General features: G+C 72.1%; 94 protein-coding genes, 2 tRNA genes, 1 pseudogene and 1 riboswitch (1 of these 98 only partly in view). Of the genes and pseudogenes, 39 read left to right on the forward strand and 58 right to left on the reverse strand.

Annotated elements, in window-relative coordinates; genetic code table 11:
• The 10 genes from ACZ4VK_RS24100 to hutU all read right to left on the reverse strand — a co-directional run.
• A protein-coding gene (locus ACZ4VK_RS24100; protein ID WP_468355482.1) for a glycosyl hydrolase crosses the window boundary here: on the reverse strand, nucleotides 1-473 show its beginning. It extends 589 nt beyond the left edge of the window; only the first 473 of its 1062 coding nucleotides appear in the window; it begins with the start codon at nucleotides 471-473; its stop codon lies off the left edge, out of view.
• Nucleotides 470-922, reverse strand: coding sequence for a hypothetical protein (locus ACZ4VK_RS24105; RefSeq protein ID WP_468355485.1), 453 nt, complete (start codon nucleotides 920-922; stop codon nucleotides 470-472). The genes ACZ4VK_RS24100 and ACZ4VK_RS24105 overlap by 4 nt, the downstream gene beginning before the upstream one ends.
• A gap of 55 nt (nucleotides 923-977) precedes the next feature.
• The gene (locus ACZ4VK_RS24110) at nucleotides 978-2870 is read right to left on the reverse strand and encodes a hypothetical protein (protein ID WP_468355488.1); all 1893 of its coding nucleotides are present in this window, start codon (nucleotides 2868-2870) and stop codon (nucleotides 978-980) included.
• A gap of 162 nt (nucleotides 2871-3032) precedes the next feature.
• Entirely contained in the window at nucleotides 3033-3842 is an 810-nt protein-coding gene (locus tag ACZ4VK_RS24115) for a polysaccharide deacetylase family protein (protein WP_468355491.1), read from the reverse strand.
• Nucleotides 3839-5110: a glycosyltransferase family 2 protein gene (locus tag ACZ4VK_RS24120; RefSeq protein WP_468356339.1), complete on the reverse strand. Its 1272-nt coding sequence runs from the start codon at nucleotides 5108-5110 to the stop codon at nucleotides 3839-3841. The genes ACZ4VK_RS24115 and ACZ4VK_RS24120 overlap by 4 nt, the downstream gene beginning before the upstream one ends.
• Before the next feature lie 189 nt (nucleotides 5111-5299).
• On the reverse strand, nucleotides 5300-6391 hold the full coding sequence (locus ACZ4VK_RS24125; RefSeq protein WP_468355494.1) for a GNAT family N-acetyltransferase: 1092 nt from the start codon (nucleotides 6389-6391) through the stop codon (nucleotides 5300-5302).
• A 207-nt stretch (nucleotides 6392-6598) separates the two neighbouring features.
• The gene (hutI, locus tag ACZ4VK_RS24130) at nucleotides 6599-7768 is read right to left on the reverse strand and encodes an imidazolonepropionase (RefSeq protein ID WP_468355498.1); all 1170 of its coding nucleotides are present in this window, start codon (nucleotides 7766-7768) and stop codon (nucleotides 6599-6601) included.
• Nucleotides 7769-7891: 123 nt separating this feature from the next.
• Nucleotides 7892-9232, reverse strand: a complete 1341-nt coding sequence (locus ACZ4VK_RS24135; RefSeq protein WP_468355501.1) for a formimidoylglutamate deiminase — start codon at nucleotides 9230-9232, stop codon at nucleotides 7892-7894.
• Nucleotides 9223-10419 carry an allantoate amidohydrolase gene (locus ACZ4VK_RS24140; protein WP_468356342.1) on the reverse strand — a complete coding sequence of 399 codons (1197 nt, stop codon included), beginning with the start codon at nucleotides 10417-10419 and terminating at the stop codon, nucleotides 9223-9225. Before ACZ4VK_RS24140 ends, ACZ4VK_RS24135 begins: the two co-directional genes overlap by 10 nt.
• Nucleotides 10420-10436: 17 nt before the next feature.
• Nucleotides 10437-12122 carry a urocanate hydratase gene (gene hutU / locus ACZ4VK_RS24145; protein ID WP_468355504.1) on the reverse strand — a complete coding sequence of 562 codons (1686 nt, stop codon included), beginning with the start codon at nucleotides 12120-12122 and terminating at the stop codon, nucleotides 10437-10439.
• Nucleotides 12123-12236: 114 nt separating this feature from the next.
• Between hutU and ACZ4VK_RS24150 the strand changes: the two genes are divergently transcribed.
• From ACZ4VK_RS24150 to ACZ4VK_RS24175, 6 genes are all read left to right on the forward strand, one after another.
• Nucleotides 12237-13553 (forward strand): type III PLP-dependent enzyme domain-containing protein, encoded by a 1317-nt coding sequence (locus ACZ4VK_RS24150; RefSeq protein WP_468355507.1) that lies wholly within the window; start codon nucleotides 12237-12239, stop codon nucleotides 13551-13553.
• A gap of 71 nt (nucleotides 13554-13624) precedes the next feature.
• Nucleotides 13625-14104, forward strand: a complete 480-nt coding sequence (locus ACZ4VK_RS24155; RefSeq protein ID WP_468355510.1) for an SRPBCC family protein — start codon at nucleotides 13625-13627, stop codon at nucleotides 14102-14104.
• Between the two features lie 142 nt (nucleotides 14105-14246).
• Nucleotides 14247-14639, forward strand: a complete 393-nt coding sequence (locus ACZ4VK_RS24160; RefSeq protein WP_468355513.1) for a roadblock/LC7 domain-containing protein — start codon at nucleotides 14247-14249, stop codon at nucleotides 14637-14639.
• Nucleotides 14636-15406, forward strand: a complete 771-nt coding sequence (locus tag ACZ4VK_RS24165; protein ID WP_468355516.1) for a transcriptional regulator — start codon at nucleotides 14636-14638, stop codon at nucleotides 15404-15406. The genes ACZ4VK_RS24160 and ACZ4VK_RS24165 overlap by 4 nt, the downstream gene beginning before the upstream one ends.
• A 41-nt stretch (nucleotides 15407-15447) precedes the next feature.
• On the forward strand, nucleotides 15448-15840 hold the full coding sequence (locus tag ACZ4VK_RS24170; RefSeq protein WP_468355519.1) for a roadblock/LC7 domain-containing protein: 393 nt from the start codon (nucleotides 15448-15450) through the stop codon (nucleotides 15838-15840).
• Between the two features lie 49 nt (nucleotides 15841-15889).
• On the forward strand, nucleotides 15890-16261 hold the full coding sequence (locus tag ACZ4VK_RS24175; RefSeq protein WP_468355522.1) for a hypothetical protein: 372 nt from the start codon (nucleotides 15890-15892) through the stop codon (nucleotides 16259-16261).
• A 21-nt stretch (nucleotides 16262-16282) separates the two neighbouring features.
• Here ACZ4VK_RS24175 and ACZ4VK_RS24180 read toward each other — a convergent pair whose 3' ends face one another.
• Nucleotides 16283-17125, reverse strand: a complete 843-nt coding sequence (locus ACZ4VK_RS24180) for a MurR/RpiR family transcriptional regulator (RefSeq protein ID WP_468355525.1) — start codon at nucleotides 17123-17125, stop codon at nucleotides 16283-16285.
• Nucleotides 17126-17468: 343 nt separating this feature from the next.
• On the reverse strand, nucleotides 17469-18857 hold the full coding sequence (locus tag ACZ4VK_RS24185; protein WP_468355528.1) for a cystathionine beta-synthase: 1389 nt from the start codon (nucleotides 18855-18857) through the stop codon (nucleotides 17469-17471).
• A 118-nt stretch (nucleotides 18858-18975) separates the two neighbouring features.
• Here ACZ4VK_RS24185 and ACZ4VK_RS24190 point away from each other — a divergent pair, with 118 nt between their 5' ends.
• The 3 genes from ACZ4VK_RS24190 to ACZ4VK_RS24200 all read left to right on the forward strand — a co-directional run bounded on the left by ACZ4VK_RS24190 (nucleotide 18976) and on the right by ACZ4VK_RS24200 (nucleotide 22452).
• Nucleotides 18976-19962 (forward strand): SGNH/GDSL hydrolase family protein, encoded by a 987-nt coding sequence (locus tag ACZ4VK_RS24190; protein ID WP_468356345.1) that lies wholly within the window; start codon nucleotides 18976-18978, stop codon nucleotides 19960-19962.
• A 178-nt stretch (nucleotides 19963-20140) separates the two neighbouring features.
• Nucleotides 20141-21361, forward strand: a complete 1221-nt coding sequence (locus ACZ4VK_RS24195) for an acetyl-CoA C-acetyltransferase (protein WP_468355531.1) — start codon at nucleotides 20141-20143, stop codon at nucleotides 21359-21361.
• A 254-nt stretch (nucleotides 21362-21615) separates the two neighbouring features.
• Entirely contained in the window at nucleotides 21616-22452 is an 837-nt protein-coding gene (locus tag ACZ4VK_RS24200) for a hypothetical protein (protein ID WP_468356348.1), read from the forward strand.
• Nucleotides 22453-22507: 55 nt separating this feature from the next.
• Here ACZ4VK_RS24200 and ACZ4VK_RS24205 read toward each other — a convergent pair whose 3' ends face one another.
• Complete coding sequence (locus ACZ4VK_RS24205) at nucleotides 22508-22837, reverse strand: hypothetical protein (protein ID WP_468355534.1); 330 nt, start codon at nucleotides 22835-22837, stop codon at nucleotides 22508-22510.
• Between the two features lie 109 nt (nucleotides 22838-22946).
• Here ACZ4VK_RS24205 and ACZ4VK_RS24210 point away from each other — a divergent pair, with 109 nt between their 5' ends.
• Complete coding sequence (locus tag ACZ4VK_RS24210; protein ID WP_468355537.1) at nucleotides 22947-23177, forward strand: DUF4287 domain-containing protein; 231 nt, start codon at nucleotides 22947-22949, stop codon at nucleotides 23175-23177.
• A gap of 26 nt (nucleotides 23178-23203) precedes the next feature.
• Here the strand turns inward: ACZ4VK_RS24210 and ACZ4VK_RS24215 are convergent, their stop codons facing one another.
• Entirely contained in the window at nucleotides 23204-24076 is an 873-nt protein-coding gene (locus tag ACZ4VK_RS24215; RefSeq protein ID WP_468355540.1) for an alpha/beta fold hydrolase, read from the reverse strand.
• A 102-nt stretch (nucleotides 24077-24178) separates the two neighbouring features.
• Between ACZ4VK_RS24215 and ACZ4VK_RS24220 the strand changes: the two genes are divergently transcribed.
• Nucleotides 24179-24739: a TetR/AcrR family transcriptional regulator gene (locus tag ACZ4VK_RS24220; RefSeq protein ID WP_468355543.1), complete on the forward strand. Its 561-nt coding sequence runs from the start codon at nucleotides 24179-24181 to the stop codon at nucleotides 24737-24739.
• A 91-nt stretch (nucleotides 24740-24830) separates the two neighbouring features.
• Here the strand turns inward: ACZ4VK_RS24220 and ACZ4VK_RS24225 are convergent, their stop codons facing one another.
• Nucleotides 24831-25733, reverse strand: a complete 903-nt coding sequence (locus tag ACZ4VK_RS24225; protein WP_468355546.1) for a Bax inhibitor-1/YccA family protein — start codon at nucleotides 25731-25733, stop codon at nucleotides 24831-24833.
• A gap of 231 nt (nucleotides 25734-25964) precedes the next feature.
• Nucleotides 25965-26049 (reverse strand) — tRNA-Leu (locus ACZ4VK_RS24230).
• Nucleotides 26050-26434: 385 nt separating this feature from the next.
• On the opposite strand from ACZ4VK_RS24230, the gene ACZ4VK_RS24235 reads away from it, so the two are divergent.
• Both ACZ4VK_RS24235 and ACZ4VK_RS24240 read left to right on the forward strand, forming a co-directional pair.
• Nucleotides 26435-27205: an ABC transporter ATP-binding protein gene (locus tag ACZ4VK_RS24235; protein WP_468355549.1), complete on the forward strand. Its 771-nt coding sequence runs from the start codon at nucleotides 26435-26437 to the stop codon at nucleotides 27203-27205.
• An 87-nt stretch (nucleotides 27206-27292) separates the two neighbouring features.
• The gene (locus ACZ4VK_RS24240; RefSeq protein ID WP_468355553.1) at nucleotides 27293-29824 is read left to right on the forward strand and encodes an ABC transporter permease; all 2532 of its coding nucleotides are present in this window, start codon (nucleotides 27293-27295) and stop codon (nucleotides 29822-29824) included.
• Nucleotides 29825-29888: 64 nt separating this feature from the next.
• Here ACZ4VK_RS24240 and ACZ4VK_RS24245 read toward each other — a convergent pair whose 3' ends face one another.
• The 9 genes from ACZ4VK_RS24245 to ACZ4VK_RS24285 form a co-directional block, all read right to left on the reverse strand.
• Nucleotides 29889-31193, reverse strand: a complete 1305-nt coding sequence (locus ACZ4VK_RS24245; RefSeq protein WP_468355556.1) for a class I SAM-dependent methyltransferase — start codon at nucleotides 31191-31193, stop codon at nucleotides 29889-29891.
• A gap of 166 nt (nucleotides 31194-31359) precedes the next feature.
• Complete coding sequence (locus tag ACZ4VK_RS24250; protein WP_468355559.1) at nucleotides 31360-32739, reverse strand: NAD(P)/FAD-dependent oxidoreductase; 1380 nt, start codon at nucleotides 32737-32739, stop codon at nucleotides 31360-31362.
• 380 nt (nucleotides 32740-33119) lie between these two features.
• On the reverse strand, nucleotides 33120-34034 hold the full coding sequence (locus tag ACZ4VK_RS24255; RefSeq protein WP_468355562.1) for a Ppx/GppA phosphatase family protein: 915 nt from the start codon (nucleotides 34032-34034) through the stop codon (nucleotides 33120-33122).
• Nucleotides 34031-34573, reverse strand: a complete 543-nt coding sequence (locus ACZ4VK_RS24260) for a DUF501 domain-containing protein (RefSeq protein WP_468355565.1) — start codon at nucleotides 34571-34573, stop codon at nucleotides 34031-34033. Before ACZ4VK_RS24260 ends, ACZ4VK_RS24255 begins: the two co-directional genes overlap by 4 nt.
• Nucleotides 34574-34593: 20 nt before the next feature.
• Nucleotides 34594-35064 (reverse strand): FtsB family cell division protein, encoded by a 471-nt coding sequence (locus ACZ4VK_RS24265; RefSeq protein ID WP_468355568.1) that lies wholly within the window; start codon nucleotides 35062-35064, stop codon nucleotides 34594-34596.
• Between the two features lie 130 nt (nucleotides 35065-35194).
• Nucleotides 35195-36475 (reverse strand): phosphopyruvate hydratase, encoded by a 1281-nt coding sequence (gene eno, locus ACZ4VK_RS24270; protein ID WP_468355571.1) that lies wholly within the window; start codon nucleotides 36473-36475, stop codon nucleotides 35195-35197.
• A 351-nt stretch (nucleotides 36476-36826) separates the two neighbouring features.
• The gene (locus ACZ4VK_RS24275; protein ID WP_468355574.1) at nucleotides 36827-37543 is read right to left on the reverse strand and encodes a transglycosylase family protein; all 717 of its coding nucleotides are present in this window, start codon (nucleotides 37541-37543) and stop codon (nucleotides 36827-36829) included.
• 3 nt (nucleotides 37544-37546) lie between these two features.
• Nucleotides 37547-37720, reverse strand: a riboswitch (cyclic di-AMP (ydaO/yuaA leader).
• Nucleotides 37721-37978: 258 nt separating this feature from the next.
• On the reverse strand, nucleotides 37979-39109 hold the full coding sequence (locus tag ACZ4VK_RS24280; RefSeq protein WP_468355577.1) for a LysM peptidoglycan-binding domain-containing protein: 1131 nt from the start codon (nucleotides 39107-39109) through the stop codon (nucleotides 37979-37981).
• A gap of 93 nt (nucleotides 39110-39202) precedes the next feature.
• Nucleotides 39203-40498: a cytochrome P450 family protein gene (locus tag ACZ4VK_RS24285; protein ID WP_468355580.1), complete on the reverse strand. Its 1296-nt coding sequence runs from the start codon at nucleotides 40496-40498 to the stop codon at nucleotides 39203-39205.
• A 98-nt stretch (nucleotides 40499-40596) separates the two neighbouring features.
• Here ACZ4VK_RS24285 and ACZ4VK_RS24290 point away from each other — a divergent pair, with 98 nt between their 5' ends.
• The gene (locus ACZ4VK_RS24290) at nucleotides 40597-41796 is read left to right on the forward strand and encodes a globin domain-containing protein (protein ID WP_468355583.1); all 1200 of its coding nucleotides are present in this window, start codon (nucleotides 40597-40599) and stop codon (nucleotides 41794-41796) included.
• 231 nt (nucleotides 41797-42027) lie between these two features.
• Here the strand turns inward: ACZ4VK_RS24290 and ACZ4VK_RS24295 are convergent, their stop codons facing one another.
• The 3 genes from ACZ4VK_RS24295 to ACZ4VK_RS24305 all read right to left on the reverse strand — a co-directional run bounded on the left by ACZ4VK_RS24295 (nucleotide 42028) and on the right by ACZ4VK_RS24305 (nucleotide 44750).
• The gene (locus ACZ4VK_RS24295; RefSeq protein WP_468355586.1) at nucleotides 42028-42987 is read right to left on the reverse strand and encodes a nucleoside triphosphate pyrophosphohydrolase; all 960 of its coding nucleotides are present in this window, start codon (nucleotides 42985-42987) and stop codon (nucleotides 42028-42030) included.
• Nucleotides 42988-43006: 19 nt separating this feature from the next.
• Complete coding sequence (locus ACZ4VK_RS24300) at nucleotides 43007-43651, reverse strand: SurA N-terminal domain-containing protein (RefSeq protein ID WP_468355589.1); 645 nt, start codon at nucleotides 43649-43651, stop codon at nucleotides 43007-43009.
• A gap of 79 nt (nucleotides 43652-43730) precedes the next feature.
• Nucleotides 43731-44750, reverse strand: a complete 1020-nt coding sequence (locus tag ACZ4VK_RS24305) for a glycosyltransferase family 2 protein (protein WP_468355592.1) — start codon at nucleotides 44748-44750, stop codon at nucleotides 43731-43733.
• 126 nt (nucleotides 44751-44876) lie between these two features.
• Here ACZ4VK_RS24305 and ACZ4VK_RS24310 point away from each other — a divergent pair, with 126 nt between their 5' ends.
• Complete coding sequence (locus ACZ4VK_RS24310) at nucleotides 44877-47228, forward strand: YfhO family protein (protein WP_468355594.1); 2352 nt, start codon at nucleotides 44877-44879, stop codon at nucleotides 47226-47228.
• Nucleotides 47229-47347: 119 nt separating this feature from the next.
• On the opposite strand, the gene ACZ4VK_RS24315 is transcribed toward ACZ4VK_RS24310, so the two are convergent.
• From ACZ4VK_RS24315 to ACZ4VK_RS24325, 3 genes are read right to left on the reverse strand one after another with little or no spacing between them, the layout of a single operon-like run.
• Nucleotides 47348-47866: a GNAT family N-acetyltransferase gene (locus ACZ4VK_RS24315; RefSeq protein WP_468355596.1), complete on the reverse strand. Its 519-nt coding sequence runs from the start codon at nucleotides 47864-47866 to the stop codon at nucleotides 47348-47350.
• Nucleotides 47867-47904: 38 nt separating this feature from the next.
• Nucleotides 47905-48372, reverse strand: coding sequence for a MarR family winged helix-turn-helix transcriptional regulator (locus ACZ4VK_RS24320; protein WP_468355598.1), 468 nt, complete (start codon nucleotides 48370-48372; stop codon nucleotides 47905-47907).
• Nucleotides 48369-48851: a MarR family winged helix-turn-helix transcriptional regulator gene (locus tag ACZ4VK_RS24325; RefSeq protein WP_468355600.1), complete on the reverse strand. Its 483-nt coding sequence runs from the start codon at nucleotides 48849-48851 to the stop codon at nucleotides 48369-48371. Before ACZ4VK_RS24325 ends, ACZ4VK_RS24320 begins: the two co-directional genes overlap by 4 nt.
• A gap of 157 nt (nucleotides 48852-49008) precedes the next feature.
• Between ACZ4VK_RS24325 and ACZ4VK_RS24330 the strand changes: the two genes are divergently transcribed.
• The 3 genes from ACZ4VK_RS24330 (at nucleotide 49009) to ACZ4VK_RS24340 (ending at nucleotide 50523) form a co-directional block, all read left to right on the forward strand.
• Nucleotides 49009-49470, forward strand: coding sequence for a hypothetical protein (locus ACZ4VK_RS24330; RefSeq protein ID WP_468355602.1), 462 nt, complete (start codon nucleotides 49009-49011; stop codon nucleotides 49468-49470).
• A gap of 76 nt (nucleotides 49471-49546) precedes the next feature.
• Nucleotides 49547-50170, forward strand: a complete 624-nt coding sequence (locus ACZ4VK_RS24335) for an RNA polymerase sigma factor (RefSeq protein ID WP_468355605.1) — start codon at nucleotides 49547-49549, stop codon at nucleotides 50168-50170.
• Nucleotides 50167-50523 (forward strand): hypothetical protein, encoded by a 357-nt coding sequence (locus ACZ4VK_RS24340; RefSeq protein ID WP_468355608.1) that lies wholly within the window; start codon nucleotides 50167-50169, stop codon nucleotides 50521-50523. Before ACZ4VK_RS24335 ends, ACZ4VK_RS24340 begins: the two co-directional genes overlap by 4 nt.
• A gap of 71 nt (nucleotides 50524-50594) precedes the next feature.
• Here ACZ4VK_RS24340 and ACZ4VK_RS24345 read toward each other — a convergent pair whose 3' ends face one another.
• From ACZ4VK_RS24345 to ACZ4VK_RS24360, 4 genes are all read right to left on the reverse strand, one after another.
• Entirely contained in the window at nucleotides 50595-50993 is a 399-nt protein-coding gene (locus ACZ4VK_RS24345; RefSeq protein WP_468355611.1) for an LppU/SCO3897 family protein, read from the reverse strand.
• 121 nt (nucleotides 50994-51114) lie between these two features.
• Nucleotides 51115-52668 carry a protein kinase domain-containing protein gene (locus ACZ4VK_RS24350; RefSeq protein ID WP_468355615.1) on the reverse strand — a complete coding sequence of 518 codons (1554 nt, stop codon included), beginning with the start codon at nucleotides 52666-52668 and terminating at the stop codon, nucleotides 51115-51117.
• Nucleotides 52665-53219: a hypothetical protein gene (locus ACZ4VK_RS24355; protein ID WP_468355618.1), complete on the reverse strand. Its 555-nt coding sequence runs from the start codon at nucleotides 53217-53219 to the stop codon at nucleotides 52665-52667. Before ACZ4VK_RS24355 ends, ACZ4VK_RS24350 begins: the two co-directional genes overlap by 4 nt.
• A gap of 73 nt (nucleotides 53220-53292) precedes the next feature.
• Nucleotides 53293-55341 carry an N-6 DNA methylase gene (locus ACZ4VK_RS24360; protein WP_468355620.1) on the reverse strand — a complete coding sequence of 683 codons (2049 nt, stop codon included), beginning with the start codon at nucleotides 55339-55341 and terminating at the stop codon, nucleotides 53293-53295.
• A gap of 172 nt (nucleotides 55342-55513) precedes the next feature.
• On the opposite strand from ACZ4VK_RS24360, the gene ACZ4VK_RS24365 reads away from it, so the two are divergent.
• On the forward strand, nucleotides 55514-56218 hold the full coding sequence (locus ACZ4VK_RS24365) for a hypothetical protein (RefSeq protein WP_468355623.1): 705 nt from the start codon (nucleotides 55514-55516) through the stop codon (nucleotides 56216-56218).
• Nucleotides 56219-56313: 95 nt separating this feature from the next.
• On the opposite strand, the gene ACZ4VK_RS24370 is transcribed toward ACZ4VK_RS24365, so the two are convergent.
• The 7 genes from ACZ4VK_RS24370 to ACZ4VK_RS24400 all read right to left on the reverse strand — a co-directional run bounded on the left by ACZ4VK_RS24370 (nucleotide 56314) and on the right by ACZ4VK_RS24400 (nucleotide 71964).
• Entirely contained in the window at nucleotides 56314-57330 is a 1017-nt protein-coding gene (locus ACZ4VK_RS24370) for a hypothetical protein (RefSeq protein WP_468355626.1), read from the reverse strand.
• 99 nt (nucleotides 57331-57429) lie between these two features.
• On the reverse strand, nucleotides 57430-68079 hold the full coding sequence (locus ACZ4VK_RS24375; protein ID WP_468355628.1) for a LamG-like jellyroll fold domain-containing protein: 10650 nt from the start codon (nucleotides 68077-68079) through the stop codon (nucleotides 57430-57432).
• Between the two features lie 271 nt (nucleotides 68080-68350).
• Complete coding sequence (locus ACZ4VK_RS24380; protein ID WP_468355631.1) at nucleotides 68351-68968, reverse strand: type 1 periplasmic-binding domain-containing protein; 618 nt, start codon at nucleotides 68966-68968, stop codon at nucleotides 68351-68353.
• Nucleotides 68965-69327: a hypothetical protein gene (locus ACZ4VK_RS24385; RefSeq protein WP_468355634.1), complete on the reverse strand. Its 363-nt coding sequence runs from the start codon at nucleotides 69325-69327 to the stop codon at nucleotides 68965-68967. Before ACZ4VK_RS24385 ends, ACZ4VK_RS24380 begins: the two co-directional genes overlap by 4 nt.
• A 112-nt stretch (nucleotides 69328-69439) precedes the next feature.
• Nucleotides 69440-70192: an N-acetyltransferase gene (locus ACZ4VK_RS24390; RefSeq protein WP_468355637.1), complete on the reverse strand. Its 753-nt coding sequence runs from the start codon at nucleotides 70190-70192 to the stop codon at nucleotides 69440-69442.
• A gap of 65 nt (nucleotides 70193-70257) precedes the next feature.
• Nucleotides 70258-70956: an HNH endonuclease family protein gene (locus ACZ4VK_RS24395; protein WP_468355640.1), complete on the reverse strand. Its 699-nt coding sequence runs from the start codon at nucleotides 70954-70956 to the stop codon at nucleotides 70258-70260.
• Between the two features lie 159 nt (nucleotides 70957-71115).
• Nucleotides 71116-71964, reverse strand: a complete 849-nt coding sequence (locus tag ACZ4VK_RS24400; protein ID WP_468356351.1) for an SCO6745 family protein — start codon at nucleotides 71962-71964, stop codon at nucleotides 71116-71118.
• Nucleotides 71965-72192: 228 nt separating this feature from the next.
• Between ACZ4VK_RS24400 and ACZ4VK_RS24405 the strand changes: the two genes are divergently transcribed.
• Complete coding sequence (locus ACZ4VK_RS24405; protein WP_468355643.1) at nucleotides 72193-72771, forward strand: TetR/AcrR family transcriptional regulator; 579 nt, start codon at nucleotides 72193-72195, stop codon at nucleotides 72769-72771.
• A gap of 28 nt (nucleotides 72772-72799) precedes the next feature.
• The gene (locus ACZ4VK_RS24410; protein ID WP_468355646.1) at nucleotides 72800-74059 is read left to right on the forward strand and encodes an SGNH/GDSL hydrolase family protein; all 1260 of its coding nucleotides are present in this window, start codon (nucleotides 72800-72802) and stop codon (nucleotides 74057-74059) included.
• Nucleotides 74060-74210: 151 nt separating this feature from the next.
• On the opposite strand, the pseudogene ACZ4VK_RS24415 reads toward ACZ4VK_RS24410, so the two are convergent.
• A pseudogene (locus ACZ4VK_RS24415) lies at nucleotides 74211-74609 on the reverse strand (transposase); the annotation flags it as partial.
• Between the two features lie 230 nt (nucleotides 74610-74839).
• On the opposite strand from ACZ4VK_RS24415, the gene ACZ4VK_RS24420 reads away from it, so the two are divergent.
• On the forward strand, nucleotides 74840-75736 hold the full coding sequence (locus ACZ4VK_RS24420) for an RICIN domain-containing protein (RefSeq protein WP_468355649.1): 897 nt from the start codon (nucleotides 74840-74842) through the stop codon (nucleotides 75734-75736).
• Between the two features lie 35 nt (nucleotides 75737-75771).
• Nucleotides 75772-76074: a hypothetical protein gene (locus ACZ4VK_RS24425; RefSeq protein ID WP_468355652.1), complete on the forward strand. Its 303-nt coding sequence runs from the start codon at nucleotides 75772-75774 to the stop codon at nucleotides 76072-76074.
• A gap of 439 nt (nucleotides 76075-76513) precedes the next feature.
• Here ACZ4VK_RS24425 and mfd read toward each other — a convergent pair whose 3' ends face one another.
• The 3 genes from mfd to ACZ4VK_RS24440 form a co-directional block, all read right to left on the reverse strand.
• Nucleotides 76514-80068, reverse strand: a complete 3555-nt coding sequence (gene mfd, locus ACZ4VK_RS24430) for a transcription-repair coupling factor (RefSeq protein WP_468355655.1) — start codon at nucleotides 80066-80068, stop codon at nucleotides 76514-76516.
• A gap of 319 nt (nucleotides 80069-80387) precedes the next feature.
• Nucleotides 80388-82961, reverse strand: a complete 2574-nt coding sequence (locus ACZ4VK_RS24435) for an ABC transporter permease (RefSeq protein WP_468355658.1) — start codon at nucleotides 82959-82961, stop codon at nucleotides 80388-80390.
• Nucleotides 82958-83746 (reverse strand): ABC transporter ATP-binding protein, encoded by a 789-nt coding sequence (locus ACZ4VK_RS24440; RefSeq protein ID WP_468355660.1) that lies wholly within the window; start codon nucleotides 83744-83746, stop codon nucleotides 82958-82960. Before ACZ4VK_RS24440 ends, ACZ4VK_RS24435 begins: the two co-directional genes overlap by 4 nt.
• A gap of 201 nt (nucleotides 83747-83947) precedes the next feature.
• On the opposite strand from ACZ4VK_RS24440, the gene ACZ4VK_RS24445 reads away from it, so the two are divergent.
• Nucleotides 83948-85600: an MFS transporter gene (locus tag ACZ4VK_RS24445; protein ID WP_468355663.1), complete on the forward strand. Its 1653-nt coding sequence runs from the start codon at nucleotides 83948-83950 to the stop codon at nucleotides 85598-85600.
• An 88-nt stretch (nucleotides 85601-85688) separates the two neighbouring features.
• Here the strand turns inward: ACZ4VK_RS24445 and ACZ4VK_RS24450 are convergent, their stop codons facing one another.
• Complete coding sequence (locus tag ACZ4VK_RS24450) at nucleotides 85689-86420, reverse strand: TioE family transcriptional regulator (RefSeq protein WP_468355666.1); 732 nt, start codon at nucleotides 86418-86420, stop codon at nucleotides 85689-85691.
• Between the two features lie 58 nt (nucleotides 86421-86478).
• Here ACZ4VK_RS24450 and ACZ4VK_RS24455 point away from each other — a divergent pair, with 58 nt between their 5' ends.
• Complete coding sequence (locus tag ACZ4VK_RS24455; RefSeq protein ID WP_468355669.1) at nucleotides 86479-87675, forward strand: erythromycin esterase family protein; 1197 nt, start codon at nucleotides 86479-86481, stop codon at nucleotides 87673-87675.
• A 77-nt stretch (nucleotides 87676-87752) separates the two neighbouring features.
• On the opposite strand, the gene ACZ4VK_RS24460 is transcribed toward ACZ4VK_RS24455, so the two are convergent.
• Complete coding sequence (locus ACZ4VK_RS24460; protein ID WP_468355672.1) at nucleotides 87753-87941, reverse strand: DUF397 domain-containing protein; 189 nt, start codon at nucleotides 87939-87941, stop codon at nucleotides 87753-87755.
• Complete coding sequence (locus ACZ4VK_RS24465; protein ID WP_468355675.1) at nucleotides 87938-88855, reverse strand: helix-turn-helix domain-containing protein; 918 nt, start codon at nucleotides 88853-88855, stop codon at nucleotides 87938-87940. The genes ACZ4VK_RS24460 and ACZ4VK_RS24465 overlap by 4 nt, the downstream gene beginning before the upstream one ends.
• A gap of 55 nt (nucleotides 88856-88910) precedes the next feature.
• Between ACZ4VK_RS24465 and ACZ4VK_RS24470 the strand changes: the two genes are divergently transcribed.
• A complete protein-coding gene (locus ACZ4VK_RS24470; RefSeq protein ID WP_468355678.1) occupies nucleotides 88911-89399 on the forward strand; it encodes an ATP-binding protein in 489 nt (162 codons plus the stop codon).
• A gap of 9 nt (nucleotides 89400-89408) precedes the next feature.
• Here ACZ4VK_RS24470 and ACZ4VK_RS24475 read toward each other — a convergent pair whose 3' ends face one another.
• The 4 genes from ACZ4VK_RS24475 to ACZ4VK_RS24490 form a co-directional block, all read right to left on the reverse strand.
• Nucleotides 89409-91694 carry an FG-GAP repeat domain-containing protein gene (locus tag ACZ4VK_RS24475; protein WP_468355681.1) on the reverse strand — a complete coding sequence of 762 codons (2286 nt, stop codon included), beginning with the start codon at nucleotides 91692-91694 and terminating at the stop codon, nucleotides 89409-89411.
• A 69-nt stretch (nucleotides 91695-91763) separates the two neighbouring features.
• Nucleotides 91764-92147, reverse strand: a complete 384-nt coding sequence (locus ACZ4VK_RS24480; RefSeq protein ID WP_468355684.1) for a VOC family protein — start codon at nucleotides 92145-92147, stop codon at nucleotides 91764-91766.
• Nucleotides 92148-92197: 50 nt separating this feature from the next.
• Nucleotides 92198-92686 carry a DUF1877 family protein gene (locus ACZ4VK_RS24485; protein ID WP_468355686.1) on the reverse strand — a complete coding sequence of 163 codons (489 nt, stop codon included), beginning with the start codon at nucleotides 92684-92686 and terminating at the stop codon, nucleotides 92198-92200.
• Between the two features lie 103 nt (nucleotides 92687-92789).
• On the reverse strand, nucleotides 92790-93689 hold the full coding sequence (locus tag ACZ4VK_RS24490) for an NAD(P)-dependent oxidoreductase (protein WP_468355689.1): 900 nt from the start codon (nucleotides 93687-93689) through the stop codon (nucleotides 92790-92792).
• A gap of 112 nt (nucleotides 93690-93801) precedes the next feature.
• Between ACZ4VK_RS24490 and ACZ4VK_RS24495 the strand changes: the two genes are divergently transcribed.
• Nucleotides 93802-94374, forward strand: coding sequence for a TetR/AcrR family transcriptional regulator (locus ACZ4VK_RS24495; protein ID WP_468355692.1), 573 nt, complete (start codon nucleotides 93802-93804; stop codon nucleotides 94372-94374).
• Nucleotides 94375-94472: 98 nt separating this feature from the next.
• Here ACZ4VK_RS24495 and ACZ4VK_RS24500 read toward each other — a convergent pair whose 3' ends face one another.
• From ACZ4VK_RS24500 to ACZ4VK_RS24510, 3 genes are all read right to left on the reverse strand, one after another.
• A complete protein-coding gene (locus tag ACZ4VK_RS24500; protein WP_468355695.1) occupies nucleotides 94473-95396 on the reverse strand; it encodes a DivIVA domain-containing protein in 924 nt (307 codons plus the stop codon).
• A 140-nt stretch (nucleotides 95397-95536) separates the two neighbouring features.
• Entirely contained in the window at nucleotides 95537-98359 is a 2823-nt protein-coding gene (locus ACZ4VK_RS24505; protein WP_468355698.1) for an SUKH-4 family immunity protein, read from the reverse strand.
• Between the two features lie 7 nt (nucleotides 98360-98366).
• Complete coding sequence (locus ACZ4VK_RS24510) at nucleotides 98367-99365, reverse strand: SMI1/KNR4 family protein (protein WP_468355701.1); 999 nt, start codon at nucleotides 99363-99365, stop codon at nucleotides 98367-98369.
• 267 nt (nucleotides 99366-99632) lie between these two features.
• Here ACZ4VK_RS24510 and ACZ4VK_RS24515 point away from each other — a divergent pair, with 267 nt between their 5' ends.
• The gene (locus tag ACZ4VK_RS24515) at nucleotides 99633-100145 is read left to right on the forward strand and encodes a YwqJ-related putative deaminase (RefSeq protein WP_468355704.1); all 513 of its coding nucleotides are present in this window, start codon (nucleotides 99633-99635) and stop codon (nucleotides 100143-100145) included.
• Between the two features lie 11 nt (nucleotides 100146-100156).
• Nucleotides 100157-100648 carry an SUKH-3 domain-containing protein gene (locus ACZ4VK_RS24520; protein ID WP_389682223.1) on the forward strand — a complete coding sequence of 164 codons (492 nt, stop codon included), beginning with the start codon at nucleotides 100157-100159 and terminating at the stop codon, nucleotides 100646-100648.
• A gap of 13 nt (nucleotides 100649-100661) precedes the next feature.
• Here the strand turns inward: ACZ4VK_RS24520 and ACZ4VK_RS24525 are convergent, their stop codons facing one another.
• The gene (locus ACZ4VK_RS24525; protein ID WP_468355707.1) at nucleotides 100662-101981 is read right to left on the reverse strand and encodes a sensor histidine kinase; all 1320 of its coding nucleotides are present in this window, start codon (nucleotides 101979-101981) and stop codon (nucleotides 100662-100664) included.
• A gap of 130 nt (nucleotides 101982-102111) precedes the next feature.
• Here ACZ4VK_RS24525 and ACZ4VK_RS24530 point away from each other — a divergent pair.
• From ACZ4VK_RS24530 to ACZ4VK_RS24560, 7 genes are all read left to right on the forward strand, one after another.
• Nucleotides 102112-102183 (forward strand) — tRNA-Gln (locus ACZ4VK_RS24530).
• Nucleotides 102184-102292: 109 nt separating this feature from the next.
• Nucleotides 102293-103738, forward strand: coding sequence for a bifunctional UDP-N-acetylglucosamine diphosphorylase/glucosamine-1-phosphate N-acetyltransferase GlmU (gene glmU / locus ACZ4VK_RS24535; protein ID WP_468355710.1), 1446 nt, complete (start codon nucleotides 102293-102295; stop codon nucleotides 103736-103738).
• A gap of 121 nt (nucleotides 103739-103859) precedes the next feature.
• Nucleotides 103860-104834, forward strand: coding sequence for a ribose-phosphate diphosphokinase (locus tag ACZ4VK_RS24540; protein WP_056649212.1), 975 nt, complete (start codon nucleotides 103860-103862; stop codon nucleotides 104832-104834).
• Between the two features lie 250 nt (nucleotides 104835-105084).
• Nucleotides 105085-105669, forward strand: coding sequence for a 50S ribosomal protein L25/general stress protein Ctc (locus ACZ4VK_RS24545; protein WP_468355714.1), 585 nt, complete (start codon nucleotides 105085-105087; stop codon nucleotides 105667-105669).
• Nucleotides 105670-105790: 121 nt separating this feature from the next.
• Nucleotides 105791-106387, forward strand: a complete 597-nt coding sequence (gene pth / locus ACZ4VK_RS24550) for an aminoacyl-tRNA hydrolase (RefSeq protein ID WP_468355717.1) — start codon at nucleotides 105791-105793, stop codon at nucleotides 106385-106387.
• A gap of 42 nt (nucleotides 106388-106429) precedes the next feature.
• A complete protein-coding gene (locus ACZ4VK_RS24555) occupies nucleotides 106430-106873 on the forward strand; it encodes a hypothetical protein (RefSeq protein ID WP_468355720.1) in 444 nt (147 codons plus the stop codon).
• A gap of 124 nt (nucleotides 106874-106997) precedes the next feature.
• A complete protein-coding gene (locus ACZ4VK_RS24560; protein ID WP_468355723.1) occupies nucleotides 106998-107876 on the forward strand; it encodes an LPXTG cell wall anchor domain-containing protein in 879 nt (292 codons plus the stop codon).
• A gap of 68 nt (nucleotides 107877-107944) precedes the next feature.
• On the opposite strand, the gene ppc is transcribed toward ACZ4VK_RS24560, so the two are convergent.
• Nucleotides 107945-110674, reverse strand: a complete 2730-nt coding sequence (gene ppc, locus ACZ4VK_RS24565) for a phosphoenolpyruvate carboxylase (protein ID WP_468355726.1) — start codon at nucleotides 110672-110674, stop codon at nucleotides 107945-107947.
• 248 nt (nucleotides 110675-110922) lie between these two features.
• On the opposite strand from ppc, the gene ACZ4VK_RS24570 reads away from it, so the two are divergent.
• From ACZ4VK_RS24570 to ACZ4VK_RS24580, 3 genes are all read left to right on the forward strand, one after another.
• Nucleotides 110923-111891, forward strand: coding sequence for an acyl-CoA desaturase (locus ACZ4VK_RS24570; RefSeq protein ID WP_468355729.1), 969 nt, complete (start codon nucleotides 110923-110925; stop codon nucleotides 111889-111891).
• Complete coding sequence (locus ACZ4VK_RS24575; protein WP_468356354.1) at nucleotides 111891-112574, forward strand: TetR/AcrR family transcriptional regulator; 684 nt, start codon at nucleotides 111891-111893, stop codon at nucleotides 112572-112574. The genes ACZ4VK_RS24570 and ACZ4VK_RS24575 overlap by 1 nt, the downstream gene beginning before the upstream one ends.
• 163 nt (nucleotides 112575-112737) lie before the next feature.
• Nucleotides 112738-114450: an FG-GAP-like repeat-containing protein gene (locus tag ACZ4VK_RS24580; protein WP_468355732.1), complete on the forward strand. Its 1713-nt coding sequence runs from the start codon at nucleotides 112738-112740 to the stop codon at nucleotides 114448-114450.
• The last annotated feature ends 161 nt before the right edge of the window (nucleotides 114451-114611 follow it).

The following is a 114611-nucleotide window of genomic DNA, read 5'->3' on the forward strand; positions in this document are numbered from 1 at the left end:
AGGCGGAGGGCCTGCGGGTCGATGACGGAGCTGTCGTACGCCCCCGAGGCGATGTTCTTCCACCCGAGCTGTTTCTCGGTCCAGTTGGCGTGGTGCTTCTCGGTCCACACCGTGGACTCCCAGGCCAGCATGAGGAGCCGTTCGCGGCCGAGTTCCCGCTCGTCGGGGGTGAGCAGTTCGCCGTCGGCCTTGCTCCCCGACATGTCGTGGTACGTGTAGACGAGGTCGAGCTTGCGGCCGATCTTCTTCTCGAAGGCGTACACCGGCCGGGTGAGCGAGCTGTTCTCGTCGTGCGGGATGTACGCGCCCCACCAGGCCCCGCACGGTGCGACGAGCGAGGTGTCGGGGGTGCAGCGGTCGTCGTCCTCCGTGAGGGTCGACCAGACCCCTATGCCCGCGGTCAGCGCGCCGACGGCGGCCAGCGCGACGGCGATCCGGTTCCAGGGACCGCCCTGGGAGTGCCGCCCGGTCATCGCCCCCCACCGGGCCTTCGTTTACGGAACCGGGGGAACCCTCGCGAGCCGTCGGCCCTGGCGCCGTCCCGCTCGACGGCGCCGCGCGTGGCGGCCGGCAGCGGTACACCGGGCAGAGTGGCGGCGACGCTCACGAAGAGGGCGAGGACGACGAGGAAGACCGTCAGGGAGAAGGACTTCGTCAGGAACAGGGCGGTCGCGGCGAGGGTGGCCACGGAGAGGCTGACGGGTGCGGCGAGCGCCAGGGCCTCCAGGCGGGCGCCGGGCCGCAGCCCGAGGGGCTGCGGGAGCATCAGGGCGAGGCCCGGCGCGAGGACGACGAAGGCGAGGACGGGGATCCAGCGCAGCGGGGAGCCGCCGGGGAACGCGGTCGCGGCGAGGGCGACCCATCCGGAGGCCGCGAGGGCGGCTCTGCGCTGGACGCGCGGGGTCAGACGTGGGTGGGCCAAGGCGTATCTGCTCCTCGTGCGTGTGGTCTGCGGTGGGACGTGCCGGGAGGGGTGTTCAGCCGCCGGTCGTGGGGCGGTAGCGGAGGACGAGCCCGTACCGGTTCTCCTCCACGACCCCGAACAGCGGGGAGCTCTTGAGGGCCTCGCGGAGGGTGTCGAAGCCCCCTTCGGGGAGGTAGCCCTCGCCGATGACGGCCTCGCCCTGGGTGGGGGTGAGGATCACGTAGGCCGGGCGGCCCTCGGGGATGCCGCCGGCGAGGTAGCCTGCCGGGTCCTTCAGCATGCGGAGGTTCTCGTCGACCTCCTGCTCGGTGAAGAACCAGCGCTCGTAGTGGTCGTAGCGGTAGTAGGAGTCGGCGAAGGCGCCGGTCGCGGCGAGGATCAGTGCTCCCTCGGGCGCCCGGTCGAAGGCGCGGCGGGTGAGGGCGGTCTCGCCCGGCGGCGCGTAGTGCATGCCTTCCTTGCCGTAGTACGAGGGCAGGAAGCCGGCGAGCAGGGCGACGAGGGTGACGGGCAGGGCGACGGCGGCCGTGCGGCGGGCGATCACGGCGGCGCGGCTCGCGGCCCCGGCGGCGGGGACGAGCGCGGCGGCGGCGAAGAAAGCGGCGCCGGGCAGCCCGAAGAGGTAGACGCGGAAGATCATCTCGCCGCCGTAGTCGTTGACGGCGAACATCGGGAGGGGTGCGGCGGCGGCGAGCACCAGCGGCAGGGCGCTGCGGGCCAGTTTGCGGCGGAGCAGCACGGCCGCGGCGGCGAGCCCGGCAAGGCCGAGGACCATCAGGACGTTGGCGTTGCCGACCAGTTCCGGGCCGGGGCCCGTGGGGTCGCCGGCGAAGCCCGGGCGGGAGTTGCCGAGGAGGTCGCCGGCCTTCTCGCGCAGGGTGCCGAGGGTGTCGAGGAAGAGTTCCCGGCCCATGGTCAGGTTCCAGGCCAGCATGATCAGGCCGGCGGTGGCGAGGAGCCCGAGGTTGCGGTAGCGGCGGGTGAGGCAGAGGGCGAAGAGACTCGCGCACAGCATCACGGGCGTGAGCTGGTGCGAGGCGTTGATGGTGGCGATGATCGGGACGAGGAAGAGGACGGCGACCGCCCGCTGCCGGGCGGTCGTGGGCGGCGGTACGGACGCGGCGGCCGGGTCGAGCGCGGAGCGGTCACGGAGCGCGCCCGCCGAACCGGGCAGGACGAAGTGCCGGACGACGACGGCGAAGACGGTGAGGTAGAGCAGGTACGAGAAGCCCTGCGGGGAGAGGTAGTCCTGGCCGACCCAGTTCGCCAGCTGGAAGATCCACACCCCGGTCCACACGAGCCGCCAGTCGTCGCTGAACGTGCGGTAGACGAGGATGAGGACGGGCACGGTGAGCAGGCCGAGCGCCACCGGGGCCCAGTTGATGAACGAGGCGGCGGCATCGACGCCGAAGGCGCGGACGAGCGCGGCGTCGAGGGAGAAGAAGCCGGGCCACTGGTCGTAGGCCGACATGCCGCCGGAGAGTTCGCGCCCGGGATGGACGGTGCCCTCCGTGAGGAGCCTGCTGATGATCGCGTCGTGCTTGGACGCCCAGGCGTAGCGGACGGTGTCGTAGAGGATCGCGGGCGGCGCCTTGAGGGCGACGAGCATCGCCGCGCAGTAAGTGGCGGGCCAGAGGGGCGCGGTGCCGGCACGCCGCAGGGTGATGACGAACCCGCAGGTCAGGACGGCGAGGGCGGCGTAGAAGCCGAGGGGGAAGCGGTCGAGGAGGCCGAACTCCTCGATGCTCCGGAAGTCGATGCGAGGCAGTGCCCACAGCCAGAGCGCGGCGGCGAGGACGAGGAGGGCCAGGTTGAGGGCGGCCGGGGAGCGGAGCGCGGCGGCAGGGCCGGTCCGGCGGCGGGGGACCGGGGTTTCGCCGACGGCCTGCTCCCCGGCTTCGCGCTCCATGGCCTCCCGGCCCTGCGCGGAGGGCTGCGACGGCACGCCGTCGCTCCCGGTCACCGGTGTTGATGGCACATGGTGCTGCACGACGGCTCTCCCCCCACGCTCCCCTTGGCGAAACAAAGGAACGTACTTCGGTTATGTACGCACATTCAACTCCCTTCCCCGATGAGAGAGTTGCTGATCTTGATCCGCTTTTGCGGCTCAGCCGGCGAACTCGGGCCCCTTCATCAGAGCGCGCGTCCGCCGGTACATCCGCCACCCGACCGTGGGCAGCGAATCCCGGTACGGGGCGGTCTTCGCGCCCCGGCCCTCCATCCACCGCTCCACGTCGGCCGTGGTGTGGGTGCGGCGCACGATGAGCCGGGCGATGCGGTAGATCTCGTCGCGCCGGGAGCTCAGGGCGTGCCGGACGGCGGCGGCCGAGGTGTAGCCGGCGGCCGCGGCGGCCCGGCGTACGGCGGGGCTGTTGTAGCCGTGCGGATAGGCCAGGTGCCGTACCCCGTGGCCGAGGACGTCCTCCAGGACCGCCTTCGGTTCGCGCAGTTCGCGGCGGAGGGCGGCCGGGGCCAGGGTGTCGAGCTGCGCGTGGGTGGCGGTGTGGGCGCCGACCTCCATGCCGTACTCCTCCAGGCGCGGTGTCTGCGCGAGGGTCATCATCGGCGCGGGCGGCAGCAGGCAGGGCCGGCCGCGGGTGATGGCCCCGGTGGTGAGGTACGCGGTGGCCGGCAGGCCCCGGGCGGCGAGCGCCTCGGCCGTCGGCCCCGCCAGGTCGGCGAAGCCGTCGTCGAAGGTGATGACGGCGGGCCGGTCCGGCAGCGGGGCCCCGGAGGCGAGGTGCGCGGCGAGGGTGCCGACGGTGACCGGGGTGCGGCCGCTGGCGACGATCGCGTCCAGCTGCGAGGCGAACTGCCGTGGTGTGACAGTGAATTCGGCGATCCAGTCCGGGGGGTCGTCCATCACGGCGTGGTAGAGGAGGACGGGGACGCGGGCGGGGAGGGGGACGCCGCTCATCGGGGGTTCCTCCCGTGCCGTCGTGCCGTGACGCGGGCTTTCGCGTATCCGAGGGGGCCGTAGAGCATGCCGCGTCGCTCCAGTCGGGAGAGGCTTCGGGGCCAGGGGTGGTGGTGGGTGCCGTGCTCGCCGGGGACGCCGCCGGGGGCCGTCTCCCCGCGCTGGGCGGTCATCGCCCGGGCGTACGCGAGGCCGCGCGGCAGCCGGGTGAGCAGCGCGGGCAGCAGACGGGGGCTGCGGACGAGGGTCGCGGTGAGGTACGCGGTGAGCCCGGCGCCGTAGCCGTACGCCTGGTTCCGCAGGTCCTGCCAGGTGTCGCGGTGGTGGTGCCAGACGAGGGCCTCGGCGGTGTAGCGGAGCCGGAAGCCCGCGGAGAGGACGGCGACGAAGGCGTACAGGTCGTCGCCGCCCTTCGCCGCCGTCCCGGTGCCGGTCGCCGGGTCGAAACCGCCGGCCTGCCGGAGGGCTTCCGTCCGGAAGGCCATGTTGGCGCCGGAGCCGAAACTGCCCGCCGTGAACGGGAAGAGGGGTTCGTCGGCGGGCGGGTCCGCCGGGTCGTACAGGCGGGGTGCGAAACCCTTGGCGAAGCCGCCGTGCGATTCGAGGAGGACCTGGGCGGGGGTGGCGAGCCGGGCGGGCAGGATCAGACCGGTGACGCACCCGAGGCCCGGATCGGCGGCGAACGGCCCGGTGAGCGCGGTCAGCCAGTGCGGGTCGGCGATGACGTCGTCGTCGGTGAAGGCGAGGACGGGACCGTCGGCGGCGGCGAGGCCGGCGTTGTGGGCGACGGCGAGCCCCGGGGTGTCCTCGCGGACGTACCGGACGCGGTCGGCGTACTTCCCCGTGACCAGGCCGTACGTGTCCGTGGTCCGGGGCGCGTTGTCGACGACGACGATCTCGAAGTCCGGGTGATCCTGGACGACGAGCGAGTCGAGGGCGCGGGCGAGCTGCTCGGGGCGCTCGCGGGTGGCGACGACGACGGAGGCCCGGGGCGGGGGGCCGGCGGGCACCGGCTCCGACCGGGCGGCAAGGCGCTCGGCGTCGGCGCGCGGCCCGGCGGCCGCGAGCCGCTCGCGGGCGAGCGCGCCGAGCACCTCGGCGGGGTCCTCGCCCTCCGCGGCGGTCCCGATGACGGTGGCGGCGGGCCGCCCCCGGAGCCGTACGAGCGCGTACACGTCACCGGCCACGAGCGGCGGCCCGCCGGGCGCGGGCCGGAGCGACAGGACGTTCCCGTCGGGCGCGTCGAGATCGAGCTCGGCGACGGAGATCGAACGCGGGGGCGGGGGCGGGGCGGGTCGGCTGCTCAACGGGGTCCCTCGGGGGAGTACGGCGACGGGGTACGGACGACGGCCACTGGAGCAACTGCCGTGGTGGGCGCGGGGATTACGGGTACGGAGGAAACCCGCCGGAACAGCGGCCACGGCACACGCCGGGACGACGGGGACGGACGACCCCGGCTAACGGTTGCCCCGCAGCCTGGCGACCCCGTTGAGAGCGGATCTCGCCCGGGCCGCGAGGGCGGGCCGGTTGCGGACGAAGCTGTGGGCACGCCGTGCGGGCTCGCGCCCCAGCCAGTGCAGGGCGGCCCGGGCGCCGGGGACGAAGACGGCCCCCTCGGTCACCGTCAGCTCCCCGGTCTTCAGCGCGTCCTTGTACTCGGCGTCGCCGCGCCCCAGGTCGAGCATCCCGATCCCGGCGGCGGCCGCCGCCTCGGCCATCCGGAGATGGAGGACGAGGCCGGGCGAGTACTTCGCGAACTCGGGGTCGTACGAAGGGAACCAGCAGGACAGCACGGTCGCGGACCGCAGCCCGAAGTGCGCGGCGATCGGCCGCTCCCCCACGTACAGCACGGACAGGACGCCGGAGCAGCCGGGCGCGCGCCGCTCGTGGAGACGCCGGACGAGGGTGGTGATCCACTCCTGGGCGAAGCGGTCACCGCGCCCGGTCCTGCGGTACTGGGCGGACTTCCACTCCATGAGGGTGCGCAGCGCCGCCGGGTCGCGCTCGTCGAAGACGAAGCGGACCTCGCCGTCGGCCTGGCGGCCGAGCTTGCGCTCCTTGGCGAGGGTGGACTTGAGGAACTTGGGCGACTGGACGCGCAGCAGCGCCTCGTAGGCCGCGTATCCCTCGCCGACGTCGATCACGGGCGAGGCGAAGGACTCGGACGCGGCGCCCTCGAAGACGGGCTGGCCGTCCTCCAGGTTGTCGAACTCCCACATGGCGATCCCGCAGGCGCGGAGCACCGCGCGCGCCCCCGGCCGCAGCCCGGGACGGAGAACAGCGCCCTGGCTGTCGGAGACGCCGAAGCCGATGGCGCGCCCGAGCCCCAACGGCCCTTTCTCGAAGGGAAAGAACCCGACGGGCTCGCCCCCTTCCTCCCACACGGCGACCCGCGAACGGGGCCGCACCTCGGCGACCGCCTGCGTGAACTCCGGCTCCATGAAGGGGTTCGCGGGAGCACCGGCCTTGGCCCGCAGCTCCCGCCATGCCTCGATCTCGCGCTCGCTCAGCTCCCCCGGCCGCACGATCCGCACACGAAAAGCACTCACCTTGCCGACCCCCCGGTCCACCCCTGAGTACTGCCAGGACAGGACGGTACCGGTCCGGAACCCTGCGAGACAGGGATACTCGGTCTTTCCGTGACCAACCCGTGAAGGTGGGACACGGCGGGGGCAAACCGGAACGGGGGACGCCGACGGGTTCGGCGCCTGGCCGGGCTACCAGCTTCTCCGCGCTCGGGAGGTCGGGCCGTGCGGTCAGGCCACCTTGATGCCCGCGCGCCAGACCTCCGTCACCAGCGGCACCCCCGGACGGTAGGCCAGGTGGACGTGGGACGGGGCGTCCAGGACGGTGAGGTCGGCGCGGGTGCCGGGGGTGAGGCGGCCCACGTCCGTGCGGCGGAGGGCCGCCGCGCCGCCGGCCGTGGCGGACCAGAGCGCTTCGTCGGGGGTCATGCCCATGTCCCGTACGGCGAGCGCGATGCAGAACGGGACGGAGGACGTGAAGGACGAGCCCGGGTTGCAGTCCGTGGAGAGCGCCACCGTCACGCCCGCGTCGAGGAGGCGGCGGGCGTTCGGCCATTCCGCCCGGGTGGAGAACTCCGCGCCCGGGAGGAGGGTCGCCACCGTCGACGAGTTCGCCAGCGCGTCCACGTCCTCGTCCGTCAGGTGGGTGCAGTGGTCCGCGCTCGCCGCGTCGAGCTCCACCGCCAGCTGGACACCCGGGCCGTACGTCAGCTGGTTGGCGTGCACCCGGGGGTGGAGGCCCTTCGCCTTGCCGGCGGTGAGGATCGCGCGGGCCTGGTCGCCGTCGAAGGCGCCCTTCTCGCAGAAGACGTCGATCCAGCGGGCGTACGGGGCGCAGGCGTCCAGCATCTCGCCCGTCACGAGGTCCACGTACGCCGCCGGGTCGTCCGCGTAGTCCGGGGAGACGATGTGCGCGCCGAGGTACGTCACCTCGTCGGTGTGCTCGGCGGCGATGCGGAGGGCGCGGGCCTCGTCCTCGACCGTCAGGCCGTAGCCGGACTTCGTCTCGAAGGTGGTCGTGCCCTGGCGGAGGGCCTCGCGCAGGTAGCGGGCGACGTTCGCCGACAGGGCCTCGTCGCTCGCCGCGCGCGTCGCCGCGACCGTGGTGCGGATGCCGCCCGCCTTGTACGCCGCGCCCGACATCCGCGCGTTGAACTCGGCCGTGCGGTCGCCCGCGAAGACGAGGTGGGAGTGGGAGTCGACGAAGCCGGGGACGACAGCGCGGCCGGCGGCGTCGACGGAGCGGTCCGCCGCGGGGGCCTGGGCGGCCGGGCCCGCCCAGGCCACGTGGTCGCCGTCGAGGATCAGCGCCGCGTCCTTGATCAGGCCGAGCGGGCCCTCGCCGAGGGCGGGGTCGTTCGTGACGAGGGTGGCGATGTTCGTGATGAGCGTCGTCGTCATGGTGCTCTCCGGTGGGGGCGGGCGTTCGGGTGCGGGCCGGTGGTCGGCTGTGCCCACCCGTTCCGCCCTGGGGGCACCGCCCGGACGAAGTCTGGGGGAGGAACAGATGCCCACAGCTCGCCTTCAGGCTCTGAGCGTGGCGATCGAGTCGGCGAGGGCCCGGCCGACGTCCGGTACGGACTGGTGGACCCCGTCCCGTACGACATGACGGCCGCCCACGATCGTGTGCCGGACGTCCGCGGCCGACGCTGCGAATACCGCCGTCTCGGCTGCCAGACGCGGTGCCGGTCCCGCTGTCCTGACGGAGTCGAGCGCGATCGTGGTGAAGTCGGCGAGCGCGCCCTGCTCCAGGACTCCCGCCTCCTGCCAGCCGAGGGCCGCGTGGCCGTCCGCCGTCGCCGCCCGGAGGAGGGCCGCCGCCGTCCAGTGGCCTCGGGTGCGGGTGCGCAGGCGCTCGTTCAGTTCCATGGCCCGCGCCTCCTCCAGGAGGTCGATCACCGCGTGGCTGTCGCTGCCGAGGGAGAGCGGGGAGCCGGCGCGCTGGAGGGCCACGGCCGGGCCGATGCCGTCCGCGAGGTCGCGTTCGGTGGTGGGGCACATGCAGGTGCCCGTCGACGTCGAACCGATCAGGCCTACGTCGGTCCGCGTCATGTGGGTGTTGTGGACGCCCGTGGTCCGGGGGCCGAGGACGCCGTGCTCGGCGAGGAGCTGGGTGGGAGTCATGCCGTGGGCGGCCTGGCAGGCGTCGTTCTCCGCGGTCTGCTCCGACAGGTGGACGTGGAGGGGAGCCCGCCGGTCCTGGGCCCACCGGGCGACCGTGGCCAGCTGGTCCGCCGGGACCGCCCGTACGGAGTGGATCGCCGCCCCGATCCGTACGCCGTCCCCCTCCTTCAGGGCCGAGACCCGCTCCGCCCAGGCGTCCGCCGTGCCGTCGGTGAAGCGGAGCTGGTGGGGCTCGGGCGCGGCGCCGAAGCCGGAGGAGAGGTACGCGGTGTCGAGGAGGGTGATGCGGATGCCCGCTTCGGCGGCGGCCGCGATCAGGGCCTCGCCCATGGCGTTGGGGTCGGCGTACGGGGTGCCGCCGGGCCCGTGGTGGAGGTAGTGGAACTCGCCGACGGAGGTGATGCCCGCGAGGGCCATCTCCGCGTACACGGCGCGGGCCAGGGCGAAGTAGCTGTCGGGGGTGAGCCGCTGGGCGACGGCGTACATGACCTCGCGCCAGGTCCAGAAGGTGCCGGAGCCGACCTGGACGGTACCGCGCAGGGCGCGGTGGAAGGCGTGCGAGTGGGCGTTGGCGAGGCCGGGGATCGTGAGGCCGCGGAGGACGACGGCGCCCGGGGGCGGGGCGTCCACCCCCGTGCGTACGGCGGCGATCCTGCCGTCGGCGTCGACCTCCAGGGCCACGCCCGGCTCGACGTTCGTGTCGAGCCAGGCGTGTTCCAGCCAGTACGTCGTCAGCGGCACGCCAGCTCCTCCAGTACGTCGGCGAGTGCGAGGACTCCGGCCGCGCAGTCGTCCTCGGCCGCGAATTCGGCCGGGGAGTGGGAGACCCCGGTGGGGTTCCGCACGAACAGCATGGCGGTCGGGATCGATTCGGACAGGATGCCCGCGTCGTGTCCCGCGCCGGTGCCGAGGACCGGGACCTTCCCGGTGGTGCCGAGGATGCGGGAGAGCTCGTCGCGCAGGGCGTGCGAGAACTCCACGACCGGTGTGAAGGACTCCCGGACGACCGTGAGGTCGATGCCGTGGCGGTCGGCGTATGCCCTCGCCTCCGCCTCCACGCCCGCGACGACCTTGTCCAGGGACCCCTGGTCGGCGGCGCGGGCGTCGAGCCAGCCGCGGACCAGGGACGGGATGGCGTTGACGCCGTTGGGCTCGACCGCGATCTTGCCGAAGGTGGCGACGGCGCCCGCGAGTTCGGCCTCGCGGCGGGCGGCGAGCACCGTCTCCGCGTAGGTGAGCATCGGGTCGCGGCGGTCGACGAGCCGGGTGGTGCCGGCGTGGTTGGCCTCGCCGGCGAAGTCGTACCGCCAGCGGCCGTGCGGCCAGATGGAGGAGGCGATGCCGACGGGGTCCCCGGACAGGTCGAGGGCGCGGCCCTGCTCGACGTGGAGCTCGACGAACGCGCCGATGCGGGCGAGCCGCTCCGGGTCCGGGCCGATCCCCGAGGGGTCGTACCCGGCGGCCTCCATGGCCTGCGGGAGGCTGATCCCGTCCGCGTCGCGGAGCTCGTACGCCTGCTCCTTCGTCAGCCGGCCGGCGGTGAGGCGGGAGCCGACGCAGGCGAGGCCGAAGCGGGCGCCTTCCTCGTCACCGAAGTTGGTGATGGCGAGGGGGCGCTTGAACTGGACGCCCCGGGCGCGGAGTTCGTCGAGCGCGGCGAAGGCGGAGACGACGCCGAGGGGGCCGTCGAAGGCGCCGCCGTCGGGGACGGAGTCCAGGTGCGAGCCGGTGACGACGGCGTCGCCGGCCGTCGGGTCGCCGAGCCAGGCCCACTGGTTGCCGTTGCGGTCGGTCTCGACGTCCAGGCGGCGGGCCTCGGCCTGCATCCGGAACCAGAGCCGGCAGTCGGCGTCGGCCCCGGTCCAGGCGTAGCGCCGGTATCCGCCGGAGGCGGCGCTGCGGCCGATGGGCCGCAGCGACCGCCACATGGCGTGGAACGTGGCACTCACGCGTCGTCGCCCTCGCGCATCGGGACGCGGACGCCCTTCTCGTCCGCGACCCGCTCCGCGATGTCGTAGCCCGCGTCGACGTGGCGGATGACGCCCATGCCCGGGTCGTTCGTCAGGACGCGGCGGATCTTCTCGCCCGCGAGCGCCGTGCCGTCGGCCACCGAGACCTGGCCGGCGTGGAGGGAGCGGCCCATGCCGACGCCGCCGCCGTGGTGGATGGAGACCCAGGAGGCGCCGGAGGCGACGTTCACCATGGCGTTCAGGAGCGGCCAGTCGGCGATGGCGTCGGAGCCGTCGAGCATGGCCTCGGTCTCGCGGTACGGGGAGGCCACCGAGCCGCAGTCGAGGTGGTCGCGGCCGATGGCGAGGGGCGCGGCGAGGGTGCCGTTGCCGACCATGTCGTTGAACATGTCGCCGGCCTTGTCGCGCTCGCCCTGGCCGAGCCAGCAGATGCGGGCCGGGAGCCCCTGGAAGTGGACCCTCTCCCCCGCCATCTTGATCCAGCGGTGGAGCGATTCGTTCTCCGGGAAGAGCTCCAGGAGCGCCTTGTCCGTCTTGTGGATGTCCGAGGCCTCGCCGGAGAGCGCGGCCCAGCGGAACGGGCCCTTGCCCTCGCAGAACAGCGGGCGGATGTACGCCGGGACGAAGCCGGGGAAGGCGAACGCGCGGTCGTACCCGGCGAGCTGGGCCTCGCCGCGGATGGAGTTGCCGTAGTCGAAGACCTCGGCGCCGGCGTCCATGAAGCCGACCATGGCCTCGACGTGCCGGGCCATGGACTCGCGGGCCCGGGTCGTGAAGCCGGCCGGGTCCTTGGCGGCGGCGGAGGCCATGTCCTCGAAGGCCACGCCGGCCGGGCAGTACGAGAGCGGGTCGTGGGCGCTCGTCTGGTCGGTGACGATGTCGATCGGCGCGCCCTCGGCGAGCATCTGCGGGAGCAGCTCCGACGCGTTGCCGAGGAGGCCGATGGAGAGCGGGCGGCGGGCGTCGCGGGCCTCGGTGGCCAGCTGGAGGGCGTGGGCCAGGCTGTCGGCCTTCACGTCCAGGTAGCGGTGCTCGATGCGGCGCTCGATGGCGCGCGGGTCGACGTCGATACAGATCGCGACGCCGTCGTTCATGGTGACGGCGAGCGGCTGGGCGCCGCCCATGCCGCCGAGGCCGGCGGTGAGGGTGATCGTGCCGGCGAGGGTGCCGCCGACCCCTCCCTTACCCATTGAATGCAGCTTCGCGGCGACGGCGGCGAAGGTCTCGTACGTGCCCTGGAGGATGCCCTGGGTGCCGATGTAGATCCAGGAGCCGGCGGTCATCTGGCCGTACATGGTCAGGCCGAGCTGCTCCAGGCGGCGGAACTCCTCCCAGTTGGCCCAGTCGCCGACCAGGTTGGAGTTGGCGAGGAGGACGCGCGGGGCCCACTCGTGGGTCTGCATGACGCCGACGGGGCGGCCGGACTGGACGAGCATCGTCTCGTCCTGCTTGAGGGTGCGCAGGGTGCGGACCATGGCGTCGAAGGAGCGCCAGTCGCGGGCGGCCTTGCCGGTGCCGCCGTAGACGACGAGCTTGTCGGGGTGCTCGGCGACCTCGGGGTCGAGGTTGTTCTGGAGCATCCGGAGGGCGGCCTCCTGCTGCCATCCCAGGGCGCTCAGTTCCGTACCGCGCGCTGCTCGTACGGGGCGGGGTCCTGACATGGCGGTGCCTCCTCGAATGACGTTCAGATATTCACATCCTGGCGGCATGAATAGATGTAGTCAACAGGGCCGCCCTCACCCGTACCGGTGAACCCATCGACGAGGATGGTTCCCATGGCCTCCTCCCGTCGCGATCTCGCCGTCCGAGCCTCCGTCGATCAAGGACTCCTCTCCCCCTCCCAGCCGGTCGTCGCCCTCCTCGACACCGCCGGCATCCGCGCCTCGGCCGCCGCCCTGACCAGCGCGTTCGCCGCCGTCACCGACGCCCACGTGCTGCACGCCTTCGCCGTCAAGGCCGCCCCGCTCGTGCCCGTCCTGCGCCTCCTCCACGAGGCCGGACTCGGCGCCGAGGTCGCGAGCCCCGGCGAGCTGGCCCTCGCCCGCGCCGCCGGCGTCCCGCCCTCCCACACCGTGCTCGACTCCCCCGCCAAGACCCCCGCCGAGCTCCGCCAGGCCCTCGCACTCGGCATCGCCGTCAACGCCGACAACCTCCAGGAACTCGCCAGGATCGACGCGCTCGTCGCCTCCGCGCCCACCGCCTCGCCCCTGGGCCTCCGGGTGAACCCCCAGGTCGGAGCCGGTGCCATCGACGCCCTCTCGACCGCGACGGCCACCTCCAAGTTCGGCGTGACGCTCCGCGACGAGGGGGCCCGCAAGACCGTCGTCCAGGCCTACCTGGACCGGCCCTGGCTGACCCGCCTTCACACCCACACCGGCTCCCAGGGCGTCCCCCTCACCCTGATGGCCGAAGGCGTCGGTGAGGCCTACGCCCTCGCCGAGGAGATCAACACCGCCGCGGGCCGACAGCAGATCGACACCCTCGACATCGGCGGCGGCCTGCCGGTCAACTTCACCTCCGACGAGGAGACGCCCACATACGCCGCGTACGCCCGGCTGCTCGCCGACACCGTCCCGGGGCTGTTCGACGGCCGCTACCGCCTGGTGACCGAATTCGGCCGCTCCCTGCTCGCCAAGCACGGCACGGTCCTCGCCCGGGTGGAGTACACCAAGACCTCGGGCGGCCGCCCGATCGCCGTCACCCACGCGGGCGTCCAGCTGGCCACCCGTACGGTCTACGCCCCCGAGTCCTGGCCCCTGCGCCTCCTCGCGTACGACTCCGAGGGCCGCCCCCGCACCGGCGAGACCACCGTCCAGGACGTGGCGGGCCCCGCCTGCTTCGCCGGGGACCTGCTCGCCACGGGCCGCGAGCTGCCGCTGCTCCACCCCGGCGACGTGGTGGCCGTCCCGGACACCGGCGCGTACTACTTCGCCCACCACTACGCGTACAACAGCCTGCTCCGCCCCGGCGTGCACGGCTTCACGGTGGCCGACGACGGCACGGTCACCTTCGCGACGGTACGGACGCCCCAGACGCTCGCCGAGATCGTCGCCGAGTCGGGCGGGGCCCACGCGGACGCGCTCCTCGGGTAACGGCGGGCGGGGGGCCGGGCCGTCCGCGCCGTCCGGTAGCGGCGGCCCGGCGGCCCGGCTTCGATGAAGCCATGACTGGAACCGGTACGGACACCACATCCGTCGTCGTCGAGCGCCGGGTCGCCGCCTCCCCCGGACGGGTCTGGGAGGCGATCACCGACCTGCGGGAGATGCCCCGCGTCCTCTCGGGCGTCCAGAGGGTGGAGGTGCTCACCGAGGGCGGCTTCGACGTGGGCACCCGCTGGCGCGAGACCCGGCGGATGCTGGGCAGGGAGGCGACGGAGGAGATGACCGTGACGGAGTGCGAGCCGCCCGACCGGTACGTCACGGTCGCCGACTCGCACGGCATGCACTACGTCTCCGAGCTCACCCTCACCCCCGACGGCAGCGGGGGCACAACGCTGCGGATGACCTTCTCCGCCAGGCCCGCCCACGGCCGCGCCCCGGGTTTCCTCACCCGGCTGCTCGCCCGCTTCGGCGCGAAGGCCGTCGCCAAGGCGCTCGCGAAGGACCTGTCCGACATCGCGAACGCGGTGGAGTCGCGCCTCTGAGCCCCCGGGCCACGCGCATGATTCGGACAGCCGCTGGCATGTTCCGGTGGAAAATGCCAGAACACCTCCCCGGGAGCGCTGCGTTCAGTAACGTCACGGTCACTGCCGTACGTTCGCACGCCGCATCGGGAGGGGAATCCGCGTGCCCGGAATCGACGAGTGCCTGCTGGAGGCCATGGCCCTGCCGGGCGCTCGCGGAGCCTCCCTGGTCGACTGGACCAGCGGGCTCGCCCTCGGGACCGCCGGCGACTCTCCGGTCGGGGACCACGAGACCACGGCCGCGGAGACCGCCGAACTCGCCCGCTCGGCAGCCGAGTTCGACACCTTCGCGGCGACGGGCGAGGGCCCGGGGGACGGACCGCCCGTCGAGGACCTGATCGTCACCACCCGCACCGGCTACCACGTCCTCCGCTTCGTCGAGACCTCCTTCGACAGCAGCGTCTTCCTCCACCTCTGGCTCGACCGCCACACCGGCAACCTCGCCCTCGCCCGGATCAGGCTCCGCGACCTCGCCGAGAGACTGGTCCTCGGATGAGCGCCGTCGCCACCCCCGTCTCCCCGATGCTGGTCCGGCTCGCCGCCGAGAAGGCCACCGGCGCCCTGCTCCGCGACCACGGCACGCTCTACCTCGTCGACGGCCGGGTCGTGCACGCCGAGAGCCCCGCCGCCCCCGGCGTCGACGTCCTCCTCACCACCGGCGGACGGCTGCCCCGCGAGGGCTGGGACGAGGCCGTCGACCGGGCAGGCGCCCACCGCGCCGTCGGCCGCTTCCTCGTCGACAGCGGCCGGCTGCACGACGGCGAGCTGGAGATCTGCCACCTCGGCGCCGTCTTCGACGCGGCCTTCTTCGCCCTCTCCCCCACCACCGGACCGACCCGCTTCCGGTACGGGGTGGGGCACTGGTTCGGCACGGTGCGGCCGGTCTCCGCCGAGGCCGTCGAGCGCGAGACGGTACGCCGCCGTGAACTCCTCGACGCCGTCTGGCCGTACGCCTCCGTGGACAGCGCCCCGGTCGTGCCGCGCCCCGCCGCCCCCGGCCAGACCGTGGGTGCCCGCCAGCGCGCGCTGCTCGCCGCCGCCGACGGGGAGCGGACCCCGGCGGAGCTCGCCCGGCTCCTCGGCCGCCCCGCCTTCCACACCCTCCTCGACGTACGACGGCTCGCCGCCGCCGGGCTCGTCGCGACACCGCCCGACCCCGAACCCGTCCCCGCGCCGCGACTCCCCTTACCGGCCGCGCAGATGGCGGATCCCGACATCGCCCTGCTGCGCCGGCTCCGTGACGCACTGGAGGCACACCTGTGATGCGGCGTGCCCTGCGCCTGCGCGCCGAAAGGAAACAGCTCATGACGGCAGAAGCCGAGGTCCTCGACGAGCTCAGACGGCTGCGGGCCCGCCTTCCCCAGCTCACCGGGGCGCTCGCGGCCAGCGCCGACGGGCTCGTCCTGGCCCACGACACCGTGGACGGCGAGGCGTCGAGCGTCGCCGCGCTGACCGCGGCGGCACTCGGCGTCGGCCGGCGGCTGACCGACTCCACCGGCCAGGGCCGCTTCCGCGAGCTGCTCGTACGCGGCGAGAACGGCTACGTGGCCACGTACGCGGCGGGCGAAGCCGCCGTCCTGACCCTCCTCGCCGAGCCCCGGATCAACGTGGGGCGGCTCCATCTGGAAGCCCGCAGGTCCAGCGTCCGGATAGGCGAACTCGTCGACGGCGCGCTCGACCGCAGAGACCCGAACTGAACCGCGCCCGAACCGTCCGACAGCACACCCGAAAAGGAAGTACGACACCATGGCGAACACCGAGACCTCCCTCAAGGAAGCGGCCTCCATCGACGGCGCGATCGGCGCGGCCCTCGTCGACTACACCAGCGGAATGGCGCTCGGCACGATCGGCGGCGGCAACGAACTCGACCTGAACGTGGCGGCGGCGGGCAACACCGACGTCGTACGGGCGAAGGTCCGGGCCATGGAGATGCTGGGGCTCAACGACGAGATCGAGGACATCCTCATCACCCTCGGCGCCCACTACCACCTGATCCGGCTGCTCAAGGGACGCGGCGCCAACGGCCTCTTCCTCTACCTGGCGCTCGACAAGAGCCGCGCCAACCTGGCGATGGCCCGCCACCAGCTGAAGAAGATCGAGAACGAGCTGGAGGTCTGACCCGGCACGCACACCCGGGGCCTACTCGACGAACAGGCCCCGCGCCGCCGCCTTCGTGTCGAACTCCTCCAGACGCGCCTGCGCGTCCGGGAGTTCGTCGGCCATGGCCTCCAGGAGGACCCGGCCGAGCATCATCGGCGCGCAGGCGGTGTCGAAGGCGAGCCCGGTGCCCACGGCGGCCGGGATCAGCAGGTCGCTGTGGGCGGCGACGGGCGCGAACGCCGACTCGGCGACCGTCACGACCGTGAGGCCGACCGCCCGCGCGTACTCCAGGGCCTCCACGACCTCCCGCGGATGCCGGGGCAGCGCGAAGCAGAGCAGCGCCGTGGCCCCGGCCCGTACGGCCGCGTCGACGCGGTCCGTGAGCATCGAGCCGCCCTCGTCGAGGAGCCGGACGTCGGGATGCACCTTGGCGGCGAAGTAGGCGAAGCCACGCGCCTGCGAGGAGGCGGCCCGCAGCCCGAGGACGGGCAGTGGGCGGGAACGGGCGAGCAGCCGCCCGGCCCGTTCGACGGGGGTGGGGTCGGCGAGCAGCCCGGCGAGGTGCTGGAGGTTCTCGATCTCGGCGAGCACGGCCTGCTGGTACTCGTTGAGCGCCTCGCCCTCGCCCTCGCCGCCGGGCTCGGGCGGCGCGACCTCGCGGAGGTGGCGGCGGAGCGCCGGGTACCCGTCGAAGCCGAGGGCGACGGCGAACCGGGTGACGGAGGGCTGACTGACCCCCGCGAGCTCGGCGAGCTCGACGCTGGACAGGAACGGCACGTCACCGGCGCGCCGCACCATGCAGTGCGCGATCCGCCGCTGTGTCGGCGTCAGCCGGTGCCCCTCGAAGAGCGCCTGCAGCCGGCCGGCCGGGCTGTCACTCATGCCGCCCCCTCGGTTATTCACCCGCCAATGACTCTGCATGAGGATATGCAGCGGGGCGGGCGGAGGGCCAGCGCGTCCGGTATCGGAGACCGGGCGAGGGGGCGAGAGGTTGCGCGGGGACCGCCGCACCCCCGTTGCCGGGGGGCGGGACGACGGCGGTCCCCGCGAGGGACACGGGCCCGGGTCAGGGCCGGCCTCCGCGTCCGCGACGTCTGTGGAGGCCCGGGAGCCGCTCCGGAAGTCCGTGACGCCGACAACCACCAATGTGCCGGACGCGTGTTAAGCGGGTGCTGCCCCTACGTGTCGCGCTCGTACCAGTTGTGCGAAGCGCCCGTTACACGTACTACTTCGCGCCACCGTTGGCCAGGAACGCCAGCAGGTCCTGGCGGCTCACGACGCCTGTCGGCTTGCCCTCGACCAGGACGATCGCCGCGTCGGCGGCCTCGCCGAGGACGGACATCAGGTCGGCGACGGGCTCGCCGGAGCCGACCTGCGGCAGCGGCGGGCTCATGTGGCGCTCCAGCGGGTCCTCCAGGGAGGCGCGCTGGGTGAAGAGGGCGTTGAGCAGCTCGCGCTCGACGACCGAGCCGACGACCTCCGCGGCCATGACGTCGGGGTGGCCGGCGCCCGGCTTCACGATGGGCATCTGGGAGACGCCGTACTCGCGGAGCACCTCGATGGCCTGGCCGACGGTCTCGTCCGGGTGCATGTGGACGAGGGAGGGCATGACGCCCTCCTTGTGCCGCAGGACGTCGGCGACGGTCGCGGTGGAGGTGTCCTCCAGGAAGCCGTGGCCGGCCATCCACTCGTCGCTGAAGATCTTCGACATGTAGCCGCGCCCCGAGTCCGGAAGCAGCACGACCACGACGTCGTCCGGGCCGAGCTCCCTGGCGACCTCGAGGGCGGCGACGACCGCCATGCCGCAGGAACCGCCGACGAGGAGGCCCTCCTCCTTGGCGAGGCGGCGGGTCATCTGGAACGAGTCCTTGTCGGACACGGCGACGATCCGGTCCGTGACGTTCCGGTCGTACGCGGTCGGCCAGAAGTCCTCGCCGACGCCCTCGACGAGGTACGGACGGCCCGAGCCGCCCGAGTAGACGGAGCCCTCCGGGTCGGCGCCGATGACCTTCACGGCGCCGCCGCTGGCCTCCTTGAGGTAGTTGCCGGTGCCGGAGATCGTGCCGCCGGTGCCGACGCCCGCGACGAAGTGGGTGATCTTCCCGTCCGTCTGCTCCCAGAGCTCGGGACCGGTGGTCTCGTAGTGGGAGCGCGGGTTGTTCGGGTTGGAGTACTGGTCGGGCTTCCAGGCACCGGGCGTCTCACGGACGAGCCGGTCCGAGACGTTGTAGTACGAGTCCGGGTGCTCCGGGTCGACCGCGGTCGGGCAGACGACGACGTCGGCGCCGTACGCCCGCAGGACGTTGATCTTGTCGAGCGACACCTTGTCGGGGCAGACGAAGATGCACTTGTAGCCCTTCTGCTGGGCCACGATCGCCAGGCCGACGCCGGTGTTGCCGGACGTGGGCTCGACGATGGTGCCGCCGGGCTTCAGCTCACCGCTCTGCTCGGCCGCCTCGATCATCCGCACGGCGATCCGGTCCTTGACCGAGCCTCCGGGGTTGAAGTACTCGACCTTGGCCAGGACGGTCGCCTGAATGCCCGCTGTGACGTTGTTGAGCTTCACCAGCGGGGTGTTGCCGACGAGGCTGATCATCGAGTCGTGGAATTGCACCGTAATCTCCGGGGTCTCCGTAATGGTGTGGCCAGCGTATGCGTAGTCGGAGCGGGTTACGGGGCAGTTAGACCCTGAACGGCTTGAAGGAGGTGACGGCCCCATGTCGAGGGCGAGGGTGGCGCGGCGGATCGCGGCGGGTGCGGCGTACGGCGGCGGGAGCATCGGGCTGCTCGGGGTGGCGGCCGTGGGCGTCCTGCTGGCCGAGATGCAGCTCGCGAAGCGGACGGTGGGCGGCGGGGCGGCCCCGCTGCCCCCGGGCGCGGACGGTCTGTACGGCAGGGCGTTCGGCACGGAGGACCCCCTGCGGCTCGCCCTTCTGGGTGATTCCACGGCGGCGGGTCAGGGGGTGCGCCGCTCGGGGCAGACCCCGGGCGCGCTGCTCGCCTCGGGGCTCGCGGCGGTGGCCGAGCGGCCGGTGGTGCTGCGGAACGTGGCCCTGTCCGGGGCGCGCTCGGACGACCTGGAGCGCCAGGTGTCGCTGCTGCTCAGCCAGCCCCTGGGGCCGCCCGACGTGTGCGTGATCATGATCGGGGCGAACGACGTGACGCACCGCATGCCGCCGACCGAGTCCGTACGGCTCCTGGCGTCGGCGGTACGGCGGCTGCGGACGGCCGGCTCGGAGGTGGTCGTCGGCACCTGCCCGGATCTGGGGACGATCGAGCCGGTCTACCAGCCGCTGCGCTGGCTCGCCCGGCGGGCCTCCCGGCAGCTCGCGGCGGCGCAGACGATCGTGGTCGTGGAGCAGGGCGGGCGGACGGTGTCGCTCGGCGACCTGCTCGGTCCCGAGTTCGCGGCGAACCCGCGCGAGATGTTCGGGGTGGACAGCTTCCACCCCTCCGCCGAGGGGTACGCGACGGCGGCGATGGCCGTCCTGCCGACGCTGTGCGCGGTGCTCGGCGTCTGGCCGGAGACCGACCGTCTCGAGCCGGCCCGGCGGGAGGACATGCTGCCGGTGGCGAAGGCGGCGGTCGAGGCGGCGCGGGAGGCGGGCACGGAGGTGACGGGTGCGCGGGCGCCGTGGGCGCTCCTGAAACACCGCCGCCGGCGCCGGCTCCCGACGGCGGAAACCCCGGAACCGGCCCCGGAGGACGCCCAGGCGTAGGCCCTGGGGCCGTGGCCCCCGCCCACCCGACGGGGTCGTTCCGGGCACGGGGAACCCCCATGACTGAGCGCTCGCTTAGAAAAGAGGTCCGCGTCACACCCTCAGAGCGGTGACCACCGCCATACGTACGGGTAACTTCCCTTTCAGTCCGCTCACTCCGCACCCTCATGGAGCCGTGATGCCCGAAGCCGTGATCGTCTCGACCGCCCGTTCGCCCATCGGCCGGGCCTTCAAGGGCTCCCTGAAGGACCTGCGGCCGGACGACCTCACCGCGACCATCGTCCAGGCCGCCCTGGCGAAGGTGCCGGAGCTCGACCCGCGTGACATCGACGACCTGATGCTGGGCTGCGGTCTGCCCGGCGGCGAGCAGGGGAACAACCTCGGCCGGATCGTCGCCGTGCAGATGGGCATGGACCACCTGCCGGGCTGCACGGTCACCCGCTACTGCTCCTCCTCCCTGCAGACCTCCCGCATGGCGCTGCACGCCATCAAGGCCGGCGAGGGCGACGTCTTCATCTCGGCCGGCGTCGAGATGGTCTCCCGCTTCGTGAAGGGCAACTCGGACTCGCTGCCCGACACGCACAACCCGTTCTTCGCCGAGGCCGAGGCCCGTACCGCCGAGGTCGCCGCCTCCGAGGGCTCCACCTGGCACGACCCGCGCGAGGACGGCGTCGTCCCCGACGCGTACATCGCGATGGGCCAGACCGCCGAGAACCTGGCCCGCTGGAAGGGCATCAGCCGCCAGGAGATGGACGAGTTCGGCGTACGGTCGCAGAACCTCGCCGAGCAGGCCATCAAGAACGGCTTCTGGGAGCGCGAGATCACCCCGGTGACGACCCCGGACGGCACGGTCGTCTCCACGGACGACGGCCCGCGCGCCGGCGTCACCCTGGAGGGCGTGCAGGGCCTCAAGCCGGTCTTCCGCCCCGACGGCCTGGTCACGGCCGCCAACTGCTGCCCGCTGAACGACGGCGCCGCCGCGCTCGTGATCATGTCGGACACCAAGGCCCGCGAGCTCGGCCTGACGCCGCTGGCCCGGATCGTCTCCACCGGCGTCTCCGGCCTCTCCCCCGAGATCATGGGCCTCGGCCCGGTCGAGGCCTCGAAGCAGGCCCTCAAGCGCGCCGGCCTGACCATCGGCGACATCGACCTCGCCGAGATCAACGAGGCCTTCGCGGCCCAGGTGATCCCGTCCTACCAGGACCTCGGCCTGGACCTGGACAAGGTGAACGTCAACGGCGGCGCCATCGCCGTCGGCCACCCCTTCGGCATGACCGGCGCCCGCATCACCGGCACGCTGATCAACAGCCTCCAGTTCCACGACAAGCAGTTCGGCCTGGAGACCATGTGCGTGGGCGGCGGCCAGGGCATGGCCATGGTCATCGAGCGCCTGAGCTGACCGCCTGGGCCAACCCACGGGCCGGGCGGGTCAACCGCGCCGCGTCCGAGCCGTGACCGAATCTCCCCCAGGATGTGACCTATCTCCTGGGGGAGATCGTTTTACCAGGTCAGAGCCGTTTCGGGACTAAACACCTGGCAGAAATACCTGTCCAATTCGTGACGTAATGCACTGACAGCGAGCCCCACCCCAGGACAAGCTGATGTAGGAAGTCGGGGGATCGACTCGGAATCGGGAGTACGTCAGTGAGCACCATGCCTCTTGCCCTGCTGCTGACCACGGCCGCTGCCACGGCCGTGGGCGCTGCCGCCCTGCACGCCGTCCACGGTCTCCGCAAGCAGGTCACCGCCCTGCGGAACGAACTGGCGGCCGGTCACGGCGTCACCGTTCCCGCGGCGCGCTCCGCCACGCCCGCCGCCGAGATACGGGCCGCGGTCACGGAGGCACTGGCCGAGGAGCGCGAGCGCGAGCTCGCCGAGGCGCGGGCCTTCTGGGCCGCGCAGGAGGCCCGGGACGCGGCCGACGCCCCGTCCCTGCTCGGCGGCCTCGGCGGCCCGGCCGACGAGGGCTCCTTCTTCGTGCCGCGCCAGGCGGACTTCGTGGGGCTCGAGGCGATGGCCCTCGACGCCATGGAGGCGGAGGCGGTCTCGCTCGACGGCCCCGACCCGCTCGACGCCCTCGACGCGTTCGACGAGTACCCCGAGGACTCGGCGGAGCTGGCCGCGGCCCGCCGCCGTCACCCCTCGCACCCGGACTTCGTGCCGGTGCAGACGCCCGTGGTCACCGACCACGAGCGCACGGTGGCCCGCCTCGAAGAGCTGGCCGACACCCGCACGGCGCTGACCGACGTCCGCCCGGGCCCGCTCGGCACGCTCGACGTGTACGTCTTCGCGGACGGCACGACGCTCTGCATGACCCCGGGGCACCGCGAGACCGCGGAGCGCCTGGCGGAGGCCCTGCGCTCCGGCCGTACGCCGGTGCTGCTCGGCGGCTCGGGCGTCTCGGGCGCCTTCGCCCTCACCTTCTCGTACGGCGAGTCGGACGAGGAGAACGTCTACATCCTGGCGGACCGCGTCATCGCGTCCCTCTGACATCGTGCCGAGCCCTCTCGCGCGCGGCCAGGACAGGGCACCCCCTGGTGGGTGTCTAGATCCCCGAGCGCCGCGCCGCCTCCCGTACCAGTTCCACGGCCTCGCCCAGGTCTCCCTCGTGGGAGCCGGCCGGGGCCGTCCGCAGGCTCTCGGCCAGGTCGTTCCCGGCGACGACGAGCTGGTCGGCGACGGTGAAGACCCCCGCGTCCGGCATGATCCTCGGCTCCCGCTCCGGGTCCTCGGCCCGCTGCGCCCGCACCGCGAGCTCGCGGGCGAGCGCGAGACCCTCGGCCGCCGCGCCCCGCTGGAGACGGCTCTGCGGGGCGGCCCGCAGCCGGTCGGCGAAGCGCTCGACGGCGGCGGTCAGTTCACTCGTATCGCGCACCCCGTGACCCTACGCGCCGCCCCGGGCCCCTTGCCAACGGGCCGTGCCTTCGGCACGGTGTCGTGAAGGAGTACGAGGAGCACACGGTACGACGCGTCCGGAGGCGCCGATGTCCCATACATTCTCCGAAGAGACCCACCGCGAGATGCTGGCCCGGATCCCGCGCCGCACCGGTCGTGAGATCGCCGACTGGATGCGCACGGTCGAGGAGGGCCCTTCCCTCCTCCGGTTCGAGGAGCGGGTGAACTGGCTGCGCGGGGCACACGACCTGGCGTACGGCCACGCGAAGGCGATCCTGCACGAGTACGACCTGCGGAGGGCGGCGCGCAGACTGCTCTGAGCCCCTGGTCCCGAGGGCGCCTCGGCTCACTTCACGTGCCGGCCGAGGAAGTCCCGGACGAGTACCGCGATCTCCTCGCCGTGGGTCTCCAGGGCGAAGTGCCCGGCGTCCAGGAGGTGGATCTCGGCGTCCGGCAGGTCGCGGGCGAAGGCCTCCGCGCCGGCGGGCCCGAAGATCTCGTCGCCGCGCCCCCAGACGGCGAGCAGCGGCGGCCGGTGGGTGCGGAAGTACTCCTGGAAGGCCGGGTAGCCGTCCAGGTTGAACTGGTAGTCCCAGAAGAGCTGGAGCTGGATCTCCTTGTTGCCGGCCCGGTCGAGGCCGGCCTGGTCCAGGGTCCAGGCCTCGGGGGCGAGCCTGTCGAGCCGGTCGGCGGGCACGCCGTGGGTGTACTGCCAGCGGGTGGCCTCCGAGGTCAGCAGCTCCCGTACCGCGGCCTCGTTCGCCTCGCGGTCCTTGGCGTGGGCGAAGAGCACGTCCCAGAAGGGGGTGAAGCCCTCCACGTAGGCGTTGCCGCTCTGGCTGACGATCGCGGTGACCCGGTCGGGGTGGCGTGAGGCGATCCGGAGGCCGATGGGGGCGCCGTAGTCCTGGATGTAGAGGGCGAACCGGTCGGCGCCGAGCCGGTCGAGCAGCTTCAGGGTGATCCCGGTGAGCCCCTCGAAGCTGTAGGCGAAGTCGTCGACGGCGGGGGCGGCGGAGGCGCCGAAGCCGATGTGGTCGGGGGCGATCAAGTGGTACGTGTCGGCGAGCTCGGCGATCAGGCCCCGGTACATGTGCGAGCTGGACGGGAAGCCGTGCAGCAGGACGAGGGTGGGGTTCGCCGGGTCCCCGGCCTCCCGGTAGAAGACGTCGAGCCCGTCGATGGTGACGGTGTGGGTGCGCTGGGCGAAGGCGGACATGGCTCACTCCCCGTTTCCGGATCCGATCGAGAGAACGACCGTTCCCCCGATGCCCTGTAGGCTACGAGAACGATGGTTCTCCATGCAAGGGGTGATCGGACGATGGACGCGGAAACCGCCGAGCTGAAGGTGCTCGACACCGCGGGACGGCTCTTCGACGAACGCGGGGTGCAGGCGGTCGGCATGGACGCCATCCGTACCGCCTCCGGCGTCTCGCTCAAGCGGCTCTACCAGGTCTTCCCCTCCAAGGACCTGCTGCTCGAAGCCGTCCTGCGGCGCCGCGACGAGGCCGTCCGCGCCTCCCTCACCGCACACGGCGCGCAGGTCGCCGACGGGCCGTACGAGCGGGCGCTCGCGGTCTTCGACTGGCTCGCCGACTGGTTCGCCGAGCCGGATTTCCGGGGCTGCGCCTTCATCAACACCTTCGGGGAGCTCGGCGGCGTCACCCCCTCGGTGGCCGCCGTCGCCCGCGACCACAAGGAGGCGCTGCGGGCGTACTTCGCCGAGCAGACGGACGCGCTCGGCGCCCCGGCCGTCCTCGCCGACCAGCTGTCCCTGCTCGCCAACGGCGCCATGGCCGTCGCGGGCATCACCGGCTCCCCCGAACCGGCCGCACAGGCGAAGGCCGCGGCGCGGGTCCTGCTCGACGCGGCACGGCCCTGACACGGCCCGCGCACACGGAAGGCCCCGGGCACGCGGAAGGGCCCGCCCGGCGCGAAGCCGGACGGGCCCTTCCCCCGAGTCTCGGGGTACGTCAGTCGTCGCCCTGCAGGATCGACAGCAGACGCAGCATCTCCAGGTAGATCCACACCAGGGTCATGGTGAGACCGAAGGCGGCCAGCCAGGCCTCCTCGCGCGGCGCGCCGTAGTTCACGCCGTCCTCGACCTGCTTGAAGTCGAGGGCGAGGAAGCAGGCGCCCAGGATGATGCCGATGACACCGAAGAGGATGCCGAGGCCACCGCTGCGGAAGCCGAGGCCGTCACCGCCGGCGAAGACGGCGAACAGCAGGTTGGTCACCATGAGGAGCATGAAGCCCATCGCGGCGGCCATCACGAAGCCGTAGAAGCGGCGGTTGACGCGGATCCAGCCCAGCTTGTAGGCGATGAGCACACCGGCGAAGACCGCCATCGTGCCCAGGACCGCCTGCATGACCACGCCGTCGGCGATGTACGTCGAGACGGCGGCCGAGATCACTCCGAGGAAGACACCCTCGAAGGCCGCGTAGCTCAGGATCAGCGCCGGCGACGGCTTGCGCTTGAAGGACTGCACGAGCGACAGCACGAGCGCGACCAGGAAGGCACCGATGGCGATGCCGTAGGACTTGGTCAGGTTCGCCGGGTCGACCGGCAGCAGCAGCCAGGAGAGGACGGCGGTGAGCACGACCGTGCCGAGCGTCATGGCCGTACGGCTCACGACGTCGTCGATCGTCATCACGTTGCCGCGCGCCTGCTGGGGGGCGCCGAGCTGCGTGTCCTGCGGGGCGTACGGGTTGGTCGCGTACGGGTTCGTCGCGCCCTCGGCATACGGGTTGCCGGTGGCGTACGGGTTCGTTCCGACGGCGGGGCCCCCGGCCTGCGGCTGCTGGCCGTTGAAGCCCGCGGTGCCGGTGTCGCGGCTGAACCCCCGTCGCGAGAAGACCGGGTTGCTGCTCCTCATCTCACTCCTCCATGGCGTGCCGCATGTGCGCGGCCTCTCGTCAAGAGTAATGCGTAGGCAAAAGAAACTCTCTAGTGCTCGGGGAGGATCTTTTCCGCAAGTTCTCGATCTTCGCGCATGTCGCGCCCGACCGCTCGGCGGGGACCCTCACGGGGGAGAGAGGAGGAGACGAGGAGTGCGGCCGCCGGCCGTCGGGCCACCTGCCGGGCCGGCTGTCGCGCCGGCGAAACGTGGTGCCCGGAACCGGACTCGAACCGGTACGGCCCGAAGGCCAGCGAGGTTTAAGCTCGCCGTGTCTGCATTCCACCATCCGGGCGTCGCGAAGCTCCGCGTTGGCACATGAGCCTATCGGGGCGCTTCCCTCGTTCAGCGGAACATCCGCCCGATGTTGTCTTATTTTATTGACGTCTGAGGGTGCGTCAGTGCAGGTGGGGGCCCTTTCGCCAAACTGTGACAGGGGTCGCAGGCGCAAAGCCGCACCCCCTGGAATGACGAAAAGTCGTCGCACTTCTGTCACGTCGGGCGAACGCCGGCACGAGGCCGTGCCTCAGGGACGCCGTCATACCTCAGGAGGACGATCCGGGCACGCCGTCCGACTCCAGGCTGCCCCGGGAACGGGCACGTGGACGGACGTCCGGCGCCGGAACGCTCGACACGATGGAGAGGTTCCCGCAACAGCCCCGCAGTGACAGGAGTCCCTCGTGACCACCACCCCCACCGTGTCCCGCGCCACCGCGGTGGCCGCCCGCGCCACGGATCTCTCGAAGGTCTACGGACAGGGCGAGACCCAGGTGGTCGCGCTCGACGGCGTCAGCGTCGACTTCCGCCAGGGTGAGTTCACCGCGATCATGGGCCCCTCCGGCTCCGGCAAGTCGACGCTCATGCACTGCGTCGCCGGCCTCGACTCCTTCTCCTCCGGCTCGGTCCGGATCGGCGAGACGGAGCTCTCCACGCTGAAGGACAAGCAGCTCACCCAGCTCCGCCGGGACAAGATCGGCTTCATCTTCCAGGCCTTCAACCTGCTGCCGACGCTGACGGCCCTGGAGAACATCACGCTGCCCATGGACATCGCGGGCCGCAAGGCCGACAAGCAGTGGGTCCAGCAGGTCATCGACATGCTCGGGCTCTCCGCCCGGCTCAGCCACCGCCCCACCGAGCTCTCCGGCGGCCAGCAGCAGCGCGTGGCCGTGGCCCGCGCCCTCGCCTCGCGCCCCGAGATCATCTTCGGTGACGAGCCCACCGGAAACCTGGACTCCCGCTCGGGCGCCGAGGTCCTCGGCTTCCTGCGCAACTCGGTGCGGGAGCTCGGCCAGACCGTCGTCATGGTCACCCACGACCCGGTGGCCGCCTCCTACGCGGACCGCGTGATCTTCCTCGCCGACGGCCGGATCGTCGACGAGATGCTCCACCCGACGGCGGACGGCGTCCTCGACCGCATGAAGGCCTTCGACGCCAAGGGCCGTACCAGCTAAGACGGCGACCGCGCCGGAACCGGACTCGAACCGGTACGGCCCGCCGCACCCCCGCCCGCCGTCCTCCCCCTTCCTCAGGACACACCCATGTTCCGTACCGCCCTGCGCAACGTGCTCGCGCACAAGGCGAGACTGCTGATGACCGTCCTCGCCGTGATGCTCGGCGTGGCCTTCGTCTCCGGCACCCTCGTCTTCACCGACACCCTCTCCCAGGCCTTCCGCAGCCAGTCCGCCAAGAGCTACGACGACGTCGCCGTCGCCGTCAGCATGCACCCGGACGAGGAAGAGGCCCGGAAGACCCCCGGCCTGTCCCAGGCGGTCGTCGACCGCGTCGGGAAGCTCGACGGCGTCGCCTCCGTCACCCCCCGCGTCGACGGCTTCGCCGGTGTGCCCGACAAGGACGGCAAGCTGATCGGCGTCGGCTGGTCCAACAAGGGCACCAACTTCGCCCCCGGCAAGGACGGCAAGGACCGCGCGTACACCTTCACCACGGGCAGCGGGCCGGTCGAGGACGGCCAGGTCGCGCTCGACCAGGACTCCGCGGCCAAGGGGGGCTACAAGGTCGGCGACACCGTCCGCGTCGCCACCAACGGCCCGGTGAAGGAGTACCGGCTCTCCGGTGTCTTCACCACCGAGGACGGTGCCGTCAACGCCGGCGGCAGCCTGGTCCTCTTCGACACCTCCGTCGCCCAGAAGCTCTACCTGAAGCCCGGGTTCTTCCAGGACCTGACCGTCACCGCCACCCCCGGCACCGACGCGGACAAGCTCGTCCCCGAGGTCCTGAAGATCGTCCCGAAGGCCGCCACGGCCCAGACCGGCGCGGCCCTCGCCGACCAGGAGGCCAAGGACATCGAGGCCGGGCTCGGCGCGCTCAACCAGGTGCTGCTCGGCTTCGCCGGCATCGCGCTCTTCGTCGGCGTCTTCCTGATCTCCAACACCTTCACCATGCTGGTCGCCCAGCGCACCAAGGAACTGGCGCTGATGCGCGCGGTCGGTGCCTCGCGCAAGCAGATCACCCGATCCGTCCTGGCCGAGGCCAGCCTCGTCGGCCTGGTCGCCTCCGCGGTCGGCTACGCGCTGGGCATCGGCATGGCCGCCGCCCTCCGCTCGGCCATGAGCGCCTTCGACATGAAGCTCCCGGCCGGCGACCTCGTCCTCGGGGTCACCCCGATCCTCTCCGCCTTCGCCGTCGGCGTCCTCATCACGATGCTCGCCGCCTGGCTGCCGGGCCGCCGCGCCGCGAAGATCCCGCCGGTCGCCGCCATGAACAGCGTCCACGCCACCACGAGCACCAAGTCGCTCGTCGTACGGAACTCCATCGGCGCCGCGCTCACCGCCCTCGGCGCGGTCATGATCGTCCTCGGCGCGGGCCGGGGCGGCGACGACGGCCGGATGCTCATCGCGGGCGGCGCGTTCCTCACGCTCATCGGTGTGATCGTCCTGATCCCGTTCCTGTCCCGGCCCGTGATCGCCGTGATCCGCCCGGTCTTCGTGAACCTCTTCGGGGTCTCCGGCAAGCTCGCCGGACTGAACGCGGTCCGCAACCCGCGCCGCACCGGCGCCACCGCCTCCGCGCTCGCCATCGGCCTGACCCTCGTCACCGGTCTCTCGGTGATCGGCTCGACCGTCGGCACGGCCCTCGACAAGATGACGGTCGACCAGATCAAGGCCGACTACATGATCACCATGGCGAGCGGTGACAGCCTCGGCAAGGAGGCGCAGGCCGCCCTGGAGAAGGCGCCGGGCGTCACGGCGCTCTCCCCGCAGCAGGCCGGCGCGCTGGAGATCAAGGGCGAGTTCGTCTCGGCCTCCGGTGTCACTCCCGGCGACATCGAGAAGGTCCTCAAGGTCACCGTCGTGAACGGCTCGCTCGCCTCCCTCGGCGAGGGGAAGATCGCCGTCGCGGAGAAGACCGCCGCGAAGCGGGGCCTGAAGGTCGGCGACACCGTCCCGGTCGAGTACCTCGACAAGGCCAAGGGCAAGCTCACGGTCGGCGCGGTCTACGAGGACAGCGAGTTCCTCTCGCCCGTCCTGATCGACCACAAGGTGATCGACGCGCACGAGCAGCAGGCCCACACGCCGCAGATCTTCGTGGCGACGGACGGCGGCCCGTCCGAAGCCCACGAGAAGGCGCTGTCGAAGGCCCTGGGCGACAACCCGGCGATCACCGTGATGGACAAGAAGGACATCCGCGACCTGTTCGGCGGGCAGATCAACATGCTCCTGAACATCGTCTACGGCCTGCTCGCGATGGCCCTGGTCATCGCCGTCCTCGGTGTCGTCAACACCCTCGCCATGTCCGTCTTCGAGCGGCAGCAGGAGATCGGCATGCTGCGGGCGATCGGTCTCGACCGGCGCCGGGTCAAGCGGATGGTCCGTCTGGAGGCCGTGGTCATCTCGGTGTTCGGCGCGGTCGTCGGCATCGGTCTCGGCTCGTTCCTCGGCTGGGCGATCGGCGAGACGTTCAAGAGCAGCCTGCCGGGCTACGCCCTGGTCCTGCCCTGGGACCGGATCGGGATCTTCCTGGTCCTGGCCGCCCTGGTCGGCGTCCTCGCCTCCCTGTGGCCGGCCCGGAGCGCGGCCAGGCTGAACATGCTCGCCGCCATCAAGGCCGAGTAGTCCCCCGTACGAGAGGAAGGGCCGGTCTCCCCACCCGGGGGGCCGGCCCTTCGCCGTACCCGGGTCAGTCCGTCTTCTCGTTCCAGACGCGCGGGCGCAGGGCCGTGCCGCTCTTCCCCGACACCGGGGTCTTCACGGCGAGGAACTGGTTCACGCCGATCCGGTTGCGCTCGAAGGACACCGCGGAAGCGGCCATGTAGAGCCGCCAGATCCTGGCCCGGCCGGGCGAGGTGAGCCGGACCGCCCGGTCCCACTCCCGCTCCAGGTTGGCGACCCAGCGGCGGAGCGTGAGCGCGTAGTGCTCGCGGATCGCCTCCACGTCCCGCACCTCGAAGCCGGCGTCCTCCAGGGTGCTCAGGGTGCGGCCCATGGGGGCGAGTTCGCCGTCGGGGAAGACGTACGCGTCGATGAACACGTCGACCTCGTACGCCTCCTCGTCGGGCTCGGGGCGCCGGGAGATCTGGTGGTTGAGCAGCCGTCCGCCGGGCTTGAGGAGCCCGTACAGGGTGTCGGCGTACTCCCGGTAGCGGACGGCGCCGACGTGCTCGGCCATGCCGATCGAGGAGATCGCGTCGTACGGGCCGTCGTCGACGTCCCGGTAGTCCTGGACCCGGATCTCGATCAGGTCGGTCAGGCCCTCGTCGGCGATCCGCTTGCGGGCGAAGGCGGCCTGCTCGCGGGAGAGGGTGATGCCGACGACCCGGGCGCCGTACTCGCGGGCGGCGTGGACGGCCATCGAACCCCAGCCGCAGCCGACGTCGAGCAGCCGGTCGCCCTCCTTGAGGTTGAGCTTGCGGGCGATGAGGTCCAGCTTGTCGCGCTGGGCCTCTTCGAGGGTGCCGTCCTCGGTCCAGTACGCGCAGGAGTAGACCATCGACGGGCCGAGGACGATGCCGTAGAAGTCGTTGCCCACGTCGTAGTGGTGACTGATCGCCTGCTTGTCGCGGCGCTTGCTGTGCCGGCCGCCGCTGCGGCCGCGCATCTCCTCGGCCGGCGGCCGCGGCGGCAGCGGCAGCGGTCCGGCAAGCCCCAGCAGGGAGCGGGCGGCGGCCCTGAGCCGGGGATCGCGTACGGCGTCCAGGAGGCTCCTGCTCTCCTCCCCGCGCTCCCACAGGAGGCCGGAGAGACTGTCCAGGAGCTCGTACAGATCACCCTCGACGTCGAGGTCGCCGGCCACCCACGCGCGGGCCAGGCCCAGTTCGCCGGGCTTCCAGATCATCCTCCGCAGGGCGCGGCGGTCCCGGACGATCAGGACCGGACCGCCCACCGGTCCCGCCTCGCTGCCGTCCCAGGCTCGCAGCCGGACCGGGAGCGGTCCGCCGAGCAGCTCCTCGGCGAGGGTCGTCAGCCGCGTCGCGGCGTCGGCCATGGTGCACACCTCCGTGATCTCGTGCCCCAGAAATGTTCGTCACCAAGGGAACACCGACCGTAGGTATTTCCACTCCCGCCGCAGCGCAATCCGTCGACGGAACACGCGAAGGGCCGTCCGCACCACGGATGGCGGACGGCCCTTCTACGGTCGAGCGGTGAGGTGCTTACGAGGCCTTGGCCTTCTCCTGCGCCGGGGCGGCCGGCGCGGGGGCGGGCTTGGCCGCCTCGTAGAACTCCTCGCGCGGCGTCTCGATGGCGCCGAGGGAGACGACCTCACGCTTGAGGAACATCGCGAGGGTCCAGTCGGCGAAGACGCGGATCTTGCGGTTCCAGGTCGGCATCGCCATGCCGTGGTAGCCACGGTGCATGTACCAGGCGAGACGGCCCTTGAGCTTGATCTTCACCTTGCCCATGACGATCATGGCGACGCCCTTGTGCAGACCGAGTCCGGCCACCGCGCCCTTGTTGGCGTGGCTGTACTCCTTCTGCGGGAAGCCGCGCATGCCGGCCACCACGTTGTCGCCGAGGACCTTGGCCTGGCGCAGGGCGTGCTGGGCGTTCGGCGGGCACCAGGCGTTCGGGTTGCCGGCCTTGCGGCCGACCATGTCCGGGACCTGGGCGTTGTCGCCGGCGGCCCACGCGTAGTCGAGGCCGTTGATCTGGAGCTTCTCGTTGCAGTCCACGTGGCCGCGGGGGCCGAGCGGCAGACCGAAGCGGGCGAGCGCCGGGTTCGGCTTCACGCCGGCGGTCCACACGATCGTGTTGGAGTCGACCTCGAGGCCGTTCTTCAGCACGACGTGGCCGTCGACGCAGGAGTCCATGGAGGTCTCGAGGTAGATCTCGATCCCGCGGCTCTCCAGGTGCTCCTTGCCGTACTGGCCGAGCTTGGGGCCGACCTCGGGAAGGATCTTGTCGGCCGCGTCGACCAGGACGAAGCGCATGTCCTCGCGCGACACGTTCTGGTAGTACTTCGCAGCGTCGCGGGCCAGGTCCTCGACCTCACCGATGGTCTCCGCGCCGGCGAAGCCGCCGCCCACGAAGACGAAGGTCAGCGCCTTGCGGCGGACCTCCTCGTCGGTGGTCGAGTCGGCCTTGTCGAGCTGCTCGAGGACGTGGTTGCGCAGGCCGATGGCCTCCTCGATGCCCTTCATGCCGATGCCCTGCTCGGCGAGGCCGGGGATCGGGAAGGTACGGGAGACGGCGCCCATCGCGATGACCAGGTAGTCGAAAGGCAGCTCGTACGCCTCGCCGACGAGCGGCGCGATCGTGGCGACCTTGCGGTCCTGGTCGATGGTGGTGACCCGGCCGGTGAGCACCTCGGCTCCGCGGACGACGCGTCGCAGCGGGACGACGACGTGGCGCGGCGAGATGCTGCCGGCGGCGGCTTCGGGGAGGAAGGGCTGGTAGGTCATGTACGACCGCGGGTCGACGACCGTGACGGTCGCCTCCGCGTAGCGCATCTTCTTGAGGATGCGCCGAGCTGCGTACAGGCCTACGTACCCGCCGCCTACTACGAGGATCCTGGGACGCTCCGTGGTGCTCATGGGATCGAGTATCCACCCCTCCGGAGGGGGGTGCTCGTGCGCCCCTTCACAAGGTCTCCGGGTACCTCTGCTACACTCCGCCGCCCACGTGATCCATGTCATGGTGCTGCAAAGGAACCGGGATGCAAGGGCGAACGTTGTTCACCCCTTGTGAACTGGTCCGGAGAGCCCCCGTTAACGCTGAACCACGGGACACGTTCACACGATGGAAACATCGAGCGAATCGGCCTCCGCGCCTGCGAAAGGGCCCTGAGGCGCCCCTCGGAGGGCCCGAAGACCCCCCTCAGACCCTCCTCGGGCGCCATCAGGGCCCTTTTCCTTGTGAAGAACTTCACGAACTTTCCCGACGGGATGTCGCCAGGAGGCCCGATAGACGCCCGCTATGCCACGGATAGGGCGATCCCATCGAGGATGTCGTGCTCGCTGACGACGACCTCGTGGGCTCCGACCCGCTCCACGATCTCCCGCAGGACCAGGGCCCCGGCGATGATCACGTCCACCCGGCCGGGGTGGATGACGGGGATCGCGGCCCGCTCGGCGTGGGTCGAGGCGAGCAGCCGCTCGGTGACCTCGGCGACCTGCGCGGCGGAGATCCGGGCGTGGTGGATCTTCTCGGAGTCGTACTCGGGGAGCCCGAGGGCGATCGCGGCGACCGTGGTGACGGAGCCGGCGAGCCCGACGAGGGTGCCGGCGGTGTCGATCGGCACGGTCTCGGCGGCCAGGTCGAGCGCCGCGCGGACGTCGGCGCGGATCGCGTCGGCCTCCTCGGCGGTCGGCGGGTCGTGCCGGACGTGCCGCTCGGTGAGCCGGACACATCCGATGTCGACGGAACGGGCCGCCTCGACGTGCTTGTTGCCGGTGACGAACTCGGTGGAGCCGCCCCCGATGTCCACGACGAGGTACGTCTCGTCGCCGTGCAGCTCGCCGGTGGCGCCCATGAAGGAGAACGCGGCCTCCTGGTCGCCGGTGATGACCTCGGGCTCGACCCCGAGGATCTCCACGACCCCGTTCACGAACTCCTCGCGGTTCTCGGCGTCGCGGGAGGCGGAGGTGGCGACGAAGCGGAGCCGCTCGGCGCCCAGCTCCCTGATGACATCGGCGTACTCGCGGCAGGCCGCGAAGGTGCGCTCCAGCGCCTCGGGGGCGAGCCGGCCCGTCCTGTCGACGCCCTGGCCGAGCCGGACGATCGTCATCCGCCGGTCCAGCTCGACGAGGTCGCCCGTATCCGGGTGGACGTCGGCGACGAGGAGGCGGATGGAGTTCGTACCGCAGTCGATTCCGGCGACCCGGGTCACTCGCCCTTCTCCTCTTCCTTCTCCGCGCACGGCGTGACGCAGGGGCCCTTCGCCCACCACTCCGGCAGCATCGCGAGGGCCTCGTCGCCGAACGGGTTCACGCCGGGGCCGGCCGCCAGCGAGTGGCCGACGAGGACGTGCAGGCACTTGACCCGGTCCGGCATGCCGCCGGCGCTCGGGAAGCCTTCGAGGACCTCGATGGCGTCACGGCGGCCGATGTAGTCCTCGTGCGCGGCCCGGTAGGCGGCGGCGAGCTCCGGGTCGGTGGCGAGCCGGGCCTGCATCTCCTTCATGACCCCGTTGGCCTCCAGGGTGCCGATGGCCGAGGCCGCCCGGGGGCAGGTCAGGTAGTACGTCGTCGGGAACGGGGTGCCGTCGGGAAGCCGGGGCGCGGTCTCGACGACGTCCGGGTTGCCGCACGGGCAGCGGTGCGCGATGGCGCGCAGGCCGCGCGGCGGCCGGCCGAGCTGCAGCTCGAAGGCGGCGATGTCCGCGTCGGAGGGCTCGGTGCGTTCGGTCTGCGGAGGGGGCGTTTCCATGTCTGCCTTGATTCAGGTCGTTACGGGCGGTCGGCGTGGTCGACGCCGTCCCAGAGGTTGTCGTACCAGGGGCGGTCCGCCGCGCCCTGGTCCGCGCGGGGCCGTTGCTCCGCGTCGGGGTCGTTCACGGTGAAGCCGGTCTCGCCGGGCAGCACGTAGTGCAGGTGCTCGCGGGCGAGGCGGCGGACGTAGGCCGGGTCCTGGAGGCGGGCCTTCTCGTCCCGCAGCTCCTCGACCCGGCGGGCGGCCTCGGCGGCCCTGCGCTCCTGCTCGGCGATCTCGCCCTGCTGGGAGACGTAGCTCCGCATCGGGTAGGCGAGCGCCACGACGAGGGAGCAGACGACGAGCGCGAGGAAGGCCGCGCGGCCGGTGAGCCGGGAGCGGCGGGCCTGGCGGCGGGTCTGGGAGCGGTAGACACGGGCGGCGGTCTGCTCGCCGAGCAGCCTGATCCGGGTCGCGGTCGAGAACCGGTCCCGGTCCTTCGCGGCCATGTCGTGTCGCCTCCCCTGTTCATGCGTACGTCCCCGCACACGGTACGGGACCGAGTACGGGGACGTACGGAAGCTGCCCTGGGGCTGGGTGTCAGCCCTTGATCAGGCCGCCTTGATCAGGCCGCCTTGATCAGGCCTTGAACCGCGGGAACGCGCTGCGGCCGGCGTAGACCGCGGCGTCGTCGAGGATCTCCTCGATGCGCAGCAGCTGGTTGTACTTGGCGACGCGGTCCGAGCGGGCCGGGGCGCCGGTCTTGATCTGACCGCAGTTCACGGCGACCGCGAGGTCGGCGATGGTGACGTCCTCGGTCTCGCCGGAGCGGTGGGACATCATGCACTTGAAGCCGTTGCGCTGGGCGAGCTCGACGGCGTCGAGGGTCTCGGTCAGCGAGCCGATCTGGTTGACCTTGACCAGGAGGGCGTTCGCGGAGCCCTCCTCGATGCCACGGGCCAGGCGCTCGGGGTTGGTGACGAACAGGTCGTCGCCGACGATCTGGACCTTGTCGCCGAGGCGCGAGGTGATGGTCTTCCAGCCGTCCCAGTCGTCCTCGTACAGCGGGTCCTCGATGGAGACCAGCGGGTACGCGGAGACCAGCTCGGCGTAGTAGTCGGTCATCTCGGCGGCCGAGCGGGACTTGCCCTCGAACTCGTACGAGCCGTCCTTGTAGAACTCGGACGCGGCGACGTCGAGCGCGAGCGCGACATCGGTGCCCGGGGCGTAGCCGGCCTCCTTGATGGCCTCGATGATGAGGTCGAGGGCGGCGCGGTTCGACTCGAGGTTCGGGGCGAAGCCGCCCTCGTCGCCGAGGCCGGTGGAGAGGCCCTTGCGCTTCAGGACGGCCTTGAGGGTGTGGTAGATCTCCGCACCCCAGCGAAGGGCCTCGGAGAAGGACTCCGCGCCGATCGGGGCGATCATGAACTCCTGGATGTCCACGTTGGAGTCGGCGTGCGACCCACCGTTGAGGATGTTCATCATCGGAACGGGCAGCAGGTGCGCGTTCGGGCCGCCGAGGTAGCGGAAGAGCGGGAGGTCGGAGGCCTCGGACGCGGCGTGCGCGACGGCGAGGGAGACGCCGAGGATGGCGTTGGCGCCGAGCGAGCCCTTGTTCTCCGTGGCGTCCAGGTCGAACATGGCCTGGTCGATCAGGCGCTGCTCGGTGGCGTCGTAGCCGACGAGTTCCGGGCCGATCTGCTCGATGACGGCGAGGACGGCCTTCTCGACACCCTTGCCCTGGTAGCGGTTGGGGTCACCGTCGCGAAGCTCGATGGCCTCGAACGCACCGGTGGAGGCGCCGGACGGAACAGCAGCACGGCCGGTGCTGCCGTCGTCGAGGCCGACCTCGACCTCGACCGTGGGGTTGCCTCGGGAGTCCAGGATTTCCCGGGCTACGACGACGTCGATGGACGGCACGAGCATCTCCTTCTGGGATGTGACGCTGGATGTGACGCAAGGTCGGTGCAGGGTCGCTTGGCCTTGCGACAAGAGCCTAACCGGCTCGGGGGCTCCGGCCAGCCGGGCGCCCGCCCCCTGGGACGAAAAAGGACCCAAGGGCATGCATCCCGGGACGAAGGCACCCGTATCTACTGGACGGTAACCGTGGGGGCCCGCAGACGGCCCTGGGCGGTGACCGTCGGGGACCCGTAAGACGGCGGAACCCCGGTCCGGCGCGCACGGGGGAGGGCGCGCCGGACCGGGGTGGTCACCGCGGGGAGGGTCGTGGGGGTCGCGCGAGCCGCCGGACTCACGCGGACCGCCCGGGCCTTACTTCAGGTGGAGCTGCTGGCCCGGGTAGATGAGGTCGGCGTTCTCGACGACGTCCTTGTTGAGCTCGAAGAGCTCGGCCCAGCCGCCGTCGACGCCCTGCTTCTGGGCGATGGTGCTGAGGGTGTCGCCGGCCGTGACCTTGTACTCGCCGTCACCCTTCTTGACCTTCTTGCCGGTCGGGGTGGTGACGGTCTTCTTGGCCGTGGTCTGCGGGGCGGCCTTCTGCGCGACCTTCGGCTGCGCGGCCTTCTGCGGGACCTGGCGCTGCTCGCTGCGGGTGGTCGGCTGCTCGGCCTTCCGCTCCGGCTGCGGGGCGCTCTCGGCGGCTCCGCCGGTGTAGGTGGCGCTGGAGAGGCCCACGCCACAGCTCGGCCAGGCACCCTTGCCCTGGCCCGCGAGGACCTTCTCGGCGATGGCGATCTGCTGGGACTTCGACGCCTGGTTGGCCGTCGAGGCGTAGGCGGTGCCGCCGTACGCGGCCCAGGTGGAGGCCGAGAACTGGAGGCCGCCGTAGTAGCCGTTGCCCGTGTTGATGGACCAGTTGCCGCCGGACTCGCACTGGGCGACGCGGTCCCACTCGGAGGCCGTGGCGGCCGAGGCGGTGCCCGCGGTCATCAGCGGGGCCGCGACGGCGACACCGGTGACGCCGACGAGCGTGGCGACCTGGGTGGCCTTGGAGGGACGGCGGTGTTTGCCCTTGCCGGAAAACAGCATGGAGATTCTCCTCACCGACGCCTGTGAGGTGAGCTGTCGGGTTCGGGCCGGAAAGTTGCCCGGCCGCGTGTCCTAGCACGCGGCTTCACCCCAAGCCGGTCGTCGGCCGTCTGTCTCAACGGCCGGGAACGGCACTTACCTTGGGTCCCCCACTCCTGCCTTCGGCGCTGACGCGACGACTGTTCCCATCGGCCGACGGCAGGATTCGGCGTTTCGGTCGACGGGGCCCGCGGTGGCGAGCGGTTAAGACCGTAGACACAGACCCACCGGAAGTTCAAAGAGGCGTATTGCGGAAATATCGCCCCTACCCGCCCTTCCAGGAGTGACGTTTGCGCAGGTGAGAGGTGGCGGAGGCAAAAGTTACGGTCAGGACACGCCAGTTGGAGTGAAGAGACCCATGTCTCACTTGCACAGAACCGGACATAGGCCCCTGAATCACTCGGCCGTCGCGGGCGAACCGATCGTCAGGTCGAGGCTCTGGCCAGGGAGGATGAGGTCCGGATCGACGCCTACCGTCTGCCGGTTGGCGTCATAGAGGGCGGTCCAGCCTCCGAGGAGTTCGTTCTCCTGCGCGATGTCGGACAGGCTGTCGCCCGGCTGCACGGTGTACGCGTCCGAAGTGCCCTGACTGTCCGTTGCGCCCGAATCCTTAGCGCCCTCGGTCGGCGTCGACACGAGAGGCGTTTCGGTCACCTTGCTCCCGGGCGAGGCATGTCTACCCGATTCAAGTGAAGTGTCCGCCTTGCCGGTTTCCTCCGGTGCGACCTCGCCCCGGTGCTTCCCGCTTCCGGGAGTGGCCGACGACGTGTCACCCTCCGGAGCGCCGGGCGTGACGGACGAACCGGGCGTACCGGACGCGTCAGGGGTGACCGGGGCGGTCGGGGTGCCCGGCGCGGTCGGCGCGCTCGGGTCCACGGCCGGGGTGGTCGAGTCGGTCGGCGCGGAGGGACTCACCGGCGTGGTGGGTACCCCGGGCGCGGTCGGCGAGACCGGCGTGGTCGACGTGGCGGGCGCGCTCGGAGTGACGGGAGCGGTCGGCGCGACGGTGCCCGTGGTCCCCTCCGTGGCCTCCTCGGCCCCGGTGGAGCCCGTGGAGGCCTCCGGAAGGCCCAGGGTCCTGTTCGACTCGACGACCGGCCCCGTGGGGACCTTCGGGACGGAGGCGGGGCCGGGGTCCACGCCGGGGGCCGTGCCGTCGTTGAGGAGACCGGCGATCGGCGCGCAGGTGGCCCACTCGGTGGAGCCCTTGGCGAGGGCCTTCTCGGCCACCGCGATCTGCTGGGCCCGGCTGGCCAGGTCGGCGCTGGGCGCGTACGCCAGGCCCCCGTGCCGCTCCCAGCTGTCCTGGGTGAACTGGAGCCCGCCGTACATGCCGTTGCCGAAGTTGGCGCTCCACTGGCCGCCGGACTCGCACTCGGCGACCCGGTCCCAGGTGGCCGCGTCGGCGGCGGAGGCGGATCCGGTGGCGAGCAGCGGCAGCGCCATGGCGGATCCGGTCACACCGGCGGCGACGACGATGGCGGGGGCCTGACGGGGGCGACGGTGTCGTCCGTTCCCGGAACGCATAGGAGCGCCTTTCGCGTGACGGCTGAGAGTGCGGCGAACGTAGCGGTATTCGAACGCTCGTCACAAGTCGATGGCCTCACGATCACGCGAAGATCACATTTCTGACACGCCGTCACTGTGCTGGAGCGGTACGGACGGGGTGAATCCCACCGGAAGCGTGCGCAATCCCCGCATGATGAGCCCCCCGCGCCACCGCAGTTCGGCCGGCTCGGCGGCAAGTCGCAGGTCCGGGAGGCGGGTCAGCAGGGTCGCCAGCGCCGTCTGTCCCTCGAGCCGGGCGAGCGGTGCTCCCAGGCAGTAGTGGATGCCGTGCCCGTACCCGAGGTGCTGGTTGTCGCGCCGGGCGAGGTCGAGGGTGTCCGGCCCTTCGAACCGCTCGGGGTCACGGTCGGCGGCGGCGAGCACCACGAGCACCGGGTCGCCCGCCGGGATCTCCTGTCCGCCGATGGTCAGCGGCTCGGTGGCGTACCGCCAGGTGGCCATCTCCACGGGCCCGTCGTACCGCAGCAGTTCCTCCACTCCCGTCTCCAGGAGCCCGGTCTCGCCCGCCGCGATCGAGGCCTGGAGCCGCTCGCGCTGCTCGGGGTGGCGCAGCAGCTGGTACATGCCGTTGCCGATGAGGTTCACGGTCGTCTCGAAGCCGGCGAACAGCAGGATGAAGGCCATGGCGGCGGCCTCGTTCTCGGTGAGGTGCTCGCCGTGGTCCGAGGCCTTGATGAGCCCGGAGATCAGGTCGTCGCCGGGATCGATCCGCTTCCGGTGGATCAGCTCGGCGAGGTAGCCGCGCATCTTCTTCACCGACCGGGCGACCCCGCCCCGGGGCCCGCCGCCGTGCCGGATCATCATCCCGGCCCAGTCCCGGAAGTCGTCCTGGTCCTCCTCGGGCACGCCGAGCAGGTCGCAGATGGCGTAGATGGGCAGCGGGAAGGCGAACTCGTGGATGAGGTCGGCGCTCCCCCTCTCCACGAAGGAGTCGATGAGCCGGTCGGTCAGCTCCTGCACCCGCGGGGTGAACTCGGCGACCCGGCGCGGGGTGAAGGCCTTCGAGACGAGGCGCCGCAGCCGGGTGTGGTCGGGCGGGTCGATGTTGAGCAGATGGGTCATCAGCTCGGCCTTGCGCTCGCCCGGAATGCCCGTCTTGCCCTTCGCGAGCGGGGACTCCGCGTGGTGCGCCGGGTTCTTCGACAGCCGCTGGTCGGCCAGGGCCTGCCGGGCGTCGCCGTAGCGGGTCACGAGCCAGGCCTCGACGCCGCTCGGCAGGGTCGTCCGGTGCACGGGCGCGTGCTCCCGCAGCCAGGCGTACGCGGGGTACGGATCGGCGGCGAACTCCCAGGTGAAGAGCTCGGGGGCGGGCGAGGGGGCGGGGCGGGGGCCGGGGGTGGTGCTCACCCTCCGACCGTACAGGGCGGCTCCGGCGGTGAGGTCTGTGAAGATCCCGTGATCACGAGGGGATGCCGTGCCCTAGATTCGTGTCGGTGGATCCTCAGATGCTCAGAAGCACGTTCGCGGTCGTCGAGAGACGGGCCGAACACGCCGTCACCTTCTTCTACTCGCATCTTTTCTGGAACAACCCGGCCCTGCGCGAGCTGTTCCCCGAGGACATGCGGCCCCAGCGGGACCGTCTCTTCGCCGCGCTCACCCACGTCGTGACCCATCTGGAGACGCCGGGGCTCACGGAGTACCTGGGGCGCCTCGGCCGTGACCACCGCAAGTTCCTCGCCTCCCCCGCGCTCTACGCCGCCGTCGGGTCGAGCCTGCTCGCCGCGTTCGCGCACGCCGCCGGATCCGCCTGGACGCCGGACGCCGAGAAGGCGTGGACGGAGGCGTACGGACGGGTCGCCGACCTGATGCTGGCGGGCGCCGACGAGGCGGCCGCGGCCGGGGAGCCGGCCTGGTGGGACGCGGACGTCGTCCGGCACGAACGGTTCGGCGAGGACCTGGCCGTCCTCACCCTGCGGCCCCGGCAGCCCCTGCCGTACCTCCCCGGCCAGTACGTCAGCGTCAGCTCGCTGCGCGTCCCGCGCGTCTGGCGGACGTACTCCCTCGCGGACGCGCCCCGCCCCGACGGCACCGTGGAGCTGCACGTGAGCCGGATCAGGGGCGGCGCGATGAGCACGGCGCTCGTCGACGAGACGGGCCCTGGCGAGACCCTGCGGCTCAGCGCGCCCGGCGGCGGCCTCACCGCGTGCACGGAACCCGGCGGTCTCCGTACGTACATATGCGCCGGTACGGGCTGGGCCCCGGTGCGGGCGCTGCTCGCGGCGGCGGCGGAGGCCGAGCCGGAGCTGAAGGGCCGGCTGTTCGTCGTGGCCCGCGCGAAGGAGTACCTGTACGGGCGGCGGGACGCCGAGCACCTGAGGGAACGGCTCCCGGGGCTGAGCGTCACCTACATCACGTCGGCGCCCGGACATCCCAAGGACCAGGCGACCGAGCGGCTGCTCCAGTCGCTGCGGGCCTGTGTCCACTGGGCCGCGCACGACGTGTACCTCGCCGGGCCGCCCGGCTTCCTGACGGAGGTCGCCGAGACGCTCGTGGAGCTCGGCACCGAGGCGGCCAGGATCCACCACGACACGCTGCCGCCGGTGGGCCGCTTCACCGTCCGCCCGAGCACCGCGGCCGAACGCCTCCTGGGCCCCCCGTCCACGCCCTGGCACGACCCGGAGGCCCGCGCACCGCGCGAACTCTGAGCCGGCCGTCGCCGCGGGCCTCCCAGGCCTGGGGCCTGTCCGCGCCGCGAGCCAGGCGGGACTTTCCCCCTAGGGGGTGTCTTGTCGATCAGGCCGGATCAGGGAGCGGCGTCTGGTGCCGTGCATCGCAAGGCGGAGGAGGGAGGCAACGCGGAGCGTTGTGGACCGACGACAACGCGGCGAGGTGCGGTGCCAGACGCCGCGAGCCCGGCCTGATCGGCAAGACACCCCCTAGAGGCCCTCCGCCGCGCGGATCGCGTCCCGGTACGTCCTGGCCGCCGCGCGCAGGGCCGCCTCCGGGTCCACGCCCGACGCCTCCGCCCGGGCGGCGAGCGCGAGGAGCTCGTACCCGACGCCCTCGCCCTTCGGCAGCGGTACGTCGAGGCCGGCCGTCCGTACGCGGCCCGCGAGCTTCGTCGCGAGCGCGAGGCCCGGCTGTCCCAGCGGCACGCCGTCGGTGACGGACTCCCGCTGCTTCTCGATCGCCTTGGTCCGCAGCCAGTGCGCCCGGACCTCCTCCGGGGTCTCCGCGGTCTCGTCGCCGAAGACGTGCGGGTGCCGGAGGATCAGCTTCTCGACGAGGGTCCCCGCGACGTCGTCCACGGAGAAGGGCTCCTCCGGGTCCTCCTCGGCGATCCGGGCGTGGAAGACGACCTGCAGGAGCACGTCCCCGAGTTCCTCGCGCAGCTCGTCCCGGTCGCCGTCCTCGATCGCCTCGACGAGTTCGTACGCCTCCTCGATGCCGTACTTGGTGAGCCCCTTGTGGGTCTGCCGCGAGGACCACGGGCACTCGCGGCGGATGCGGTCCATGATCTGCACGACGTCGAGGAGCCGGGCGCCGGGCAGGTCGTACGAGCCGGGCAGCAGTTCGAGGTCGGGCATGGAGAAGCGGCCGGAGCCGGCGAGCCGGGCGAGGCCGTCGGTCAGCGCCCGGTCGCCCTCGCCGGAGGGGAGCAGCAGCACGGTCCGGCCGCCGGCGCACGCCTCGACGAGTTCCTCGGCGGTGGGCCTGAGGTGCTCGACGGCGACCCCGGCCTCCCGCAGGTACGGCAGCTGGGGGTGGTGCTCGTCGGGGCAGAGCACCCGGTCCGCGGCGTGCAGCGCCTGCCACGCGGGCCAGGACAGGAGTCCGGGGGCCACGCGGTGGCTGGCGGTGAGCAGGACGATGCGGCCGGGGCTCTCAGAGGTCACCCCTCGAACTTACCCGCCCTCAGGCACCGGCCGGGAGGGCCCCCGGGTCCTGGCTGATCCGGCGCAGCCAGGGCGCGGTGGTGGCGGAGAGCCGGACCTGGGCGTCGTCCCAGGCGCCGTAGCGCGGGTTGACGTCGATGGCGAGGGCCTTGGACGCGGCGGAGAAGACGTCCGTGAGCTTCTTCTGGCCCTCGGGGGTGTCCGTGACGCCGAGCTTGGCGGCGATCTTGTTCATGAGGACGTTGCGGCGGACGACCTCGTCGATCTGGCCGGGGGCCACGCCCTGCTCCTGGAGGAGGACGGTGGCGAGCCGGTCCTCGCCGCCGCTCTCGCGGACGAACGCGGTCCTGGTCTGCTGGAGCTCGGCGCGGGTGACGGTGACGCCGTTGTCCGCGGCGACCTTGTCGACGACCCGGTCGAAGATCATGACGTTGAGCTTGCGGCGGGACAGGTCGCCGGTGGCCTGGACGAGCTGGGCGGCCTGCGGGGAACGTTCCTGCGCGGCGCGGACGTCCTTCACCTGGGCCTGGAGGCTGGAGACGTCGATCCGTTCACCGCCGACGACGGCCGCCGCTCCTGGGTGGGCGTCACTGCCGCAGGCGGTGAGCAGCGGGGCCGCGGCGAGGAGCGCGGCGGAGACGGTGAGCGCGGTGCGGCGGTGCAAAGGAGCCTCCCGGGCGGTCGTGCGTCAGTGGAACGACCTTGCGGTGATCGATGGTAGGGAGTCGCCGGGGCCGGAGCCACTACTTCGGTGCGACTGTTTCCCACAACGACTCACCGGCACCCCGGGTGTCGGCCCGTACCTGCCCTGTCTCGGGCCTCTCCTGTGTCTCCTTCACCGGGGACTCGTGTGTCTCCTTCACCAGGTAGTGGGGCCGTCGCTTGACCTCGTAGTAGATGCGGCCGACGTACTCGCCGATCAGTCCGACCATCACCATCTGGACGCCGGCGAGGGCGGTGACGGCGACGAGCAGGGTGACGTAGCCGGGGGTGTCGACGCCGTTGGCGAGGGCGTCGACGACGATCCAGGCCGCGTAGCCGAGGGCGACGAGGACGAGGAGGAGGCCGAGGTGGACGGCGGCCCGCAGCGGCTTGTTGTTGAAGGAGAGGAGGCCGTCGAGGCCGTAGTTGAGGAGCTTGCCGAAGGTCCACGTGGAGCGGCCCTGCTCGCGGACGGCGTTCTCGTAGGAGAACGTCGTGGTGCGGAAGCCGACCCAGGAGAAGAGGCCCTTGGAGAAGCGGTTGTACTCGCCGAGGCCGAGGACCGCGTCGACGGTACGGCGGGACAGGAGCCGGAAGTCGCCGACGCCGTCGACGAGCTCGACGTCGACGAGCCGGTTGATCGCCCGGTAGTAGAGGCGGGCGGTGAGGGTACGGGTGACGCGGTCGCCCTCGCGGGTGCGGCGGGCGACGACCTGGTCGTACCCCTCGGCGTGCAGCGCGACCATGCGGTGCACGAGCTCCGGCGGGTGCTGGAGGTCGGCGTCCATGATCACGACGGCGTCACCGGCGGCGTTGCGGAGTCCGGCCAGCATCGCCGCCTCCTTGCCGAAGTTACGGCTGAAGGAGACGTAGCGGACGTGGCGCGGGTCGCGCGCGGCGAGCTCCTGGAGGAGCGGGAGGGTCCCGTCCCGGCTTCCGTCGTCCACGTAGACGATCTCGAACTCGCCGTCGAGCCGGGCGAGTTCGGTGGTCACGCGGTCGTGGAAACGGGCGAGGACGTCCTCCTCGTTGAAGCACGGGACGACGATCGATAGCAGCACGCGGACCACGACAACGGAGCGCGGTGACCCGGCCGGTCCACGGGGATGACCGTCAGGCGACCATCGCGTGAACGGGTCGGCCGTGCCCGGTTCCTCCCCGCCGTTCGCTGGCATATTCGAGCCGTCATGCCGAACACCACGCGCTCCTGCCTCCTCTCCGCCCTCCTCGCCGTGGCGGCCGTCTGCGGTGGGGACGCCGCCGCCCGGGTCTTCCCCTTCGGGCCGCGCCACCGGGCCGTCAACGACCTCGCGAACCAGTTCGTCCCGTTCCACACGCACCTGTGGGACCTGCTGCGCGGCCGGGCGGACGGCGGGCTCCTGCTCGACTGGCGGGCGGGCTGGGGCACGAGCTTCCTCCCCGACTACGGCACCTATCTGTCGAGCCCCTTCGCCCCGCTGGTCGCGCTCCTTCCGCGCGGGGACATCGAGTACGCGGTGTACGCGGTCACCGTCCTGAAGACGGCGGCCGCGGCGGTGGCCATGACGTTCCTGCTGCGCCGGCTCGGGGGTGTCGCGGGCCCGACACGAGCGGCGGGCCACCCCCTGGGTCGCGGGGCCTGGTGGTGGGCGACGGTCCTGGGCGCCTCGTACGCGCTGTGCGGCTGGTCGCTCGCGGAGGGCACGTACAACCCGATGTGGCTGGACGGCCTGATCGCCTTCCCGCTGCTCTGCCTGGTCGGCGAGTGGGTACGGGAGGGCCGGCGGCCGCTCCTCGGGCCGCTGGTGGTCGCGGTCTGCTGGGTCGCGAACTTCTATACGGCGTACATGGCGATGCTCGGCGCCGCCCTGGTCCTCCTCGTGCGCCTGGCGGTGACGGACTCCTTCCGGGTACGGACCCTGCTGCGGGCGGCGGTGACGGCGGGCATCGGGATGGGCCTCGCCGCTCCCGTCCTCGTCCCCGTGTTCCTCGGCTCCCGGTACGCCCACCCGGGCCTGGTCCGGGAGTTCGCCCCGGCGCCCGCCACGGACCTGCTCGCCCGGCTGCTCCCGGTGACGTACAGCTTCGCGACCCCGGCGGCCTTCGTCTGCACGGCGGTACTGCTGCTCGTGGGGACGCTGCTCTTCCGCCGGGACGTGCCGGGCCGGGAGCGCTGGCTGTGGGCGGGTCTGTGCGGGGCGGTCGTCGCCTCGATGCAGTGGGGCCCGACGCACCTCCTCTGGCACGCGTTCGCGACGCCGAACGGCAGCCCGTACCGGCAGACGTTCGTCCTCTCCGGTGTCCTCGTCATCGCCGCCTGGACGGGCCTCACCCACGGGCCCCCGGACCGCCGGTCGCTGCTCGGCGGCACCGCGGTCGTCGTGGCCCTGGCGGCGGGGGCACTGGCCAGCCCCTTCCTCACCGGCTGGGCGCTGCTGTTCACGGGCGCGGGCCTCGCGGCGGTCGCGGGCGCGCTGCTGCTCCCGGCGCGCCGGCGGTACGGGGTGCTCGGCGCGCTCCTGGTGGTCGGGACGCTGCTCGGCCAGTCGGCGGCGACGACCGCGTACGCGGACCGGGAGCGGCTCGCCCGGCTCGACGACTATCCGCCGCTCGGCGCGGAGCAGGAGCGGCGGGCGGGCGCACTCGCCGCGGCGGACGGCTGGCCCGCGTACCGCACGGACGCGGGGCTGCCCCGGGTCGCGGGCAACGATCCGCTGCTGCTCGGCGGCCAGGGCGCCGCGTACTACTCCAGCCACACCCCGGCGGTCCTGACGCAGACGCTGACCGCGCTCGGCGGCGGCTGGACCTCGCGGGGCCGGAACCTGCTGAGCCTGGACAACCCGGTGACGGACGCGCTGTTCGGGGTGGGGGCACGGTGGCGGGACGGCACGGTCGTCCGTACGGAGACGTATCTGCCGCTCGTGACGGTACGGCCCCCCGGCCCTGCCCCGGTCTACGGCCCGTCGCCCTTCCGCAACCAGGAACTCCTCCTCGGCGCGCGGGTGTACGGGGCTCCGCGCGCGGGCGCCTGCCCTGTCGGCACCGAGGTCTTCCTGTGGGCGCCGGACACGACGGGCACGGCCAGCCTCGGCGGCCGTGAGACCCGGCTGCTCGGCGGGCAGCCGAAACGGCGGGCGGCCCTGATGTCCCTCGGCACGCAGCCCGGCCCCGGCGTGAAGCCAGTCCTCCCGGGCCCCGGCGAGCTCGGCTGCCTGGACCACGACCGGCTGCGCACGGCGGTCGCGGCCCTCCGTGCCCGTGCGGCGACCTCGGTCCACGTCACCCCGGACGGCATACGGGCCGACCTCCCGCCCGGCGTGACGGGCACGGCGGTCGTGGCGGCCCCCCGGATCGCGGGCTGGCACTGCGAGGGCGCCCGGGCGACCTCGTACGGCGGACTCCTCGCGATCGACGTCCGCCCCGGCGGCACGGTCCTCGACTGCGCCTTCCGCCCCCCGGGCCTCCGGGCCGGTCTGGCGGCGGGGGCGACGGCGGCGCTGCTGCTCCTCGGCCGGGTCCTGGCGGTGAGGAGGGGCGCCTTGGCGGGCCGCCGGGGGTGACGCCGGGGCCTACCCGGCCGAGGGGCGCCCTGGCGGCCCGCCGGGGGTGACGCCGGGGCCTACCCGGCCGAGGGGCGCCCTGGCGGCCCGCCGGGGGTGACGCCGGGGCCTGCCCGGCGTCACACGGTGGGTGTGTGCCGCTCCCAGCGGATCTCGCCGTCCTCCACGGCGTCCGTCGGGGTGAGGCCGGCCGCGCGGGCGACGGCGGCGGAGGCCGGGTGGTCCGGGTGGACGTGCGCGACGAGGGTGCGGACGCCGTGGGCCCTCAGCAGTCCGGCGAGGCCCTCGGCCGCCTCCCGGGCGATCCCCCGCCCCTGCCAGTCCGTGCCGATCACCCAGGCGACCTCCGCGACCCGGCCGCCGTCGGTGACCGTGGCCTGCACGGTCCCGGTCAGCCGGTCCTCGGCACGGAGCCGGACGACCCAGTTCGCCCAGACCGTGGCCGGGTCCGGCGAACCGGCGACCAGCCGCTCGTACCGCGCGCGCAGTGCGGGCGCGGGGAGCGGGGCGCCGCCGATGAAGGTGTGCAGGGCGGGGTCGGCGAGGACCCCCGCCATCTCCTCGGCGTGCGCGACGGCGAGCGGCACGAGGTCGAGCCGGGCGGTCCGTACGGACGCGGCGGGGAGGGGCGCTGTCACGCGCACATCCTGGCACCCGGGTGCCGCGGGACCGACGGTCAGGCGCCTGCCAGTTCGGCGTTCGCGCGCTCGGTGATCAGGGTCAGCACGCGGCCCGCGACGGCGAGGTCCTCGGCCGGGATGCCGGCGTACAACCGGGCGGAGGTCCGGGCGGATTCGGCGCTGGTGCTCTCGTGCAGCTCCTGTCCCGCGGCCGTGAACCGGAGCCGGGAGGTCTCCGGGTCGGTCTCCGTGAGCCCGGCGGCCGTCAGTTCGTCGATCACGCCGTGCACGTGCGACGCGTCGCACTTGAGGGAGCCGGTGACGTCGGCGACGAGTTCGTCCCGGCCGGCGGAGCCGCCGGCGCGCACGACGGCCTGGAGCGTCACGCTCTGCTCGAACGTGACGCCGTGGCGGGTCAGGACACGCTCCAGGAGGGCGCGGGCCGCGTAGTGCGCCAGGGCTATGACCCGGCCGTTGGTCGCGGGCGGGGCCGGGGTCGCGGTGGTGGGTGCGGTGGTCGTCATGACTGCTCCTCGTCGTTCTCGGTGTGCGGATCAAGAGGTGCGTCGAGCAAGGTCGCGAGGTCGCGGGTGAACTGCCGGGCGCGCGGACCGTCCCGTCCCCCGAGCGGCTCCAGGAACTGGTCGATGAGGCCCTGGACCACCCTGATCGCACGGCGTGTGACGTCGCGTCCCTCGTCGGTGAGCGACAGCTGCATGGCGCGCGGGTCGTCCGGGTCACGGGTACGGGCGACCAGGCCGGCCGCCTCAAGGGCGCGGGCCAGCTTGGAGACGTACAGCGCTTCGAGGCCCGTGTGGTCGGCGAGCCGGCGCTGGCTGGGCCGAAGGCCCGAGCGCGCCATGCCGTACAGCGACGCCATCAGCGCGTACTGGGCGTGCGTCAGGCCCAGCGGCGCGACCGCCCGGTCGACGGCCACCCGCCACTTCATCGACAGGCGCCAGACCAGGAATCCCGCCGTGGCTCTCTCCGTTGCTTCACTCACGCGAGATACCGTACATGGCTACCATAGCCATGGCTACTATCTTCCTCGGAATTTTCCCGGCCCGGGTCGCAACCTCGGGCGGTGACGCACGTCTGGTGGGTTGAAGGCGCCCTTCAGACCGTGTCCCCTTCCCACTTCCTCTTCCTCGGGAGAACCCATGTCCAGCCACGCCAAGCGGAACCTCCGCCCCCGACCCCGGGTCCTGGGCGTCGTCGCCGGTGTCGCGCTGCTCCTCGGCGGCGGCTTCGCCGCGCAGGCCGCCGCCGACTCCGACTCCACACCCAGGCCCGCCCCGGCCGCGCCCCAGGCGGAGGCCGCCGACGCGGCACCGGCCGCCGCACCCGCCCCGGCGCCCGCGCCGAAGGTCGTCGACGCGGGCAGGCCGACCGCCGCGCCGGCGCCCGCGCCCTCCCCGGCCAAGCCGAGCGCCGCCCCGGCGCCCGCGCCCGCCAAGCCCACCGCGGCCCCCGCGCCCGCGCCCGCCCATCCGACCGCCGCCCCGGCGCCGGCTGCCGCCCCCGCGCCGGCCGGCGCGCCCGCCGCCCGGCCCGTACCGGCGCCCGCGCCGGCCGAGGCCACGCCCCGGGTGATCGCGCCCGGAACCGGCGTCGGGAAGTAGCACCACGGAGACGCGGCCGGGCCGGCTTCCCCCGCCGGCCCGGCCGCGCCTCCCGCGACGAGTGAGGACCGCGCAGTTGTCGTACGCCCTACCCGCCATCGCACCGCCGCCCCTGTGGTCCCGGTTGCTCGCCCGCCTGTCCTCACGGACCGGGGGCGCGCCGGCACGGGAGCGCCATCCGCGGACCGTCGGCCCGTCCCACGGGCACGAACCGCCGCCCACGCTCACCGAGCTGTACCGGGCGCGGCGGCTCGACATGGTGCGGCTCGCGCTCTTCCTCGTCGACGACCTCCCCACCGCGGAGGACGTCGTCCAGGACGCGTTCGCCGCCGTGTGCCGGACGTACGGCACCTCGCTCCGCGGGCTCCAGGACCCGGGCGCCTATCTGCACACCGCCGTGGCCAACGCGGCCCGTTCCGTCCTGCGAAGGCGCCGCACCGCGCGCGCGTACACCCCGCCGCACCCCGGCGCCGGGGCGCCCGTCGACGAGGGTCTGCTGCTCGCCGAGGAACACCGGCACGTCCTCGACGCGCTCGCGGGGCTGACCCGGCGCCAGCGCGAGGTGCTCGTGCTGCGCTACTGGTCGGAGCTGACCGAGGCCCAGATCGCCGAGACGCTCGGGCTCTCGCGCGGCACGGTGAAGTCCACCGCGAGCCGCGCCCTCGACGCCCTGGAGAAGAAGCTGGAGGCGGGCCGATGAGACCGCGTGCCGAGGACTCCGCGTCCACCACCGAGGACCGGCTGCGCGCCGCGTTCGCCGCCCGCGCCGCCCTCGTGACCTACCGCGACCTGCGCCCCGGCGTGCCGCCCGAGGGGCGTGAACGGGGGCTGCGCCACATGCGCGGCCTCGCCTTCGCGGCGCTCGGCGGGGCCGTCGCGGCGGCCGCCGCGTATCTGTTCGTCCTGGCGCCCGGCGGGCCGGCCGACCCGGTTCCGGTGCCCCCCGCCCGCGGTCCGGGCGTCAGCAGGCCGACGGCACCGCCCACCCCGCAGCCGGCCCCGTCCGTGGCGCATCCCGAACCCTCGGCGCCGGGGGCCCTGGGGCAGCCGTGACCCCTCTTACGCGCAAGGGCCGGAACCCCCGGGGAGGGGTTCCGGCCCTTTGAAGCGGTCGCGGCGCGCGACTACTTCGCGGCGACCTCTTCGAGGCAGAGCACGAACTTGTCCGAGTTCAGCTGCTGCGCGAGCGCGGAGAGCTCGGCGCCGCACTGGTTCACGTCGAAGGTGCCGTCGATGACCTTGACGACCTTGAACAGGTCGGGCTTCCCGGAGGAGCAGTCCGTGGTGTCGACCTTGGGGTCGTTGTCGGGGCCCGTCACGGTGACGCACTCGCCGGCCTGGGCGTGCACGGGGGCGTCTCCGGTGAGGTGCGGGAGGCCGAACTTCACGGCGAGGGCGACGATGATCGCGACGACGACTCCACCGACCTTCTTGAGGAGGCGGCCGCCCTTCTTCGCGGGGGCGGCGGGCTGCTCGGGCGCGGCGGGCTGCTCGGGGGCGGGGGGCGCGGAGGGCGTCGTCATGAGAGGTTCCTTGTGAGCGCGGACATGATCAGACGCGAACGTTACATGTGCCAAAAGAGGCAAAAAGGATCACGAAGATCCACTCCCCGATCATTTGCCGAGTCGTGATCCTGTCGTCATGTCAGGCGCGCGGCCCCAGCTGACGTTGGTGGTCGAGCACCCGCCGCAAGTCGACCGGAAGCGGGTGATACGGGCCGTACGCGCGCTCCGCGTCGAACAGCAGCCGCTGGAGCTGGTCCTGCCCCGCCGCGTGCTCCCCCGCCGCCACGAGCAGCAGCCCGATCCGCTGCCGGATGTCGAAGGCACGGGCGAGATCCCTCTCGTAGTACGGCAGGACCGCGCGGAACTCCGCGAGGGCGGCGGCCGTCTCCCCCAGCTGCTCCAGGCAGAGGGCCGCGTCGTAGCGGAACTGCAGGGCCCCCGGATCGGCCGGGCCCGCCTCCGCGTCGCGGTCGGCCGCGAGCCGGCGCAACTCCGGCAGGGCGCGCCGGTACTGACCGTCGTCCATCAGCGTCGACGCGTACTGCTTGCGCAGGATGTGGACGACCGGCGAACGCTCGCCGTGTTCGGCCGCGGCGGCGGGCAGGATGCCGCCGAGGATGTCCACGGCCTGGGTGAGCGAGCCCTCCCCGAGCAGCCGCTTGACCTCGTCGACGGCGGCGGCGACATCGGTACGGGCGGCCGGAGGAGCCGGCACCGGGACGGGGCCGGGAGCGGGAGCGAGGACGGGAGCAGTGGGGACGGCGGCCTGCGGGTGCGCCGCCGGGCGGTCCGGCCAGGGCGCGTGCGGGCGGAGGAACGGCCGGGTCGGGTCCATCGGTCCCGCCGGGGCCCCGCGCGCGGGGAGCAGCGGCAGGAGGTGCTCGTACACCTCGTGCGCGCCGGACGGCCGCTCCCGCGGGTCCTTGGCGAGGAGCCGCAGCACCAGCGATTCAAGGGCCTCGGGCACCTCGGGCCGCAGCTGCCGGAGCGGTACGGGAGGCTCGTACAGATGCCGGTGGAGGACTCCGAGCGCGGTGGACCCGGCGAACGGCACGTTGCCGCTGAGGAGTTCGTGGAGCAGGACACCCAGCGCGTACAGGTCGGTGGACGGGCCGACGGCGCCGCCCATGGCCTGCTCGGGCGCCATGTACGAGGGGCTGCCGATGGGCGAACCGGTGTGGGTGAGCCGGGTGGTGTCCGAGTCGAGGACGGAGGCGACGCCCAGGTCGAGGACGACGACCGAGCCGTCCGGGCGGACCATCACGTTCCGCGGCTTGAGGTCGCGGTGCACGATCGGTACGGCGTGGACGGCGGCGAGCACCGCGCACAGTTGCGCGGCGACGGAGACCGCCCACGGCCAGGGGTACGGGTCGTGCTCGGCGAGGTGGTCGGCGAGGTCCGCGCCCTCCACGTACTGCATGACGAGATACAGGTCGTCGCCCTCGCTGCCGGCGTCGTGCACGGTGACGAGCCCCGGGTGGTCGACGTGCGCGGTCACCCGGCACTCCCGCACGAAGCGGCGCCGCAGTTCCTCGGCGGCGGTCGCGGGGCCGGTCATGGTGGCCGGCCGGAGCAGCTTCACCGCGACCCGGCGGTCCAGCCTTCCGTCGTACGCCGTCCAGACCTGGCCCATGCCGCCCTGGCCGATGACGGTGGCGAGCTCGTAACGCCCGCCGATGACACGTCCGTTCACGGCCGCTCGTCGCCCTCTCTGTGGGTGCGCAGGAGGTCGCTCAGCTCGTCGAGCTCGGCGCGGACCTGGTCGATGCGGGGCGCGACGGGCGGCTGGGGCGGCGGCACGTGGCCGATCGGCTGGTACGGGTACGGCTGACGCACGGTCGGCCGGAGGGACGGCGGCTGCGGGGACGGCGGCCGCGCCGGGGGCGGCGGGACCATGATCAGGACCGGCGCGGGCTGGTGGTGGCGGATGTCGACGACCAGGAAGTAGCAGGTCACGACCGCCATCTGGACGAGCAGGACCACCATGCCCGCGGTGTTCATCCAGGTGTCGGCGAACCGCTGCTCCAGCGGCACCACACAGGCGATGTTGAACACCAGATGGGCCCAGAAGAGCGCCCAGTCACGGCCGGAGCGCCGCATGATCGCGATCCGGAGCATCGCCACCCACGCGAGGAAGCCCAGGGACAGGACGACCAGGACCGTGATGAGCACACGGACGGTGATCGTGGCCGCCGACGGGCCGGTGGCCCGGGCCGGCGGGGGTGTGGGCACCTGACCGTACATACGACGCTCCCCCAGACGGATGATCCGGCTAAGAGAGTAAGACGCTCCCGGCCCCCGCTCCACGCCCGTGCCGTCAGCCGGGTTCCACGCTTCCGTCGGCGAGGCCGTCGTACAGGCCCTGCACCAGCTGTTCGCCCAGGCGGGCGGCGAGCCGCAGGGCCTCCTCGAACTCGGCGAGGGACTTGAAGTGGGCACCGTGGCGGCGCTGGTCGGCGAGGGGCAGCCGGGGCAGCTGGAGGCGGCGCACGTCGAGCCGGGTCGCGGTCGAGGCGAAGCTGCTGGCCTGCCGGTTGTTGGCGGTGCCGCGCAGGAAGCCGGCGAGGAACCAGGGGTCGAGGGCGGCCGGATCGGGCCGGAGCAGCTGGAGGTTGCGGCCGAGGGCGGCGCCCGCGGTCGCCGCGTCCACGACCCGGGTCACGGAGCCGCCGCCGAGGACGGGGACGACGACGTCCCCCTCGGCGACGAGTACGGGCTCCTCGGCCGGGCCGCCGCCGGGAAGGGTGCCGGAGGGGGCGCCGCCCGACAGGACGTCGTGCTCGGTGAGGACGGGGACGTCGCCGCCGCCCTCGGGCACCGTGCCGGAGCCGCCGGTGCGGAGCTGGAGGGCGCCGGTGCGGGCCAGTTCGCCGACGGTCGTGAGGGGGCGGGGCCCGGAGCGCGCGGGGACGGGGGTGGGGGCGAGGCCCCTGGTGCGGCGCAGCGTCTCGTCCAGGCGCTCGCGGACCGTGGCGAGTTCGGGGGCGGTGCCGCCGGCGGCGGGGGCCGTGAGGTAGCGGGCGGGGGCGAGGTCGACCTCGTCGTCGAGGAGTTCGATGACGGGGACGGCGCGGGCCACGGACTCCTCGCCGCCCCGCCCCGCCCAGGCGTCGAGGACCGTGTTCCTGAGGGTGGGCCAGGGCAGTTTGTCGCGGCCGGCGTCCGGGACGAGCCCGGCGGTGTCCACGAACAGGGTCTCCGCCGGGGGCCGCTGGTCCCCGCCGGGCCGGACGAGGACCCAGAGGTGGAGCGGGATGCCGTACGGGGGCGCGGCGCCGGCCGGGAGGGCGACCACGGCGCGGAGCGCGCCGCGGCGCAGGAGGTCGGCGCGGATCCGGCGGCCGGAGCGGCGGGAGGCGACGGCGGGCGGCATGAGGAGGACCGCGGTCCCGCCGTCACGGAGCCGGGCGAGGGCGTGCTGCACCCAGGCCAGTTCGGACTCCGTACGGGCCGGGAAGCCGTACTCCCAGCGCGGGTCGTAGGCGAGTTCGTCGTGGCCCCAGGTCCGCTCGTTGAACGGCGGGTGGCACAGGACCGCGTCGGCGGCCAGGCGGGGGAAGGCGTCGGCGCGGAGGGTGTCGGCGGTGGCGGAGCGGATGTCGGCGTCACCGTGGAGGGCGAGCCGCAGGGCGGTGAGGGCGGCCAGGTCGGGGTCCGTGTCCTGGGCGTAGAGCGCGGTGGGACGCGGGACGGCGCGCAGCAGGCCGCCGGTGCCGGAGGCCGGGTCGACGACGGTGGCGAGGGGGCGGCCGTCGGGGGCCGCGGCGGCGGCCAGCTCGGCCATGAGCTCGGCGAGCGGGGGCGGGGTGAGCGTGTACTGGCGGGGGTTGGCGTCCAGGTGACGGCCGAGGAGGAACTCGAAGGTCTGGCGTGCGCCGCCCAGCTCGGCCGAGAGCTCGGCCGCGGCACGGAGCAGGGGGACGGCGGGGGCGGTCTCGGCGGCGGTGGGGGTGCGGACGGCCCGCGGCAGACCGAAGCGGCCGGTGAGGACCTCTTCGAGGGCCTCCGACAGGACGCCGGCGAGCCGGTCGTCGGGAAGGGCGGCGAGCGCGACCCAGGCGCGGGGGCGCTCGCGGTGGAGGAGCAGGAGGCAGCCGGTCTGGACGAGGCCGGCGACGGTGCCGGCGGGGTGTCCCGAGAGCTGCTGCCAGACGCGCTCACGGAGCGGGACCTCGGCGAGTTTGCCCTGGTCGCGGAGCCACTGCTCGACCTCGCCGAGGGCGAAGGAGGGGCTGGTCTCCGTCCCGCCGACGGGCCGGGGGAAGTCGGCGTGGCGCCGGCGCCAGTTGCTGACGGCGGCCCTGCCGACGCCGGCCAGCCGGGCGATACCGGCGGCGGTGACCTCTGTCGCGCTCTCTTCGGGCACCTGTCCGTCTCCCCTCGTACGTGCGTGAACACACCGAGCCTACCGCTCGTACCAGTTCACGGTGTGAGGGAACCTGAATCTCGTGAACGCTGTTGACTCGGTTCACAGTCTCTGCTGTGATTACGTCATCGAAACACGGAGTCCTCACAGCGCCCCGGAAGGTGCCACAGCCATGTCTCAGCAGCAGCAGCGCAACTGGTTCGCCCGTCACAAGGTCCTCACCGGCGCCGGCGCGATCGTCGCCGTCATCGTGATCGGCGCGGCGGTGGGCGGGGGCGGCGACAGCGAGTCGCCCCAGGCCGGCGCCCAGCAGGAGCAGCCCGCGAAGCAGGGCGGCGACAAGAAGGCCCCGGAGTCCAAGGCCCCCGAGAAGAAGGTCGTCACGATCGACGGCGACGGTGACTTCGAGGTGGGCACGGACGCGAAGCCCGGCCTCTACCGCTCCACGGGCAACAAGGACGCGGAGTGCTACTGGGAGCGCGCGAAGGACGCCTCGGGGGAGCTGGACTCGACCCTCGCCAACGACAACGTGACGGGCACGGCCTACGTCGAGATCAAGGCCTCGGACAAGCTCTTCAAGTCCGCCGGCTGCGGCACCTGGGAGGCCGTCGACCCGAAGGCCACCGGCACCCCGAAGACCACGCTCAAGGGCGACGGCGGCATGTTCAAGGTGGGCGTCGACATCGCCCCGGGCACGTACAAGTCCACGGGCAACAAGGACGCCGAGTGCTACTGGGAGCGCGCGAAGGACGCGAGCCACGGCACGGACTCGATCCTGGCCAACGACAACGTGACGGGCACGGCGATCGTGAAGGTCACGGCGAAGGACGGCTACTTCAAGTCGTCGGGCTGCGGCGACTGGACCAAGACGGGCTGACACCCGGCCGACGCGGGCCCCGGTCCGGCGGATCTCCAGGGCGTCCCGGAGCGGGGTACGCCTCTGCGACGCCGCTCTCGGACACCGATCCGAACTCAGCCCTGGAAGAAGTACCGAGGGGCGTGTTCCACGTCGGCCGGGCAGACGTAGACGTTCATCGAGCCCCAGCGGCCGACCGTGACGTGCGTCGGGATGTTCGCGTCCATCGCGTCGGCCGTCGCCCTGTCCTCCAGCGGGATCCAGCTGCGGCTGCCGGCGTCCCATTCGCTGCTCGCCACCGTGAGCAGCAGGTCCATCGCCGCGCCGCACGCGCACGTCACGGGGCCCGCGTCCGTCGAGTTCCAGGCGGCGAACCCGCCCGCCTTCCAGCCCGGGGCGATCGACAGGTCGGACCAGTACAGGACCGAGTCCTCGTCCTGGTCCTCCTCGTCGCCCTCCCACTCCTCGATACGGGACTGGAGCTCCGGCGGCAGCAGGTCGAAGTCCTGGTGCTCGACCACGGTCTCCGGGTCGAGGACGCACGGCGAGGGGACGTAGCCCTCCGAGCCGACCACGACGGGCTCCGGCTGCTCGGCCAGCACCTCGCCGACCTCGGCCGCGTTCCGCCACCGCAGCTGTACGGCCGGCTCGTGCTTCCCGTGGTGCGCGTCGAACGGACACCACAGGACCTGGAGCAGATCCCGGTCGGCCGGGCCGCCGAGTCCCGGCACGTCCCGGCGGTACAGCTGCGCCACGGCCATCAGCGGGATGGGGTCGGTGTCCTCCAGCCACGGGGCGTGCCGCCCGCGCTTGAAGGAGCTCAGAAGCTCCCCCTCCTCCGCCGTCGGCCCCGGCTGGGCCCCGGGCGCGGGCGTCCGGCCCCACGCCTCGGCGAGGATGCGGCGCGTGGTCCGCACGTCCTCGGTCCGGTCGCCGTACCGGCGCCGGTGCGGCTCCGTGCACACCGGCCACGGCTCGTCCGCCGGCCACAGGAAGGGGCCGCCCACCGAACTGTCCCCGGCTCCGGGCGCCCCGGGCCTGGGGTGCAGCCGCGTCGCCGTCGCCCGGTACCCCGCGAGTTCCGGGAACAGCGCTTCGACGTCGGCCGGACGGGGCGGGGTCGTGCGGGTCATGGAGCTCCTCAAACAGTCTGGGCGCAACAGATTAGTACCTGCTGCGCCCAGACTCATGCGGGGGAGGCCCTTGGCCTCCTACTGCCTCCTACTCGTGTGTCACCTCACCGGCGTCCGTACACCAGCGGCCGGATTGTCCAGGAATCCGCTCAGCTGGAAGCCCCGGTTTCCGAAGGCCTCGAACTCGAGCCGGATCGGAATCGGGTTGCCCGCCGCGTAGACGGGCTTCACCGAGTACTGGACGCTCTCGCCCTTCTTCACCGCGTTGTAGATGGGCGCCTCGATCAGGTCGCGCATCAGCGGGCTGTTGACCGGATCCTGGGTCAGGGTGACCAGGTTCCTCCGGGCGTACTTGCCCTTTCCGGCACCGCCGAGGCGACCGGCGAGGAGATGACCGCGCGCCTCGTTGAAGTCGGTGCCGTTGCCCCGCCAGCCGGGCGTGCGGGTCTTGCCGGCCGGGGAACCCTTGTCCAGCATGTTGGGCGTGACGGAGGCGTCGATGCCCTGCGGACGCCCGAGGTCGTCCAGGCCGCGGTAGCGCACCTGGCCGCCCCACGCGAACTGGTCCTGCTTCGCCTTGGCGTTGCAGTTGTGGACCAGCAGCGCCGCGTCGCCCGCCACCACGAAGTACGTGTGGAGACCGGCCACGGTCAAGTCGTACGTGATGGCCGTGTCGGCGTACATCCGGGTGTTCACGACCACGGCCGAGGAGCCGTCGGCCGTCTGCAGCCGGTCGCCGCCCTTCAGTTCCATGGCGCGCTTCCACGTGTTCGTGGACGCGTCGTAGATCTGGTGGAGCGCCGTCGTCTGCAGCTTCTGCTCGCCGCTCGCGGTCTTGACGGTCACCGTCACGTAGTCACGGTCGTGGTCCGTGATGTGGACCTTCGTGACCTCGTGCGTCTCCTTGCCCGTCTTGCCGGGCTCGGAGGTCAGGACCTTGTCGCCGGTCTTCACCTGGCTGATCGGCTTGGTCTCGCCCGAGGCGAGGACCACGGCCGTCGAGCCGGTGAAGCTGTGGCAGCCTCCGCCCTTCGAGGCCGCGGCGCCGAAGACACCGCCCATGCCCGCGCCGATGGCCGTGGCCTTCGCCGCGCCGGCGACGCTGCAGCCCTCCTCGCTCCTGACACAGGAGGTGCCGTACTCGACCGCGCCGGTCGCCGCGCCCTCGGCGGCTCCCTCCGCGGCGCCGGAGACGATCCTGCCCATCGTCCCGGACATGAGCTTCCCCGCGGCGTTCGCCGCGAGCCTGCCGCCCACGCCGCCCACCGCGCCGGTGAGCGCGCCGACGCCGACGGCCATGGCGAAGCCGCCGAGCGTCTTCGGACCGTCGCTCATCGCGTAACCGACGGCATTGCCCGCCGCTCCCGCGAGAGCGGCGCAGCCGATGGCGCCCACACCGGCCGTGATCGCGGTGCAGCCCGCGAAGACGGCGATGCCGACGGCGACCGAGGCGATGGTCGAGGCGTGTTGCTTGACGAAGTTGGCTGTCGCCTTCGCCGCCTTCTTGACGGCTCTGCCGACCTTCTTGGCCGCCTTCACCACCTTCTTGGCGACGTGTTTGACCGCCTTGGCGACCTTCCGCACCGTCTTCTTGACGTGCTTGACGACCTTGTGGACGTAGCGCTTGACCCGCTTATACGTGCGTTTGACGTATCTCTTGACCTTCTTGACGCTGTCGGCGACGTATCTGACGGCCTTTCTGACCGCCCGCTTGGCCCGCTTGACGACCTTCTTGACGGCTCGTTTGACGGCCTTGGCGGCCCGCTTGACGACCTTCGCGGCCTTCTTGACCGTGGCCTTCGCCTTCTTGTAGGCCGACTTGACGGTCTTCTTGACCTTCTTGGCGACCTTCTTGACGGCCTTCTTCGCCCACTCGAACCAGTGACCCGTCGGGTCGACACCGGTCAGCGGGTTGCCGTTCGCGTACGCGTAGCGGTTGGCCCCGATGGAGTTCGGGACACCGCCGGTGGCTTCCGTGTCACGGCTGTTGAACTGGCCGGTCTGCGGCGAGTACCAGCGCGCGGCCATGTTGACCTTGGACGTCTCCGGGTCGGTCCAGCCCGACTGGTAGCCGAGCGCTCCGAGCATCCCGGAGGTCTGGAGGACCTTGCCGAACGGTGAGTACGCCGTCGAGCCGGTCAGGGCCTCGCCCGCCGCGGTGAACTGCGCCACCACGTCGTCGTGCATGTCCGTCAGGGCGAGCACCGACGACACGGGCGTCTTCACGCCGAACAGGGAGCCGTCGGCGTTGCGGCTGTAGGACGTCACACCGTCCGAGGCGACGTCGTTGCCGGCGCCGCTGTACTGGAAGGTGTGGACGGCCGCGCCGGTCTCGTCCTTTGCGGTGAGCAGCCGGTCCATGCCGTCGTAGGCGTAGGTCCGGTCGCCCTCCTGGATGACCCGGTTGAAGGCGTCCGCCTTCACCTGTGTCGTCCGGCCGCCCTCGTCCGTCACCCCGCTCATCGTGCCGCGCGAGGTGTAGACGTAGGAGCTGTGGCCGTCGGACGTGAGCCGGTTCCTGGCGTCGTACGTGTACGTGTCGCCGCCCACGCGGGTCCGGTTGCCGGACGCGTCGTAGCCGTAGGCCTCCGTCGTGGTCCCGTTGTTCCAGGACGTCAGACGGTTGGCCCAGTCGTACGTGTACGTGTTGGTCGTGGCGCCCGTGACCCCCGTGGTGATCTTGGAGGTCTCGTTGTCGTTGGCGTCCCAGCCGTAGGTGGTGGAGGCCAGCTCCTTGCCCGTCGGCGAGACCAGCTTGTCGCTGGTGAGTCGCTGCAGGGAGTCGTAGCCGAAGCTGCGCTTCGACTTGCCGGCCCCGTAGTCGATCGACCTGACCTCGTTGTTGACGCCGTAGGCGTACGTGGCCGTCGTGCCGGTCGCGCCGTCGTTGACGGTCTTGAGCCGGCCGGCGGTGTCGTAGCCGAACGTCGAGGCACCCGAGGCGTCCGTCCGCGAGGTCATCGCGCCGTCGCCGTTCCAGGCGAAGGACGAGGAACCGGAGGGGCCGGAGGCCGACAGGAGCAGGCCGCGGTCGTCGTAGGAGAAGGTGTTCTTGGTGTCACCGGCACCCGCGACGGCCGTGATCTGGTCGTCCGCGTCGTAGTCGTAGGTGTGGTCGACCGTGACGGCCTCCGCACCGTGACCCGACTGCCGCACGAGACGGCTCTTCACGTCGTACTCGTAGGAGACGCTCACGCCACCCGGCGAGCGCATCTCCTTGGCACGGCCCGCCGCGTCGTACACCGCGGTGAACGTCCGGTCCGCGAGGTCCGGATGCGTCGGCGTCGGCGGTTCGATCGTCGACTCGGGCATGCCCCACGTGTTGTACGTGGTGATGAACGGGTTGCCCCGTCCGTCGGTGAAGCGGGTGAGGTTGCCGGCGACGTCGTAGCCGTACGTCGTGGTGATCGACTCCGTCGCCGATACCGGCTCCACCAGCTTCGTGATGAGACCCGTCGCGTCGTACGTGAAGGTCTTCGTGTGACCGCGGTAGTCCGTCAGCGTGACCGGGTTGCCCATGCGGTCGTACGTGGAGGAGCTGGTGCGCAGCACGTTGCCCTGCGCGTCCAGGTCGCTCGTGGCGACCAGCTGCCCGAACCCGTCGTAGGTGTTGCGGGTGCTGGTGCCGTCCGGGTCCGTCGAGGTGAGGACCTGACCGTCCATGTCGTACGTGAAGCGGGAGGTGTTCCCGGCCCCGTCGGTGGTCTCGATGACCTCGCCCACGGAGTTGTACTTGTACGACTCGGTGACTCCGGTCGCGGACACCGTCCGGGACAGCTCGCCGCCGGGGGCGTTGTACTCGTTGATGTCCGTGTACGCCCGCTGGGTCGGCTGGCGCACGATGTCCGTGCTGGTGACCGGCCGCTCCAGGTAGTCCCAGGTGGTCTCCTGGCGGGCGCCGTTCGGCCGGGTGGCCGAGAGCTGGTCGCCGTTGGTGTCGTAGGTGTACCGGGTGGTGCCGCCGCCGGGTTCCGTGACCGAGGCCAGGTCGCCGAGCTGCGTGTAGCTGTACGTGGTGCGGTTGCCGAGCGGGTCGATCTCCGCGGTGACCTGGCCGAGCTTGTTGTACTCGTTCCAGGACGTCGCCCGCATCGGGGTGGTGGTCCCCGGTGCCACGTAGTCGGGCGAGGTGTTGGAGGTCTCCTGGCCCTCCGCGTCGTAGGCCGTCACCGTCACGTTGCCGAGCGCGTCCGAGGACTCGGTCGGCTCACCGAAGGTGTTGTAGCCGGTCATGGTGACGGGACGGACGGAGACCGGGGTCCCGCCGTTCTGCTCGGCGTTCACGGCCGGCTCGGTGACGGAGGTCTGCTGACCCGATTCGTCGTAGCCGTAGTCCGTGGTGTTGCCGATCTCGTCCTTCATCTGGACGGGCAGGCCCCGCTGGTCCAGCTTCCACGTGCTGGTGCGGACGGAGCTGCCGGCGGCCGGCAGGGTGCCGCCCTTGACGGCGGTGACCTGTGCCGCGGTCAGTGCCTCGGAGTAGACCTGGACGTCGTCGATGCCACCCTTGAACTCGTAGTCGTAGTTCGCGGCGCCCATCTTGTGACGGCCGATCTGGAACGGACCGGTCGCCTCCCAGTTGCCGGCGACCGCGACTTCCTGGGCGAGCGTGCCGTTGACGTACAGCCGCAGCTTGGAGGCCTCCGCGTCGTACATGCCGACCAGGTGGGTCCAGGCTCCCGCGACCGCCGCGGACGGGGCGGAGACCGCCCGGTCGTAGGCGAGGGGCAGCGCGTCCGCGCGCGGACGGGCGAAGGCCCAGCCGGTGTTGGCCGCGTAGTACAGCACGAAGCCGTACACGGTGCCGGCGTCCTGGGAGAGGACCGTGCGACCCGTGGTGAGGTCGGACAGCTTGGCCCATGCGGAGACCGTGAAGCTGCCGGCCGTGTTCACGGCCGGGGCGGAGGCCTGCGCCCAGGAGTTGACGTCACCGTCGAAGGCGGCGCTGCCGCTCCGGTCGGTGCTCCAGTGCATGCCGGTGCCGTGGGTACCGGTGTTGTTGCCGCCGGAGGAGTCCGCCAGGCCGAAGCCGGTCGTCTCGTCCAGCTTGTAGCGCGCGACCGGGGCGGTGGTGCCGTCGTGGACGGTGGTACCGGTGACGTTGCCCAGGTGGTCGTAGCGGGTGTCCGTGGTGGAGGTGTCGCCCGTCGCCGGGTCGTACTCCGTCTCGGTCACCACGTTGTCGTCCGGGTCGTAGCCGACCTTGCTGGTCCTGGCGAGCCCGTTCGGGTCGAGGACGGACATGGTCGTGCGGTCGGCCGCGTCCACCGTGAAGGTGGTGCGCGTCTGGCCGTCGTCGGTGATCTGCTCGATCAGGTTGCCGGCGGCGTCGTAGCTGTTCGCCTGCTCCGTGAAGGACTTCCCGTTCTGCGGGTCCTTGCGGACCACGGTCGCGGAGAGGCCGTCGTCGGTGTAGGTGTACGCGGTCACCCAGCCCATGGCGTCCGTGATGGACGCGAGGCGGCCCGCCGGGTCGTACGCCCTCGACTCCTGGACCAGGGTCGTCGGCGGCGACGGGTTGTACGGGTCGCCCGTGTAGTTCAGCAGGCTGGTGGTGAGGGGCCGCTGCTCGGCGTCGAAGGTGTAGACGTTGACGGTCCCCGCGGGGTCCGTCTCCTTCACCTTGTTGCCGTAGACGTCGAACTCGAACGACGTGGTGTCGCCGCCCGGGTCCGTCCTGGTCACCATCCGGTTGTACGCGTCGTACGTCATCGACGTCGTGCGCGCCGCGTCACCACCGGTGAGGTCGGCGACCGTCTGGGACAGGATGTTGCCGTCCGCGTCGTAGGCCGTCGTCGTCTTCGCCTGGTGCGCCGCGCCGGTGACCCGGTTGGTGACCTTCGGGTCGGTGTCGGTGACGACCTGGTCGTTCTTGTCGTACGTCTGCGAGGACGTCACGCCCGCGGGGTTGGCGTCGGAGATCTCGGTCTTGGCGATCTGCCGGCCGATGTTGTCGTACGTGTACCGCACCTTGGCGCCGTTGGCGTCGGTGATCTCCGCGAGGTCACCGTTGGCGTAGTACGTGTACGAGGTCTTCTTGCCGCCGGCCGTGGTCACCGTCGCCACGAGACCGGCCGGCGCCGTCGCCGTGCCGCCCTCGAACGCCGGAGTGGTGGCGGTGGTGTACACCGTGGTGGCGGTCCGCCCGTTGGGGTGGCCCGGCACCGGCGGCGTCGTCACCGAGAGCAGGTTGCCCCCGGTGTCGTAGCTGTACGACGTCTTGTACCGGTCGTCCGTGGGGCCCGAGGAACGGCCGTCGCGCTCGGTGAGCACGAGGTCGTTGCGCAGGTCCATCGGCGGCAGCACTGTGGTCGCGTCCGGGAAGTACGTGTAGTACTCCGTCGAGCACTTGTTGGCCTTGGTGTCCTGGCAGGTGGTCTGCGAGACCGCGTTGCCGCGCACGTCGTGGCCGGTGATGGAGCGGTTGCCGTTGGCGTCGGTCACGGTGTGCAGGAAGCCGCCCGTGTCGTAGCCGTAGGTGGTCCGCTTGCCCTCGCTGTCGATCGCGGCGAGCAGGCGGTTGCCCATCTCCGCGTCGTACACGTAGGTCAGCGTCTTGTTGGTGGGATCGGTCAGCTTGACCGTCCGCACCGGGGCGATCCCGGAGGACGCCTTGTAGGCGGACCAGTGGGTGGCGACGTCGGCGGCGGTCAGGCCCTTGGCGTGGACCGCGACCTCGGCGATGGAGCCGGTGAAGTAGGAGACGTCACCCGGCGAGCTGAACCAGCCCTTGCCGAATCCGGCACCGACGAAGGTGCGGGTGGTGGACTGGTCGTTGGCCGCGCCGGTGAAGTCCTTCTGCTTCACACCGTCCAGGTAGAGCGTCTGCGTCGTGCCCGTCGCCGACAGCACCACGTGGTGCCAGGCGTCGTCGGTGACCGTCCCGGCGGTGCCGAAGTCGGTGGTCCCGCTTCCGCTGACGCTCCACCAGTGTCCGCGCAACTTGCCGTCCGCGCCGACGTACAGCAGCGGCGAGTAGGCGCCGCCGGCGCCGAGCGGGTCGTTCGGTGCGCGGGCCTGGTCGCTCATGATGACGCCGGGTTCGGCGGTCTTGAACCAGAGCTCGACCGAGCGGTCGGGCTTGGCGTGCAGCGGACCGTACGGGATCTCCACGAAGGAGCCGGTCCCGTCGAAGGTCGCCGCCGTCGCGTCACCCGCGCCGAAGGGGCCTTCCGTGCCCTGGGTGACGTTGTTGTAGGTGCCGAAGCCGGTGTTGACCTGGTTGGCGGCCTGGGCCGCGGCCTGGGTGTCGTCCAGGCGCCAGTAGCCGGCCGGGGCGGTCCCCATCACCGCGGAGCGGTAGACCTGCGAGGAGCCGGTGATCGTGGCCGGGTTGAGCTTCCACGTACCGCCGTTGCCGTCGGTGGCCTGCAGGACCAGGTCGTCGGTGGTGCCGTAGACGACGGAGGCCTGGGTCTTGCCGCCCGGCGTGGTGATCTTCTGCAGCAGTCCGGCGGACCGCTTGGCGGCCTGGTACTGCGTGGAGATCACGGAGGCGGTGAGCGGCTCGGAGTAGATGGCCACCTCGGCCATCTGGCCGGCGAAGTGCCCGAGCTGGTCGTTGGGGTTCATCGACGGCCAGCCGTCGGTGTTCACGCCCGCGCCCAGGGTGATGTAGGGCTGCACCCAGTCGTTGATGGTGCCCGCGAGGGAACCCTGCGAGACGCCGTCCAGGTACAGGGTCTGGCTGTTGGCCACACCGGTGAGGACCGCGTTGTGCCACTGGCCGTCGGTGACGGTCGCGGTGGACGTGATCGTCGACATGCAGCCGGGCGACATGGCGAGGCAGCCGCGCAGCTTGCCGTCCATGCCGACGTAGACCGCCGGGGTGTTCTTGGTGGTGTTGGCGACCGGGTTGGGGTCGCTCAGCGGCTTGTCACCGTAGTAGAAGAGGACACCGCCCGCCGTGGTCGTCTTGAACCACAGCGACACCGACGTGTACGACGGCGTGGCGCCCGGGGCGCTCGGCATCTCCACGTAGGAGGTGGTGCCGTTGAACGTGGCGGTCTTCTGCGTGGAGCCGGCGAGCACCGAGGTGCCGCCGAGCGTCACGTTCTTGTACGTGCCGTTGTACTGGCCCTGGTTGGCGTCGATCGCGTCGGCCGCGAGCGTGCCGGAGGTCTCCCCGAGCCGCCAGTAGGCGAACGGGTCGGCGTCCAGGACGGTGGTGCGGTAGTGGTTGCCGGTGGCGTAGGTGTACGTCGTGCACTTGGTCCAGTCGGCCGGCGGGCACACCTTGGTGAGCTGGTCACCGGTGTAGCCGTACTGCCAGGTCTGGGCCGTGGCGGCGTCGCCCGCGGTCGACGGGTCGGTGGCGACCGTCTGGACGTGCGGCACGGTCGCGCCCGCCGGGGTGAACCAGGCGAGCGTCAGCGAACGCTTCGACGTCGTGTTGGTGATCTTCGTCAGCTGGCGCGAGGCGTTGTAGGTGAACGTCTCGGCGCGGCCCGCGAAGTCGGCGATGCCGGAGATCGCGTAGACCCCGGTCTTTCCGGTGGGCTGCGTGAGGGAGTAGGCGGTGAAGTCCTTGTCCGTCAGCTTGTAGCCGACGGCCGGGGTCGTCACCGTCTCCAGGCGCGCGTAGCGGCCGAGCGGCGGCACGAACGTGCCGTCGGTGTTGCGGCCGAAGGCGACCTGCTCACCGCCCGGATAGGTGATCACCACACTGGTGACCGTGCCGGCGCCGTCCTTGACCTCGGTGGCCTTCATGTCGGCGATCGTCGACCAGCCCGCGCCGAAGGCGCCGTCGATCCGCGGGTCGAGGCTGTTGTAGGAGCGGTCGATCTCCAGGGACGGACCGATGACGGGGACGTCGGCGTCGGTGTCCTCGGTCGTGTAGTTGCCGTCCGAGGGGTCGAACTCGTGGCCGTCGGTGTTCTGCGCGAGGCCCGAGGTGACCGGCGGCTGGGGGACGGCGGTGGTGAAGCCGCTGGAGTGGACGATCTCCGTCGTGCCGTCGCTGACGCCGACGAGCCAGTCGTAGTTCTTCGACCACTTGAGCTTGCCCGCCGGGATCTTCCAGTTGCTCTTGGTCAGAGCGCCGGAGGAGGCGACGAGCGTGGCGCCGTCGTAGACCTCGAAGGTGTACGAGAGCGGGTTCGGGCCCTTGTCGGCGTCGCTCGCGTAGACGAGCAGCTCCGGCTGGAGGGTGTTGGCCTGGAAGTTCGCCGGCGGGTACGAGGCGTTGACCTGCGGCGCGGTGTTCGCCGTGTACGTCAGGTCGAGGGCCGGGCGGAAGCCGGCGGTCGCCGAGTTGTCGGAGTGGAACTTCTTCCAGTGGAGGTTGTCGCCGGTCGGCGCGGTCAGCGCGAGACCGTAGTTCGCCGCGCCGCCGGCGACCTGGTTGAACCAGGTCGTGTTCAGGCTGACCGGCATCTTCACGCCGACGCTCGCCGAGTTCCCGGTGTTGGAGCAGGAGGCTCCGGGGGCGGGTGTCGCCGAGCCCATGGCCGCGCCGAAGGCGGGGCCGGGGTAGCTGGTGACCCCGGAGGGGGTCCAGGCCTGGGTGACCGGGTGCACGGAGAACGACTGGGCGGAGCAGGTCGAGGACCAGAGCGCGTAGACGTTCAGGGTGGCGGCGGTGACCCGCTGGCCCGCGAGCGTGGTGCCGAGCGACGAGAACTGCAGGAACGAGTTCGTCTTGTTGGTGCCCGAGTCGTACGAGCCGACCTTGATCTGGGTCTCGGTGGAGTGGTCGCCACCGATGGTGTTCTGCGTGTACGTGGAGTTCGACGCGGTCACCGTCGGGTCGACGGTCACCGGGTAGACCCGGGCCGGGTCGTCCAGCCACGCGCGGTCCGCGGTCATCCGCAGCGCCTGCGCGCCGTCCACGGTGACCAGCTCGTAGGAGACGGCCCGCGACTGGGCGGGGTCACCCGAGCGCGGGTCGATCTTCGAGTCCTCCATGTACGCGTGCGGGATGGTCGCGGTGACCTTGCCCGTCGCGTCGGTGAACTCCACGTCGCCGTCCTCGGCGACGCGGGCCGTGAGCCCCTTCACCGCGAGCGGGAACGTCCAGGAGTTCGCGGCCCCCGGGGAGCGCAGGACGATGTTCTCCTTGAAACCCTCCGCGAGCGGCACGAGCTGCACGTCGGTGTCGGGCAGCACGTCCGCGTACGTCACCGTGCCGTTCGCCGCGACGGTGGGCTCGGACTTCGCGGCGTCCTTCAGCGCGTACGCCAGGGAGCGCCCCGCGCCGAAGTCGACGGAGGCGAGCTGCCGGTCGGCGGCGTCCGGCGCGAACTCGACGTCGAGCGAGTTCGCGCGCTGCTGGAGACGGCCGTCGGTGTCCTCGGTCAGCCGGGTGTCGATCGGCTTCCAGGTCCCGTCGGTGCCCTTGAAGTTGGTGCGGCCGGGGAAGTGGCGCACGGTGGTGGAGCCGTCGGCGTTGACGTAGAAGTCGGACGTCGCCGTCGACTTCTTCGCGTCCCGCTTGCTGGTGCGGGCGTCGAAGCTCTTGGCGTCGCCCTTGGCGGCGCCGGTCTTCGACGTGCCGGGGCGGTCGGTCTCCCGCTCGAACGGCGGGAGCTCGCCCTTGCCCTTGCCCGGCTTGCGGCCGGCCTCGCCTTCGAGGCTCGTGGCGTCGGCGGAGGCGTGGTGGCTCTTGCCACGGGCCGTGCCGCCCTGCTGGTCAGGGGTGTCGAGCGGGTTCTCGTGGAGCCACTTCCAGAGCCCCGAGAGGGAGAGCTGCGGCATGCGCACCGCTCCGAGCGTGACGCCGGCGGCGACAGCGGACTCGGTGGTGAGCATGAGGAACAGCGAGAGGAGTACGGAAAGAGCCGTAGCCCTCAGCCTGCGTCTGCCGGTGCGACCCGGTGGGAACAGGCGAGGGCTACGGACCCGGCGTATACGCATGGGCCAGCCTTTACTGATGCGATGCTTACAAAGCCTCGCGAGCCTGCCCGATGACGCATCACCAGTTCGCACCAGGGTGGAGCTTTTTACCTTCCCTTTACACAGGGGAGGGAACTCTTCCGGATTGTCCCCCCGCCCCGGGGCGGGGGCGGGTCGTCAGCCCCCGTCAGCCCTCGTCGACCAGCCGCTTCAGCGCCGCCGTGACGTCGTCCTTCAGGGACGCCCCGGGCGCCACCCGGACCAGGTTGTCGTGCGCGGCGCCCTCCCTGGCGACCGTCACGAACCGGGTCTTCGGGTTCTTCTCCGCCGCCGCCTCGGCCGCGGCCACCTGCGGGGCGCCCGAGGCGACGACGATCTCGCAGTTCCGCTGCACCAGGCCGTTGAGGAACGGGCGGGCGTTCGCCACCGACTGCTCCCCCATCACCGGCACGAACGTCACCCGGATCCGCCCGTCCGCCGACGCGGCCTGCATCCCCTCCCAGACGGGGGCCGCGGGAGAGCCCGTCACGATGCCCCGCTCGTCGGTGAGCAGACAGGCGTCCCGGTCCTCGTAGGCACGGGCCCGGCTGTCGGGCGGGGTGCCCCGCTCCTCCGAGGCGGCGAACAGCCGGACACCGAGGAAGCCGAGGACGAGCACGAGGACGGACCCCAGGGCCCAGCCGATCCGGCCGCGCAGCGCCCCCGCGGTACCGGCGAGCACCCCGGAGACCCGGACGCCGGACTCCGCCGCCTCCTTCTTGGCCGCCTGCCGCTCGGTCTCGCGCCAGGCACGACGGGTCTTCATCGGCCGGCCTCGCCGACGCAGAGGCAGTGGGCCGCCGCGCCGACGGTGGAGGTCGCGAGCAGCACCAGGTCGAGGAGGTACGGGAAGCCGTGCGTCTCCTCGGGGGTCAGCGCGATCTGGAAGCACCAGCCGACCGAGACCGCCGTGAACAGCAGCGCGGCAAGCCAGTCGCCGCGCGTCCCCCGGCGCAGCGCGAGCGTCAGCGAGGGCACGAAGCCGAGGACGCCGAGGCTCAGCGGCGGTACGAGCGCGAGCCCCGTCCGGACCCACCGGCCCGGCAGCTCCCTGTGGTGCGGGGGCTCCGTACCCTCGGGCAGCGGAAGCTCCGCGCCCTTCTCCCAGTGGACGGCCTCGTTCACGATCGTGGGACCTCTCAGGGGTGCGCGCGCCGGGGCGCACGGATGTACGACAGGGGACGCCGTACGGTACATCCCCCGCCGCGAAGATCACCCTCCGGGCCCCGGGCGGTGACTAGGGGGTGATGCGGTGCCTGACCCACACGTTGGGCTCGACGTAGACCGCGTAGCCGCGTGAGGCCTCGCAGTGGACGGGGACGAGCGCGCCCTGCACCTCGACCGGGCCGTCGGTGTCGAAGGGGAGGCCGGTCCACTTCCGCCACTGCTCGACGGAGCCGGAGACCGTCATCGACGCCGGGGCCACCGCCTCGATCACGCCGCCCGCGCGCACATGGACACGGAGCCACGGGTCGTGCGGCAGGCCGTCGGCCTCGCGGGTACGGAAGGCGTACTCGTGGATGCCGGCCCCGGCCTCCAGGTGCTTGCCGTTGGGGCGGACCGGGGCGACCAGCTCGGAGAAGCCTCGCTTCGCGGCGTTCTCCCGCATGGCGGCCAGCATCCGGTGCGAGACGCCCTGGCCGAGCGCGCTCGTGTCGACGGTGATCTCGATGGCGCTGACGGTGTCGGTCTCCCGGCCGTGCTTCAGGTCGGAGAACGCCCAGAGCAGCACCTCGTCCCAGCCACGGGCGGGCAGTTCGCGGCGTCCGTCCACGTCCAGGCGGAAGGGGACGCTGAAGCCGCGTGCGACGACCTTGCCGTCGGCGTCGGTGGCGATGAGCACGTACTCCGGCAGCTCACGCACGATCCGGCCGATGTTCGCCCAGCCCACCGGGTCGTACATCATGAACTCGGGCCAGAGGTCGAGCATGTCCCACATCGGCCCTTCGAGTTCGGGGCGCTCCGCGAGGGTCGATATGTTGAGGTCCATGCGGGCAGCGTAAAGATCATCTGCGGCCGGGCCAACCGGTTTTCCGTACGACGACGGCTCTGCGGTCAGGGAAGCCTCTGCTGCGGGCAGCCGCGGAGGACCCGTTTCATCGCGTCCCGCTCCCCGGCCGTCACCCACACCCCGTACTTCTTCTTCACCGCGACCTGCCGGGCCACGTACGCGCAGCGGTACGCCTTGTTCGGCGGCAGCCAGGTCGCCGCGTCGCCGTCGGACTTGCGGCGGTTGGCGGAGGAGTCGACGGCGAGCAGATTGAGCGGGTCGTTGGCGAAACGGCGCCGGGTCCCGGGGTCCCACTTCCCCGCGCCCTTCTGCCAGGCGTCGGAGAGGGCGACGACATGGTCGATGTCGACCTTGCTGCGGCCGCGGACGTAGCGGACGTCGGTGCCGGTGTACGGGTCGTCGGTGAGGGTGCCGGAGGCGACCTTGCAGCGGCCGTCCGTGAAGCGGACACCGGTGAGGTCGCGCTTGAGTATGTCGTCCCGGGTCCCGCAGCCGTTGCCGTCGACGTCCGCCCAGGCCCGCCCGAACTTCTCCCGCTCGTAACCCGTCTTCGGCGCCCGCCCCTTGACGGTGAGCGCGTCGACGGCCGCGAGCGCGGTACCGCGTGCGGCGGGCTCCCCGGCCGCACCACCGTCGGCCCCCGGGCCGTCGGCCCCCGGTGAACAGGCGCCGGCGAGGAGGACGACGAGGGCGAGCGCCGGGGCGGCGAGGGCGCTGCGATGCGGCTTTCGTTGCGTCAACACCCTGGAATCCTAGGCCGGACCCCGTACAGGCCTTCGACCCCAGGCCGGCTTCGGGACGTCTTCGGCCTCCGTCACGCGCCGGGTTGTGACAGCGGGTCCAGGGGGGTGACAGAGCTCGGTCCGGGGCTGCGGCGCGCCGAAAGCCTGTCCGCCCCACCGTCACACCTTCCCGATCCCCAGGGTGTTCTCGGCGGGCAGCAGGCCCGAGCCGATCGCGGCGAGCCAGGGGCCGCCGAGCAGGCCGGCGAGGCGGGCGGTGGCGTCCGGGCCGAGGGCGGTCCAGGGGGCGGTGGCCAGGTCGTCGGTGCGCCGCTCGACCTCCGCGCGCAGGGCGCGGCCGGTGTCCGTGGCCGTGCCGTCCGGGTTCAGGAGGCCCCGGGCGGTGAGCCGTTCGCGTGCGGCGGCCCACTCGGCGGGGCTCCAGCCACGGCTCGCGAAGACGGCCTCGGGCGCGGCGCCGACGGCCGCGAAGGAGACGAGCGCCTCGACGGGGTCGAGCCCGGCGGCGGCCAGGGCGGCGAGGTGTCCGTCGCCCCGGTGCTCGCGCAGGACCGTCGCGGCCTGCCAGAGGACGAGGTGCGGTTCGGCGGGCCAGGGCAGTGCGGCGTTGGCGGCGGCGAGGGGCCGCTCCCCCGGGCCGGTGCGCGCGGCGGCCTCGGCGGCGCGGCGGGCGAGGGCGGCGGCCTCGGCGAGTTCGGGTCCTGTGACGGTCTCGTCGCCGAGGACGGTCCGGTAGGCGCGGTCGACGGCCCGGAGCCGGGCGGCGAGGACCTCGGCCGGTCCCGCGGTCTTCCAGGCGGCGGGGACGTACCGGCCGACCATGGCGGGGCTGAAGCTGTGGAAGGCGGAGGTGACCCGGTCGGTGCCGGGGGCGTCGAGGGGTGCGGCGCGCCAGGCGAAGTACGCGGGCCAGCGCTCGGTGGTGTCGTAGCCGAGGGCGGCGGCCTCCTCGAAGGCCTCGGGGGCGTAGTAGAGGAGGGCGTGCAGGGGTTCGAGCAGGTGCCACATCTGACGTACGCGTCCGGATTCCACGGGGTGTTCCCTTCATCGCATCGTGCCGCCGACAGGACACGGGCGGCGTTCCTCCGCCCGAGGCCCGAGACCGAGACCCGAGGCCCGAGGCCCGAGGCCCGGCAGCCAGGCCCCGAGCTTCCCGCCCCACATCTTGTCACTGACAAGATACTGCGCCGCACCCGATGAACTTGTCAATGACTAGATGCGGGATACGCTGCTGTCATGACGAGCCGGAGCACCTACCACCACGGCGACCTGCGGCAGGCCGTCCTCGCCGCCGCCCTCGACGTCATCACCGCCGAGGGCCCCGGAGCACTGAGCCTGCGCGACCTCGCGCGCCGCGCCGGTGTCTCCCACGCCGCGCCCGCCCACCACTTCGGGGACCGCACCGGACTCCTCACGGTCCTCGCCGCCCAGGGGTACGAGCTCCTCGCCGAGGCCCTCGCCGCCGCACCCGACCTCCGCGAACGCGGCGTGCGGTACGTGCGCTTCGCGGTCGAGCACCCCGGCCACTTCCAGGTCATGTTCCAGCCGGAGCTGCTCCGCGCCGACGACCCCGCCCTCCTCGCCGCGAAGGAACGCGCCTCCGCCGGACTCCGCGAGGGCGTCGCGTCCCTGCGGGACGTCCCCGACCCCCGCGCGGCGGGCATCGCCGCCTGGTCCCTCGCCCATGGCTTCGCGACCCTCCTCCTCACCCACAACGTCCGGGACGCGGTGGGCGACCGGGACCCGGAGGAGTACTTCCGCGACCTCACCGGACTGCTCTTCACGGGCCAACTCGCCCCGGAGGCAGGGGAATAGCCGACGTCAGCATGTAATTGACGCAAGCATGCACACGACGAACACCCTCCGCCGCGCCGCCCTCGCCCTCGTCACCACCGCCGCCCTCGCCCTGGCGCCGACCGCCCTCGCCGACACCGGCCATCACGGCCCCGCCTGGCGGGCCGCGTGGGCCGCCTCCCCGCAGTCACCGACCGTGCCCTTCGCCGCCAACTGGTCCGAGGAGGGCTTCGACAACCACACGGTCCGCCAGGTCGTCCGCGTCACCACCGGCGGCACCCGGGCCCGGATCGAGCTGACGAACCGTTACGGCACCACCCCGCTGAGGATCACGGGAGCCACCGTCGCCCGCACGGCCGGGAACGGCGCCGTGCACCCCGGCTCGGTACGACATCTCCGCTTCCACGACCGGCCGTCCGTCACCGTCCCGGCCGGCGGCACCCTCCTCAGCGACCCCGCGACCCTCCCGATCGACGCCTTCGGCTCGCTGACCGTCACCCTCTACCTGGCCGGTGACACGGGCCCCGCGACCTTCCACCACTTCGCCTCCGCCACCAGCTACCGCGCGACCGGCGACCACCGCGCCGACATCACCGGCGGCGCCTTCACGGAGACCAGCTCCTCCTGGTACTTCCTCTCCGGCGTCGAGGTCAGCGGCGGCCGCGACACCGCCCGCCGGAACGGCGTCGTCACCTTCGGCGACTCCATCACCGACGGTGTGGGCTCCACCCAGGACGCCGACCACCGCTACCCCGACGAACTCGCCGAACGCCTCGCCGCCGCCGGCCGCCCCCGCGCCGTCCTCAACCACGGGATCGCCGGCAACCAGGTCGTCAACGACACCACCTGGGCGGGCGAGAAGGCCCTGACCCGCTTCCGCCAGGACGTCCTCACCGAACCCGGCGTACGGACCGTCATCCTCTTCGAAGGCATCAACGACATCGGCGGCAGCACGGTCGACTTCCCCGCCGCCACCACCCCCGACGTCTCCGTCGAGCAGCTGATCGCGGGCCACCGCACCCTGATCCGCGAGGCCCGCGCCAAGGGCCTCAAGGTCATCGGCGCGACCCTCACCCCGGTCAAGGGCTCCTTCTACGACACCCCGGCCGTCGAGGCCAAGCGGGACGCCTTCAACACCTGGGTCCGCACCTCCGGCGCGTACGACGCGGTCGTCGACTTCGACCGCGCGGTCGCCGACCCGGCCGACCCGGACCGCATCCTCCCGGCGTACGACTCCGAGGACCACATCCACCCGAACGACGCGGGCTACCGCGCGATGGCGGAGGCGTTCGACCTCGACGAGCTGTGAGCCGACGGGGTGCGCGGAAGAGGCCGCGCACCCCGTCCCGTCGGGCTTGTTCAGGTTGGGGCTGGTGTGGGAGTGCCGCGATGGCCGGTGGGGCAGACGCCGGTCCATGTCGCGAGGAGGGTCTGTAGCTCGCGGACGACTTGGTAGAGGCTCAGGCCGGCGCCGTGTCTTTTGGGGCTCTGGCCAGTCGTTGCAGGGCGCAGAAGGCGTGCGCGACTGAGACGAGGGTGACGTGGTGGTGCCAGCCGTTCCAGGTGCGGCCCTCGAAGTGGGCCAGGCCCAGGGAGTGTTTCATCTCGCGGTAGTCGTGCTCGATGCGCCAGCGGAGCTTGGCCAGGCGGACCAGTGTGGTCAGGGGTGTGTCGACGGGCAGGTCGGAGAGCCAGAACTGGACGGGTTCGGCCTGATCGGCCGGCCACTCAGCCAGGAGCCGGCACTCGGGAAGTTCCGGGCCGTCGACCGCGTCGCGGACCTCGCGTCCGGAAGGCGGGATCCGCAGGGCCACAAACCGCGAGTACATCCGCTTGAAGCCGCTGCGGCCCGTGCCTGGCCCCTCGGACATCATGGTCCTCATTCAACTGCCTGCCTCTGACATCAGCGGCGGCGCCTGCGAGTTCGGGAAACGATCACCTACCGCTCGCGAAGCGATTTCCAATCGGAGGCTCCCGGAGCTGGCCAGCGATACTCGTGAACACCCCTGAACGTGCGGCGCACGTGCGTACCAGCGGGACCGGGTGCACCATGGAAGACGGGGACCGTATTCAGCACCGGGGGATCCCCATGCGCACACCCTGCCGTCTCCCGAAGGCGCTCTCTGCTTCTGCCACTGTCGGCCTGCTGCTCGCTGGAGTGCTGACAAGCACAGGTCCCGCCGCCACACCTGCGAGCGCGGCGGCGCCGTACGGGCCGGATGACTGCCGGCCGGGCTACGTCTGGCGCGTGACGGACAGGGAGGACCACGTCTGCATCCTGTTCTGGGAGCGCTGGGCCATCGACGCGCAGAACGCCCTGCACCGCGAGCGCAGTGACGCCTTCGGCCAGTGCCTGGCCGGTTTCGTCAAACGCCGTGCAGTGCCCCGGGATTTCGTATGTGCCACAGAGGCCGAGCGCGCCGCGGTCCGCAAGCAAAACGAACGGGCGCCAATGAACTGGCAGGCGACATACAGCCGGGTCCACCCCGACAGCTACATCCCCTTCCCATTCGTCTACGCCAATAAAAACTACAAGCTGAGAAGCGCGTACACGATGAAGCGCGAAGGCAAGGAGGTCCTCTTCGCCGACGTGCTCCAGGGCAGCACTGCCGACGGGACGGGGGTGATCACCTGGCCAAGCACTGGCGGCGCCAACCAACGCTTCTCGTTCCGCCGCCCCGGAAACGACATGGCCTACCAGAACGTCTTCGAAATCGTGGCCGAGCACAGCGGCAAGTGCCTCGACGTCGCCGGATGGGGAACGCACGACGGCGCGCGGATCATCCAGTGGCCCTGCCATGGCGGCAACAACCAGAAGTGGTACCTGGAGCGCCGCGCCGACAACCAGTGGCAGATCCGCTCTTTGCACAGCGGCAAATGCCTCGACGCCCACAACCCCGCCATGACTGCACCGCCGCAGAATACCTACCTCCAGCAGTGGACGTGCCTCGGCGGTAAGAACCAGGCCTGGCAGGTGATCAACTGACGTTTCGGCACAGGTCATTTCACTCCGCGCAGGAAGTGCCACGCCTGCTGACGGCCGTTGCTGTCCTCCAGCTCGGCGCGGGCCTGATCGTGGCCGCGGGCGTCACCCTGGCCGGGCGGACCCCCGCCCTCGCCGGGGAGCAACAGGCAAGCTCTCGGATGGTCGGCTTCTACGGCTGCACCGGCAAGCCCGACGGCAACCACATCCACCCCTTCGACGCCGACTGCCATCCCAAGCCGGACAACTGCCCCACCGGCCGCCTCCACTACGACGCCGCCTCGGACGCGTGGCTGTGGTCCTTCGAAGTCGGCTGTGTCACCGAACAATCCCCGCGATGAGCCCGGCACCGGCGGGACCGGAACCACAGACGCGGCCGGCTGCAGTGTCGGCACGTCCTGGCGCCGGGCCTGGCGGCAGGACGTGCAGGGGCCAGCGGTCGGGTCAGGCGCCCAACCTGGTCGTGCGCGGTGGGCTGGCGACCGGCACCTGACCTCCTCCGACGGCGCCCCCAGTCAGCACAGGGCGCCCACCGGGCCTGGGGGCGGGTGGTGGTCGAGCCCGGTAGGCCCCCTGCTGTGGACGCGTCTGGCCGACGTGGGCAACTGCCCGCACCACAGCGCGCCGATGCCGCAGATGGTCCGGGGAAGATCTCGTCCCGGCCCGAACCTTCTTGCCGCCCAACAGGTCCGGCTGCTCGCACCCGGCGTCAGCCAGGCACAGCAGCGGACGCCACTGGCACATCGCCGGGGCCAGAGCGCGATCTTTGTCAGACACCGCCTAGGACCCGAGGATCGTCGTCAGGAACTCCCCGGTCCACGCGAGCAGTTCACGCCCCACCACCGGCTTGCCGCCGATCTTGCCCGCCGTCGGGCGCGGCACCAGGATCTGGTGGACCGCCGGCTTGATCACCGTGCGCGGATAGAGCCGCTTCAGACGCAGCTCCTGCGACTCGCGCAACTCCACCGGCGCGAAGCGGATGTTGGGCCCCTGGAGGACGATCTCGCCGACCCCGCAGGCCCGCGCCAGCATCCGGAGACCCGCCACCAGGAGCAGGTTCTCGACCGGCTCGGGCAGCTTGCCGTAACGGTCGGTGAGCTCCTCGCGTACGGCCCTGATGTCCTCCTCCGAGTTCGCGGAGGCGATCGAGCGGTACGCCTGGAGCCGCAGCCGCTCCCCCGGCGCGTAGTCGTGCGGCATGTGGGCGTCGACCGGCAGCTCGATCTTGACCTCCAGGGGTGCCTCCTCCTCCGCACCGCCCTCCATCTGCGCCCGGTAGTCCGCGACCGCCTCGCCGACCATCCGCACGTACAGGTCGAAGCCGACGCCCGCGATGTGACCGGACTGCTCGCCGCCGAGCAGATTGCCCGCGCCCCGGATCTCCAGGTCCTTCATCGCCACGTACATGCCGGCGCCCATCTCGGTGTGCTGGGCGATCGTCGCGAGCCGCTCGTGCGCGGTCTCCGTGAGCGGCTTCTCCGGCGGGTACAGGAAGTACGCGTACCCCCGCTCCCGGCCACGGCCGACCCGGCCGCGCAGCTGGTGGAGCTGCGAGAGGCCGAAGTTGTCGCCGCGCTCCACGATGAGCGTGTTGGCGTTGGAGATGTCGATGCCGGACTCCACGATCGTCGTGGAGACGAGGACGTCGAACTTCTTCTCCCAGAAGTCGACGACCACCTGCTCGAGGGCGCTCTCGCTCATCTGGCCGTGCGCCGTCGCGATCCGCGCCTCGGGCACGATCTCCCGCAGGCGGGCCGCCGCGCGGTCGATGGAGTCGACGCGGTTGTGGATGTAGAAGACCTGGCCCTCGCGCAGGAGTTCACGCCGGATCGCGGCGCCGATCTGCTTCTCCTCGTACGGGCCCACGAAGGTGAGGACCGGGTGCCGCTCCTCCGGCGGGGTCGTGATCGTCGACATCTCGCGGATCCCGGTGACGGCCATCTCGAGCGTGCGGGGGATGGGGGTCGCCGACATGGTGAGGACGTCGACGTTGGCACGGAGCTTCTTCAGCTGCTCCTTGTGCTCGACGCCGAAGCGCTGCTCCTCGTCGACGATGACCAGGCCCAGGTCCTTGAACTTCGTCTCCGAGGAGAAGAGGCGGTGGGTGCCGATGACGATGTCGACCGAGCCGTCCCGCAGCCCCTCGAGGGTCGCCTTGGACTCGGTGTCGGACTGGAAGCGGGACAGCGCGCGCACCTTCACGGGGAACTGCGAGTACCGCTCGCCGAACGTGCCGAAGTGCTGCTGCACGAGCAGCGTCGTCGGGACGAGCACCGCGACCTGCTTGCCGTCCTGCACCGCCTTGAAGGCCGCCCGTACCGCGATCTCCGTCTTGCCGTAGCCGACGTCGCCGCAGATCAGACGGTCCATGGGGACCGTCTTCTCCATGTCCTCCTTCACCTCGGCGATGGTGGACAGCTGGTCGGGGGTCTCCACGTACGGGAAGGCGTCCTCCAGCTCGCGCTGCCAGGGGGTGTCGGGCCCGAAGGCGTGACCGGGTGCCGCCATCCGCGCCGAGTAGAGCTTGATCAGGTCGGCGGCGATCTCCTTGACGGCCTTCTTCGCGCGCGCCTTCGTCTTCGTCCAGTCCGCGCCGCCGAGCCGGTGCAGGGTCGGCGCCTCGCCGCCGACGTACTTGGTGACCTGCTCCAGCTGGTCGGTCGGGATGTACAGCCGGTCGCCGGGCTGGCCGCGCTTCGCGGGCGCGTACTCGACGAGGAGGTACTCGCGGGTCGCGCCCTGCACGGTCCGCTGGACCATCTCCACGTACCGGCCGACACCGTGCTGCTCGTGCACGATGTAGTCGCCGACCTCCAGGGTCAGCGGGTCGATCGTCTTCCGGCGCTTGGCCGGCATCCGCTGACCGTCCTTGCCGGCCGCCTTCTGGCCCGACAGGTCGGTCTCGGTGAGGACGGCGAGCTTGAGGCCCGCGTCGACGAAGCCATGGTCGATGGAACCGCAGGCGACGTGGACGACGGACGGGGAGATCTCCGTCAGGTCGCCCGTCTTTGAATCAAGCGCAGTCAGGCGCGCGGCGATGCCCTCACCGCCGAGGACCTCGACCGTGCGCGCCGCCGGACCGTGGGCCTCCGTCACGTACACCGTGCGCCAGCCGTCGGCCAGCCACCCCTTGGTGTCGGCGAGCGCGCGGGCCGTGTCGCCGCGGTACGACTCGGGGGCGTGCATGCCGAGGGTGAGGGTGTCCCCGTCGCCCGGGCCTGTCTCGTCCGCCGCGAACGGCGACACCGACCACCAGGCCATGCCGAGCTCGCGCGCCCGGTCCCGTACGTCCGCGATCCCCCACAGGGAGGCCGCGCCGACGTCGATCGGGGCCACTCCGCCGCCGGCGGTCGCCGCCCAGGAGGCCTGGAGGAACTCCTGGCTCGTGGCGACGAGGTCCGAGGCCCGCGTCCGCACCCGCTCGGGGTCGCAGACGACGGCCATGGCCCCCTGCGGCAGGACGTCGAGCAGCAGCTCCATGTCGTCGACGAGGACGGGGGCGAGGGACTCCATGCCCTCGACGGCGATCCCCTCGGCGATCTTGTTGAGCAGCTCGCCCAGCTCCGGGTGCTCCTCGGCGAGCGCCGCCGCCCGCTGCCGCACGTCCTCGGTCAGCAGCAGCTCACGGCAGGGCGGCGCCCACAGACCGTGCTCGGCGACCTCCAGGGACCGCTGGTCGGCGACCTTGAAGTAACGGATCTCCTCGACGTCGTCGCCCCAGAACTCGATCCGGAGCGGGTGCTCCTCGGTCGGCGGGAAGACGTCCAGGATGCCGCCGCGCACGGCGAACTCGCCGCGCTTCTCGACGAGCTCGACACGGGAGTACGCGGCGGCGGCGAGGCCCTCGACGATCTCGTTCAGATCGGCCGTCTGCCCACTCCGCAGGCTGACGGGCTCCAGGTCGCCGAGGCCCTTGACCTGCGGCTGGAGCACGGAGCGGATGGGCGCGACGACGACGCTGACGGGCCCGGCGGCCGGGTCGTCGTCACGCGGGTGCGCGAGACGCCGGAGCACCGCGAGCCGACGCCCGACGGTGTCCGAACGGGGCGAGAGCCGCTCGTGCGGCAGGGTCTCCCAGGAGGGGTACTCGACGACCCCGTCCGGGTCGAGCAGGGACCGCAGCGCGGCGGCGAGGTCCTCGGCCTCCCGCCCGGTCGCGGTCACCGCGAGCACCGGCCGCCCCGAGTCCCGGGCGAGCGCGGCGACGGCGAAGGGCCGCGCGGCCGCCGGCCCGACCAGGTCCACGTGGGGGCGGTTCCCGTCGGACGCGGCCTTCACCGCCTCGGCGAGGGCCGCGTCCTTGACGACGACATCAAGCAGACCGTGCAGGCTCATGGAGCTTCCATCCCGGGTTCGAACGACGGGGTCGGACAACGCGAACAGCCCGACACGTGTCACGGGCCGGGGTGCTCCCGGACACGCATGGACCGGGCCCCCCAGCCTACGACGCCCCCACCCACGCCGCCCCCGAAGACCACCCGCGGTCCCCCGTGCGGGCGCCGAGCCCGCCGCCCCTGCGGGCAACCGCCCCGCGCGGGCGGGCCCCGATCCACCCCCGTGTCGTCGGGTGACCGCCCGGCCCCGCAACGGGCGGGCCCGAAACGGCGAGGTGCCGCCCCCTGAGGGGACGGCACCCGGTCCATCGCGGCCGCGGCTACTCGCTCGCGATCGCGTTCAGTACGTTCATCCGCCCCGCCCGGAACGCCGGCACAAGGGCCGCGAACAGCCCCACGAACGCCGACCCCACGAACACTGTCAGGATCGTCGTCCACGGGATCTCCAGGACCCCGAGGCCCTCCAGGGCGAGGAGCTTCTGGGCCGCCGTGCCCCAGCCCATGCCCAGGCCGAGGCCGAGCAGCGCGCCGAAGAGCGCGATGACGACCGACTCCAGGCGGATCATGCGGCGCAGCTGCCGGCGGGAGAGGCCGATGGCCCGCATGAGGCCGATCTCGCGGGTCCGCTCGACGACGGAGAGGGCCAGGGTGTTCACGACCCCGAGGACGGCGACGACGATCGCGAGGGCGAGGAGCCCGTACACGATGTTGAGCAGCTGGCCGACCTGGTCCTTCAGCTCCTCCTTGTAGTCGGCCTGGTTGCTCACCTTGTACTGGGGGTACGGCGCGAGCGCGTCCTTGAGCGCCTGGTACGCCTGGGTCTCCTGGCCGTCCTTCGCGCTGGCGAGGAGGAGCAGGCTGTGCGGCAGGCGCTCGGCGGGGACGTGTTCGGCGAGGGTGGAGACGTTGACGTACATCGCCCCGTTGTCGACGGTGCCCGTGTCGGCGGTGATCGCCGCGACCTTGAGCTTCGTCTTCTCGCCGCCCTTGAAGGCGAGCGTCAGGACGTCGCCGACCTTCACGCCGTGCGCCGTGGCGTAGTCGCTGCCGACGGACATCGCCCCGGGCTCGTAGGCGTCGGTGAGGGTGCCGGCCGTGGTCTCCCGGCGCAGGTCCTCGACGTACGTCGGCTCGGTGGCGGCCAGGTCGGCCTTCGTGGTCTTTCCGCGCGGGTCGGTGACCGTGGCGTCGACCCACTTGTACTCGGTGACGTGGTCGAGGCCGGGCGCCTTCTCGAGCGCGGCCTGGGCCTGCGGCACGATCGGCTGCCCGGTGCCGGACCGCACGATGAAGTCGGCGCCGACGGACCGGTCGAGTTCGTCGGTGGCGGAGGCGACCATCGAGGAGCCGACGACCGAGAGGCCGGCGACGAGCGCGAGGCCGATCATGAGCGCGGCGGCGGTGGCGCCGGTGCGGCGCGGGTTGCGGAGCGCGTTCCGTTCGGCCAGGCGGCCGACGGGGCCGAAGATCCGCAGGACGACGGCGCCGAGGGCGCGGACGACTCCGCCGGCGAGGAGCGGGCCGACGACGACGAAGCCGAGGAGGGTGAGGACGACGCCGAGGCCGAGCCAGAGCGAGCCGGGGCCGGCTTCGGCGGCGCGGGCCGCCGCGACCAGGGCGGCCGCTCCGGCGGCGGTGAGGCCGAGGCCGATCCCGCCCCGGATCCGGCCGGCCTTGCCGTCGGCGGGGGTTCCCGCGTCGCGGAGGGCGGCCATCGGGGAGATCTTCCCGGCGCGGCGGGCCGGGATGTAGGCGGCGAGGACGGTGACGACGATGCCGAGGGCGAGGCCGACGGCCGGGGTCGTCCACTTCACGGTGAGGTCGCCGGTGGAGAGTTCCATGCCGATGGAGGACATGAGTTCCATGAGTCCGACGGCGAGACCGACGCCCGCCGCGACTCCGGCGATCGAGCCGACGACGCCGAGGAGCACCGCCTCGACGAGGACGGAACGGTTCACCTGCCTGCGGCTGGAGCCGATGGCCCGCATCAGGCCGATCTCGCGGGTGCGCTGGGCGACCAGCATGGAGAAGGTGTTGACGATGAGGAAGATGCCGACGAGGAAGGCGATCCCGGCGAAGCCGAGCATGGCGTACTTCATGACGTCGAGGAAGCCGGCGACGTCCTCGCGGCCGGCGTCGGCGGCTTCGGCGGCGGTCTGGAGCGTGTAGCCGTCGCCGATCGACGCGGCGATGTTCTTCTTGAGGGCGTCGTGCGGGACACCCGGCTCGGCGTCGGCCAGTACCTGCGTGAACAGGCCTTCTTTGCCGAGGAGTTCGCGCTGCGCGGTGGCGGTGTCGAAGTAGACGACGGTGGCGCCGGGGTTGGTGACCTTGAAGTCGACGATGCCGGAGATCTTCGCGGTGAAGTCACCGGTGACGGAGATCGTCCGCAGCTCGTCGCCGAGCTTCAGGCCGTGCTTCTCGGCGGTGGCGCCGTCGACGACGACGTCGGTGGGGCCGCGCGGCTCGTGGCCGGAGACGATCTCCACCGAACGCAGCTCGTTCGGGCTCCAGTTGACGGCGATCGTCGGGGCGCCGCTGGTGGGCCCGACGTTCTTGTTCTTCGCGTCGACGACGGTGACGCTGAGGGAGGTGACGGCGCCCTGGACGGACTGGACGCCCTCGGCCTTCCGCACCTGCTCGACGAGCGAGGCGGGAAAGGCCTCGGGGCGGCCGGACTGCGGGGTCTCGTCGCTGACCGAGCCGTTCTTCGGGCTGACGGTGACGTCGGACGCGGTCGACGCGAAGAGCTTGTCGAACGTCGTGTTCATCGTGTCGGTGAAGACGAGCGTCCCCGAGACGAAGGCGACGGAGAGGAGGACGGCGACGGCGGAGAGCGCCATCCGGCCCTTGTGCGCGAGGAAGTTGCGCAGGGAGGACTTGAGGACGCTCATGACGTCCGCCCGCGCGCGTCGAAGTCCTTCATGCGGTCGAGGACGGCGTCGGCGGTGGGCCGCAGCATCTCGTCGACGATCCGCCCGTCGGCGAGGTAGAGGACGCGGTCGGCGTAGGACGCGGCGACCGGGTCGTGGGTGACCATGACGATGGTCTGGCCCAGTTCGTCGACGGAGGTGCGGAGGAAGCCGAGGACCTCGGCGCCGGCCCGCGAGTCGAGGTTTCCGGTCGGCTCGTCGCCGAAGATGATCTCGGGCCGGGCGGCGAGCGCGCGGGCGACGGCGACGCGCTGCTGCTGGCCGCCGGAGAGCTCGTTCGGCCGGTGCTTGAGCCGGTCGGAGAGCCCGACGGTGTCGACGACACGGCGCAGCCACTCGGCGTCCGGCTTGCGCCCCGCGATGTCCATGGGGAGCGTGATGTTCTCCAGGGCGCTCAGGGTCGGCAGCAGGTTGAACGCCTGGAAGATGAAGCCGATGCGGTCCCGTCTGAGCTGGGTGAGCTTCTTGTCCTTGAGTCCGGTGATCTCGGTCTCGTCGAGGAAGATCTCGCCGCTGGTGACGGTGTCGAGCCCGGCGAGGCAGTGCATCAGGGTCGACTTGCCGGACCCGGAGGGGCCCATGATCGCGGTGAACTGTCCGCGGGCGATGTCGACGTCGACGGAGTCGAGCGCGACGACCCGGGTCTCACCGGAGCCGTACGCCTTGACGACCTGACGCGCCCGCGCGACGACGGCCGTACTTCCTCCCGTACCCCCGTGCTTGGGGATGGTCACAGCCGTGGTCACGGTTCTCTCCTAGCGGTGGGATGGAGCAGTGGGTGGGTTTGTAAGTTCAAGTTAAGAAGCGGGCGGCCGCCTTCTCGTCCTCCGCCGGGACGACCGAGCCCTGGCCCGTATGGGGGAGAGGCCCCTAGGGGTTCCTCCACCCGTGGTCCGAGTGAGACCCTGACCGCGACCATTTAGGTGTACGAAGAAAGGAACCGCGCGGTGACCGAGTCCGCCCCGACACCAGCCGGAAAGACCGGGCCCACCGCGCCGCCCTCCCCCACGCCCGACGCAGCCGCCCGCCGCCGCCCCGTGGTCCTCGCGCTGATGCTCGCGATGGGCCTCGCCGCCCTCGACGGCACCATCGTGTCCACCGCCGTCCCCCAGATCGTCGGCGACCTCGGCGGACTCTCCGTCTTCTCCTGGCTCTTCTCCGGCTATCTGCTCGCCGTCACGGTCACGCTGCCCGTGTACGGGAAGCTCAGCGACACCTTCGGCCGCAAGCCCGTCCTCATCGCGGGGACCGTCCTCTTCCTCGTCGGCTCCCTGCTCTGCGCCGCCGCCTGGGACATGGCATCCCTGATCGCCTTCCGTATCGTCCAGGGCCTCGGCGGCGGCGCCCTCCAGGGCACCGTCCAGACCCTCGCCGCCGACCTCTACCCCCTGAAGGAACGCCCCAGGATCCAGGCGCGCCTGTCCTCGGTGTGGGCCGCCTCCTCGGTCGCGGGCCCGGCCGCGGGCGGGCGCCCCAGGATCCAGGCGCGCCTGTCCTCGGTGTGGGCCGCCTCCTCGGTCGCGGGCCCGGCCGCGGGCGGTCTCCTCGCCGGTTACGCCGACTGGCGCTGGATCTTCCTCATCAACCTGCCGGTCGGCCTTGTCGCACTCTGGCTGATCCAACGCCACCTGGTGGAGCCGTCCAGACCCCGATCGGTCGGAGCAGGAACAGAAGGGGCCGCGCCCCGCGCGCGCGTGCGGATCGACTGGGCCGGGGCCCTCGCCATCTTCGCCACCGGCGCGCTGCTCATCAGCGCGCTCGTCCAGGGCGGCGTCGCCTGGCCCTGGCTCTCCGCCCCGTCCCTGGGCCTCTTCGGCGGGGCCGCCGCCCTCGCCGCCCTGACCGTCGTCATCGAGCGGCGCGCGGCCGAACCGATCATCCCCGGCTGGGTCTGGCGCCGCCGCACCATCTCCGCCGTCAACCTCTCCCTCGGCGCCCTCGGCCTCCTCATGGTCGCCCCGACCGTCTTCCTGCCGACGTACGCCCAGGCCGTCCTGGGCCTCGGCCCGATCGCCGCCGGGTTCGTCCTCTCCTCGTGGACCCTCAGCTGGCCGATCTCGGCCGCCCTCTCCAACCGGCTCTACACCCGCATCGGTTTCCGCCTCACCGCGATCCTCGGCATCTCGCTCGCGCTCGTCCTGCTCCTTGCGTTCCCGTTCCTGCCGTTCCCCGGGGAGGCCTGGCAGCCCGCGCTCCTGATGCTGCTGCTCGGGGCGGCCCTCGGCCTCTTCCAACTGCCCCTGATCGTCGGTGTGCAGTCGACCGTCCCGTACGAGGAACGCGGTACGACCACCGCCTCCGTCCTCTTCTGCCGCCAGGTCGGCCAGAGCGTGGGCGCGGCCCTGTTCGGCGCCATCGCCAACGGTGTCCTCGCCGCCCGCCTCGGCGGCAGCGGCGACCTGGACTCCCTGGCCCGCGCCCTGGACACCCCCGCGTCGCTCACGGCCGAGGCCGCCGACCACCTGCGCCGCGCGGTCGACGCGGCGGTCGACTACGTCTACCTGGGCGCGGCGGCCGCCGCCGCCCTCGCCCTCCTGGTCCTGCTCACCCTCGCACCGCGCCGCTTCCCGGTCCTCACGGAGGAGTCGGAGCGGGGCTGAGAGCCCGTCAGGCGGTGTGGCGCGGTGCTGTGCGGTGCGGTGCTGTGTGGTGCGGTGCGGTGCTGTGCGGTGCGACCGTACGAACGCCTCACCCGCGCTCGCGCAGATACGCCTCCAGCTCCCCCGCCCCCGCCAGCATCGCCCGCCCCCGGGCGGACAGCCGGCCGTGCCAGTCACCGAGGGCGGCCGCCAGCGGCTCCAGGCCGCCGGCCGCCCGCACCTCCGCGATCAGCGGGGCGATCCGCTCCAGCGGGTAGCCGCCCCGCCTCAACTGATGGGCGAGCCGGGCGTCCCGTACGTCGGCCTCGTCGTAGACGCGGTAGCCGGTACGGGGGTCACGGCGCGGCCGCACCAGCCCGGCGCGCTCCCACTTCCGCAGCGTCGCGGGCCGGAGGCCGAGCGCCCCGGCCAGCGGCCCGATGAACGAACCCCCGGCCCCGGACGCCACGAGGGGCGCGGCCCCCCTGTCCTCGCCCAGGTCGCGCAGGGCGCTCTCCACGGCCTGGAGGGTCCGCCGGTCGTCGAGGAGCTGGGCGTGGCTCTCGTCGATGAGGCGGAACGCCCCGTCGACCGCCCCCTCGTTCACGGCCCGCATGATCGACGCCGCCGTCCGGTGCCCGTGCCCGGGCACCAGGGCGAGGAACGCGCGCAGGGCCGCCGCGTGCAGCGAGGTGTAGGCGCGGTACCCGGCGGCGGTGCGGTCGGCGGCCGGGAGGATGCCGGCCTCCTCGTAGTTCCGGACGGCCTGGGTGGAAAGACCGTGCCGACGCGCCAGATCAACCGGCCTGAGCCGTCTCTCGCTTTGAAGCTTTTCCCGCATAGCAGCGACGGTATCGCGGAAAAGTCTCCACCGGAGGTTCAGCGATACCGTTGAAGGCATGGCGACTGACATCAAGGACACCGCCCATGCCGTCGACGCCGCCGCCGTCATGAGGCTGCTGCCGGCCCGGCCCCGACTCCTCGCCCTGGGCGAGCCCACCCACGGCGAGGACGACCTCCTCGACCTGCGCAACGCGCTCTTCCGGCAGCTCGTCGAGGAGGAGGGCTACCGGACGATCGCGATGGAGACCGACTGCCTGAGGGGCCTGACCGTGGACGCCCACGTCACGACGGGCAGGGGCACGCTCGACGAGGTGATGGAGCAAGGCTTCAGCCACGACTGGGGAGCCTTTCCCTCCAACCGCGAACTCGTGTGCTGGATGCGCGACTTCAACGAGAACCGCCCATCGCCGGACTGGCTCCGCTTCGCGGGCTTCGACGGCCCGCTGGAGATCACGGAGGCCGCGAGCCCCCGCGAGGCCCTCACCGCCCTCCACGACCACCTCGCGGCCCGCGTGGACGCGGACATGCTCCCCTGCACCCGGGAAGCCCTCGACCGCCTGCTCGGCCCCGACGACCGCTGGACGGAACCCGCCGCGATGAGGGACCCGTCCCGGTCGGTGGGACGGTCGACCGAGGCGGGCGAGTTGCGGCTGCTGGCCGACGAACTGACGGCACTGCTCGACGCACAGACTCCGCACCTGCTCGCGACGGGCTCGCGCGACGACCTGGACCGGGCCCGCCTGTACGGCCGCACCGCCCTCGGCCTGCTGCGCTACCACCACGCGATGGCCGACCCCTCGCCCGCCCGCATGACCCGACTGTGCGCGCAGCGGGACGCGATGATGGCGGGCAACCTCCTCGCCCTCGCCGCCCGGGGCCCGGTACTCGTCAACGCCCACAACTCCCACCTCCAGCGCGAGAAGAGCGCGATGCGGATGTGGGAGGGGCCGGTGGAATGGTGGAGCGCGGGGGCACTGGTGAGCGCCGAACTGGGCGAGGAGTACGCGTTCATCAGCACGGCCCTCGGCACGATCCGGCACCGGGGCGTGGACACACCACCCCCGGACACCGTCGAAGGACTCCTGTACGCGCTCCCGGAGAACAGCTACGTCATCGACACCCACCGCCTGACCACCGCCCTCGCCACCACACCCCCCGCCCGCCGCGAATCCCCGTGGTTCGGCTACGCCCCACTGGACCCGGCGCACCTGGCGAACAGCGACGGCCTGGTGTTCGTGAAGGACGTGACCTGACAGGCCCCACCACCTGACGAGCCCTGCCGGTCCGGCTCGGACGGGCAGGGCTCTCACGCGTACAAGCGGCGGCTGTACTACTCCGCCGAGGCGAGCCCGACGAACCCGGCCCACGCCTCGGGGGAGACCCGGAGGGCCGCACGGGCCACGTCCTTGGAGTCACGGACGTGGACGGCGTCGGCGCCGGTCGCGACCTCGATGCACTGGCCGCCCTCAGCGCCGCTGTAGCTGCTCTTGAACCAGGCGAGTGATTCCGTGTTGTTCATAGCTCTCCTAGCAACTTCTCGATGAACTCCAGCGACTCTCGTGGGGTGAGAGCCTGCGACCGGATGATCCCATAGAGAGCGGCGGCGAGAACGCCCTGTTTAGGGCCGGTCTCCAGCGCACTGGTGCCCTGAACCTCCGCGTAGACGAACCTCTTGCCGTCTTGACGAGTGACGAGGGTGAAGGGCCCGTCCACTCCCGCGTTCTCCTCGCAGTCGAGCGGCATCACCTGGAGCTCGACGTTCCTCCGCTGGCCGACGAGGAGGAGCTGTTCCAGCTGCCCCCGGAGCACTTCCTTGCCCCCGAACTTCCGCCGCAGCACCGACTCGCACATGACGAAACTCAGGAGAGGCGCGGGGCGCCTGTCGAAGATGTCCTGTCGGGCAAGCCGAGCGGTCACCCGCTGCTCGATCGTCTCCGAGTCGAGCGGGGGCCGCCGATTGCTCAGCAGCGCCCGCGTGTACTCCTCCGTCTGGAGCAGACCGTTGACCACCAGGGTGTCGTACGACAGCAGCTCTATCGCCTGCTTCTCCAGCTGCGCCATGCCCTGGAAGAACGCCGGATACTGCGCCTTTTCCAGCTGGTCCTTCCAGACGGTCAGCAGCCCGCCCGCGTCCAGTACCTCATCCGACCGGTCGATCGCGCGCGGTGGCGGGATCCTCCGGCCCTGTTCGAACGAGGCGATGGTGGACGCCGAATAGCCCAGCCGCTTGCCGAACTCCTCCCGTTCCATCCCCGCCCGCGTCCGCAGCGTCTTCAGGCTCTGCCCGAACGCCGCCACCACCCCGTGACCGGACTTGTCCGCCGTCCGTCCCGCGTCCGCCTCGGGTCCGGCCTCCGGTGCCGTGCCCGTCTGCTCTTCCGCCAACGCACCCCGCCTCTCGTACGCGCACCGACACCCCACGTACAAGGCCATCGCGTCGGTGCGTCACCACTGGTCACGCTACGCCACCAAGAGGAGCTTGGGAGGCATGACGAGCGACAACCTCAGCCCCACCGCCCCCGCGCAACTCGGCGGCCACTCGGCTCACTTGGGCGACCGGGTCTTCACCCTGCGGTTCACGTCGACGCCCCGGGGCGCCCGGCTCGCGCGCCGCCTTGTCGGCGTGCGGCTCGACGAGTGGGGCGTGCCGTACGGGACCGGGCCGCACGAGAGCGTCGTCCTGGTCGCCGCCGAGCTGGCGGCGAACGCGGTGCGGCACGGCCACGTACCCGGACGGGACTTCCGGCTGCTGCTGCGGGTCACGGACGGGCCCCGGCCCGTAGCGCGGGTCGAGGTGAGCGACACCCGGGCCGAACGCGTACCGCCGCGCCCGGGAAAGCTCACCGGCCCCCGTCCGGAACTGGCGGACGGGGGCCGGGGCTTGCTGCTCGTCGAGTCGCTCGCCGACCGCTGGGGCTGGTGCCCGAGGCTCGGGGCGCCGGGGAAGACGGTGTGGGCGGAGTGCGCGCTCGGCTGAGGAGCTTGGCTAGAAGATGGTGTCGTACCTCCGCCAGCTGGTGACGTTCGTCTTCACGCCGGGCTTGAAAGGCGCCTTCCAGTCGCCCGTACCGGCGTAGAAGGTGGTGCCCCAGTAGGCGGGAGTCGGGACGGCGGCCGCCATGAGGTCGGCGTGGCCGTCACCGTTGGCGTCGCCGACGCCGACGAGGTCCAGGAAACCTCCCCAGCCGCCGCCGAGCCGGGTGCGGGCGGCGAAGGTGCCGTCGCCCTTGCCGAGGTACAGCCAGAGGACACCGGCCTTGTCCCGGGCGAGGAGGTCACCGGCGGGGCCACCGGCGAGGTTGCCTACGGCGGCGACCTCGTTGTAGATGCCCCAGCCGCCGCCGATCCGCTTGCGGGCGGCGAAGGGCGTGGTGGTGTTCCCCGTGCCGGGGGAGAGCCACAGGACGCCGGCCTTGTCGGTGGCGACGACGTCGGGACGGCCGTCGCCGGTGACGTCGCTGCCGGCCGCGATCCGGTCGTACGTCTGCCAACCTCCGCCGACGCGAGTGCGGCCGGAGAGGAGCGCGTTCCGGTCACCGGTGCCCCGGTAGAGCCAGAGGACGCCGGAGGCGTCCCGGGCGAGGACGTCGGGAGCGGTCGTACCGGCGATGTTCCCGGCGGTTTCGAGCCGGTCGTAGAACCGCCAGCCGCCGCCGATCCGGCTACCGCCCGCGTACATGACCGAGCCACCCACCGCGACGGGCTGCGACCGGTACGAGAACAGGTCGCTGCCGGGCTCCCGCACGAGCAGGTCGGCGGTGCCGTCGCCGTCGAAGTCGTGGGGCGCGGGGGGCCGGGTCACGGTGAACCGGCCGGTGGTGACCAGGTCGGGGCCGACCCCCTCCTCCGGGTGGGCGTAGATCTTCCACTCGTACTCGCCCGCGCGGGCCGGGGTCAGCAGCCCGTCCGGGCGCTCGGGGTCCTTGCCGTCCCAGCGCCAGGTGACCTGGCGGGGTGCCCCGTCGACGACGTCGGCGGGCCACGACTTGGTGATCGACTGGCCGCTGCGGACGTGCTTCAGGGTGACCTGCACGGTCGCGTCCCCGCGTGACAGGTCCCAGCTGAAGTCGACCCCGTTCGCGAGCTGGTCACCGGTGAGTGCCTGCGGGGTGGTGGAGCCGGTCAGAGTGATGACGGTGTTCTGGCCCGTGGACGCGACCAGTTCGACGTCCGGTCTGCCGCCGTCGGCGCGCGGCGAGATCCGGTAGAGGCCTTCGCCCTGCTCGGGGGTGCCACCGCGCACCAGGAGCGAGCCGCCGGGACCGGCGACGGCGGAGGAGAACGCGGTGAGGAGGACGGCCTTCTCGCCAGTGTCGGCTGACTGGACGGTGAACGGCCGCTTCGTCGGGTGATAGCGACCGTCGGCAGCCCCGTCGATGTGGCCCTTATGGCCGTACGCCATCCAGCCGCCGACCAGGTACAGCGGGGCGGACACATCGGCTTCGGCGTCCGGGAACCACTGGCGCGTGCCCCCAGCGCCGCGCTTGAGGGCGACGATCCCGTCATCTCCCGGCCGCGCCTCGCGCCAGGCCACATGGGTCGCGGATATGGCGCCGTCGTAAGCCCACTGGTCCTCGTCCTGAAGGTGCCAGGCCGAAGCTCCCGTGGCGAGATCGACGGAGATCTTGGCGGGCGTCCCCGCTGCGCCGATGAGGCAGTCGTAGATCGCGGAGCCGGTGTCCGTCCAGCTCTCCCCGAAAGGAGAGCACTCGACCTCGGGCGTCGGGATCAGCCGTCTGGGCTTCGGGGTGCCGCCGTCGAGTGTGACGGCGTACTGCTCCACGGGGCCGCCTTCGTCGTACCGCCCGAGGAGCAAGGTGTTGCCGGCCAGGCCCTCGAAGAAGTAGCCGGCGCCCAGCGCTTCGAGGTCCACCTCCTGTGGGGCCGGGGCGCCGGTGGTGGGCGTCGACAGGTCATAGACCCGCACCACCCGGCCGGCGACGGGGGCGGAGTCGTCGACGCTGACGACGAGGTCCGTTCCGCCACCGACGGCGGTGGTGGCCCCGGGCAGCACGATCGACGACCCGTCCGCGTACCAGGTCCACCGGAACTCGGGCGTGCTGGTGCGGGTCTTCGACAGGAAGCCGCTGGGTCCCGCGCCGACGACGTCCGCGTTGCGCGGGAACGGCACGGTGGTCTGCTGCTCCTGCTGCGTCGCGGCCGGCACGGCCGCCGTGGCCGGGAGTGCGGTGAGCGTGCCGCCCGTGGCGGCGAGGACGATGGTGACGGCGGCGGCCGCGAGACGGCGGCCGCGCGTACGTGCGTGGTTCAAGTAGGTGTTCCCTCCCCTGGGAATCGGGAGGTTAGCGGACGGGCCGCGTCCGTCCGTCACCGGCCTCCGTTACGCGCTGCCGCGCGGGATCGTCAGGCAGAACGGGTGCCCCGCCGGGTCGAGGACGACCCGCCACAGGTCGGGGCGGGGCTGGAAGGTGGGTACGGTCGCGCCCCACTCGACGAGCCGGGCGGCCGCCTCGTCGAGGTCGTCGACGTCGAAGCAGAAGTGCAGCTGCTGGGGGACGCCCTGGCTGGGCCAGGTCGGGGGGCGGTAGTCGTCGACGCGCTGGAAGCCGAGGAAGAGGCCCGACGAACCGGGGCCGCGGGTGAGCCCGGCGAACTCGTCGTCGGACCGCTCGCTCAGCGGGAGTCCCGTCGCCCGCCGGTAGAAGGCGGCGAGGGCCATGGGGTCGGCGCAGTCGAGGGTGACCGCCGTCAGCTTCATGATCATGGCGGGAGCCTAACGAGGCCGGGGGCGGGCGGGTCCGGTGTGTCCACGTCTCAGGCCCACACCGCTTTGACCACGGCGTGGCCCGCCGAGGCCGCCCGCCCGTAGAACCCCCGGAGGTCCGTGTGCAGGCCGAGGAACTCCTCCCTGGTCAGACCGCGTCCGGTGAACCCGGCGCCGACGACGCTCCACAGCTCGTCGAAGGCGACGGTCGCGAGGAAACGCGCGGCCCCTGCCACCCCTGACGGATCCAGGACCATCAGCGGGGGATCGGAGGGATCGGTGTCGGCGGTGTGTGCCACGGGGCGGCCGCCGTAGACCGGCAGGGTCCAGGGCTCGTCGGTGTCCGCACCGGGGGCGTCGGCCGCGGCGGCGTACAGGTCGTTGACGGAGTCCCAGACCTTGGCGATGGAGGCGGCGACACCCGCCGCGTACTCGTCGGAGTGGTTCTCCCAGGCCTCCCACATGAACGCGGCGAGCCAGGCGTGGTCGTCCCGGATCTCGGGCTCGGCCAGGGCGCGAAGGTGCAGGTGGATGCTCACGAGTCCCCCCAACTCGCGGCCCGCCTACCGGGCCGCACAGCCAGAACCTACGGGAGGGCACTGACAGCCGCGTGCCCTCCATGCCGCCCCGGTGCCCCGGCCGTTACGCCCCCGCCTTCTTCATCGACTCCAGCAGGGAGGAGAAGCTGTCCGCGGCGTGGCCGGCGTCCATGCCGCGCCGGAAGAGCTCGACGACCGCGGCCGGGAGCGTGGTGTCGACTCCCGCGTCCGCGTTGGTGTGCAGGACGTGCTCGACGCTCGCCGTCCCCATGGCGAGGCGGTCCACGTCGCCGGTGTGCCGGCCGGCGTCGATGCGCTCGGCGTAGAAGGAGAAGAAGCCCGGCAGCGAGTTCGCGGTCTCCACGGCGTGCGGCAGGATGTCCGCCGCCGTCAGGCCGTTGGCGTCGGCGAGGGCGATGGCCTGCCAGTAGCTCAGCATGGAGGTCCAGAACATGACCATGCCGATCTGGTACATGAGCGCGGCGAGCCCGGGGTCCTCGCCGCGGTGGTCGGTCCGGCCCGTGATGACTTCGAGCGCGGGCCGGTGCAGGTCGAAGACCTGGCGCGGGCCGCTGTAGAAGGTCGACGATTCGGCCTTGCCGATCCCGGAGGGCGGCACGGTGACGCCGCCGGTGAGCTGGACGGCGCCCCGCTCGGCCGCCCAACGGGCCGCGGCCCGGGCCTTCTCGGGCGTGTCCGAACTGAGGTTGACGAGTACGCGGCCGTCCAGCGCGCCCTCGGCGGGCTCCAGAGTGGCGTACACGGCGTCGTAGTCCGTGAGGCTGAGGACCACCAGTTCGTTGGCGGCGAGGGCCTCCTTCACGCTCGGCGCGAGCACGGCCCCCCGTGCGACGAGGGTGTCCGCGCGGGACGCGGTGCGGTTCCAGACGGTGACGTCGTATCCGCGGTCGAGGAAGGCGCCGGCCATGGCCTGCCCCATGGGGCCGAGGCCGATGACGGTGACGGACTGCGGGGCGCTGTTGCTGAAGACGCTGCTGCTCATGCCGAGATCTCCATCCTTCGCTCACTAAAACGAGCGCTCTAATTAGCGGGTGGTGAAAACGTAGCACAGGTCTAGAACGAACGCTCTACCCAATGCGCGATACGGTGGCTTCATGCAGACCAGCACACGGGACCGGATCGTCGTCGCCGCCTCACGCCTCCTGCAGCGGCAGGGCTACGTGGGTACGGGAATCAAACAGATCGCCCAGGAGTCACAGGCCACCCTCGGGTCCGTCTACCACTTCTTCCCGGGCGGCAAGGAGGCCGTCGCCGTCGCCGCGATCAAGCACGGCGCCGAGGAGTTCGCGACGCTCCTGCGGGAGTCGCTGGACAGTGAGGACGACGCGGCGGAGGCGGTGACGGCCTGCGCGCTGCGCCTCGCGGAGGAACTGCGCGAGTCGGGCTGGATCGACGGCTGCCCGGTCACGGCGGCGGCCCTGGAGACGCTCGGCACCGACTCGGAGATCCAGCAGGCGTGCGCCGAAGCACTGCGCGACTGGGAGCAGTTGGTCCACGACAAACTGCTGCGCGGCGGCTTCCCGGCCGAGAGCGCCCGGGAACTGGCGAGCACGGTCATCTCCACCCTGGAGGGCGCGGAAGTCACCGCCCAGGTCACCCGCAGCGAGGAACCCCTACGGGTCGCGGGCCGCCAACTGGCCCGCCTCGTCCGCGCGCACGAGCGCTAAGAGCTGCGGAGGGAACCGCCGGGCGACTCGCCCCGTGGCCGCCGCCCTCGTGATCGCCAGGGCAGTTCCCCCGATCCGTCACTCGCCGACGCCGCCGCCTACTGCGGGTCCGCGCCCGAGCCGGACTCCGGGTCCGGGTCCGGGTCCGGGTCCGAACCCGATGGCTCCGCCGTCCTCCCCGTCAGCGCCGCCAGCGAGTGGCGGATGTGCTCCATGTGCGCGTGGATCTCGTCGCGGGCCTCCTCGTGCTCCCGCAGCACCCGCTCCGTCTCGCGTTCCGCGCGCTCCGCCTTCAGGCGCGCCCCGGCCAGCAGTTCCTCCGCCTGCGCCTCCGCGTCCTCCTGGCCGTGGCGGGCCTGTTCCTCCGTTTTCGCCAGGGACTTCTGGGCCTCCGCGAGCCGGCCCTCCGCTCGGGCGAACAGCTCCTGGTGGCGGGCCTCCTGGGCCGACGCCCGGCCCTGCTGCTCCCGCTCGACCTCGTCCCGTACGGCCTTCTGCTGGGCTTCCTGCTCCGCCAGGAGCTCCGCCGCGCGCCGTTCCGTCTCCTCGAAGACCTCCCGCGCCGCCGCCGTCAGCTCCTCCGCCTCGCGGGTCGCTTCCGTCGTCAGCTCCTCGGCCCGCGCCCGCGCCGCCTCCAGGGTCGCGCGGGCCGCCGCCTCCGCCGCCTCCCGCACGCCCTCCGCATACGTCCGCGCCGCCTCCGCGCCCGCCCGGGCCTGCGCGTCCGCCGCCTCCGCGAGGGACTGCGCCTCGGCCTCCGCCGCCCGTACGAGCGTCTCGTCCTCCAGCTCCGCGAGCTCCAGGATCTTCCGCGCGCGGTCGCCCAGCGACTCGTACCGCTGCGGTGCGAGCGCCTCGACGGCCTCGCGCAGCCGGGCCGCCTCGGCCGCCATCTCCTTCTCCAGGACGGTGAGCCGCGCGGCCCGCTCCCAGGCTCCGTCGCGGTCCTCGGCGAGCTCGGCCAGGTAGCGGTCGACCTGCTCGGGGCGGTAACCGCGCCCCCGTCCGACGGCGAAACTCATCCCTGACGCCCCTTCCCTGTGACCCGAACGTCCAGGATGCTTCATCAGAACGGACAAAAGGCGCCCAACGTGCACACACGTCGAGCGCCATTCATCACATTCTGTCCAGCGGTGTCAGAGGGAAACCCCTGCCCCTCCTCTTACAGCAGCCCGTCCCACATCTGCTCCAGGAGCACCGACCACCAGTTCTCCGGCGACGACAGCGCCGCCGGATCGAGGACCGCCAACTGCGCCTGGAAATCGACCGTCCAGCGACCCGCCTGCTCCGGGTTCAACCCGAACCGCAGCCGCCACATCCGGCCGAGCAGCGCCATCGAACGGGTGAACTCCGGCAGCCCGGTGTTCACGAACTGCGGCGGCACCGACTGCCCGCCGGGACCGGCCTCCACCGGCACCGCCACGATGTGCGCGGTCCCGTACTGGACACAGATCGCCCGCCCGAAGTCCGAACCAAGGACCAGGTACGAGCCCGCGTCCGGCGCCGCCGGAACCTGCCGCTGCGCCGCCAGCTCGGCCAGCGTCGGCACCACCGGCACGGCCGGCTGCGCCCAGAAGAACGGCCCGAAGTCCGCCGGCAGACCCGCCCACACCAGCGTGCGCGCCACCAGCTCCGGCACGCCCTGACGGGACACCGCGCGCTGGTCGAAGCGGAGGACGCCCGGACCGAACGCCCCGGCCAGCTCCTGCGCGATCGCCTCCGGCGGGACCGGCGGCACCGGCTGCACCTGCGGCAGCGGCGCCCGCACCGGGGCGGGCCGCGCGGGACCGTCCGCGACCTGGTGCAACTCACCCTGATGGGTGAGAAGTTGCCGCATGCCCTGCTGCCGGCCCGCGTGATCGCGACCGTACGGGGCGATGCTGGTGATCCGCGCCTGCGGCCAGGTCTCCCGGATCATCCGCGCGCAGTAACCACCCGGCAGCTCACAGGACTCCAGCTCCGTGTGCAGTTCGAGCACCTGCTGCGGCGGCACGTTCATCGCGCGCAGCTCGTGCAGGATCTGCCACTCCGGGTGCGGGGTGCCCGGCGCCGAACGCCGGATGATCTGCGCCTCGGAACCGTCGGGCGCGCGATAGCGCAGCACCGCCTGGTAGCCGGGACCGACCGTCGGCTGCCCCGCCGGCTGCGGATAGCCGTACGCCGGGGGTACGGGCGCGGGCGGCGGCGTCTGCCCCCCGTGCACCGGCGGCGGCGTGTGCCCACCGTGCATGGGCGGAGGCGTCTGCCCCCCGTGCACCGGCGGCGGAGGAGCCGGCGGGCCCGGAGGCTGCGGCGCCGAAGGGCCACCGGGACCCGGGTGCGCGAGCATCGTCGCGGCGTGCGCGATGCCGCCCGCGGGCGTACCACCGGGCACACCCGGCGGCGGCGGGGGCGGCGGAGGCGCGCCGGGACCGCCCTGACCCGGGTGCGCCAGCATCGTCGCGGCGTGGTGCACGGGCTGAGGCGGCGTCACCGGACCGGGCGGCGCCGGAGCCGGCGGCGGACCGGGCGGCGCGGGCGGCTGGGGCCCGTCGGGCCCGAGCTGCGACACCAGCTGCGTGGGGAGGTACGCACCGGCACCCGACGAGGCTCCCGGCGTACCCGGCGCACCGGGAACGCCCGGAACCCCAGGGGCTCCCGGCGGCGGAGGCGGCGCCGCAGGGCCGCGCCCGCTCTTCGGCGGCAGAGCGGCCTTGCTGGTCGCGGCGTCCGCGATGTCCCCGGCACCCGGCGCCGAGGGCGCGGGCACGGGAGGCGGCGGCATTCCGGGACCGGCGACACCACCGGGGCCGCCGGGACCGGCGGGACCACCGGGACCGGCGAGACCACCGGGACCGGCGAGACCACCGGGACCGGCGAGACCACCGGGACCGGCGAGACCACCCGGGCCACCCTGACCGGCCGGACCGGACTGACCGGCCGGACCGGACTGACCGGCCGGAGCAGGCTGACCGGCCTGCGAGGGCACGGGCGCCGGAGGGCCGGGCGGCGCGGGCGGGGCCGCAGGTACGCCGCCCGGCTTCGGCGCGGCCGGGTCGAGCCGGGGCGCGATGGCGGTCGGGGGCAGCGCGCTGCCGCCCTTCATCAGGGCGGTCGGCGCGTCGGCTCCCACCTGCGGAGGCGGGGCGTCCTCGTCGTCCGTACCCGAGAGAGCCGGCGCGAAGACGGTCGCGGGCAGCGGCACAGCGCCGTCCGCACCACCGGAACTCGCGTTGGCGTCGACCCACGGACTCCCCACGGACGGGGACGAAGGTGCGGACACGGGAGCAGGCGCGGCCGGAGCCGGAGCCGGGACGGCCGGAGCCGGAGCCGCCGGGGCCGGGACCGGAGCAGGAGTCGCGACCGGCGCAGCCCCCACCGCCCCCGCGGGCGTCTCCGCCGGGACCCCGTCCATCGCCGTCGGCTCGTACGCGTCCCCGGAACCCGAACCCGAAGCCGACGCCGACGCCGACGCCGACGCCGAGGCGAACGCCCCCGACCCCGACCCCAACGACGAAGCCGACGAGGCCACCGACGCCGAAGGCCCCGTCACCGCACCCACCGGATCCGACGCGTCATCCGCCGGCGCCGACGAACTCACGCTCTCCTGCGACGCGTTCGGCTGCTTCGGCAGACCGATCTTGTCCGCCGCGTCCTGCAGCCACTCCGGCGGACTCAGCAGGAACGACGTCTGGTTCAGATCGATCCGGGCCGCCGGAACGGCCGCCTGCGCCGGAACCTCCTCCGCCGCCCCGTACTCCTCCTCGTACCGCCGGATCACCTCACCCACCGGCAGCCCCGGCCACAGCGTCGCCTCGCCACTGTCCCGGGCGATCACGAGCCGCTGACGCCCGCCGTCCGACGTAGGGCCGCCCTCGCGGTCCTCCGCCCACACCACGAACCCCAGCTCGAACTCCCGCACCCGCACCTCACGGTGCTGGTACGCCGGCAGATCGCCGTTGATCCACTCCTCGGCGCGCTCCTGCGCCTGCGCGAACGTCACCACAGCCCACTCACTCCCCCACCGGGACCACGGGCACCGCACGCGCGAAGCCACCGTCCACCATCAGGTTCGCCACCGTCTCCAGCTCCGGCGGATTGCCCGCGAGACGCTGCAGAAACGCGTCGAAGTCCGCACCACAGGGCAGCAGCAGACGCTCCACCCGCTCGGCGACCGACCAGCCCGCCGCCACCTCACCGGAGTCCCGGGCGTCGTCGTACGCGCAGAACCACACCGAACCGACCCCCTCACCCCGCACCTTCAGCGCGATGAGACCGCCCTGGACGAACGCGACGCCCAGGTAGTCCTTCGTCAGATGGTCACGCAGACACTTGTTGACATAGACGAGGTCGTTGACACCCGCCTCCTCCCGCACCGTGAAGAACGGCTGGTCGACGAGGAGCCCCAGCTCCGCGTCGAGCGCCGCACCCACCGGGGCGCAGCCGCCCGCCGCCTTCAGGAACGAGCGGTACGCCCCCGGAAGCCGGTAGCCCAGGTCCTCCTCGACCCCCTGGAGCTGCTGCTCCGACACCGACACCAGGCCCTTCGGCAGCCCGAAGTGCACCGGCCGGGTCTCCTGCAGGGGCCGCGTACCGCGCTTCGCATGATCGACAGCCGCCGTCGCCACCCCGCCGTGATGACGCAGCAGGGCCTTCACCTCGACCGGGACCAGCTCCATCCGGCGACTGCGCGCCACGTGGTGCCACGTCCAGCCGTGCGGCGTCGCCACCGCCGGAATGGTGTCCCACAGCTCATGACCCGTCGCCGCCATCGCCGCGTTCGCCGACACGAAGTCCGTCAGCCGCAGCTCGTCGACGCCGAAACCCTCCGGCGGATCGGCGATCTCCGCCGCCGCGCGCGCGTACGGCGAGAAATCCGGGTGACCGAACTCGTCCACCCGCACCCCTCTCGGGTGACGGGAGGCACGGACCGGGTCCGGGAAGTGCACGACCTGCCCGGCATAGGCCGCGTTCGGTGGCGCGGTGTCCTGCCCGAGCCGACCTGTCGTCATGGCGGTTGCCCCCTGCACTGGCGTCGCTGACTGCTACTACGCGCAGCCGCTGGCTGCTCCTGACTGATGCCGCACAGCCTATGCGCTGCCACAAGAGCCCGAACCGGCCCGATCCCACGGTCACCAAGTGTCACGATCCCATGACAGGCGCACCCTGATTCCGACACACCGAAGCCACGTTTCGCCGCCCCAGCTTCCCCATATGGCTCCCTATTTGGCAGGCTGTCCCCGCAACTCGGGGGATTGCAGGAGGGGAAGACCAGCACCATGCACGCAGCACCTACGCCCACACAGGGTGACCCACGCCTCAACTGGAGCAGCAGCGCCGAGGCCACCCGCGCGCCGTTACTGCATCACCGCCGCGACGGCATCCTCCCCACGGTCGGGGCCGCCCTCTCCGTACGCGGGGAGACCCTCACGTGCACCGCGGGCCGCGGGGACCGCCCGCCCGCCCTGCACGCCCTCGTCCAGGACTTCCTCGACACCCTCACCAGCAGCCAGCGGGAACGCTTCACCGGACGCTGCCCCGAGGCGATCCTGCTGTCCCGGCACCTCACCGCGACCGACAACGGGCGCTCCAAGCGTGCCCAGCGGAAGCCGCTCACCCACAGCGAAGCCCGGCGCTCCCTCAAGCACGCCAAGATCACCGCCCGGCGCATCCGTGAGGACGGCGACCCGCTCCACGGCAGCTACGCCGCCCCCTGCCGCTCCTGTACGGCGATGCTCGCCCACTTCGGCGTCCGCACCGTCGACCCCACCACGCCTGTCGAGAACGGCTGACCCCACACCCCATGCCCGACCACCTCAGCACCACCCGCTTCCCCGTCAACGTCGACGCCGCCCTCCGCGAGGCCGGCTGGCAGCCCGGCCGCTGGGACATCAAGCTCGCCGAGGAGTGGGCCGACACCCTGCGCGCCCACGTCTCTCCCGCGGGTCACCGCCACAGCGTCTTCCCGGCCGCCGTCGAGGCCTGGGCCGAGTTCGGCGGCCTGCGCATCACGGCGCCGGGTCACGGACGGCAGATAGCACCCGCGGCCGTACGCTTCGACCCGCTCGCCGGGCTCCACCTGTCCCGCACCCTCGCGGACCTCGGCCGCGCCCTGGAGACGGAACTCGCCCCCCTCGGCGAGGAGGGCGACCACCAGGCGATCCTCGCGATGGACGCCGAGGGCCGGGTCTACAGCCTCGACCACGCGGGCGACTGGTACCTGGGCAAGGACATCGACGCCGCGCTCTCGACCCTGGTCACGGGCGCCCAGCCGACCCGCCTCACGGCGGGCTGACCCACGACGGGGGTCATACGCCACCGTCGGGCAGTACGGCCGACACCTTGAACCCGCCCGTGTCCGTCGGCCCCGACACGAACACGCCGCCGAGCCGCGAGACCCGCTCCCGCATCCCCACCAGACCGTTCCCGCCGCTCGGCAGCCGTACGTCCGCCACTCCGGCGTCCGAAGGACAGGGGCCGTTCTCCACCTGCGTCGCGACCTCGGCCTCCCGGTGCGCGAGCCTGACCACGACCTTCGCGCCCGCCGCGTGCTTGTGGACGTTGGTCAGCGCCTCCTGCACCACCCGGTACGCCGTCCGCTCCACCTCCGGCGGATACGCCCGTACCTCCCCCGACACCACGAGATCCACGACCACCCCCGCAAGGCGCGACTGCTCGCAGAGGGCCTCCAGAGCGTCCAGACACGGCCCCTCGTCCGCGGCCGCCTCGGCAGCGGCGGCGGCGGCCCGGCCGACGGCGGCCAAGGGCACCACGGCCGGGGCCGCCGGTGCGGCCCCCTCCCGCAGCACCCCGAGCATCTCCCGCAACTCGGTGAGCGCCTGGCGCCCCATGTCCCCCACGAGCGCGGCGTTCTTCACCGCCTTCTGCGGATCCTTCAAGGCCACCGCCTGGAGAGCCGCCGCGTGCACCACCATCAGCGACACCCGGTGCGCCACCACGTCGTGCATCTCGCGGGCGATCCGCGTCCGCTCCTCCCGCCGCGCCCACTCCGCCCGCTGCTCCGCACGGTCGGCGAGCAGCGACAGCTCCTGCTCCAGACTGTCCGCGCGCTCCCGGAGGCTCTCCATGAGCCGGCGGCGGGCCCCTATGTAGAGGCCGAAGAGCAGCGGCGGCGCGTTGAGCCCGAGGGTCATGAAGAGCGAGACGACCGGCACGTACCAGCCGCTCGGGTCGATGTCCCGCGGACCGTCGTCGACCTGGGCGACGTCCTGCCGCATCCGGACCACGGTCACGACGAACACGGCCACCGTCGACATGCCGGCCAGGACGGCGGTGATCCGCCGGGGCACCTCGGACGCGGCGAGCGAGTAGAGCCCGACGATCCCCATGAGGAAGCCCATCTCGGCGGGCGCGACGGCGATCGACACGAGCACGACCGCGATGGGCCACCGCCGCCGCACCAGCAGCACGGACCCGACGACGAGCCCGAACAGCACCCCCACGGGCACGGGAAGCCCGGCCTTCTCGGCGAACCCGATCCCCTCGAACGCGCACTCCAGCGCGGACAGGAGCGCGAGCCCCCCGTCGAGGACGACACTCCGCCGTCTCCCCCACCACAACCAACTGCGGACGCCCCCAGCGTCCCGGTCTGCCCCCGTTACGGTCATGCCACCACCCTACGGGCGCGCCCGTCGGCAGCGCGGAGCTATACCGTCGCGTGGAGGCCGCCTGGTGCGGCATAGTGGAGGCCGCCAGGGCACAGGACCGACGGGATGTCCGTTTTGGCCCTGCATGCCATCCCCTGTGGTGTAATTGGCAGCACTGAGGCTTTTGGTGCCTTATGTCCGGGTTCGAGTCCTGGCGGGGGAGCTTCTTCACTCGGGTCCTGCCCTCATGGGTCAGGACCCGCACTCATGTCCGCCCCCCGTCTCCCCGGTATCCTTCGTGCGTCCACCACCCAAAGCCGAAGGGCATTCCCGTGAGCGCCAATCGCCCGGCAGCCGTCGTCGTCCTCGCAGCGGGTGAGGGCACCCGCATGAAGTCGAAGACCCCCAAGGTCCTGCACGAGATCGCCGGACGTTCGCTCGTCGGGCATGTCGTGTCGGCCGCGCGGGAGTTGGAGCCCGACCACCTCGTCGTGGTCGTCGGGCACGCCCGTGAGCAGGTGCGGGGGCATCTGGAGGAGCACTACGCCGGGACCCGTACGGCCGTCCAGGAGGAGCAGAACGGCACCGGGCACGCGGTGCGGATGGCCCTGGAGGAGCTCGGGCAGGCGCCCGACGGGACCGTGGTCGTGGTCTGCGGCGACACCCCTCTGCTGTCCGGGGAGACCCTGCGGGCCCTGGCGGACACCCACACCGCCGACGGCAACGCCGTCACCGTGCTCAGCGCCGAGGTGCCGGACTCGACCGGCTACGGCCGGATCGTGCGGGACGCGTCCGGGGCCGTGACGGAGATCGTCGAGCACAAGGACGCCACGGACGAGCAGCGCGCGATCCGGGAGATCAACTCCGGGGTGTTCGCCTTCGACGGGCGGCTGCTCGCGGACGCGCTCGGCAAGGTGCGGACGGACAACAGCCAGGGTGAGGAGTACCTCACCGACGTGCTGTCGATCCTGCGCGAGGCCGGTCACCGGGTGGGTGCCTCCGTCGCCGGTGACCACCGGGAGATCCTCGGGATCAACAACCGGGTGCAGCTCGCCGAGGCCCGCGCCCTGCTGAACCAGCGGCTGATCGAGCGGGCCATGCTGGCCGGCGTGACCGTGGTCGACCCGGCGTCGGTGCTCGTCGACGTGACCGTCACCTTCGAGCCGGACGCGGTGATCCTGCCGGGTACGCAGCTGCTCGGCGCCACCCACATCGGCGAGGACGCCGAGGTCGGCCCGAACACGCGCCTGAAGGACACCACGGTCGGGAAGGGCGCCCGGGTGGACAACACCGTCGCCGACTCCGCCGTGATCGGCGAGAGCGCCTCCGTGGGCCCGTTCGCGTACCTCCGTCCGGGCACGAACCTCGGCAGGAAGGCCAAGGCCGGCACGTACGTCGAGATGAAGAACGCGACGGTCGGCGAGGGCACGAAGGTCCCCCACCTGTCGTACGTGGGCGACGCGACGATCGGCGAGTACACGAACATCGGCGCGGCGAGCGTCTTCGTGAACTACGACGGCGAGACGAAGCACCACACCACGATCGGCTCCCACTGCCGGACCGGCTCGGACAACATGTTTGTGGCTCCCATCACGATCGGGGACGGCGCGTACACCGCCGCCGGGTCCGTGATCACGAAGGACGTGCCGGCCGGTTCGCTGGCCGTCGCCCGGGGCCAGCAGCGGAATATCGAGGGCTGGGTGGCCCGGAAGCGGCCCGGCAGCGCTGCCGCGCAGGCCGCTCAGGCCTCCTCTGAGGACTCCGCCGGCGAAAGCTGACCGGAAACGGGTGCGTCGAACTCGGCGTACCGTGATACGTGCACACAAATTCGGCTGGCTCGCACACGCGCACGACAGCTCGTGGTTGGCGACCAGACAACACGTCTGAGGAGACAGTGCTGTGACCGGGATCAAGACGACCGGCGAGAAGAAGCTGATGCTCTTCTCCGGCCGCGCCCACCCCGAGCTGGCCGAGGAGGTCGCACACCAGCTGGGTGTCGGTCTCGTTCCCACCAAGGCGTTCGACTTCGCCAACGGTGAGATCTACGTCCGCTTCCAGGAGTCGGCCCGTGGCGCGGACTGCTTCCTGATCCAGAGCCACACGGCTCCGATCAACAAGTGGATCATGGAGCAGCTGATCATGGTCGATGCTCTCAAGCGGGCCTCGGCCCGGAGCATCACGGTGATCATCCCGTCGTACGGCTACGCCCGTCAGGACAAGAAGCACCGCGGCCGTGAGCCGATCTCGGCGCGCCTGGTGGCGGACCTGCTGGAGACGGCGGGTGCGGACCGCATCCTCACCGTCGACCTGCACACGGACCAGATCCAGGGCTTCTTCGACGGCCCGGTGGACCACCTGTCGGCGCTGCCGGTGCTCGCGGACTACGTGGGTGCGAAGGTCGACCGCGCGAAGCTGACGATCGTCTCCCCGGACGCGGGCCGCGTGCGGGTCGCGGACCGCTGGTGCGACCGTCTGGACGCGCCCCTCGCGATCGTGCACAAGCGTCGCGACAAGGACGTCGCCAACCAGGTGACCGTGCACGAGGTCGTCGGTGACGTGAAGGGCCGTGTCTGTGTCCTGGTGGACGACATGGTCGACACCGGCGGCACGATCTGCGCCGCCGCGGACGCCCTGTTCGCGCACGGCGCGGAGGACGTCATCGTGACGGCGACGCACGGCATCCTGTCGGGCCCGGCGGCCGACCGCCTGAAGAACTCGAAGGTCAGCGAGTTCGTGTTCACGGACACGCTGCCGGTGCCGGGCGCCCTGGAGCTGGACAAGATCACGGTGCTCTCGATCGCGCCGACGATCGCGCGTGCGGTGCGCGAGGTGTTCGAGGACGGTTCGGTGACGAGCCTCTTCGAGGAGCACTGAGCCCCGGAAGTGCCTCAGGAGGGCCGTTTCCCCGTTCGGGGGAGCGGCCCTCCGCAGTGTTCCGGTGATCGAATTGGGTGGTAGGGGCGTCGGCCGGTAGACTGCCGTAGTTGCTCGGCGAGGGAGGCCGTACCCGTACGGATGTACAGGGTCACGGCGGTCCGTTATCGACGCGCTCTTCGTAGCAGGCCATCGCCAGTCGTGGCCGGGTGACCCAGTTTTTTCGTCACCTTTCTACGAGGAGTGCACCATGTCCGAGGTCAAGCTCGCCGCTGCCGTCCGTACCGAGTTCGGCAAGGGCGCCGCCCGCGCCATCCGCCGTGACGGCCAGGTTCCCGCCGTCGTCTACGGCCACGGTGCCGAGCCGGCGCACGTGACCCTCCCGGCCCACGACCTGGCCCTGGCCCTGCGTACGCCGAACGTCCTGCTGTCCCTCGACGTCGACGGCAAGAACGAGCTGGCGATCCCGAAGGCCGTCCAGCGTGACGCCATCAAGGGCTTCCTGATCCACGTCGACCTGCTCCTCGTGCGCCGTGGCGAGAAGGTCACCGTCGAGGTCGTCGTCGAGACCGAGGGCGAGCTGGCCCCGGGCAGCTTCCTCGTCGAGAACGTGCTGAACACGCTGTCCGTCGAGACCGAGGCCACGCACATCCCGACCTCCGTCACCGTCTCCATCGCGGGCCTTCAGGCCGGTGACGCCATCCTCGCCAAGGACGTCGCGCTGCCGAACGGCACCACCCTGGTGACCGACCCCGACGCCGTCGTCATCCAGATCCTGGCCGCCCAGGCCGAGGAGCCGGCCGCCGAGGCCGCCACCGAGGGTGCCGAGGCCTGAGCCGTAGGCTCTGCCTGACGGGCCCGCCTGGCGGGCTCCGCTTGACGTGACGGGGTGACGGGCCGATCGGCCCGTCACCCCGTTTCTCTTGTTCGGACGGATACGAGGAGACCTGACGCACATGACGGACGACGCGAACGCCCCCTGGCTGATCGTCGGCCTCGGCAACCCGGGGCCGGAGTACGCGGCCAACCGCCACAACATCGGCTTCATGGTGGTGGATCTGCTCGCCGACCGGATGCGGGGCTCCTTCAAGCGGGCCCAGAAGGCGCAGGCGCAGGTCGTGGAGGGCCGGATGGGTCCTCCCGGGCCTTCGAGCCGCCGGGTGATCCTCGTGAAGCCGATGTCGTACATGAACCTCTCGGGCGGTCCCGTGACGGCGCTGCGCGACTTCTACAAGGTGCCGACGGAGCGGATCGTGGCGGTCCACGACGAGCTGGACATCGACTACGGAGTCCTTCGGCTGAAGATCGGCGGCGGCGACAACGGGCACAACGGTCTGAAGTCGATGACGAAGGCGATGGGCGCCGAGTACCACCGGGTGCGGTGCGGCATCGGGCGTCCGCCGGGCCGGATGCAGGTGGCGGACTTCGTCCTGAAGGACTTCTCGTCGGCGGAGCGCAAGGACCTGGACTGGTTCGTGGACCGGGCGGCGGACTCGGTGGAGTGTCTGGTGGCGGAGGGTCTTGAGCGGGCCCAGTCGGCGTACAACTCGTAGGACTCCCGGCCCCGGGAACGTACGACTGTACGATCGCGGGTCATGACGCACGTCCGTAACGCCGCCATGGCCCTGGTCGCCCTCCTGCTGCTCGTCGCGGGCGTCTGGGCCTCCTGGAACTCGGCCCAGCACGTCCTGCTCGGCAAGGGGCGGGAGCACGGGACGCTGACGGTGACCGGCTGCACCGAGAAGACGTGCGGCGGTCGCTACGTCCCCGAGGACCCGTCGTCGACGCGGCGGACGCTGACGATCGCGCGGTCGGTCGCGGCGGAGCGGGGCGTGACGATCCCGGTGGTGGTGAAACCGGGCACGGACGAGGGCGTACGGACGGGCTGGGGCGGTGGTCTGCACGCGTGGCTGCCGCTCGGCGGGGCGCTGCTGCTCGCGGCGCCGCTGATCGGCGGTGGGCTGCGGCTGCCGCGAGTGGCGTGGTCGGCGGCGGGCGCGGGCGGGGCGCTGCTCGTGGCGGCGTTCCTGACGCTCTGAGAGTTCCCTTCGGTAGGGCCCGATCGTTATGAGCCACTGGGTTAAAGGTCACTTAAGGCGACGGATAGGCTGCGTCCGCCACCTCCCACGGCATCATCCTCATCCCACAGATGGACGACTGCACATGCGACGTACCCTCATTTCTTCTGCCGCACTTGTCGCGGCCATGGCGGGTTCTCTGGTTCTGGCTCCGTCGGCTTCGGCGTCCGAGAAGACGTACGAACTCCAGCTGAACCAGAAGACGCCGATCAAGGCGGCCGAGTTCGAGCAGGGCGAGTGCCCGGACACCATCCCGGACACCAAGGACGGCTGGCACTTCATCATCCCCGGCGGCGGGGTGAACTTCGTCGAGCTGACGGTCACGTTCGACAACGGCGACCCGATCACGATCAAGCAGTTCGGCCCGCCGAAGGACGACCACGCCTACGTGGCCTCGGAGGCCGGTGCCGAGCTGACCTCGGCGGTCGCCCTGGTCGACGGCGAGGTGAAGCAGGGCTTCTTCAACCTGTCGCACACCTGCTCGGCCACCGAGACCGGCGGCACCACGGGTGACACCACCAACGGTGGCGCCACGGGCAACACCACCAACGGTGGCGCGACCGGCAGCACCACCACCGGTGGCACCACCGGCGACACCACCAACGGTGGCGCCACGGGCGCGACCACCGGTGACACGACGACCGGCGCCACCACCACCGGCGGCACCACCGCGGGCGGTTCCACCACCGGCGAGACCACGGGTGCGACCACCACGGGCGGTTCGGCCACCGGTGAGACCACCGGTGCGACCACCACCACCGGTGGCTCCGCCACGGGTGACACCACGTCGGGTGGCTCCACCACCGGTGAGACCGCCACCGGCGGCACCGGCAACACCGATGGCGACCTGGCCGAGACCGGCTCCAGCGCGCCCGTCGGCGTGCTCGCCGCCGTGGCCGTGGCCCTCGCGGGTGCCGGCGCGTTCCTCGTGACCCGTCGTCGCAAGGCCGCCCAGCAGGGCTGACGTACCCCGTCATGACGGTGCCCCCGTGGAGGATCTCCACGGGGGCACTGTCGTCGTACGGCCTGGCGTCAGCCGGTGTTGCGGAGGCCCGCCGCGACGCCGTTCACGGTGAGCAGGAGCGCCCGCGCGAGCAGCGGGTCCGGCTCCTCGCCGCGCTCGGCGGCGGTGCGCTGGCGGTCGAGCAGGGCGACCTGGAGGTAGGAGATCGGGTCCAGGTAGGCGTCGCGGATGGCGAAGGTCTGCTGGAGGACCGGGTTGGAGTCGAGGAGCTTCTCGCCGCCGGTGACCTTGAGGACCTCGGCGACGGTCAGCGCGTGCTCGGCCTCGATGGTGTCGAAGACGTGCTTGAGCTCGTCGGGGACGAGGGTGTCGACGTAGTGGCGGGCGATCCGCAGGTCGGTCTTCGCGAGCGTCATCTCGACGTTGGAGAGGAAGTTGCGGAAGAAGTGCCACTGCTCGTACATCTCGCCGAGGACCGGGTCGAGTCCGGCCTCGCGCAGCGCCTTGAGGCCGGAGCCGACGCCGAACCAGCCGGGGACGATCTGGCGGGACTGGGTCCAGCCGAACACCCACGGGATGGCGCGGAGTCCGTCGAGGGAGACGCCCGAGCCGGGGCGGCGGGAGGGCCGCGAGCCCAGGTGCAGGTCGGCGAGCTGGTCGACCGGGGTCGAGGCGAGGAAGTACGTCGGCAGGTCGGGGTCCTCGACCAGGCGCCGGTAGGCGGTGTGGGCGGCGTCCGAGACGGTGTCCATGGCCGCGTCCCAGCGGGCGAGGGCCTCGTCGGACTGGCGCGGGGCGGTGTGCAGGGCGGAGGCCTGCAGGGTGGCCGCGACGGTCAGTTCGAGGTTCTCGCGGGCGAGGGACGGGATCAGGTACTTGTCGGAGATGACCTCGCCCTGCTCGGTCACCTTGATCTCGCCCTCCAGGGTGCCCCAGGGCTGGGCGAGGATCGCGTCGTGCGAGGGGCCGCCGCCGCGGCCGACGGTGCCGCCGCGGCCGTGGAAGAGGCGCAGGCGCACGCCGTAGCGGTGGGCGACGTCGCGGAGCCTGCGCTGGGCGCGGTGGATCTCCCACTGACTCGTGGTGATGCCCCCGAACTTGGAGGAGTCGGAGTAGCCGAGCATGACCTCCTGGACGTCGCCGCGGAGCGAGACGAGGCGCCGGTAGGAGGGGTCGGCGAGCATGCCGTCGAGGATGACGTCGGCGGCCTTGAGCTCGTCGGTGGTCTCCAGGAGCGGCACGATGCCGATCTTGGCCCAGCCGCCGTGCAGGTCGATGAGGCCGGCCTCGCGGGCGAGGACGGCGGCGGCGAAGACGTCGTCGGCGCCCTGGCACATCGAGATGATGTACGACTCGATGACCTCGGGGCCGAAGCGCTCGAAGGCCTCCTTGACGGTGTGGAAGACGCCGAGGGTCTTCTGTCCCGCCGCGTCGAGCGGGGCGGGCGTCGGGGCGAGCGGACGGCGGGACCGCAGCTCCTTGGCGAGCAGCTTCTGCCGGTAGTCGCGCGGCATGTCGGCGTACCGCCAGGACTCCTCGCCGAGGCGGTCGAAGAGCTGGCCGAGGGCGTGGTGGTGGGCGTCGGCGTGCTCGCGGACGTCCATGGTGGCGAGCTGGAGGCCGAAGGCCGAGAGGGTGCGGATGGTGCGGGCCATCCGGCCGTCGGCGAAGAGGCCGCCCCGGTGCTCGCGCAGGGAGGTCTGGATGAGGGTCAGGTCGTCGACGAGCTCGGCGGTGCCGAGGTAGTCGCGGCCCTCCTGGTGGGGGGTGCCCTGGGCGAGGCGCTCGCGGGTGTTGACGAGCTTCTGCCGGATGCAGGTGGCCTTGAGCCGGTAGGGCTCCTCGGCGTTGAGGCGCTTGTAGCGGGGGCTGATCTCCGGGAGGAGCTCCAGGTCGCGCTGGAGGGAGTCCAGGAGTTCCTGGGTGGCTCCGGCGTAGCGGATGGAGTTGGAGAGGAGGCCGCGGAGGTAGTCGACGAGTTCGAGGGCGTCGGTGATGCCGTGCTCGTGCTGGAGGATCAGGATGTCCCGGGTCACCTGCGGAGTGACGTTGGGGTTGCCGTCGCGGTCGCCGCCGATCCAGGTGCCGAAGGTGAGCGGGCGGGTGCCGGCGGGCAGTTCGACGCCGACGCGCTCCAGTTCGGCGGCGAGGTCCTCCAGGACGTCGCCGACGGCGCCCGCGTGCAGCTCGTCGAGGTAGTAGATGGCGTTGCGGGCCTCGTCGGCGGGCTCGGGCCGGACGACCCGGAGCTCGTCGGTCTGCCAGATGAGGTCGATGTTCTCGGCGAGCCGGAGGTCGTGGCGGCGCCGGTCGGCCTCGATGACCGGGGTCTCCAGGAGGGCGGCGATCCGGCGGAGCTTGTTGAGGACCGAGCGGCGGGCCGCTTCGGTGGGGTGCGCGGTGAAGACGGGCCGTACGTTGAGGTTCTTGACCGTCTCGCGTACGTGCTCGGGGTCGCCGTCCTTGAGCATGTCGGCGGTGCGGGCGAGGAGGCCGCCCTCGGCGGCGCGCTTCTCGCGCATCTCGCGGCCGCGGTGGACCTGCTCGGTGACGTTCGCGAGGTGGAAGTAGGTGGAGAAGGCGCGCACCAGCTTGGCGGCCGTCTCCAGCTCGACGCCCTGGAGCAGCTCGGCGGCGGCCTCGCCGTTCTCGCGGGTGAGGCCCCGGACCCGCTCGACGAGGTCGAGGAGCTCGTGGCCCTCCTGGCGGACGAGGGTCTCGCCGAGGAGATCGCCCAGTCGGCGGATGTCCGCGCGCAGCTCGGCGCTGGCGGTGGGGGTCTGGTCGGCACTGCTCACAGGTGCGGCTCCTTGCAGTGTTTCAGCACGTCTGGAGGGGTTCTGGAGGCTTGCGGACCGCGCTGTCCGACGCACCCAGGATAGGTGTCCATCTGCCGGACAGCGGTCAGGGTCCTCTTGTGCCCTCTTGCCGCGTGCCCCGGCGCTGCCATACTTACGACGCCGTAGGTTACGGAGGCGTAGCTACGTGCCCGTTTCCTACCGTTCCGCTCACTTTCATCCTCTTCCCTCATCCCCAGGGGACATCTATGACCACAAGCCCCGAGACGCTCGAAACCGAACAGGAACTGCCCCCCGCCACGCTCGGCGGGGACAAGAAGCGATCGATCGAGCAGATCACGCTGCTGCTGTTCATCACGGTGCCCTTCATCGCCCTGGTCGCGGCCGTGCCGCTGGCCTGGAGCTGGGGCGGCGTGTCGTGGCTCGATCTGGGCCTGATGGTGGCGATGTACTACATCGGCTGCCACGGCATCACGATCGGTTACCACCGTTACTTCACCCACGGTTCCTTCAAGGCGAAGCGGCCGCTGCGGATCGCCCTGGCGATCATGGGCTCGCTCGCGGTGGAGGGGCCTCTGGTGCGCTGGGTGGCGGACCACCGCAAGCACCACAAGTTCTCGGACGCCGAGGGCGACCCGCACTCGCCGTGGCGTTTCGGCGAGACCGTTCCGGCGCTGATGAAGGGCCTGTGGTGGGCGCACATCGGCTGGATGTTCGACGAGGAGCGCACGCCGCAGGCCAAGTACGCGCCCGATCTGATCAAGGACCCGGCGCTCCGGCGGATCTCCCGTGACTTCATCTTCTGGACGATGCTGTCCCTCGCGATTCCGCCGCTCGTGGGCGGTCTGGTGACGTGGTCGTGGTGGGGCGCGTTCACCGCGTTCTTCTGGGGCTCCCTGGTGCGGGTGGCGCTGCTCCACCATGTGACCTGGTCGATCAACTCGATCTGTCACGCGGTGGGCAAGCGTCCGTTCAAGTCGCGGGACCGTTCGGGCAACGTGTGGTGGCTCGCGGTGCTGTCCTGCGGCGAGTCCTGGCACAACCTGCACCACGCGGACCCGACGTCGGCGCGGCACGGGGTGCTGCGCGGTCAGGTCGACTCCAGCGCGCGCCTCATCCGCTGGTTCGAGCAGCTGGGCTGGGCGCACGACGTGCGCTGGCCGGCGAAGGAGCGCATCGAAGCCCGCCGCCAGAGCGCGTCCGCAGACGCGGCATGATGGAAGACGTGGCGATCGAGGGCAGGACCAGCGGTACCGGCAGTGGCGAGCAGAAGCCCCGGCGTGGGCGCCGGGTGCGGATGACGGGCGCGGAGCGCCGGGAGCAGCTGCTCGACATCGGCCGCACGCTCTTCGCCGCGAAGGGCTTCGAGGGCACGTCGGTGGAGGAGATCGCGGCGAAGGCCGGGGTCTCCAAGCCGGTGGTGTACGAGCACTTCGGAGGCAAGGAGGGCCTGTACGCGGTCGTGGTCGACCGGGAGATGCGCCAGCTCCTCGACGGGGTGACGGGCGCGCTGACGGCCGGGCATCCCCGGGAGCTCCTGGAGCAGGCGGCGTTCGCGCTGCTCGACTACATCGAGAACTACACGGACGGCTTCCGGATCCTCGTACGGGACTCTCCGGTGGCGCAGTCGACAGGTACGTTCGCGTCGCTGATCAGTGACATCGCCACGCAGGTGGAGGACATCCTGGGTCTGGAGTTCAAGGCCCGGGGGTTCGATCCGAAGCTCGCTCCGCTGTACGCGCAGGCCCTGGTGGGCAGTGTGGCGCTCACCGGGCAGTGGTGGCTGGACGTCCGGAAGCCGAAGAAGGCGGAGGTCGCCGCGCATCTGGTGAACCTGGCGTGGCACGGCCTGGACGGCCTGGAGCCGAAGCCCCGGCTGATAGGGCATCGCAAGAGCTGACGGAGTGCGTAAACCCGTTCGACTCCCCTTGATCGCTCAGGGGTACACTCCTCCCCACATCCGGGGGGGGTGTTCGCCCCCCGTACGTGCCCTCGGCCGTGCGGGGGCGTCGCGGATCCCCCGTTCCGGTCCTTGGTTCTCACGTTCCCCAGGGGGGGATCTTTTGCGTTCCGCATTCTTCGGGCGTGCTCGTCGTGTCACCACCTGCACCGCGCTCGCCCTGTCCGCCGGCATGGTCATGGCGTCACCCGCCATCGCCGAGACCGGCCCCCGGCCCGTCGTGGAGCAGCCGCAGATCGCTGACACGACGACGCCGAAGCTGGACATGTCACAGCCGGCCGTCGAGTCGGGCTCGGCTCGTAACGCCGAGGCGACGGCCGTCGTGCCGCCTCGTTTCGACGTGGACGGCGACGGCAGGACCGATCTGATCCACCGCAAGCAGGACGGTCGGACGTACATCGCGCCGTCCACCGCGACGGCGACCAAGTTCGGGGCCGCCGACTCGCTCCTCAACCAGAACCTCGACCTCGTCCCGCTCGGCGACCAGAACGGCACGGGCGGGCCCGAGGTGCTCTCGGTCGCCCGGAACGGTGTGGTCCGGCTGTACACGGAGGCCACCACGACCTCCGGCACGTTCAGCTGGTCGGGCAGCGGCTGGAACATCTACAACAAGGTGTTCTCGCCCGGTGACATCAGCGGCGACGGCAAGGCCGACCTGCTGGCCCGCCGGTACAACGGCGAGCTCTTCTACTACCGGGCGACCGGCGTGACGACGGCCCCCTTCGCCGCCCCCGCGAAGGTCGGCGCCGGCTGGGGCGTCTACGACCAGCTCGTGGGCGTCGGTGACAACAGCGGCGACGGCCTCGGTGACGTCGCGGCCCGCACCACGGACGGCCGGCTGTACTCCTACGCCAGCACCGGCAACCCGGCGTCGCCGTTCAAGGCGCCCAGGGAGCTCGGCAAGGGCTGGAACGCGTACAACCAGATCGTCGCCCCCGACGACCGCAACGGGGACGGCAAGGCCGATCTGCTCGCCCGTGACCAGAACGGTGCGCTCTTGGCCTACAGCGGCCTCGGCAACGGCTCGTACTCGGCGCCGGTGAAGCTCTCCGGCAGCTGGCTCAGCGTGGACCAGTTCGCCGGGGCGGGCAACATCCCCACCGCCGGCAGGAGCGGGTTCCTCGGCCGCGACCGCGCGGGGACGCTCTTCTGGTACGGCGACCAGAACAACGGCAAGCTCACCGCACGCGCGCAGTGGGGCAGCACCGGCGGCTGGGCCGGCGCGAACATCTCGTACGTCTCCGCCCTCGACGAGGGCGCGTTCGCCGACCTCCTGGAGGTCTACCGGGGTCGCCTGTACAACGCGGACCGGGACCTCGGCGGCGGCTGGCAGATCTACAACCTGCTCGTCGGCCCCGGCGACCTGAGCGGCGACGGCAAGGCCGACCTGCTGGCCCGTGACACCGCCGGTGTCCTGTGGCTGTACCGGGGCAACGGCGCCGGCACGGGCCTCGCGTCCCGGATCCGGGTCGGCGACGGCTGGAGCGCGTACAACCGGGTCCTCGGCGCGGGCGACTTCTCGGGCGACGGACGTACGGACGTGGTGGCCCGCGACAGCGCCGGCACCCTGTGGCTGTACAAGGGCACCGGCTCCGCCACGGCCCCGTTCGCCGGCCGGGCGAAGATCGGCACCGGCTGGAACACGTACAACAAGCTGGCGGCGCCGGGCGACCTGAACGGCGACGGCAAGGCCGACCTGCTCGGGGTGAACGCGGCGGGCGAGCTGTACCGCTACCTGGGCACGGGCACCCACGCGGTCATCACCCCCCGGGTGAGGATCGGCACCGGCTATCAGACGTACACGAACCTGTACTAGAAGTCCTCGGGTGCCCCGTACCGGTTCGTCCGGTGCGGGGCGTCTCACGTTCACGAAAAGATCGCTGGCGTACGGCGCGCGCGTGAGTAGAATCGCGTTCAACATCCGGGGGGGTGTTCCCGACCTTCGAACGAGGTCGTCTCCGCATGCCCGATGGCCTG

The sequence above is a fragment of the Streptomyces sp. NPDC028711 genome, assembly GCF_055565415.1.

Excerpts from the sequence above, each read along its gene's own strand:
- ACZ4VK_RS24115 (WP_468355491.1), bottom strand. The coding sequence starts at position 3,842 with ATGAGCGGCGTCCCCCTCCCCGCCCGCGTCCCCGTCCTCCTCTACCAC.
- hutI (WP_468355498.1), bottom strand. The coding sequence starts at position 7,768 with ATGACGACGACGCTCATCACGAACATCGCCACCCTCGTCACGAACGAC.
- ACZ4VK_RS24140 (WP_468356342.1), bottom strand. The coding sequence starts at position 10,419 with ATGTGGCGGTCGCTGCGGCCCATCGGCCGCAGCGCCGCCTCCGGCGGA.
- hutU (WP_468355504.1), bottom strand. The coding sequence starts at position 12,122 with ATGTCAGGACCCCGCCCCGTACGAGCAGCGCGCGGTACGGAACTGAGC.
- ACZ4VK_RS24150 (WP_468355507.1), top strand. The coding sequence starts at position 12,237 with ATGGCCTCCTCCCGTCGCGATCTCGCCGTCCGAGCCTCCGTCGATCAA.
- ACZ4VK_RS24155 (WP_468355510.1), top strand. The coding sequence starts at position 13,625 with ATGACTGGAACCGGTACGGACACCACATCCGTCGTCGTCGAGCGCCGG.
- ACZ4VK_RS24165 (WP_468355516.1), top strand. The coding sequence starts at position 14,636 with ATGAGCGCCGTCGCCACCCCCGTCTCCCCGATGCTGGTCCGGCTCGCC.
- ACZ4VK_RS24170 (WP_468355519.1), top strand. The coding sequence starts at position 15,448 with ATGACGGCAGAAGCCGAGGTCCTCGACGAGCTCAGACGGCTGCGGGCC.
- ACZ4VK_RS24175 (WP_468355522.1), top strand. The coding sequence starts at position 15,890 with ATGGCGAACACCGAGACCTCCCTCAAGGAAGCGGCCTCCATCGACGGC.
- ACZ4VK_RS24180 (WP_468355525.1), bottom strand. The coding sequence starts at position 17,125 with ATGAGTGACAGCCCGGCCGGCCGGCTGCAGGCGCTCTTCGAGGGGCAC.
- ACZ4VK_RS24195 (WP_468355531.1), top strand. The coding sequence starts at position 20,141 with ATGCCCGAAGCCGTGATCGTCTCGACCGCCCGTTCGCCCATCGGCCGG.
- ACZ4VK_RS24200 (WP_468356348.1), top strand. The coding sequence starts at position 21,616 with ATGCCTCTTGCCCTGCTGCTGACCACGGCCGCTGCCACGGCCGTGGGC.
- ACZ4VK_RS24210 (WP_468355537.1), top strand. The coding sequence starts at position 22,947 with ATGTCCCATACATTCTCCGAAGAGACCCACCGCGAGATGCTGGCCCGG.
- ACZ4VK_RS24215 (WP_468355540.1), bottom strand. The coding sequence starts at position 24,076 with ATGTCCGCCTTCGCCCAGCGCACCCACACCGTCACCATCGACGGGCTC.
- ACZ4VK_RS24220 (WP_468355543.1), top strand. The coding sequence starts at position 24,179 with ATGGACGCGGAAACCGCCGAGCTGAAGGTGCTCGACACCGCGGGACGG.
- ACZ4VK_RS24225 (WP_468355546.1), bottom strand. The coding sequence starts at position 25,733 with ATGAGGAGCAGCAACCCGGTCTTCTCGCGACGGGGGTTCAGCCGCGAC.
- ACZ4VK_RS24240 (WP_468355553.1), top strand. The coding sequence starts at position 27,293 with ATGTTCCGTACCGCCCTGCGCAACGTGCTCGCGCACAAGGCGAGACTG.
- ACZ4VK_RS24245 (WP_468355556.1), bottom strand. The coding sequence starts at position 31,193 with ATGGCCGACGCCGCGACGCGGCTGACGACCCTCGCCGAGGAGCTGCTC.
- ACZ4VK_RS24250 (WP_468355559.1), bottom strand. The coding sequence starts at position 32,739 with ATGAGCACCACGGAGCGTCCCAGGATCCTCGTAGTAGGCGGCGGGTAC.
- ACZ4VK_RS24260 (WP_468355565.1), bottom strand. The coding sequence starts at position 34,573 with ATGGAAACGCCCCCTCCGCAGACCGAACGCACCGAGCCCTCCGACGCG.
- ACZ4VK_RS24265 (WP_468355568.1), bottom strand. The coding sequence starts at position 35,064 with ATGGCCGCGAAGGACCGGGACCGGTTCTCGACCGCGACCCGGATCAGG.
- ACZ4VK_RS24275 (WP_468355574.1), bottom strand. The coding sequence starts at position 37,543 with ATGCTGTTTTCCGGCAAGGGCAAACACCGCCGTCCCTCCAAGGCCACC.
- ACZ4VK_RS24280 (WP_468355577.1), bottom strand. The coding sequence starts at position 39,109 with ATGCGTTCCGGGAACGGACGACACCGTCGCCCCCGTCAGGCCCCCGCC.
- ACZ4VK_RS24290 (WP_468355583.1), top strand. The coding sequence starts at position 40,597 with ATGCTCAGAAGCACGTTCGCGGTCGTCGAGAGACGGGCCGAACACGCC.
- ACZ4VK_RS24310 (WP_468355594.1), top strand. The coding sequence starts at position 44,877 with ATGCCGAACACCACGCGCTCCTGCCTCCTCTCCGCCCTCCTCGCCGTG.
- ACZ4VK_RS24320 (WP_468355598.1), bottom strand. The coding sequence starts at position 48,372 with ATGACGACCACCGCACCCACCACCGCGACCCCGGCCCCGCCCGCGACC.
- ACZ4VK_RS24330 (WP_468355602.1), top strand. The coding sequence starts at position 49,009 with ATGTCCAGCCACGCCAAGCGGAACCTCCGCCCCCGACCCCGGGTCCTG.
- ACZ4VK_RS24340 (WP_468355608.1), top strand. The coding sequence starts at position 50,167 with ATGAGACCGCGTGCCGAGGACTCCGCGTCCACCACCGAGGACCGGCTG.
- ACZ4VK_RS24345 (WP_468355611.1), bottom strand. The coding sequence starts at position 50,993 with ATGACGACGCCCTCCGCGCCCCCCGCCCCCGAGCAGCCCGCCGCGCCC.
- ACZ4VK_RS24355 (WP_468355618.1), bottom strand. The coding sequence starts at position 53,219 with ATGTACGGTCAGGTGCCCACACCCCCGCCGGCCCGGGCCACCGGCCCG.
- ACZ4VK_RS24365 (WP_468355623.1), top strand. The coding sequence starts at position 55,514 with ATGTCTCAGCAGCAGCAGCGCAACTGGTTCGCCCGTCACAAGGTCCTC.
- ACZ4VK_RS24370 (WP_468355626.1), bottom strand. The coding sequence starts at position 57,330 with ATGACCCGCACGACCCCGCCCCGTCCGGCCGACGTCGAAGCGCTGTTC.
- ACZ4VK_RS24375 (WP_468355628.1), bottom strand. The coding sequence starts at position 68,079 with ATGCTCACCACCGAGTCCGCTGTCGCCGCCGGCGTCACGCTCGGAGCG.
- ACZ4VK_RS24380 (WP_468355631.1), bottom strand. The coding sequence starts at position 68,968 with ATGAAGACCCGTCGTGCCTGGCGCGAGACCGAGCGGCAGGCGGCCAAG.
- ACZ4VK_RS24390 (WP_468355637.1), bottom strand. The coding sequence starts at position 70,192 with ATGGACCTCAACATATCGACCCTCGCGGAGCGCCCCGAACTCGAAGGG.
- ACZ4VK_RS24400 (WP_468356351.1), bottom strand. The coding sequence starts at position 71,964 with ATGTGGCACCTGCTCGAACCCCTGCACGCCCTCCTCTACTACGCCCCC.
- ACZ4VK_RS24405 (WP_468355643.1), top strand. The coding sequence starts at position 72,193 with ATGACGAGCCGGAGCACCTACCACCACGGCGACCTGCGGCAGGCCGTC.
- ACZ4VK_RS24410 (WP_468355646.1), top strand. The coding sequence starts at position 72,800 with ATGCACACGACGAACACCCTCCGCCGCGCCGCCCTCGCCCTCGTCACC.
- ACZ4VK_RS24420 (WP_468355649.1), top strand. The coding sequence starts at position 74,840 with ATGCGCACACCCTGCCGTCTCCCGAAGGCGCTCTCTGCTTCTGCCACT.
- mfd (WP_468355655.1), bottom strand. The coding sequence starts at position 80,068 with ATGAGCCTGCACGGTCTGCTTGATGTCGTCGTCAAGGACGCGGCCCTC.
- ACZ4VK_RS24435 (WP_468355658.1), bottom strand. The coding sequence starts at position 82,961 with ATGAGCGTCCTCAAGTCCTCCCTGCGCAACTTCCTCGCGCACAAGGGC.
- ACZ4VK_RS24450 (WP_468355666.1), bottom strand. The coding sequence starts at position 86,420 with ATGCGGGAAAAGCTTCAAAGCGAGAGACGGCTCAGGCCGGTTGATCTG.
- ACZ4VK_RS24455 (WP_468355669.1), top strand. The coding sequence starts at position 86,479 with ATGGCGACTGACATCAAGGACACCGCCCATGCCGTCGACGCCGCCGCC.
- ACZ4VK_RS24460 (WP_468355672.1), bottom strand. The coding sequence starts at position 87,941 with ATGAACAACACGGAATCACTCGCCTGGTTCAAGAGCAGCTACAGCGGC.
- ACZ4VK_RS24465 (WP_468355675.1), bottom strand. The coding sequence starts at position 88,855 with ATGGCCTTGTACGTGGGGTGTCGGTGCGCGTACGAGAGGCGGGGTGCG.
- ACZ4VK_RS24470 (WP_468355678.1), top strand. The coding sequence starts at position 88,911 with ATGACGAGCGACAACCTCAGCCCCACCGCCCCCGCGCAACTCGGCGGC.
- ACZ4VK_RS24480 (WP_468355684.1), bottom strand. The coding sequence starts at position 92,147 with ATGATCATGAAGCTGACGGCGGTCACCCTCGACTGCGCCGACCCCATG.
- ACZ4VK_RS24490 (WP_468355689.1), bottom strand. The coding sequence starts at position 93,689 with ATGAGCAGCAGCGTCTTCAGCAACAGCGCCCCGCAGTCCGTCACCGTC.
- ACZ4VK_RS24495 (WP_468355692.1), top strand. The coding sequence starts at position 93,802 with ATGCAGACCAGCACACGGGACCGGATCGTCGTCGCCGCCTCACGCCTC.
- ACZ4VK_RS24500 (WP_468355695.1), bottom strand. The coding sequence starts at position 95,396 with ATGAGTTTCGCCGTCGGACGGGGGCGCGGTTACCGCCCCGAGCAGGTC.
- ACZ4VK_RS24510 (WP_468355701.1), bottom strand. The coding sequence starts at position 99,365 with ATGACGACAGGTCGGCTCGGGCAGGACACCGCGCCACCGAACGCGGCC.
- ACZ4VK_RS24515 (WP_468355704.1), top strand. The coding sequence starts at position 99,633 with ATGCACGCAGCACCTACGCCCACACAGGGTGACCCACGCCTCAACTGG.
- ACZ4VK_RS24520 (WP_389682223.1), top strand. The coding sequence starts at position 100,157 with ATGCCCGACCACCTCAGCACCACCCGCTTCCCCGTCAACGTCGACGCC.
- ACZ4VK_RS24525 (WP_468355707.1), bottom strand. The coding sequence starts at position 101,981 with ATGACCGTAACGGGGGCAGACCGGGACGCTGGGGGCGTCCGCAGTTGG.
- ACZ4VK_RS24545 (WP_468355714.1), top strand. The coding sequence starts at position 105,085 with ATGTCCGAGGTCAAGCTCGCCGCTGCCGTCCGTACCGAGTTCGGCAAG.
- pth (WP_468355717.1), top strand. The coding sequence starts at position 105,791 with ATGACGGACGACGCGAACGCCCCCTGGCTGATCGTCGGCCTCGGCAAC.
- ACZ4VK_RS24555 (WP_468355720.1), top strand. The coding sequence starts at position 106,430 with ATGACGCACGTCCGTAACGCCGCCATGGCCCTGGTCGCCCTCCTGCTG.
- ACZ4VK_RS24560 (WP_468355723.1), top strand. The coding sequence starts at position 106,998 with ATGCGACGTACCCTCATTTCTTCTGCCGCACTTGTCGCGGCCATGGCG.
- ACZ4VK_RS24570 (WP_468355729.1), top strand. The coding sequence starts at position 110,923 with ATGACCACAAGCCCCGAGACGCTCGAAACCGAACAGGAACTGCCCCCC.
- ACZ4VK_RS24575 (WP_468356354.1), top strand. The coding sequence starts at position 111,891 with ATGGAAGACGTGGCGATCGAGGGCAGGACCAGCGGTACCGGCAGTGGC.